This window comes from Rhodococcoides corynebacterioides, assembly GCF_019834675.1.
GTDB classification, from domain to species: Bacteria; Actinomycetota; Actinomycetes; order Mycobacteriales; family Mycobacteriaceae; genus Rhodococcoides; species Rhodococcoides corynebacterioides_A.
Map to the genome: position 1 here is coordinate 56,422 of NZ_JABUBU010000003.1, position 115,343 is coordinate 171,764.

The window sequence follows — 115,343 nt, forward strand, 5'->3', positions numbered from 1 at the left end:
ACTCCGCCGTGGCCGTGGAACGTACGCCGCAGGATCTCCCACTGCAGGGGGTCGGTGTCCTGGAACTCGTCGACCAACACCACGCGGAACCGGTCGCGGATGCGCCGGCACGCCGCCGCACCGTGGTCGGGATGGGTCAGGACGTCGTGCAGCAGACCGAGGAGGTCGTCGTAGTCGCGAATGCCGGCCAGTCGCTTGCGTCGCTCCGTCTCGACGCGGACGTCCCGCGCGAACGCCACACGGTCCCCCGCCTCGGTCCCCTCCGGAACGTCCGGACCGAGCACGGCACGCCGATCGGACACCGCCGCCCGACCGACGGTCCGCGCGTCCTGCGGCGTCACCGGCGGCTCGGAGGCGAGCCTGCTGTACCGCTGCAGATAGAGGTCGTCCACGACGTCGACGACGATGTCGTCCACGGATTCGACGAACGTCGACCCCGGCTCCGGCTCGCCGGCGATGCCGAGCCCGTCCAGCATGCGTTGGCAGAAGCTGTGGGTGGTCGCGATGGTGCCCGCGTCGAACTCGGACAACGCCCGCAGCAGTCGGCCCCGCCGCGCCGCGACGTCCGGGTCGGGCACCCCCGCGAGGTGGACCGTCAGCTCGTCGTCGGAGTCCCGCGCGGCCGCCGGATCACGCAGCGCGGCGGCGAGTTCGGTGAACCGCGCACGGGTGCGCTCGCGGAGTTCCCTCGTGGCCGCCTTGCTGAAGGTGACGAGGAGGATGTCGGCGATGTCGGCAATGCCCTCCGCGACGTACCGCGCCGCGAGTCCGACGATCGCGTAGGTCTTTCCCGTTCCCGCACTGGCCTCGAGCACCGTCGTGCCCCGGGGCAGGGGTCCGGTCAGGTCGAACGAACTCACGGCTGCTCCTGCACCGTCGGTCACGGCACCTCCAGGGTCTCGACGGCCAGCAGTGGGGCCCACAAGCGACGGGCCAGCACCCCGAACCGCGTGCTGTCGTCCGACCAGACGCGCTCGTCGTCCCGCGGGGTGTCGGCGGTGATGTCCGCGAAGGTCACCGCCGGCCCGTGGACCAGTCGCACGGCGGCGTCGGACCCGTCGCCGAAGCCACCGAACTCCCGCTCGGCCGCGGCCAGCGCCGCGTCCTCGCGCACCCCTCTGGTCACCCGGTCGGCATAGAGGCCGCCGGCCCTGGTGGTGAGCGGCAGCGGCTCGCGCAGGCCGCGGTCACGCAGGTCGACCAGGTTCCGGAGCACGTCCGCGGCGCTGTCCGGTGGCCGGAGGACCTGGCGAGTCGCTCGGTTCTCGGTGCGGCCGGTCGTGACGGCCGTCCACCCGGGCGACGGATCGTGGGCGGTGAGGACCACCAGGTACAGCCACGCCTCGAGGCGGTGCGCGGCGCTCAGCGTGGAGTAGCGGGCGCGCGCGACGGTGGTGCCGTGGATGCCGGGAACACTGCCCGTCAGCCGTCGCCCGTCGCCGAGATCGACCAGGACGTCCACGGTCTCCGGCGCCCCCACGTGCACCGGAGCCGCGGCGCGGAACAGCTCCCCCACCACGTACTCGATGCCCTGGAGTTCCCGGGCTCCCTGGTGGTGCGGCGGAAGCGACCCTCGTCGCCATTCCGCCGCACGGATGCGGCCGGCGTCGACGCCCGCCAGCATCTGCGCGAGCATGCGGTCCCCCAGCGCCCACTTGGCGAGCGGTGGCAGGCGGACCGACAAGGCGTCCTCGATCTCGTCCTCGGTGATGTCCGCCCGCACCTGGAGCCGCTGCCGGAGAAAGGCCCCGATCGGGTTGCGGACGAACGCGAGGAGCTCGGTGAGGTCGACGTCCTCGACCGGGGTCGGCGCCAACGCTCCACTCAGGAACGGCGGGGCGGGTGCGGACGGTCGCTGCAGGGCCCGCGCACCGTCGAGCGCGGCGGGATCGAAACTGCGCGGCGCCGCCGCCGCGAACGACGCGGGGTCGAACGGCTGCAGGGGGTGCCGGATCACCGGCGACCGCCCGGCCGTCGCCGTGACCGCGTCGATCACGTCGGCGAGCGGAATGGCGGGCGGCTCGACGACCCCCGTGATCGGGTTCGCTCCGGTGTGGAACAGCAGCAGTCGGTCGGTGGCCGCCATGACCGCGTCCAACAGCAACTGTCGGTCCTCGCTGCGCACGTCGCGTTCGCCGACGAGCGGATCGCGCGCGAGCACGTCGTCGCCGTCGACGTGGCCCGCGCGGGGGAAGACGTCGTCGTCCAGGCCGAGGAGCACCACCACACGGTGGGGTACGGACCGCATCGGCACCATGGTGCAGACGGTCAACTCACCGGTGCGGAAGTTCGATCGTGTCGGTCGCCCGGCCAGCCGGGCACCGAGCAGCGCCCGCACGTCCGCGGACCGGAGCGGAACCGTTCCCGCGCCGTCGAACGCGGCGGCCAGCTCGCGGCGAGCGTCCGCTCGGATCCACTCGTCGACCGGACGAACGTCGCACAGCAGGTCCGTGGTCAGCAGGAGGTGGTCGCGCCACTGGTCGGCGGGCCGCGCCCCACGCAGGCCGTGCAGCACCTTCGACACCCGGTCGACCAGTTCCGCGAACCGGCCGACCAACTCGATGTCCCCGCCGTCGACGTCGTCGACCGGCAGTGCGAGACCCAGCCACTCACCGGTCGACTCGTCGGCGGCGGCCCCCAGCAACAGCCGGTCGAGCGCGGCCGTGAAGGTGTTCTGCTCGAAATCGCGCAGGCCGAAGGCCGAGCGTTGCACGCTGTCGATGCCCCAGCGGGCGCCGGACTCCCGGACCCAGTCCCGCACACGTTCGAGATCGTCGTCGGTGAACCGGAACCGCGCCCGCACCGCCGACAACGCCGCGACGTCGAGCATCTGGCCGGCCGTGACCCGCGCGGTGCCCAGCTCGATCATGGTCGCGACCACCTCGAGGACCGGGTTGGTCCGTCGCAGCCCCCGATCGGCCAGCCGGACACGCAGCGAGTGTGCCGGATGCTCCGAGGCTCGCCCCGCGACCACCGCACCGCCGAACGCCGCCCGGACGAGCGGCGCGAACGACTCGACGTCGGGACACATGATCAGCACGTCCCGTGGCTCCAGCGTCGGATCGTCCTGGAACGCACGCAGCAACACGTCCCGCAGGACGTCGACCTGACGGGCCGGACCGTGACACGCGTGCACCTCGACGCTGCCGTCCGGGAGTGCGGCCCCCGCGGGGGTCGGCGCGCGATCGGCGACCAGGTCGCGCTGCAGCCGCCGCAACACGGTGTCGGCGCCCGCCTCGTCGACGCTCGGCAGGTAGTGGTCGCGATCGGCCAGAGGCGCGACGAGCGGACGCAGTTCCCGCACGTCACGGGCGAGGCCGACGAGCAACGGGTGACCGCCGGCCGCCGCGGCCGGTGCGTCCCGACGGCGTGACCCGGGCACGATCGACGACGCCGCGTCCCACAGTGCGGGCGACGGATGCGGGAGCCAGAGGTGAACCGTGCGATGCCCCGCGAGCGCGTGCAGGAGCTCGCGCTGGGTGGTGGTCAGGCGGGTCGGGCCGAAGACCGACAGTCGCTCGGGCAGCGTGACGAGCGACGGGTCTCGGCGCACCTGCTCGCAGACCGCCTGCAGTCGTTCCGCGGGATGCGCCCCGAGGTCCGACCGCACCCGGCGGAAGATCTCGGCCTGCCATCGCAGATCGTCGGGCAGCGCGCCGCCGGCGCCGTCGGTGTCCACGCCCGCCGCCCAGTCGCGCAGCATGGCGGGACGCTGCGCGGCGTAGGTCCGCAGCAGCCCCGCGACGTGCGCGGCCACCGACCACCGACGTCCGCGGCGGTGATCGTCGGGGTCGGCGGCGGCGCCGATGCTCGCGGCGAGGACCGCGCACCACGGCTCGGCGGTGCAGTCGTCGATCGCGCGCAGAACCGACCAGGTCGATCGGTCGGCGGACCAGGGATCCTCGGCGGGGTCGATCCCGCCGACGGTGGACACGACGTCGTCCACCAGCCGACTCGGCGAGGGGAACTCGATACCGGCGGCGACACCGTCGCCGGACCCCTCCGAGCCGACGCCCAGCACCCCGGAGAGGCGTTGGTGCAGCCAGCGTTCGACGCCCTTGGCCGGAACGGCGACGACCTCGGTGGTGAACGGATCCGCGAGCGGCGTGCGCAGCACCTGCGCGAGGGCGTCGGCCAGGGTGTCGGCCCGCTCGGCGCGGTGGATCTCGAGCACGCGGATCTCCCGTCGGACGTGTCGCGAGCGACCCGAGGGGGCCGCACCGACCGGCCCGTCTCGGGCCGATGTCCGCGACGGTAACCCGAGCCCCCGACACGGCGGACCGAACCGACCCGTTTCCACGGTGGCGCAGTCGACCGTTGACATCGCCTGTGTGGTGCGCCACACTCAACCTGTCAGACAGCCTGACATCCGATCGAACTCGACGCGATCACCCCCCGACCCGAGGAGAACCGACGTGGCCGCCACCCGAACCGAGCACGACCTGCTGGGAGACCGCGAGGTGCCCGCCGACGTGCTCTGGGGCATCCACACCCTGCGCGCCACCGAGAACTTCCCGATCACCGGTCGGCCCATCTCGAGCAACCCCGCCCTGATCCGCGCCCTCGCCGCCGTCAAGTACGCGGCCGCCGCGGCGAACCGCGACCTCGGCCTGCTCGATGCCGAGCGCGCGGACGCGATCCTCACCGCCTGCCGCGAGATCCTCGACGGGCAGTGGCACGACCAGTTCGTCGTCGACGTCATCCAGGGCGGCGCCGGCACCTCGACCAACATGAACGCCAACGAGGTGATCGCCAACCGCGCCCTGACCCTGCTGGGCCACCGCCCCGGCGAGTACCGCTACCTGCACCCCAACGAGCACGTGAACCTCGGACAGTCGACCAACGACGTCTACCCCACCGCGTGCAACATCGCGACCATCATGGCCGTGGGCGTGCTGTCGGAGTCGATGCACCACCTGCAGAAGACGTTCCGCGCGAAGGCCGAGGAGTTCCGCACCGTCGTCAAGATGGGCCGCACGCAGCTGCAGGACGCCGTGCCGATGACGCTCGGACAGGAGTTCGGCACCTTCGCCGTCATGATCGAGGAGGACCGCGCGCGGCTCGAGGAGGCGTCGCTGCTGGTACACGAGATCAACCTCGGCGCCACCGCCATCGGCACCGGTTTGAACGCCGCGCCGGGCTACCGCGAGGCCGCCGTGCGCCATCTGCGCGAGGTCACGGGACTGCCGCTCGTCAGCGCCACCGACCTGTTCGAGGCCACGCAGGACGTCGGCCAGTTCGTGCACCTGTCGGGCGTGCTCAAGCGCTGCGCGGTGAAGCTGTCGAAGGTGTGCAACGACCTCCGGCTGTTGTCCTCCGGCCCGCGCGCCGGCTTCGGCGAGATCGATCTCCCCGCGGTCCAGGCCGGCTCGTCGATCATGCCCGGCAAGGTCAACCCGGTGATCCCGGAGGTGCTGAACCAGGTCGCCTTCCAGGTGATCGGTCAGGACGTCACGGTGACCATGGCCGCGGAGGCCGGACAGCTCCAGCTCAACGCCTTCGAACCCATCATCATGGAATCGCTCACCTCCGGCATGACGCATCTCGGCGCCGCCTGCCGTACTCTCGCCGACCGATGCGTCGTCGGCATCACCGCCCACGCGGCGCATCTGCGCTCGGACGTGGAGCACTCGATCGGCCTGGTCACCGCGCTCAACCCGCACATCGGCTACCAGGCCGCCACCGAGATCGCCAAGGAAGCCCTCGACACCGACCGCGGTGTCGCCGAACTCGTGCTCGAACGGGGCCTCCTCACCGCGGATCGCCTCGAACAACTGCTCCGCCCGGAGCACCTGGCCAACCTGCAGAGCTGAACGGCTCCCCCCACTCACCCGAGCTCCCCCGCACCCACCGAGGACGCACCATGACCACTCCCACCACCGACCATCGGGGCGCCGACGCCGCGCTCCACGAGGTCGAGAACCAGGGCTACCACAAGGGCCTGAAGACCCGGCAGGTCCAGATGATCGCCATCGGCGGCGCCATCGGCACCGGCCTGTTCATGGGCGCCGGCGGGCGCCTCGCCGGAGCCGGACCGGCCCTGGTGTTCTCCTACGCCATCTGCGGCTTCTTCGCCTTCCTCATCCTGCGGGCGCTGGGCGAACTGGTCCTGCACCGTCCCACGTCCGGCTCGTTCGTCTCCTACGCCCGCGAGTTCTTCGGCGAGAAGGCGGCCTTCGTCACCGGCTGGCTCTACTGGCTCAACTGGTCGATGACCGCGGTGGTCGACGTGACCGCCGTCGCCCTCTACATGGAGTTCTTCGGCAAGTACTCCGCGCCGATCGCCGCCGTCCCCCAGTGGGTCTGGGCGCTGATCGCGCTGGTGGTCGTGCTGTCGCTGAACCTGGTGTCGGTCAAGGTCTTCGGTGAGCTGGAGTTCTGGTTCGCACTGATCAAGGTGCTCGCGCTGGCCGCGTTCCTCGTCGTCGGCCTCTACCTGCTGATCGCCGGCACACCGAACCAGGAGCAGGGCCTGTCGATGATCGCCGACAACGGCGGTCTCATCCCCAACGGTCTGCTGCCCGCCGTGGTCATCATCCAGGGCGTCGTGTTCGCCTACGCCTCCATCGAACTGGTCGGCACCGCCGCGGGCGAGACGCCGAACCCGGAGAAGGTGATCCCCAAGGCCATCAACACCGTCATCGTCCGCATCGCGGTGTTCTACATCGGCTCGGTCACCCTGCTCGCCCTGCTCCTCCCGTACACCGCCTACCGCGCCGGCGAGAGCCCCTTCGTGACCTTCTTCGGCTCCATCGGCGTCGAGGGCGCCGACACCGCGATGAACCTCATCGTGCTCACCGCCGCGCTGTCGTCGCTCAACGCCGGCCTCTACTCCACCGGCCGCATCCTGCGCTCCATGGCCGCCGCCGGCAGCGCCCCGCAGTTCGCCATGCGCATGACCAAATCGGGCGTCCCCTACGGTGGGATCCTGCTGACGTCCGTCGTGACGCTCCTCGGCGTCGCCCTCAACGCGGTGGTCCCGGAGCAGGCGTTCGAGATCGTGCTCAACCTCGCCGCTCTCGGCATCGTCAGCGCGTGGGCCATGATCGTGCTCTGCCAGCTCAAGCTGTGGCACCTGTCCAAGGAGGGCATCCTGACGCGACCGTCGTTCCGCCTCTTCGGCGCCCCCTACACGGGCATCGCCACGCTCGTCTTCCTCGCCGTCGTCGTCGTCCTCATGGGCTTCGACTACCCGGTCGGCACGTACACCCTGGCCTCGCTGCTGCTCATCGTTCCCGCCCTCGCCGTCGGATGGCGCGTGGCCAAGCCGCGTATCGAGCGGCTCGCCCGCGAGCGTGCCGACGGCCGCGGCGGCGCGGTCGCTCGATGACCGGATCGCCACTCGCGTCCGTCCCGTCGGTGGTCGTCCTGACCACCGGCGGGACCATCGCGAGCCGGGTCGGATCCGACGGAGTGAGCACCCCCGGCAAGGTCGCCGTGGATCTCGACGCCATCGGCGCCCGCCTCGGCGTGCACGTCACGGTCGTCGACGTTCTCCGCGTCGACTCCGCCGCGATGTCGAACGCCGATCTCGACACCGTCTCGGCCGCCGTCGCGCAGCACCTGCGGTCGGATGTCGTCGGCGTCGTCGTCCTGCACGGCACGGACACGCTCGAGGAGACGGCCATGCTGGTCGACCTCGTGCACGACGATCCCCGCCCCGTCGTCTTCACCGGCGCCCAGCGCACCGCCGACCATCCGGACGGCGACGGCCCGCACAACGCCGAACTCGCCGTGGCGGTCGCGGCCGACCCGGAACGCCGCGACCAGGGTGTGCTCGTCGCCTTCGGCCCGCGCGTCCTGCGGGCCCGCGGAGTGCGCAAGGCCCACACGACCGATCTCGACGCCTACACCGGACTCGACGCCGACGTCCCCCACCCCCGACCGACGGTGTCCCGCCACCCGATCGAGGCGGTCCGCGTGGACATCGTCGCGCTCCACCCCGGAGTCGACGGCGTGATGATCGACGCCGCGTGCGACCACGGGGCCGCGGGCATCGTGCTCGAGGCGATGGGCGCCGGCAACGCCAACGTCGACGTCGTCGCCGCGGTGCGCCGCGCCGTCGACGCCGGTGTCGCGGTGGTGCTGTCCACCCGCGTCCCGTCGGGCGGCGTCGTCACCACCTACGGCGGCGGCGGGGGCGGTGCCGATCTGGTGGCCGCGGGAGCCCTGTCCGCCGGTACCGCGAGTCCCGCCCAGGCGCGAATCACGTTGTGCGCGTTGGTGGCCGAGTCGCCGTACGACGTGCCCGCGCGCTTCGCCGCGGTGATGGACACCGCGTCGTCGGTGGCGACGGTCCCCCCGCGGACCTCGGTCCGCATCCGCGCGTAGCATCGCATCCGTGCCACTTCTGCTGACCTCGCGTCGACACGTCGACCTGCGCCGCCAGGCGAGTGCAATCTGTCGGTGACCCCGCTCCGCGTCACCGACGCCGCAATCTGTCGGTGACCCCGCTCCGCGTCGTCACTCCCAGCACCTCACACCAGAAGGCACACCCATGTCCGCGCCCAGCGCTGCCCCCACCCGTCGGCTGCCCCAGTGGGCCACGTCGTTCGGACCCCAGATCGTCGCCGGCCTGATCCTCGGCGTCGTCCTCGGGCTCGTCGCCCGCTCCATGCTCGACGCCGCCGACGGCAATCCCAACTGGCTCGTCGAAACCCTGTCCACCATCGGCTCGAGCTACGTCAAGCTCCTCACCGTCGCCGTGGTTCCGCTCGTCTTCACCGCCATCGTCAGCTCCATCGCCAACCTGCGCGCCGTCACCAACGCCGCGCGCCTGGCCGGCCAGACACTGCTGTGGTTCGCCATCACGGCGTTCGTCGCCGTGATCGTCGGCATCGTCATCGGCCTCGTCGCGCAGCCGGGGTCCCGCACCGGCGTCGACGCCGCGTTGGAGAAAGCCCCCGCCACCTCCGGCTCCTGGTGGTCGTTCCTCACCGGCCTGGTGCCGAACAACTTCCTCGCTCTCGGCGCCAAGACCACGCAGGCCGAGGGCGCCCTGTCGACCAGCCTGAACTTCAACATCCTGCAGCTGCTCGTCGTCGCCGCGGCCATCGGCATCGCCGCCCTGAAGGTCGGCAAGGCCGCCGAGCCGTTCCTCACGTTCAACGCCTCGCTGCTCGCGATCGTGCAGAAGGTGCTGTGGTGGATCATCCGCCTGGCCCCCATCGGCACCGCCGCCCTCATCGGCAACGCCGTCGCCACCTACGGCTGGGACGCGATCGGCTCGCTCGGCGTGTTCACCGTGTCGATCTACGTCGGCCTCGCGATCGTGTTCTTCGTGATCTACCCGATCATCGTGCGCGCGCACGGCTTGTCGGTCCGCAGCTTCTACTCGGGTGTCTGGCCGGCCACGCAGCTCGGGTTCGTCTCGCGCTCCTCGATCGGCACCCTGCCGCTCACCCAGCGCGTCACCGAGCGCAACCTCGGTGTGCCGCGGGAGTACGCGTCGTTCGCGGTGCCGCTCGGCGCCACCACCAAGATGGACGGCTGCGCCGCGATCTACCCGGCCATCGCCGCGATCTTCGTCGCGCAGTTCTACGGCATCGACCTGACGCTGACCGACTACCTGCTCATCGTCGTCGTCTCCGTCGTGGGATCCGCCGCGACCGCCGGCACCACCGGCGCGACGGTCATGCTCACGCTGACGCTGTCCACTCTCGGCCTCCCGCTGGCCGGTGTCGGCCTGCTCCTCGCCGTCGAGCCGATCGTCGACATGGGCCGCACCGCGGTCAACGTGACCGGCCAGGCACTCGTGCCCACCATCGTTGCCAAGCGCGAAGGCATTCTGAACCGGGAGCGGTACGACGCGCCGCGTGACGGCGATCCGTTCAGCGACGACGCCGAGGACGTCGCACTGGCGCGCTAGGCCCGACGACGTTCGGGCGCGCTAGAAGAACTGCGCCCGCACGAACCCGGCGATCAACACAGCGAGGCCGACGATCTCCACCCCGGCCAGCGCGACCATGAACGCGTGCGTTCCCCGCACCGGGTTCACGAACTGGTTGTCGGTGTCGCGTCGGGCGCCGTGGACGACGTAGCTCACGATGGCTGCGACGAAGAAGAACACCACGGCGCCCGACGCGATCAGGTTGACCGCCGTCGACCACGCCCCGAAATGCACCAACGCGGCGAGCACCATCGTGGCGAAGGAGTAGAGCAACGCCGCGCGGTGGGCGATGTCGACGTAGGGGTGCGCCTGCCCGGTCGGCGAGGTCGCCATGCCGCGGAATTTCCAGACCCCGAGCACCAACGCCCACAGCAGGATCAGGCCCGAGACGAGCACCAGCACGGCCGTGTCCACGGGGAGGGTCATGCCGCCCAGTTCACCAGATGCGCGGTCCGGGCGCGTCCGACCGGCGAGGTCGGGTGATACGGCACAATCGGCGACCATGCAGAAGGAGCCGACCATGATCGACCCCGTCGGTACCTACCGCGATCGCTACGACTGGTTCGTGCGGGCGACGGTCGCCCTGGCCACGGCGGTGGAGTCGATCGTCGCCGACGCGGGCCTCGATGTGGACGCGGTGGAAGCCCGCACCAAATCGGTCGAATCCGCGGCCGGCAAGTTCGCGCGGTTGAAGCCCGACGGCTCGTTGGAATTCACCGATCCGTTGACCGAGGTGACGGACCTCGTGGGCGTACGGGTCATCACGTACCTCACCTCCGACATCGAGCGGGTGGCGGAGGCGTTGTCGTCGCGGTTCGAGTTGCTCAAGACCATCGACAAGTCGTCGCTCGCCCAGGAGACGGGCGTGTTCGGCTACGCCGGCAAGCATCTGATCCTCACGCCGGGTGGTGACCGAGTGCCGCCCGGCTGCGGGGACGTCGTCGGTCTCGGGTTCGAGGTGCAGATCCGCACGGTGCTGCAGCACGCGTGGGCCGAGATCGAGCACGACATCCGGTTCAAGAACTCCCGCACCCAGGGCTCCCCGGTGATCGACCGCGCGTTCACCCTGGCGGCCGGATTGATCGAACTCGCCGATCAACAGTTCGAGCTCGCGGACCGTCACCACAAGGAGAAGATCGCCGAACTGCGCGCAGCCGACGCCGCGCGCGGCATGGACCTGGAACTGACGGCGGAGAAGCTGCGTAGCATCGTCACCGATCTGCTGCCCGAATACGCCTCCAGCCGGCCCACCCACTACGAGTGGTTGCTCACCCTCGTCACCGCGAACGGCATCACCACGGGTGCAGAACTCGAGGACGCTCTCGATCCGTCGCGCGTGCCGTTCGTGGTGGGGGCCATGGACTATCAGCATCGGCCCGGCCACGTTCGCCTCGTGGACGACCTGTTGCTCGATCGGTTCGGGGAGGCGCACATCGTCCGCACGGCAACGCTGACCACCGAACGGGACCGGCTCGGCAAGCTGCGGTACCGGCTCACGAAACTGCAGGCGCATCAGGAGTGAGATTCTGGTAGAAGGGCCTGCGTGACCGATGCCCTCTCGACCATCACCGTCCGCGGCGCCCGCGAGAACAACCTGAAGGGGATCGATCTCGATCTTCCCAAGGGCGAGTTGGTGGTGTTCGCCGGCGTGTCCGGATCCGGCAAGTCCTCGCTGGTGTTCGACACCATCGCCGCCGAGGCGCAGCGGCAGATCAATGCGACGTTCAGCGCGTTCGCGCAGACCTTCCTGCCCTCGTACGGGCGTCCGGACGCCGACCTGATCGCGAACCTGTCGGCCGTCGTGATCGTCGACCAGAAGCGTCTGTTCGGCTCGCCCCGATCGACCGTCGGCACCATCACCGACATCGGGGACTGGCTGCGCATGCTCTACGCCCGCGGGGTCCGTCCGTCGATCGGCCACGCCAACGCGTTCTCGTTCAACGATCCGGCCGGCATGTGCCCGGACTGCGAGGGACTCGGCGAGGCCAAGGTGATCGACGTCGACGAGTTGGTCGACTTCTCGAAGTCGTTGCGCGAAGGACCCATTCGTCATCCCGACTTCCAGCCGGGCAAATGGCCCTACCGGCTGTACGCGGACTCGGGCCTGTTCGATCTCGACGTTCCGCTCGAGCAGTACTCGGCGCGGGAGCGGCACATCTTTCTCGACGCCGCCCCCGGCGAGGTGGCCATGCCGAACACCGACGGCGTGTTCACCACCTACGAGGGACTGCTCTCGAAGTTCCGTCGCAGCTACCTGACCAAGGACGCGGCCACGCTGAAGGGCAAGGCCAAGGAGGCCTACGAGCGCATCGTCACCCGCGGCGTCTGTCCCGCCTGCCGCGGCTCTCGGTACAACCCGACGGTTCACGGCGCACGCCTCGAGGGTCTGTCGATCCCCGAGGCGTTCGCGATGCAGGTCTCCGATCTCGCGGACGTCATGGACGGCTGGTCTCTCGGCGTTCTCGACGCACCGCGGCGGGAGGTGGTCACCCAGCTGCGTCGCCTGGGCGATCTCGGCCTGGGGTACCTGAGCCTCGACCGCGCGACGTCGTCGTTGTCCGGCGGCGAGGCGCAGCGCATCAAGATGGTGCGCCACCTCGGGTCGACGCTCAACGACATGCTCTACGTCTTCGACGAGCCCACCACCGGTCTGCACGCCCGCGACGTCCACCGGTTGAACGCGATGCTGCTGGCCCTGCGCGACAAGGGCAACACGGTCCTGGTGGTCGAGCACGATCCCGAGGTGATGGCCGTCGCCGATCGCATCGTCGAGATCGGCCCCGGGGCGGGGGCGGACGGCGGCACCGTCGTCTTCGTCGGCACGCCGCAGGAGCTGAGCACCGCGGACACGCGTACCGGGCGTGCACTGCGAGAGGTGGCCACCGCACCTCGTCGTCCGCGGACGCCCACCGGATCGATTCGCCTCGAGAACGCCCGCACCCACAACCTGCGCAGCGTCACCGTCGACGTGCCACTCGGCGTGCTCGTCGCCGTCACCGGGGTCGCCGGGTCCGGCAAGTCCAGCCTGATCCACCACCATCTGCCGGCCGTCCGCCCCGACGCCGTGATGATCGACCAGTCCCCCATCCGCGGGTCGCGGCGATCGTCGCCCGCGACGTACACCGGCCTGCTGGATCCGATCCGGGCGCACTTCGCCAAACGCACCGGCCGCCCGGCGGCGCTCTTCTCTCCCAATTCCGACGGGGCCTGCCCGGACTGCCAGGGCACCGGCACCATCTTCACCGAGCTGGGCTTCACCGACCCGGTCACCAGCACCTGCGAGACGTGTCAGGGACGCCGGTTCCGCTCGGGAGCGATCAAGTACACGGTGGACGGCGTGTCCATCGCGGACGTCTTCGAGATGTCCGTCGACGCCGCATTCGAGTTCTTCACGGCGCCGAAGATTCGCGCCGTGCTGGGGCGGTGCCGTGATGTCGGTCTCGGTTACCTCACGCTGGGCCAGAACCTCACCTCGCTCTCCGGCGGGGAGCGCCAACGACTGAAGCTGGCCACCGAGCTCACCGGTACGGCGGCGCTGCTGGTGCTCGACGAGCCCACCACCGGTCTTCACCCCTCGGACGTGAACAACCTGGTGGCGCTGCTGTCGGGCATGGTCGACGAGGGCCGATCGGTGGTGGTGATCGAGCACGATCTCGCCGTCGTCGCGGCGTCGGACTGGGTGATCGATCTCGGCCCGGACGGCGGTCACGACGGCGGCCGGGTGGTGTTCACCGGCACTCCGGCGGACCTCCTTCGAGACTCGGGCCACACCGGTCGGCATCTCGCGCGGCGGCTCGGAGAGTAAACCGTCGGTAAAGTACCAGGCATGAGCGACACCGTCACCGCTGCCGCGAGTACAGAACTGGGTGGATTCGCCGGGTGGGCCGTCGGGCTGATGGAGGCCATCGGCGGCCCCGGCGCCGGCCTCGCCGTCGCCGTGGAGAACTTCTTCCCCCCGATTCCGAGCGAGATCATCCTTCCGCTGGCCGGGTTCACGGCGTCGCAGGGCGGCTTCTCGTTGTTCAGCGCGCTGTTCTGGACGACGCTCGGTTCGGTGGTGGGCGCGGCCGTCCTCTACTGGCTGGGCGTGAAGCTTGGCCGGGACCGCCTCTACGCGATCGTGGACCGGATGCCCCTCGTCGACACCGAGGATCTGGCGAAGGCGGAGGACTGGTTCGCCCGCCACGGCCGGTCGGCCGTCTTCTTCGGCCGCATGATCCCGATGGTGCGGTCCGGCATCTCCGTCCCGGCCGGCGTCTCCCGCATGCCCTTCTGGCAGTTCCTGCTCTACACCACCGCCGGCAGCCTGCTGTGGAACTCGATCTTCGTGCTCGCCGGGTACTACCTGGGCGAGAACTGGCATTACGTGGAGAACTACGCCTCGGTCTTCCAGTACGTCGTCATCGGCCTGGTCGTGGCACTGATCGGCTGGTTCGTGACCAAGAAGGTGCGGGCCCGGTCCGCCGCCTGATCACCTCTGCAGCAGCCCCTTCAGGGTCTCGAGGTCACGCTGGACCGCCACGCAGTCCCGGTCGAACTCGGCGTCGGTCATGCCGAGCCGACGCACGGTGAACAGCACCTCCGCACCGTCCGGATGCGGGACGACGCGCAGCGGATTCAGCACCTCGGTGCCGTCGGGCAGGGTGACGGTGTGGTCCAGCACGCCGAGATCGTTCTCGGCCGCGAACCGGACCCGCACCGTTCCCATCGGCGACTCGGTCAGGAGATCGTCGCCGTCGCGGGTGACCCCCGACGCGAGGCCCGCCGCCCATGCCGTGAGGTTCTCCGGGCGTCGGGCGTAGTCGTAGACCTCGCGCGCCGGGGCCGCGATCACCACCGACAGATGCCTGCTCTCCATGTCGTCCTGCACGGTCGCCATCCTCTCGCAGGTCACCACCCATGGTGGCTGATCTCGGGTGCGCCCGCGCGAAGAATCGGAACCGGCACCGTCGGGGTCAGGTCAGGTCCGCACGCTCCCAACGATTGACGAACTCGAGGCCGCTGCGAACGAACAGCTGCGAGACCGGGCAGCGTCGCTCGACCTCGGCCACGAAGTGGTCGAACGCCTCGCCGGAAGCGTCGGTCTGCACGGTCGCCTCGACGGTGACGCGGTCGAAGTTCGCGTTACCGTCCTCCCCCGCCACGAGAACGCCGGTGTCCAGATCGCCCTGCACGCGGAAGGTGAATTCGCCGAGCGTGATACCCAGGTCCTTGGCCACGAGGCTGGCCGTCACCTGGTTGCAGGACGTGAGCGCGCCCAGCGCGTAGAACAGCGGGCTCGGCGCGGCGTCCCGGCCGCCGAAGGCGGGGTACGCGTCGGCGTCGAACTCGTGGCCGGCCGTGCCCTGCACCGACAGGTGCTGGGCGACGCCGGTACCGCGGGCGTCGACGACGAAGGGGACGACGGAGGTCTTCACGGAGGTCTTCGCAGAAGTCATGCCGACGACGGTCGTCGGCCGCCCGCCTCGGGTCCAGGTTCAGAATCACCTCGAGTGCAGACCCATCCGCCGCGTAGGTTGGCGGACATGACGACACGACCCGCGGCGGACCACCGGACGTCGGCGCCGCGCACCGTCACCCGCGTGCTTCTCGGCGCCTTCCTCACCTTCGCGGGTCTGTCCCACCTGTTCTGGGCGCGTGAGGAATTCCGCGCCCAGGTCCCGACGTGGGTACCTCTCGACGTCGACGCGGTGGTGCTCGCGTCGGGCGTCGTCGAGGTGGTGCTCGGGGTGCTCCTGCTCTCCGGGTGGCGACGGACCGTCGTCGGGTGGATCGTCGCCGCGTTCTTCGTCGCGGTGTTCCCCGGCAACGTCTCGCAGTATCTGACCGGCACGGACGCGTTCGGCCTCGACAGCGACAACGCCCGCGCGATCCGACTCCTGTTCCAGCCGCTGCTCATCGGCTGGGCGCTGTGGAGTACCGGCGCGTGGGCCGCATGGCGCGACCGCGCTAGGCCATCGCGCGCAGCGTGAGGTCTCGGACGGCGGCGGAGAAGGCCACGACCGTGACCACGTCGACGGCCGTGGCGGCGCCGCGGATCGCCCGGATCTGCTCCCGCGCGGCCGACTCGACCGGCCACCCGTAGGCGCCGCCGGAGATCAGCGGGAACGCGACCGACGAGGCTCCCAGCGAGTCGGCCAGGATCAACGACCGCTCGTACGCAGCCCGCAGCAGCGGCGACCGGTCCTCGCGTGCCGAGTACCGCGGGCCCACGGTGTGGATCACCCAGTGCGCCGGCAGGTGACCCGCCGTCGTGGCGACGGCGGCGCCGACGTCGAGTCCGTTCGGGAGCGTCGTCGCGCGCAGCAGGCGGCAGGCGTCGAGAATCGCCGGCCCGCCGGCCCGATGGATCGCGCCGTCCACCCCGCCGCCGCCGAGCAGGGTGGAGTTGGCGGCGTTGACCACCACGTCCGCCCGGACCGTGGTGATGTCGCCGAGGACGACGTCGAGTCGCCGGGGTCCCGAGGTGGTCATGACGCTCCGTCCGTGAGGGTGTGGGTCAGGGTGATCAGGTCGGCCGCTCGGCGTCCGGGGTACCCGTGCAGCAACTCGATCCACTCCGCCGGGATCGCCGAACGCCCCCAGCGAGCGCCGAGCAGGCCACCCGCGATGGCCGCCGTGGTGTCGGTGTCGCCGCCGGCCCGGACGCACTTCTCGAGCGCCCGCGGCAGTTGCCGCTCGTCCTCCTCCGTCGTGGCGATGGCCCACCACGCGGTCTGCAGGGCGTGGACCACCCACCCGTTGTTCGCGAAGTCCGCCGGCGTTCCGGTTTCCGCCGCCTCGAGCAGGGGCGACCAAATGTTCGACAGGACGGGGTCCGCGGACAGGGCGAGGCGGAGGCCGTCGTACGTTCCGTGCAGCACCGCGTGGCGGATGGCGACGGACCACAGGGCGCACGCCTCCCCGGCCTGTGGATCGGAGTGGGTCAACGCGCTGATGCGGGTGGCCGCGTCGGCGAGCGCGCGCCCGTCGTGCAGGAACGCCAGGGCGACGGGCGCCGTTCTCATGAGCGAGCCGTTGCCCCCGGTTCGGCCCGAGAGACCGGCGGCTCGCCGAGTCATCGCATCGGCCGACGGATCGCGGTGGGAGAGCACGGCCCGCGTCTGGTTCCCGATGTCCGGCGGCCGTGTGTCGTACCAGGTCACGAAATTCGCCGCGACGGCGTCGAGCAATCCGGCGTCGGCGTGTCCGGCGAGTGCGTCGGCGACGCACAGAGCCAGCGCGTCGGCGACGCACAGAGCCATCGACGTGTCGTCCGTCCATTCACCGGGCGCCCAGTCGAACGGCCCACCCCCGATCATCGCGATCTTTTGATCGGGGGTGGGATACCCGAATTCGTAGCCCGCCCCGAGGGCGTCGCCCGCCGCTGTTCCCAGCAGGACACCCTCGGCCCGGTCGATCCGATCCGTCGTCAGCATTGCGCACCCCTTTGCTCGATTATGCGCTAACTATAGATCAGTCTTGCGCTAAGATGCAAGCGTGCCGTCAGACCTCACCGACTTCCCCCGCCCGTCCGTCGCGGTCGACGTCGCCGTGCTCACCGTCACCGACCACGGGCTGGCGGTCGTGACCGTGGACTCCCGGTGGGGCCACGCTCTACCCGGCACGTTCCTGCACCCCGGCGAGACCCTGGCCGACGCGGCCGGTCGCGCGCTGCGCACCAAGGCCGGCATCGAGGAGGTGGCCTTCCACCAGCTCCGCATGTTCGACGCGCCGGACCGCGACGACCGTGGATGGGTCCTGTCGATGGCGCACTCCACGGAGGTCGCCGCGTCCGCCCTGCCGCCCGACGGCCGCACGGTGGACGTCGAGCACGGCCGGCCCACCGTGCCGATGGCCTTCGACCACGCCGACATGGTCACCGCGGCCGTCGAGGATCTCCGCACGCGCTACACCGACGCCCCCGACCCGTCGGGGCTGCTCGGGCCCCGATTCACCCTGCTGCGCCTGCGACGTCTCTACGAAGTCGTCTTCGACCGCACGCTGCCCAAGGACACCTTCCGCCGACACGCCCTCGGCGCGATCCAGGGCACCGGGGAGGTCACCGCCGTCGACGGTGGCCGACCGGCCGAGCTCTACGAGCGTCGACCGGATGCGTCGTTTCCCAGGACCATGGCCGCACTCCTCGGCGGCTGAGAACCATGGCCGCACTCCTCGGCGGCTGAGAACCATGGCCGCACTCCTCGGCGGCTGAGAACCATGGCCGCACTCCTCGGCGGCTGAGAACCATGGCCGCACTCCTCGGCGGCTGATCGGTCAGCGCGGGACGGCACTCACGGTGAACGGCTCCACCGGCTCCCCGCCCCGCTTGTCGAACTGACTGTTCACCACGAGCAGCCGGTCGTCGACCGCGGCGACGGTGGTGGGGTACGCGAAGCTCGGGTCGCGGATCTCCCCGGTGACGCGACCCGACCGGCCGTCGTCGGACAGATCGACGCGCGCGATCAGACCGTCGCGGTTGCGCACCACGTACAGCGTGTCGTCGTCGTACTCGAGACCGTCACCGTTCTGCAGCGTGGCGCCGCCGAGGTCGACCTGCGTCACCTCCCGCGACACACCGTCGACGCGGTAGAGGTTGCCGGTGGAGGACTGCACGATCACCAGGGCGTCGTCGTCGACCTCGACGATGCCGTTCGCGTTGAAGCCCTCGCCGTACACGAAGGGCGTGCCGTCGAAGGTCACCGCCGGCTCGAGCTGCCCGTCACCCTGCGCGTTCGGCGGCACGCGCCACAGCACGGGGCTGCGGGAATCGGTCACGTAGGCCTCGCCGTCGTCTCCCACGACGACGTCGTTGAGGAACGTGGCGTCCGCGCCCAGACCGTTCGTCAGGGTCGCTCGCAGCGCGCCGGTCTCCGCGTCGTGCACCCACACCCGACCGGTCGCGCCGCCGGCGATCACCAGGACGCCGGTCTCGTCGTCGTCCCCGTCCTCGACGTCGAGACCGGCCGCGCCCGTGCGCCCGTTCTCCCCCGGCGCCAGGAACGGCCGGACTTCCTCGTCGCCGACCGTTCCGCGGAACACCGCCCCGTCGGAGGTCGACGTCACCCAGAACGTGTCGTCGTCGGCGGTGATCCCCTCCGGGAAGACGCCCGTTCCCGGCAGGCGGTAGACGGACGCCGATCCCGACGACGGCGTGGCGGCCGACGACGGTCCCGACGGCCCCGCCGACGCCGAGGTGGCGGCCGCCGACGCCGATGGTTCGGCCGTCGGTTCGCCGTCCTGCGACGACGAACAACCGGACAGGACGAGGGCGAGGACGCCGACCGAGGCGACGACGGGAGTGCGCAGTCTGGACATGATCCGGGAGTGCCCGATTTGTCGTCTCACGACACAGGTCCGCGTTTCACCCCCGTCGACCTCGGGACACGGCCTACGGTCGTCAGGCCAGGGGCCACCCGAGATGCGGGCGGTCGAACACGGAGGACGCATGCCCGTCATCACCCGCGAGGTCGAGATCGCCGTCCCGGCGTCCGACGCCTTCGCGTACCTGTCCGACCACGAGAACGTGCCGCACTGGATGTTCGGGGTGACCGCCTTCGACCCGGTGCGGCCGGTGAGCCGGGACGTGGGTGACCGATTCGACGCCGTGATGAAGCTGGGCCCGAAGACGCTGCGGTCCACCCTGGACGTGGTCGAGTGGGTGGACGACGAGGTGTTCGCGCTGCGGTCCGTCGCCGGCTTCGAGACGAGTTCGCGGTGGCGGGTCACCCCGATCGACGACGCCCGGTGCCGCGCCGACGTCGAGTTCGGCTACGAGTTCCCCGGCGGGCTCACCGGGCGAGCGTTGGCCAAGATCGTCGAGCCGTTCATCGGGCAGGGCGTGGCGATGACCGATCGGAACATCCGGCAGCGTCTCGAGGTCTAGCCGCGTCGGACCTCGGAGAACGCATCGCGTCAGAGAATGGCCACCGCGTCGATCTCCACCAGCATCTCCTCGCGCGGCAGTCCGGTGAACACCGTGGTGCGGCTGGGCAGGACGTCGCCGCGCGTGTGCTCGAGCACGAAGGCACCGTAGGCGTCGTTCATGACGGCGAAGTCCTCGCGTTTGGTCAGGTAGACGCGGAGCATCACCACGTCGTCGAAGGTGGCCCCGGACGCCTCGACGATGGCTTTGACGTTGGTCAGGGTGCGGGTGGTCTGCGCGGCGACGTCGCCGGGGAAGAGGTATTCGCTGGTCGCGGGGTCCACCGGCCCTTGGCCGGACACCTGGACGAAGTTGCCCTTGCGGACGCCCTGGGAGAACGTGTGCGCGGGGGCGGGCGCGTCGGTGGTCAGTACGGCGATCTTCTCGGTCATCGAGGTCCTTCCGGGGACGACGGGGGGCTCCAGCCCAGTTCCACCGACACGGCGTCGGCGGCGGCTCGAACCCGAGGGAGGGTGCCCAGCACGCGGGCGTGGTCCAGCAACATGTCGGGCACCGACATCGACACCGCAGCGACGATCGCGCCCGTTCCGTCCCGCACCGGCACGCCGATGCAGTTGACGAACGATTCATGTTCCTCGCGGTCCTCCGCGAAGCCCTGCTGCGCCACCAGAGCGAGCTCGGCCAGGTACCGCTCCGGCGAGTCGATGGTGCGCTCGGTGAAGCGCGTGTACTCCAGCCGGTGGGCGATGCGGTCCTGCTCGTCGGCGGGCAGCCCGGAGACGAGGATCTTGCCCACGGCCGTGCAGTGCAGCGGAGCGGGTTTGCCCACCCGCGAGTACATCCGGACGCTCTGGGTCGCGTCGAGCTTGTCGACGTAGATCGCCTCGCCCGACTCGTAGGTGGCCAGGTGCACCGTCTGCCGGGTGTCGGCGTTGAGCGCCACCAGATGCGGGCGTGCGATCACGCGGACGTCGCGGTGCTCGAGCGCGCGGTTGGACAGCTCGAACAGCCCGGCGCCCAACCGATATCGGTGCTCGGCATCGTGGGTGACGACGCGGTCGGCCTCCAGCGTTCGCAGCAGCCGCAGCACCGTCGTCTTGTGCACCTCCACGTGCGCGGCGAGGTCGTCGAGGGACCGCGGGCCGTCGGCCAGGGCCCGCAGAATGGTCAATGCTCGTGCGAGAGACTGACTCACGACGCCACCGATCCGGCCACGTCGACCCAGGCCAGCCTCGACCATGCGTCGTCGGTGACGTCCGCGGCCGCGGCCAGGTCCGTGACGGTGGGCACGGCGGCGCCGTCCCCGTGCGCCGTCAGCGCGGCCGCCGCGCACAGATGCCCCCACCGCACGGCAGTGACGGTCCCGACGCCGTGCAGGACACCCGCGAGATAGCCGCCGGCGAATGCGTCTCCCGCACCGATCTTCTCGACCACCTCCACGCGTACGGCGGGCACCACGACCGACCGCTCGCCGTCGTACGCCGTGACGGCCGCGGAATCGTTCTTGATCACCAGGCGCCGCGGCTCGGGGAACAGGGCGCGCAGCGCGGCCGGATCCCCGGTCCCGAAGACCACCTCGGCCTCGTCGGCGCCCAGGAGCACGATGTCGCTCCGGCGCACCTGCTCGCCGAGTACGCGCGCCGCCTCGACACCCGAGTTCCACAGCGTGGGGCGGTGATTGAGGTCGAAGCTCACCGCGGCGCCGAGAGTGTGGATGCGTTCGACCGCCGTGCGCGCGGAATCGGAGAGCGCCAGGGTGATCCCGCTGACGTGCACGAGGTCGGTGCGGCCCAGTCGCTCGCCGATCCACTCGACGTCGTCCGCACACAGGGCACTCGCGGCGGACCCGGAGCGGAAGTACGCCATGCGACTGTCGCCCAGCGCGAGGTCGTAGGGGTGCGCGGTGCCCGCACCCCGCTCCTTGACGTAGAGGCCGGTGGAGCGGGTGGGGTCGACGAGCACGGCGGAGGTGTCGACGCCGGCCTCGACCAGATCGGACCGCAGGTAGCGGCCGAAGCCGTCGTCGCCGACGCGGGAGGCCCAGGCGGTGTCCACGCCCAGCCGGGCGAGGACGCGGGCGACGTTGGCCTCGGCTCCGCCGGCGCCGCGGACGAAGTGGCCGGAGTGCTCGAGCGGGCCGGGCTCGGCGACCATCACCACGAGCCCTTCGCCGACACACACCGCTCGGGGGCTCGTCACAGTCGGATCCTCGCTCTTCTCAGCATTCTCTCGCCATTCCTGCCGGTCTCGTTGCAGACTAACGACACTGAACACATTGTGCAATCAGCGTTGCATATTACGCAACGGTTGCCGGGATCGCCGCAGAACGGTGCCGATCCGAGCCCGACCGGAGGACAACCCATGATCGACAGGCGCACCGTCGACGCCCTGCGCGAGCGACGCCTCGGCCCCGAACACAAGTCCGTCCCGCCGTCGTCGTGGGGACTCACCGTGGACGAGTTCCTCGGCACCGGACCGACGTTGGCGGACTTCCAGACTCCCGTCGTGTCCCTCGATCGGACGCGTCTGACGTCCAACATCGCCGTGATGGCGGACTGGGCGGCGGCCGCCGGCGTCGACCTCGCTCCCCACGGCAAGACCACGATGGCTCCCGCACTGTGGCGCGAGCAGCTCGTCGCCGGGAGCTGGGCGATCACGCTCGCCACCCCGTGGCAGGTCCAGCTCGCCCGCGCGTTCGGCGTGCAGCGCATCATGCTGGCCAACGCCCTGGTCGATCCCGTTGCCCTGCGGTGGATCTCGGCCGAGCTCGACGAGCACCCGGAGTTCGACTTCCTCTGCTGGGCCGACAGCGAGGAGACCGTCGTCCGCATGGCCGAGATTCTCGGCTCTCCCGGACGCCCGGTGAACGTCGTCGTCGAACTGGGTGGGCCGCACGGACGGACGGGCGCGCGCACCGTCGACGCCGCCGTCGCGGTCGCCCGCCGCGTCGCGGACACTCCCGGCCTCGCCCTCGCGGGCGTCGGCGGGTACGAGGGCGCACTCGCCCACGACCGGACGCCCGACGGACTCGCCGCCGTCGCCCGGTATCTCGACGCGGTCGCCGACCTGCACCGCACGCTCGTCGACCAGAATTTGTACCCGGGCGCCGCCGTCGTCACCGCGGGCGGCAGCGCGTATCCCGATCTGGTCGTCCGGCACCTCGCCGAACTCACCGAGAACGTCACTGTTCCCACGCGCGTCGTCCTGCGGTCGGGCGCCTACCTCGTCCACGACGACGGCTTCTACGCCGACATCTCGCCGCTGATCGAATCCCGCGTCGGCGCAGCCCATCTCGCGTCGGCCATGCACGGCTGGGCCCGTGTGGTCTCGCGCCCCGAGCCCGAGCTGGCCCTGCTCGACGCGGGCAAGCGGGACGTGCCCTTCGACGAGGGCCTGCCCACCCCGCAGCGGATCGACACCGCGGATGTCCCTGCCGACCAGCACATCTCGGCCGTGAACGACCAGCACGCCTTCCTGCGCATGCCGAGCGCCGGCCCGGACCACGCCCCCGTCGGCAGCGTCGTGCGACTGGGCCTCTCGCATCCCTGCACCGCCTTCGACAAGTGGCGCCTGCTGCCCGTCGTCGACGACGCCGACGGCGCGAACCCGCGCGTCGTCGACCTGATCCACACCTTCTTCTAGGAGCGCGCCGTGATCGATCTGATTCTGCGCGGCGGTGACGTCGTCGACGGCACGGGCGCCGCCCGGGTCCGCGCCGACGTGCTCGTCGCCGGCGGCCGCATTCACGACGTCGTTCCGGCCGGTACGCCGGTCGACGCCGGCGAGGTCGTCGACGTCCCCGCCGGGCACGTCGTCGCCCCCGGATTCGTCGACATGCACGCCCATTCCGACCTCGGTCTGCTCACCGACCCCGGCCACGTCGCCAAAATCACCCAAGGCGTGACGACGGAGGTCATCGGTCAGGACGGGCTCTCGTACGCGCCGATCGACGACGCGACCCTGGCCGTGGTGCGACGCCAAATCGCCGGGTGGAACGGCAATCCCGCGGACTTCGACTTCTCCTGGCGCACGGTCGGTGAGTACCTCGACCGACTCGACACCGGCATCACCCCCAATGCGGCGTATCTCGTCCCGCAGGGCACGCTGCGCTACCTGGCGGTGGGCGCCGACCAGCGACCGGCCACGCGCCGCGAGGTCGACCGCATGGCCGAGATGGTCGATCGCGCGATGGACGAGGGCGCCGTCGGTATGTCCAGTGGCCTCACCTACACGCCGGGCATGTACGCGGACACCGGCGAACTGCGGGCCCTCTGCGAGGTGGTGGCGCGCCGGGGCGGGTTCTACGCTCCGCACACCCGCTCGTACGGCCGGGGTGCGCTGGACGCCTACCGGGAGATGATCGACCTCGCCCGCGAGACCGGCTGCGCGCTCCACCTCACCCACGCCACGATGAACTTCGAGGAGAACCGCGGCCGCGCCGGGGAATTCCTCGAGCTGGTCGACGCCGCCGTGGCCGAGGGGTGCGACATCACGCTCGACACCTACCCGTACTTACCCGGTGCCACCACCCTCTCGGCGCTCCTGCCGAGCTGGGCGATGTCCGGCGGCCTCGACGCCGCCCTCTCTCGTCTGACCGACCCCGACGCTCGCCGACGCATCACCGACGACGTCACCCGCTACGGCTCGGACGGGTGCCACGGTGTCACGGTCGACTGGACCACCATCCAGCTGAGCGGGGTGGCCAATCCCGAGCTCGATCCCTACGTGGGCCGGACCGTCGCCGAGATCGCGAGCGCGGAGGATCGACCCGCCGTGGACGTGTTCTTCGATGTGCTGCAACGGGATGCGTTCGCCACGACGATTCTCCAGCACGTGGGCCACGAGGAGAACGTGCGCGCGATCATGGTGCACCCGCACCACATGGGCGGCAGCGACGGCATCCTCGTCGGCGACCGCCCGCACCCGCGCGCCTGGGGCACGTTCCCCCGCTACCTCGGCCACTACGTGCGCGAGATCGGGCTGCTGTCGCTCGAGGAGTGCATCCACCACCTCACCGGTCGCCCCGCGGCGCGCCTGTCGCTGCGCGACCGCGGACTCGTCCGCCCCGGCCACGCCGCCGACCTCGTGGTGCTCGATCCCGAGACCGTCCGGGACACCGCCACCTTCGACCATCCGAAGCAAGCCGCCGCCGGCATCCCCCACGTTCTCGTCGCCGGCCGGTTCGCCGTCCGCGACGGCGCACCCACCGGCGTGCTCGCCGGCCGCTCCCTCCGCCACTCTCCGACAGGAACCGCATGAGTATCTCCACCGTCCTCGAGGACCGCGCGCTCGTCGTCGTGCGCGCGCCCGCGATCCCCGACCCGGTCGCCCTCGCCGAGGCCCTCGCCGCGGGCGGTCTGCGCGCCGTCGAGCTGACGTTCACCACCCCGGACGTGTTGTCCTGCCTCGAGAAGGCCGCCGCATCCGGTGCCGTGGTGGGTGCGGGCACCGTCGTCACCGCCGAGCAGGCCGCGGCCGCCATCGACAGCGGCGCCACGTTCCTCGTCACCCCCGGCCTCCGGCCCGACGTCGCCCGCGTCGCGACCGAGCGGAACGTCCCGGTGGTCATGGGCGCGCTCACCCCGTCCGAGATCATGGTCGCCGTCGATCTGGGCGCCGCCGCGGTGAAGGTGTTTCCTGCCAAGCTGTTCGGGCCCTCCTACTTCGGCGATCTGCGCGGACCCTTCCCGGACACCGCCCTGATTCCGTCCGGTGGTGTCAACGCCGACAACGCCGCCGACTTCCTCGCGCGCGGCGCCGTCGCCGTCACCGCGGGAACGGACGTCGTTCCGCCCGATGCCGTCGCCGCCGGTCGGTGGGACGACATCACCTCCCGCGCCGCCCACTTCGTCCGCGCGATCGCGCGCCCGTAACCCCCTCGAAAGGCACACCCCCATGAGTTCCGTCGTCGACTGGCTCCGGACGTCCACACCCGGACTGCTCGTGCTCTGCGGTATCGCGATCGCGGTACTGCTGTTCGTCATCATCAAGATCAAGCTGGAACCGTTCATCGCCCTGCTGATCGTGGGTCTCGGGCTCGCCCTGGCGGCCGGACTCCCCGTCTCGCAGATCGTCGGCACCGCCATCAAGAGCGGCGACTCCATTCTCGAGACCGGCTTCGGCGGCATCCTCGGCCACATCGCGGTCATCATCGGTCTCGGCACGGTGCTGGGCGCGATCCTCGAACGGTCCGGCGGCGCACAGGCTCTCACGGCGCGCCTGCTCGGTGTGTTCGGTGAGCGCGGAGCGCCGATCGCCATGGGTCTGCTCGGGCTCATCTTCGGAATCCCCGTGTTCTTCGACATCGGCATCTTCGTCCTCGCACCGCTCGTCTACGTCGCCGCACGTCAGGGCGGCAAGTCGCTGGTGCTCTACGCGATGCCGATGCTCGCCGGCCTGTCGATGACCCACGCGTTCCTCCCGCCGCACCCCGGCCCGGTCGCCCTGGGCGGCCTGCTCGAGGTCAATCTCGGCTGGCTCATCCTCATGGGATTCGTCTGCGGCATCCCCGGTTTCATCGCCGCGGGCCTGCTGTGGGGCAGCTACATCGGCAAGCGTGTGATCGTCGAGGTGCCCGAGGACTTCGTCAACGACGCCGACGCCGCCACCAGCGGCACGTCTACCGGTTCCGACCAGGACGGCCCGCACGTCTCCGGTGGCACCGCCGTGACCACCGCGCGTCCCCGCGTCACCACCCCGCCGTCGGTGGGCACCATCGGCGCCATCATCGCCGTTCCGCTGATCCTCATCCTCGGAGCCACCTTCGGCACGATCCTGCTCGACGAGGGTCGCCTTCTGCAGGTGCTCACCTTCTTCGGCACGCCCGCGGTGGCACTGCTGATCGCCGTGCTCATCGCGTTCTACGTCCTCGGCATCCGCCGTGGCTCGACGGTGCAGGAATTGTCCACGCTCACCGGCGAATCCCTCCGCCCGGTCGGCATGTTGCTGCTCGTCGTGGGTGCCGGCGCGTTCTTCGGCAAGGTCATCTCGGCCACCGGCATCGGGACGGCGCTCGCGGACACCATGTCCGCCGCCGGGCTGCCGATCATCGTGCTGGCGTACATCATCAGCTGCGCCCTGCGCATCGCCCAGGGCTCGGCGACGGTCGCCATCGTCACCACCGGCGGCATCGTCGGACCGCTCGTGGCGGCCCAGGACTACTCGCCGGTGGCCGTAGCTCTGATCGCGATGTCGATCGCCGCGGGGTCGATCATCCTCAGCCACGTCAACGACGGCGGGTTCTGGATCATCGCGAAGTTCTTCAACATGACGGTCAAGCAGACGCTGCAGACCTGGACGGTGCTCGAGACCGTACTGTCGGTGGTGAGCTTCGCCGTCGCGGGCGTGCTGTTCGCGATCATCGCCTGACCACTGTCGACCCTCGCCGGGAGGTATCCGTGCCCACGTTCGTCACCGACGACGGAGTCACCCTGGCGTACACCGACACCGGCGGCCCGAACCCGGCGATCGTGCTGATCGCCGGGTTCTGCGCTCCCGCGACCACCTGGGTGTTCCAGCAGGACGCCCTGGTCGACGCGGGCTACCGCGTGATCGCCTGGGATCGACGCTGTCACGGGGAATCCGAGTCGCCCGAGCACGGCGCGACGATGGACCGCCACGGCCGCGACCTCCACGACCTTCTGGACGCGCTCGCCCTCGAGAACGTCGCGCTGATCGGGGGGTCGATGGGCGCGAGTACCGCGTGGTCGTACGTCGACACGTTCGGCACCGATCGGCTGCGCGCGGTGGTCTCGATCGACCAGACGCCGAAGATGGTGTCCGATGCCGACTGGCCGTACGGCTTCCACGGTCTCACCGAGGCGACCGTCGACGGGTTCTTCGACGGCGGCATCCCGGACACCGGACGCGGACGGCCCACCCGCAAGTCCGTGATGCCGATGGCGAAACTGGCTCTGCGCCTGCGGGGTGTGCCGCGAATGGCGTCACCCGACACCGCGCCGATGCGCGCGCTGCTCGACGACCATGCTCGCCGCGACTGGCGCGGAACGATCGCCGGTGCCGAGGTGCCGGTGCTGATGCTCGCGGCTCGTGACAGCCAGTTCTGGCCCGCCGAGCATTCGGCCGCCGCGGTGGCCGACAACCCGCTCGGCCAGTCGGTGGTGATCGAGGACTGCGGTCACGCCGCCAACCTCGACCGACCCGACGCGGTGAACGCCGCGCTGCTCGACTTCATGGGGCGACCGTGACCGCGGTCGGGTCGGCCGTGGTCGACGCACTCCGAAGCGCCCTGCCCGCGGATCGCCTCCTGCTCGATCCCGACGTCGTGGCCTCCTACGTGCACGACGAGGCCGAGTGGGCACCGCACGGCGAGCCCGCCGCCGTCGTGCGACCCCGCTCGGCCGAAGAGGTGCGCGCCGTCGTCCTCGCCTGCGTCGAGACCGGAACGCCCGTCGTCACGCGCGGGGCCGGAACGGGTCTGTCCGGCGGGGCGAATGCCGTCGCCGGGTGCGTGGTCGTCGCACTCGACGCGATGAACTCCATCGTCGAGATCGACACCCTCGAGCGCTACGCCGTCGTGCAGCCCGGCGTGATCAACGACCACCTGCGTGAGGCCTGCGCCGAACACGGGCTTTGGTACCCGCCGGACCCGGCCAGCTCGCCCTGGTCGACCATCGGCGGCAACGTCGCCACCAACGCCGGCGGACTGTGCTGCGTCAAGTACGGCGTGACCCGCGACTACGTCCTCGAACTGCAGGTGGTGACCGGCAGCGGCGAGCTGGTCCGCCTGGGTCGACGCACCGCCAAAGGTGTGGCGGGCTACGACTTCGCCTCCCTGATGGTCGGCTCCGAAGGCACCCTCGGCATCGTCACCGAGGTCACCGTCCGGCTGCGCCCGCTGCAGCACCCGCCGCGCACGGTGGCCGGCTACTTCGACTCGATCGTCGACGCCGGACGGGCCGTCGCCGCCGTCGCCGCCGCGGGCCTCACGCCGTCCGCACTGGAGTTGGTCGACCGGCAGTGCCTCGTGGCCGTCGACGCGTGGAAGAACATGGGACTCGCCGTCGACGCGAACGTCGTGCTGCTGGGCCGGGTGGACACCCCGGGCGTCGAGGGCGACGCGGAGGCCACCCGGATGTCGGCGTGCTTCGACGACGCCGGCGCCACCTGGTCCGCTGTGTCCACCGACCAGGCCGAATCGGACGCCCTGTTCGCCGCGCGCCGGTTGGCCTACCCGGCGATGGAGCGGCTCGGCCCCGTTCTCACCGAGGACGTGTGCGTGCCCAAACGGCACGTGCCGGAGATGCTCGCCCGGATCGAGGCCATCGGTCGCCGCCACGACACCGTGATCGCCAACATCGCCCACGCCGGCGACGGCAACCTCCACCCACTTCTCGTCGCACCCCGTGACGACGACGCCGCGCGCGATCGTGCCCGCGCCGCGTTCGACGACATCATCACCGCCGCACTCGAATTGGGCGGAACGGTCACCGGTGAACACGGGGTCGGGTTGCTGAAGATGGACGGCTTGGCGCGCGAACTGGACCCGGTGGTGCTGGCCATGCACCGCGCGGTCAAGGCCGCGCTCGACCCGCACGGGATCCTGAACCCGGGCAAGATCGTCGCGACCTGACGACTGTCCCTTGCTCGGGGGACAGACGCCGGCCCGCACCGTGTGGTTGCATGTGCTCAGCACTCTTCTCCGCCTTGCCCCCGAAATTGGGGTCTGTCGCGGTCCCCCGATCGGAATTTACGGTCTGTTCCAGCGGTCGAACGACGCCGCACGGACCGACCGGGGGGAAACGGATGCAGACGATCATGGACGACAGGGAGCGCCCCGCCTTGAGTGCGCGGGAGGTCGAAGTTCTGCTCGAGTGGATCGTGCGCGATTCCAAAGGGGACGTCGCGCGGTCGCTGTACATCTCCCCCGCCACCGTCGGCACCCACATCGCCCGCGTCCGCGACAAGTACGAGGCCGTCGGCCGGTCCGCCAACTCCAAGGCCGCGCTGGTCGCGCGGGCCCTGCAGGACGGGTACATCACCCTCGACGAGCTCTGACGGCCCTCCCGGCCGATCCGCGCGACGTCCAGGGATCCGCGCCTGCTGCAACCGACGCGGATCGCTGGAACGGAAGCGGATCGGGCGGTCACGGCACCGGTGGTCGAGGCCCCGGGGGGTCACACCGACGCGGCTACACGCGCACCACGGTGATACCGGCGTCCTCGAACGGCGCTGTGTCGGAATCGGTGGCCGACGCGTCGGTCACCAGCGTCACCCCGGCCGGCAGCGGCGCCCAGGCGTGGAACGGTCGGCGTCCCAGTTTGGCGGCGTGCGCCAGCACGTAGATGCTGCCGGCGCGATCCATCATCAGTTCCTTCAACCGGGTCTGCTCGATCTCGGCCTCGCAGATTCCCCGGTCCGCGGTCACCGCATCCGCCCCGAGAAAAGCGCGGTCGTAGGACACCCGGGCGAGGGACGCCTCGGCGAGCGGGCCGACGAAGCCCTGGGACAGGTGCCGCAGCGTTCCGCCGAGGCATTCGACGCGCACGTCGTCCGCGTCGGCCAACGACTCGAGGGCGGTGAGTCCCGCGGTGATCACCGTGAGTCGGGGGCGGTCCCGGAGGAACTCGCCCATCGCCCCGACGGTGGTGCCGGCGTCCAGCAGCACCGTCTCACCCGGCTGCACCTCGCCCGCGGCCCACTTCGCGATCGCTCGCTTGGCATCGAAGCCTTCCACCGCTCGCTGGCGGATCGAGGACTCGGGGTGCGGATCGAGGGCGATGGCGCCGCCGTAGGTGCGGGCGAGCAGACCCCGCGTCGTCAGGTGGGAGAGGTCGCGGCGGATGGTCGACGCGGTCACGCCGAACTGCGCCGAGAGTTCGTCGACGCTCGCCAGACCACTGGTCTTGGCCAGTCGCACGATCTCCGCGCGCCGCACCTCCGACTCCCGTACCGCCACCGGTCCTCCTTCGCTCCGACCCGAACCTAGCCGACGGGGGTGGTGCTGGTCGCGAGTTCTGCCGCCTGCCGGAGCGCCTCGACCATGCTGCCCGGTTCGGCGATCCCCTTGCCGGCGATGTCGAAGGCCGTGCCGTGGTCGACGGACGTTCGGATGACGGGCAGGCCGACCGTGATGTTCACGCCTGCTTCGATTCCCAGCACCTTCACCGGTCCGTGCCCCTGGTCGTGGTACATCGCGACGATGAGGTCGTAATCGCCGCGGCCGGCGAGGAAGAACGCGGTGTCGGCGGGCAGCGGCCCCACAGCGTCGATACCGTCCGCACGCAGAACCTCCACGGCCGGAACGATCTTGAGATCCTCCTCGCCGTAGCCGAACAGCCCGTTCTCTCCGGCGTGGGGATTGATGCCGCACAGGCCGATCTTCGGGTTCGGGGTGCCCGAGCGCACCAGGGCGTCGTGTCCCCGCCGCACCGTCCGCTCCACCAGACCCGGCTCGATCTTCGCCACCGCGTCGAGCAGTCCGATGTGGGTGGTCACGTGGATCACTTTGAGCTTCGGTGTCGACAGCATCATCGACACCTCCTCGGTGCCCGTGAGATGCGCGAGAAGCTCGGTGTGGCCAGGGAAGACGTGCCCGGCAGCGTGGAGCGCCTCCTTGTTCAGCGGGGCCGTGCAGATGGCCTGGACGTCGCCGGCCACCGCGAGCTCGCTGGCGACCCGGATGTACTCGTAGGCGGCGTGACCGGCCACGGAGGACAGCTCGCCCCAGGGCAGGTCGTCCGGGATCAAACCGAGATCGACCACGTTGATCCGCCCCCGCCGGAACTCGGCGTCGCGGACGTGGTCGACGGCGACAACCTCGCAGTCGACACCGAGAATCGATGCCGCGGAACGCAACCGGGCCACGTCGCCGATGACGACGGGCCGGCACCACGCGGCGACCCGGTCGTCGAGGACAGCGGGCACGATGACCTCGGGCCCGATACCGGCTGCGTCCCCCATGGTGAGGGCGACGACCGGAAGGTCGAGGGTGGGGGTGGACGTCATGGTGGGTCCTCAGCTCTGCGAGACGGTACCGACGGAGAGGCCGGCGAGGTGGGCGTGGATGGCGGACAGGCTGTGGCGGTCGCCGAAGCTGCCCGGTCGGGTGACGACGCGGCGGCCGTCCGGGGCTCGCAGAACGACGGCGCCGTAGTGAACCCGGCCGACGGGCCGCAGGGTGGTGATGCCGAGCGCGTCGACGACGGCGCGGGCGGTCTCCCCGCCCGTGAGGGCGAGATCGACGCTGCGCCCCGCGACCACGCGGGAGACGAACTGCCCCAGCGCGGCGACCAGGCGGCCGGAGGCGGACGGGTCGAGTGGGCCCGAGACGATGAGCACGGCGGAGCCCCGAGCGAGGACGCTCTCGAGCTCCGCGGTCGACGCGCGTCCCGCGACGACGGCCGCGGCGTCGACCGACACGACGGGAACACCGTCCTCGGCCAGCCGGGCGACCTGGTCGCGGGCGCCGGCAGAAGCGGTGCCGACGACCGTGAGGACGTCACGCGACGATCCGTGGGTCGTCGTGTCCGCGGCCGCGTCCACCGCGGGCAGTGTGCGGACCACCGCGGCGGCGAGGGCGCCGGACCCCACGAGGACGGCGTCCGGGTCGGCGGCGACCGACGCCACGACGTCGTCGAGGTCGCGATCGCCGGCCACGTCGGGCACGGCGACGGACGGTGCTGTCCCGACGACGTCGCGCACGGTCGCGGGCGGGTGGCCGGGCTCGGCGTTCCACACCGACGAGCGGTGCAGCGGAACGTCGTTCACGAACAACACGCCGTCTCGGACGACTCGGCCGAGACCGGGATGACCGGCGGCGACCACGACGCGGCCGCGGCGGGCCAGCACCTCGACGGTGGCGGCGACGTGACCGCGCAGCAAGGAGTCGATCTTGACGACGACGCGCGTTTCCGTGGGCACGGCGTCGAGCGCGGCGGACAGGCGGGCGCCGGCCTCGGCCGTCGATCGCGACCGGGTGTCGAGATCGACGATGCCGACGGTCGCGGTCAGCCCGTCAACACCGGAGAGTGACAGTTCGAGATCCGTCGTGCGCTCGAGCACGATTCCGGCCACCTCGGCCGCGCCGGAGAGGTCGTCGGCCAGCACCACGGTGCGGGTCATGTCGCCACCTCCCTCGTTGCGCGAACCACGCAACCAATCGTACGTGTATTGCGTGTTTCGCGCAGCATCACAGTGACGCTCCGGCGCACTGCACGATGGTCTGGCCCGTGATGTTGCGGCCCAGCGGACCGAGCAGGAATGCGGTCAGACCGGCCACCTCGGCGGGCTCGATGAACGAGCCCAGCGGCGGAGTCCGGGGCGGCGTGTGCGCGCGCGACGGGTCGCCGAGCATCGCCGTGTCGGTCGGCCCGGGCGCGACCACGTTCACGGTGATACCGCGCGAGACCAGTTCCATGGCCCACGACCGCGACATGCCCGTCAACGCCGACTTGGTCGCGACGTACTGACTCTTGCCGGCGTTCCCGGTCATGGTCCGGCTGCCGATGAGGACGATGCGACCGCCGTCGGCGATACGGTCCACCACCCCGTTCACCAGCACCTCGGCGGCGGCGACGTGGACGCGCCACATCGCCTCCAGATCGGCGACGTCCAAGCTGCCCAGCGGCGCCGAGCGCTGCAGACCGGCCGCGTGCACCACCGCATCGACGTCGGCCAGCTCGGCCGCGACGGCACTCACCCGGTCCAGATCCGCGAGATCGGCCTCGATCCAGTCGAGTCCGACGACCTCGGGTTCACGCCGACTCAGACCGGTGACGCGCCAACCCTCGTCCACCAGGGTGGTCGCGACGGCGGCGCCGATGCCGGAACTGACGCCGGTGACGACGGCGTGCTTCACGAGAGCCACTCGGGGGTCAGCTCGCAGTACTCGATGGCCTGCCGGAAGCGGGTGAACGCCACGTGCAGCGTCGTGCCGTCCGCGACGATCGACGGGTACGAGAACTCACGATTGAGGCCGTCGCGGGAGTTGTTGGACAGGCAGTAGCCGTCGCCCTCCTCCAGATTCCGTCGGCGCGGCCAGGTCACTCCGCGGTCGTCGGACAGCGCGAGCGTCATCGGCGCGCGCGGGGCACCCCAGAACGCCTGACGCGGATCGCCGTCGGTGAGCGGTGCGCTCTCCTCCACCGTGCCCTGCGTCTCCGCGATGCCGTCGTCGTCGATCTCGTCGTAGAGCGAGAGCCGCCGCTCGGTCGCGTCCGCGCGACTGGACTCGTTGTACACCAACGCAAGTCGATCGCCGTCCAGCACGACGAACTGCACCGACGAGTTGTTGTTCGGCAGCTCGGTCGGCTCGGGCGCACTCCACGTCTCGCCGTCGTCGTCGGAGACCGAGCGATACACGTGGTCGGCCCAGCGGCTGCGGTAGAGCGCGACGAGTTGCCCGTCGGACAGCCGGCCGATGTTCATGTGGACGCATCCCGTGCTCTCCGGCACGGTGACCTCGCGCCAGGACGCACCGTCGTCGTCGGAGATCATCACGCCGGAGTAGTCGCGATCGCCCACCCACTTCCGGCCGTCGATCCTCACGCAGTGGAAGACCGGGAGCAGGATGCGGCCCGACGGCAGGGTGACCATCGGCTGCCGGACGAAGACGCCGCCCGCGTCGGTCTCGGGGACCAGGACGTCGGTGGCGCCCCAGGTGCGGCCCCCGTCGGTCGACACGCGACGCAGCACGCGTGCGGTGTCCTGGTTGCCGGCGTGCTGCGAGGTCCACAGCAACCACACCTCACCCGACGCCCGCACGTTCAGGACGGGATTCTGTTCGGAGCGCCCGGGGTCGTCCGAGAGCCGTACGGGCTCGGACCACGCGTCGCCCTCGCGGCGGGAGAACCAGACGCTGATGTCCGGCACGCCTTCCTGCGTTCCGGCGAACCAGACGCAGGCCAGAGTGCCGTCCGGCAGCACGGCGAGATTCGCGGCGTGATTCTGGACCTCGGGCGGGAACAGCAGGGCGTCCCGACGGCCGGTGTCGGCGGTGGGACGAACGATGCCGTCGGCATCGAGGGCGGTGGTCACGGCGAATCTCCCGTTCAGACGAGGGTGGCGGCGGACAGGTTGTACGAGTTGGTCGGGCGCAGCGTGACGTCCTGGATCCGATCGCGCTTGGCCAGCACGGATTTCGGGACGAACGACCAGAGGCACGGGACGGTGTCCCAGATCTGCCGCTGGGCGTCGGCGAGCAGTTGCCCGCGGCGAGTGGGGTCGACCTCCTCGGACGCGCGCGCGATGGCCGCGGCGATCTCCGGGAACTGGTACCCGTGGTAGGTGTCGCGGGTCGCCTCCTTCTCGGGGGTGCCGGCGTACATGCCCTGCATGATCGTGATGGCGAGCCCGGTGGGACTGGGGAAGCCGTTGCCCAGCACGTCCCAGTCGCCGGCCTTGCCCTGGCGCCACTGCATGATGTCGCCGCCGGGCTCGAACTGCTGCAACGACGTCCGGACCCCGATGTCGGAGAACATCTGCACGACCGACTCCATGATGTCGGTGTCGGCGGCGAATTCGCCGGACTCCCAGATGATCTTGAGGTTCAGGTCCCGCACGCCGAGCGCGTCGAGCTCGCCGCGAGCACGAGCGGGGTCGTACACGTACTCCCCCGTCTCGATGGCGCCGTCGAGGATGGACGGGATCACGCCCCGCGAGGCCGTGGCCGATCCCTGCATGACCTGATCGATCAGCGCGGGGCCGTTGATCGCGTACGTCAACGCCTTGCGCACCCGCGCGTTCGCGAGCGGGTGATCGGCCGGCTTGCGGAAGTTGTAGAACAACTGGTTGAGACGCACTCCGTCGACCCGCTCCACGCCGACGTTCGACAGGCCCTCGAGCTGATCGGCGGCGTCGGGAGTGATCGAGTCGATGACGTCGACCTCCCCGCTACGCAGCGTGACCACCCGCGAGGACTCCTCGGGTACGAAGCGCACGCGGACGGTCTCGATGTTGGGCGCCGGTCCCCAGTACTGCGTGTTGCGCTCGAGGGTGTAGTTGCCGGTGCCGCGGTCGGAGGACGTCACCACGTACGGTCCCGATCCGACGCCGGACTGCAGCTCCTCGGGCCGGTTGGCCGCCGCGGGGGTGATGAGGATGTTCGACATCAGATAGTCGAGCACCGGCACCGGCTTGGTGGTGAGCAGGGAGAAGCTCGAGGCGTCCATCGGTTCGACGGTGGGCCACTCGGGGAAGAACCCGCCGACGAAGGACCCGTCCACCTCGCTGTACATCTTCAGCGCGGTGGCGACGTCCTCCACGCGGACCGGCGAGCCGTCCGAGTAGCGGACGCCGTCGCGCAGGTGCACGAACCACCGCGTCGGCTCGACCAGCTCGAAGCGATCGGCGAGGACCAACTGCGGCTTCAGGTTCGCGTCGATCTCGGTGAGGGCTTGCCGGACGCCGCGCTGCACGGTGAGTGCGGCGTCGAACTGGTTGAGCTTGTTGTCGAGGCTGACCAGGGACCGGTTGAGCGCGAGGCTCACGGTGGTGGGTCCGGGCGTACCGGTGGGCGTCGCGCATCCGGTGGCGGCCCCGCCGAGCAGGAGACCGCCGCCGAGCAGCAGCCCGCCGCGCATCAGATTGCGCCGCGAGAACCGCTGGTGAAGCAGCGAATCGGTCATGGTCGACCTCTTTCGATCGAGGATGTCGTGGGGCCCGCCACGCCCGTCGCCGACGGCGGGGCTGTGACTGCGAGCACACCGGAACTGTACGCAGATATGCACGAAACACGCAACTACCGATTGCCACTTGCGCGATTCGCGCACGAGTGTCATTGTGAGCTGAGTTACAACGACGCCGGAGACGGAAGTGCCGTACCCGGATCCCGCCCGGAGCGTCGAGTCCGCAGAAAGGTCGTTCGATGCATCAGCCCTGCTCACGTCACCGTCTGTCGAGCGCGCGATGACCGCCGGCATGATCGCGCCGGCCGACGAGCCGACGACGGCGGCACCGGCGAAGGCCCGGTCTCGCTCGGCCGGCACCGCGCGCTACGTCGTCAAGCGCCTCGGTCAGAGCGCACTGGCGATCTTCCTGACGCTCACCACCGTGTTCGTCCTCGTCCGCATGGCCCCGGGCGACCCGGCCTACGCCATGGCCGGACCCCTCGCCTCCAGCGAGGACATCGAGCGCATCCGCCAGTCGATGGGCCTCGACCAGTCGATCGTCACGCAGTACTGGAAGTACCTCCAGGGACTCCTCCAGCTGGACCTGGGCACGTCGTACTCCTTCCAGGCACCCGCGTTCGACGTGGTCCTGGACCGCCTGCCCTACACCCTGACGCTCACCGTCGCGTCCATCGGCCTGACCACGCTGCTCGCCATCCCGCTGGGCGTGTGGATGGCCCGTCGCGCGGACACCCGCCGCGAACTGGGCGCGAACGTGCTCACCATCGCCGGCCAGTCCATGCCCGACTTCTGGACGGGCCTCATGCTCATCACCCTCTTCGCGGTGGTGCTCCCGATCTTCCCCGCCGCCGGCTTCGCCACGTGGTCCTCGCTCGTCCTGCCGATGGTGACCGTGGCGATCCTGCAGATCGCCCTCATCTCCCGGATGGTGCGCCGAGAGATGGTGGGCGCGTTCTCCTCCCAGTACGCCACGGTCGCCCGCGCCCGCGGTGTGTCCGAGCGGAGGCTCGTCTGGCGCTACGCCCTGCGCAACTCCTCGATCCCGGTGCTCACCGCGCTCGGCACCCGCTTCGCCTCGATGCTCAACGGCGTGGTCGTCGTCGAGGTCGTGTTCGCCTGGCCCGGCGTCGGATCGCTCGTGGTTCGCGCACTCGAGACCCGCGACTACCCGCTCATCCAGGCCACGGTTCTCGTCACCGCCGTGCTCGCCGTCCTCGTCCAACTGCTCGTCGACCTCTGCTATCCGCTGCTGGACCCGCGCGTCCGGCTGGGGAAGGGAACGTCCTAGATGACCGCCACCCTCGACGCGTCGGGCCCGACACCGGCCGACCCGACGCCGCCGGAACGACCGTCCGCGGTCACTCCGAAGCACCTCGCCGCGGCCGGCGCCACCCGGCGCGCCCGCGACAGCCGCCTCAAGATCTGGGTGGGCAGCGTCTGCGCGCTGATCGTGATCCTGCCCGTCGCCTTCGCCCGCGTAGTGCCCCTGCAGAATCCCGACGCGACCGACCTCGGCTCGCGCCGCCTGCCGCCGCTGACGGACGGGCACCTGTTCGGCACCGACCAGCTCGGCCGCGACCTGCTGGCCCGCATCCTCTACGGCGGCCAGGTCTCGCTGCTCGTGGGTGTTCTCGCCGTCCTCGTCTCCGGAGTGATCGGCCTCGTCCTCGGTTCGATGGCCGGCTACTTCGGTGGCTGGGTCGACACCGTCGTCAGCCGTCTTCTGGAGGCGCAGCTCTCCCTTCCCCTGTTGATGATGCTGCTGCTCGTGGTCGCGCTGTTCGGCCCGTCCATTCCGGTCATCACCTTCGTCATCGCCATCGCGCAGTGGCCCGAGATCGCCCGGCTCACACGATCTCTGGTTCTCGTCGAGCGGGAGAAGCCCTACATCGCCGCCTCGCGGGTACTGGGGCTCGGGAAGACCGCGATCCTCGCCCGGCACATCGTGCCCAACGTGATCAAGCAGACCTCGCTGGTGGTGCTGTTGCTCCTCGCGCAAGCGGTGCTTCTCGAATCCGCGCTCAGCTACCTCGGCGCCGGCCCGCAGCGCCCGTTCGCGACCTGGGGTCGCATCATCTCCGACGGCCAGGACTACATCACCACCTCGTGGTGGCTGGTCACCCTTCCGGGCCTGGTGATCGTCCTGCTCGTGATCGGCGTCAACCTGCTCGGCGACGGACTGCGTGACCGGCCTGCCGGATCCGGCCTCCGCGCCCTACTGGGCCGCGTCGCACTCTCGGGAAAGAAGGCCTGACATGAGCGAATCCCTGCTCACGGTCGACGAACTCCAGATCGAGCTCATCACCGACCGGGGTGTCGTCCGCGCGGTCGACGGCGTCTCCTTCACCATCGCAGCCGGCGAAACGGTCTGCATCATCGGCGAATCCGGCTCGGGCAAGTCGACGACGGCCATGGGCCTGCTCGGTCTGCTGCCGACCGATCTGGCCGTGCTGTCCGGGCGGGCGCGGTGGAAGTCCGCCGACATCCTCGGCGACGATGCCGCGTTGCGCCGGGTGCGCGGGTCCGAGATCGCCCTCATCCCCCAGGACCCGATGACGGCGCTCTCGCCGGTCCACACCATCGGCTCGCAACTGCGGGAAGCCGTGCACCACGGCGGCATTCGTGGGAAGAGCGCCCAGACCGCTCGGGCCGTCGAATTGCTCGAACGGGTGCACATCGTCAACCCTGCCGATCAGCTCGGGCGGTACCCGCACCAGCTCTCCGGCGGCATGCTCCAGCGCGTGCTCATCGCCTGTGCGCTGGCCGCCGACCCCGCCCTGATCGTCGCCGACGAGCCGACCAGCGCCCTGGACGTCACGGTGCAGGCGAGCATTCTCGACCTGCTGCTCGAACTGCAGGAACGCACCGGCATCGGCATGCTCCTCATCACCCACGATCTCGGGGTCGCGCGACTGATGTCCGACCGCATCCACGTCATGAAATCCGGCACGTTCGTCGAGAGCGGCGACGCCCGCACCCTCGTCGACGACCCCACCCACGCCTACACCCGGAAACTGCTCGGCGCCGTGCCCCAACTCGGCGACTGGTCCGGTGCCCCCGCCACCCGCGAAGGAGTGCTCGCATGAGCCTGCTCACCGTCGAGGACCTCGTCGTCGACTACCCCGTGGCCACCGGAACGTTCCGCGCCGTCGACCACGTGAGCTTCAGCGTCGACAAGGGCTCCACCCTCGCCGTCGTCGGGGAATCGGGGTGCGGCAAGTCGACCATCGCCAAGTCCATCGTGCGTCTGCTGACCCCGACGTCCGGGCGGATCCTCATCGACGGCACGGACATCGCACGACTGTCCGAGCGTGCGCTGCGTCCGTTCCGATCGCGGGTGCAGATGGTGTTCCAGGACCCGTACGGTTCGCTCGATCCGCACCTGACCGCCGTCGACATCGTCGGCGAACCCTTGCGCCTGCAGGGTATTCGGTCGAAGTCGGAGCGGCACCGCCGCGCCGCCGAACTGCTCGACCAGGTGCAGCTGCCGCCGTCGTCCCTCGGACGGCGTCCCGCGGAGTTCTCCGGCGGCCAGCGTCAACGCATCGGCATCGCCCGCGCGCTGGCGTCGGGACCGGAGATCCTGGTGTGCGACGAGGCCACCAGCGCACTCGACGTGTCCGTCCAGGCGCAGGTGCTCGACCTCCTGCGGTCGATCCAGCAGGACACCGGCATCACGTACGTGTTCATCTCGCACAACCTCGGAGTCGTGCGCGAGATCAGCGATCACGTGATCGTCATGCGCAAGGGCGCCGTCGTCGAATTCGGTTCCACGGCCTCGGTTCTGGCCGACCCACAGCACCCCTACAGTGCGGCGCTGCGCGCCGCCGCGCTGGACCCCACCACCATGGTCGGTCTCAAGCCGCGTTACGTTCTGTCCGGCCGACCCGCCCCCGTCGCCACCCGAGGAGCCTGACCACCATGGAATTCGGAATGCAATTCAGTTCGATGGTGCTCGGCACCATGACCTTCGGCGACACCGTGGACGCGGACGGCGCACGCGCCCTGCTCGACGTCGCGCTGGACGCCGGCGTCACCCACATCGACACGGCCAACGGTTATTCCGCCGGCGACGCGGAACGGATGCTCGCCGGCCTGCTCGCGGGCCGACGTGATCGCGTCACCGTCGCCACCAAGGCCGGCATGTACCTCGGCGACGCCGGCGGCCATTCCCCGCTCTCGCCCGAGGGCCTGCGGCTCAGCCTCGAGGCGAGCCTCACGCGTCTGGGCGCCGACCACGTCGATCTGTTCTACCTTCACCAGCCCGACCGCGCGGCCTCGCTGCACGACACCCTCTCCACCGTCGCGAAGCTCGTCGCGGAGGGCAAGATCCGCGCGCTGGGCGTCTCGAACTTCGCCGCCTGGCAGATCGCCGAGGCGAACCACGTGTGCGACGAGGTCGGCGCCCCGAGACCCGTCGTCGCCCAGCAGCTGTACAACCTCCTCGCACGCCGCATCGAGGAGGAGTACGCCGAGTTCGCCGCGACGACCGGCATCGCCACGATGGTCTACAACCCCCTCGGCGGCGGTCTCCTCACCGGCAAGCACACCTTCTCCGACGAGCCCGGCGAGGGACGCTTCGGCGACTCCCGCCTGGCCGGGATGTACCGCGAACGGTATTGGAACGCCGACATCTTCGACGCCGTGACCCGGCTCGCGGCCGTGGCCGACGGCGCCGGCATGCCGCTCACCGAGCTCGCCCTCCGGTGGCTGCGGTCGACCCCCACCGCCGGCCCCATCCTGCTCGGCGGATCCCGAACCTCCCACCTGCAGGCCAACATCGACGCCCTCGCTCGTGGTCCGCTGCCGGCCGACGTGGTCACCGCCTGCGACGAGGTCGGCGCTGCGCTGCGCGGACCCATGCCCGCCTACAACCGATAGGAACCCTTCGTGTCCGTCGACGATTTCGCCCGCCGCCTGCGCGCCCGCGAGCAGGTGCTCGGCTACTGGTCCGTCATCGATTCGCCCGTGTCCACCGAGTGGCTCGCCCACCTCGGATGGGACTACCTCTGCCTCGACCTCCAACACGGCCTGATCGGCTACGACGGGATGCTGCGCGGCCTCACCGCCGTCGACGCCGCTCGGGGCCCGGCCGGACTGGTCCGGGTGGAGGCGAACGACCGGACGTACATCGGCAAGGCCCTCGACGCCGGAGCCCGCGGGGTGATCGTGCCGCTGATCGACACCGCCGAGGACGCCGCCCTCGCCGTCTCCTACTCCCGGTACCCACCCGTCGGGGTGCGGTCCTACGGGCCCATGCGCTCGCAACTGCGCGTCGGGCCGCTGCCCGCCGAGGCCGACGACGCCGTCGTGGTGCTGGCCATGATCGAGACCCCCGAAGGGCTCGAGAACGTCGAACACATCTGCGCCGTGCCCGGTCTGGACGGCATCTACGTCGGCCCGTCCGACCTGCGCATCGCCGTGGGCGGCAGCTCTCCCGCCGACAGCTCCGTCGACGAGGTCTTCGACGCCGCCCTCGTGCGCATCGCCGACGCCGCCGCGGCCGCCGGCATCGCCTGCGGCATCCACACCCCGTCCGGGGAGGTCGCGGCGCGGCGGTTGACGCAGGGCTTCACCTTCGCCACCGTCGCCTCCGACCTCACCCACCTCAAGGCAGCGTCCGAAGCGCACCTGGCCGCGGCGCGGGGCTGAGTCGGGGCTGAGGTCGGGGGTCGGGGGTCCGGAATCCGGGAGCCTGGCACCGATCCGCGCGACTTCCAGGGATCCGCGTCTGCTGCAGCGCACGCGGATCGCTGGAACGGAAGCGGATCGGGCGGTCACGGCACCCGATGGGTCAGGGGCGGCGGCCGGCCCTTCGCCAGCGCCATCGCTCGCCGGACCTTCACGGCACCCGCGTCCGAAGCGAGGTCCGCCCACGTCAACCGCGCGACGGTCCACCCGAGCGACATCAACTCGTCGTGCCGCTTCTTCTCGTCGAACAACATTTGCTCCGAGGTGTACTTCACCCGCCCGTCGAACTCGACGATCACCCCGTCGAGCAGGAAGTCGGGGCGACACACGAACGCACCGTGACGCAAGGTCACCTGCAGCTCGAACGGCGGAAACCCGAAGCGCTGCAGGTACACCCGCGTCCGCGACTCCCCGACGCTCTCGCTGCGCCCATCGGCGAAGGCCACTATTCGATGGGCAGCGCTGCATCCGCTCATCCCGGTGCACCCGTCCAGCGCGGCATCGACGTCCGCCCGCGACGCCACCGCGAGTGCCGAATCCACCACGCACACCCCGCCCTCGAACGACAGCTCCCGTGCGAGGTCCACCGCCGTCTTGGCCACGGTGGTGGCGGTCAGACCGCGAACCTGCGTCAGACAGTCGGTCAACCTGTTGGTGTGCGTGTGCACGCGGGCCGTCCGCCGACCGCCTCGCGCGGCGTCGACGCTGAGGTGGACCCGCGACAGGTCGGGGTTCCACATCCGCAGATCGTGCAGGACCGCCGCAGAGACGTGACTGACAACGGGGTTCGTCCGAGCGGCGACGACCCCGCGGACCGCGAGGAAGTGCCGGCCCCTCTCGCCGGCGTCCGTATAGACGGCGGCATCGCTGTAGACACCGCGCCCGACGCACACCAGCGAGCCCTGCCGCCGTGCGGTCCTGATCTCCTGGTCCCCAACCCCCGCCGCGGCGAGCTGCGCACGCGTCAGGAAAGTCCGCCCCGTGATGTTCACGGGGCCAGCGTCTCTCATCTCGGGCGCCGCCCGTGGCGCCCGTCCACAGGCATCCGGGTTGTCCACAGCGGCCCGATCCGCGCGCGGTCCAGCACTCCGCGCGAGTTACAGGGGACGCGGATCGCTGGAACAGCAGCGGATCGCACACCGTGTCACGGCCCGGCGTTAACTTCGCGGTCCACATCGACACCAAGGGGGACCCCATGTGCGACGGACCGATCGATCTCGACGCGGTCAGGAAGAACATCAGGAACCGCGGCTGGCACGTCACCGCGGTCCACGGAGGCGGCGACTTCGCCTACACCAGCGGTCTCACCAGCGCCGGACTACCCGAGTTGCTGTGTCACGGGCTTCCCGCTCGACTCGCGTACAAGGTCTTCGACGAGCTGCGTGACACGATGCTCGACGATCCCGCCCTCCTGGCGCCGTCGATCACGATCCGCGGCGCGGTGGGCGGCATTCCCGCACTGTCGTTCGTCGAGGTGCTGGACCGATCCGACATGGTGGTCACGCGGGCGCTCTACCCACGGTTCACCGCGCTGCGGGTGGTGTGGCCGGACGCGTACGGGGCGTTTCCCTGGGAGGAGCGCTACTCGATGTGCGCCGATCACCAACCCCTGCGCGGAATCTGATTTCTGTCGGACCTCTCCTGTAGACAAGGGGTGAGCGGTGAACGGTCCCGCTCGTCGGGCATCACCCCAGGAGCACCCCATGTCTCACTCCCCTTTCGGCCTGTTCGGTCGACCGGCCGGCGACCCCGGTTTCACGGTCGCCATCGAGATCGGCACCGACCTGTACGACCTCGAACTCCACGAGCAGATCCGTCTCCTCGAGCTGACCGGCCGCCCCGGGGCGGACTTCGACCAGTCCGCCACCGGGTGCGCCCGGGTGGTCTACGAACTGCCGCACACCGGTTGGTTCGCGGCCGGAGACGACGCATTGCGCGTTCTCCGCGCCATCGAGACCGAGTTCGACGTGTTCGGTGCGGAGATCTGCCGATCGGACCTGTGGGCGGAGGAACCGATTTTTCCGACGATGCCGAACGAGGTCGGATGGACCGGCGTCCCAAGCGAGAACGTCACCGTCCTGACCGTCGAGCTGGAGGCCGGAGCTCGGGAGCGGCCGATCGATCTTGCAGGGGCTCTGACGAACTTCCGGTACCTCGGACCCTCCCACTGCACCCCGGCGCCCGAGGGTCGGCATCACCTGGTGACGCATTCGCGGGGCAGCGGTTTCGAGGTCACCGGGGGCATGGGTGCGAAGGCACTGCAAGTCATCAGCAACGACTGGCTGATCAACCGCGTCCGCGTCGTCGACTCGCAGACCTACTACCTCGAGCTGGAGGACCGCGCCCGCTACCACCCACCCCGCGTTCCGGACTGGCAGTTCGCGCTCGGCGGGGAGAACGGGCGGATGGTGGTCGTTCCGGACGGCTCGGCGAACCTGCACGGGTGGACCGTCGCGTCGCGGCAGTCGGACGGGCAGGAACACACCGCGGAGCTCACCCGCGACCTGGTGTGGATCGACGAGGCCGGACTGGTCAACCTCCTCGGGGACGGGGACCGCATCGAGGCCTGGACTGCAACGCTCCCCGGCAATGCTCTGCTCACGTCCTTCGCGACGCCGCAGGGCACGGAGTTTTCCGTCGACCGATGGGACGGGATGACCAACTGGCTCGTGGAAACTTTGGTGGGCAACGGGTCCGGGTTGATCGTCGACCTGGGGCCGGGCGGTTACGTCGCCCCGGTCGACGAGGACGTGGACGACGACGACCTCGGGCTCGCCGACGTCCTCGACCCGGACGACGAGGTGATCAACGCCCAGCTTCATGTGCTCGACGACGGCGTGGTCATGGTGCGGCGTTCCCGCACCGTGCTGCGCCGACTCCGGCTCGGCGACCACTCCGTCGAAGGCCTGGAGCTCGACGTGTGGCACCACGACGGCCATTTCGACGACTGCACGGACGGCTACCTCTTCACCACCGACCTCCACCTCGCCGCCAGTGCGTGCACGGCCTGGTTCCGAGACCACGGCGGTCTCGACGCCCTGGACGCCCTGGGCTGCGACTACTCCTTCCCCGACGCACTCCCCGCTACCGACCGAGAGGACGCATGACCACTCCGACACCCGACGCCCCGACTTCCACGCACCACCTTCTCCTGGCGGCGCTGCGAGCGACCGCGCTGAAGGACATGGACCCCTCCCTGCTCGTGCACGCCATCGATGTCGAGGCCGACGCGCGGGGCATCGACCGAACGGACCTCGACCACGCTCTGGCGGTGGCCTCGTACGCCCACCTCGAGCAACGGCGCACCCAGCGGGGCGACCAGGTCGCGGACCCCTACATCACGCATCCGTATCGCAACACGCTGCGGCTCCTGCGGTACGGCTGCACCGACGCGGCGGTGCTCGTCGCCACGGCGCTGCACGATGTCGTGGAGGATCGACCGGATCGGGTGGTGACCCTGCTCGGCGGCTCCGACGCCCTCGACGCGCTGCGACGCCACTTCGGCACGGACGTCGCCGATCTCGTCGCTGCCGTCACCAATCCCCCACGCGATCCCGCGCGCGACAAGGCCGAGCAGTACGCCGAGCACGTCACCGCCGCGATCGCCGATCCGCGGGTGTTACTGGTCAAGCTGGCCGACTTCGTCGACAACGCTGGCAGCCTGAAGTACCTGACCGACGACGCCAAGCGCTCGAAGCTGGCCGCCAAGTACGCACCGCTGGTGCCGATCTTCGCGCGGGCTGCCCACCACCACGGCGACCGACTGGGCCTGCCGCCGGAGGGCCTGGCGGCCATCGACGACCACCTGCACTCCATCGCGGAACAGACGGTCGCCTGAAAGGTCAGCGACCGCCGTACTTCCACACCACCCGGTTCTCCAACCACTGCAGCGCGATGGTGGGCGGCAGGGCCATGAGGAGGATCAGCACCACGGTGCCCATGATGTTCTCCATCCGCACGAGGCTGACGTTGCGCAGCAGCTCGTAGCCGATCCCGGCGGACGACGAGAACATCTCGGCGAGCAGCAGTCCCAGGAAGGCGAGCCCGAACGTCATCCGCATTCCGGTGGCCAGGGACGGCAGGACGGACGGAATCACGATCTGTCGGACCAGTCGCGGCCATCCCACCTGCAGCGAGGCGGCCATCTTCAGGTGAATGCGGTGAACCGACGCGGTGCTCTCCACGGCGACGAGAAACATCGGGACGAACGCGGCGTAGAACGTGAACCCCGCCCGGCTGAGCTCTCCGATTCCGAGGAAGGACAGGAAGATCGGGTAGAGCACGATCTTCGGGATGCTGTTGATCGCGTAGAAGATCGGCAGGATCGCGCGAGTCCAGAAGGCACTGAGCCCGAGCGCCAGACCGAGGAGCGAGCCGAGCACGGTGCTGGCCAGGAAGCCGATCACCAGGATGCGGATGGAGTCGAGCACGTTCGCCCGGAAATCCTCCTTGCCCAGGTCCTCAACCAGGGACCGCACTGCTTCCGCCGGGTTCGGGAAGATGGTGCTGTCGGCGACCACCGCGGCGACCCACCAGAGGGCAACGCCGGCGACGGCCACCACCAAGGGTGGAACCACGCGGCGAGCGGCGGACATCCCCGCCGACGTCGAACGGGTGGGCGTCGGCGGCACGGCGGGCACAGTGGCGGCGCCGGCCTCGGCCGGTCCCGCGGTGGGCGTGGCCTGCGTCATCAGCGACGCCTCCAATCGAATCGGTTGAGCAGAGCGGAGATCCCGAAGGTCGAGATCAACGCGACGGCGGCGACCACGAGGATGCCGGCGTACATCTCCGCGATGTCGAAGCTGTCGTAGGCGATGGAGATGAAGTGACCGAGACCCTGCGTCGACAGGATGAACTCGCTCGCCAGCACCGAGATGATGGCGTAGGACAGCCCGAGCTTGAGCCCGGTCACGATGTTCGGCAACGCGTACGGCAGCAGAATCGACCGGAAGAACTGCCACCGCGTCAGCATCAGGGTGGTACCGAGCTTGGTGACGATCGGCGAGACCGCCGCGAATCCGTTGCGCGCATTGAGTGTCACCACGCCGAACGCGAAGACGGTCGACAGCACCCCGATGGGGGTCACGCCCGCGCCGAAGAGCACCACCATGATCGGGTAGAGCGCGAAGGTGGGTACCGCGTAGTACACGTTGAGGTAGGGCTCGAAGGCCCGGTCCCACAGCTCGAATCGCCACAGCACGTACGCCGCCGCGACGCCCAGGACCCCACTGGCGACGAACGCCATGGCGATAATGGCGAGCGTTCGCCCGAGTTCGCCGACCAGGAAGTCCGGATCGGTGAGCAGGTCCACCGCGGTGAAAGCCATGTCCGAGACGGGGACGATGTCCAGCGGTGAGGCGAAGAACCGCGCGATGACATCGACCACGATCAGCACTGTGATCAGCACCGCCGCCGTCCACCCCCAGTGCGGGAGTCCCGCGACGGAAGACGGTGCCGGGCGCACGTAACCGGGTACGACGGAGCGGTTCTCGGTGCGCTCGCTCATCGGGTGGCGCTCATCGTCTTCTTGGCTTCCTCACGCAGCGACGACCAGATGCGTTCGTGCAGCACGACGGCCTCAGGGCTGGCCAGCACGTCCTCGGAGCGCGGACGCGGCAGGTCGACGGTCACCTCGTCGATGAACCGACCGGGACGAGCGCTCATGACCATCACCCGGTCGGACAGCAGCACCGACTCCTGGATGCTGTGCGTGATGAAGAGGACGCCGCAGGTCAGCTTGTCGACGATCTGCAGCAGCTCGTGCGACATCACCAGGCGCGTCTGCTCGTCGAGGGCACCGAAGGGTTCGTCGGCCAGGATGAGGTCGGGTTCCATCGACAGGCATCGGGCAATGGCCACGCGCTGCCGCATGCCGCCCGACAACTGCGTCGGGTAGTGGTCGCCGAACCGGGACAACCCGACGGTCTCCAGCAGTTCGTCGGCACGGGCCCGCCGCTCCTTCTTCGGCACGCCCCGCACCTCGAGGGCGAACGCGACGTTGTCCCGCACTGTCCGCCACGGCAGTGTGGCGGACTCCTGGAAGATCACGGCGGTGCGCGAGCGCGGCCCCGTCAGCGGGCGTTCGTCGATGGTCACCGTTCCGCTGTCGTGGTCCTGCAGTCCGGCGAAGATCTCCAGCAGGGTGGACTTACCGCAGCCGCTCGGACCGACGATGGAGACGAATTCGCCGCGGCCGATGGACAGGTCGATGTCGTCGAGTGCCGTGACCGAGCCGAAGTGGCGGGAGACCGAGGACGCGACGGCGATGGGCGATGTGCCGGTCGCGGCCGGGGTGGACTGGGTGTTCGAAGAGGTCATGGTGGGTCCGCTTTCGTGTGGGCGGTGGTCAGGCACAGTCGCCGGGGATGTCGGTGGCCGCACCCTCGGGCAGGAAATCGGGGTCGAAGAGTGTGCAGAAATCGGGGTCACGGTCACTGCCCGACGCTTCGACGCCGGCCTGGGCGGATTCGATCGCTGCGGGGTCGAACCCGCCACCCCAGGTGCCGACGGACGACGCTCGCTCCACCACCGCCAACGCCGCCGGAACGTCGAAACCGGTGTAGGCGGCATAGATTCGTGCGGCCGCATCCGGATCGGTCCGGATGGACTCGACGGCCTCGGTGTAACCGGCGTTGATGGCACGGACGACGCCGGGGTTGCTCGCGGCGTAGTCCTTCGTGGTGGTGATGGTCGACTGCAGGAAGCGTTCCAGGTAGTCCGGGCTCGACACGATCAGCCGGAAATCGTCCGGCCGCTGCTCGGCGACGATGGACGGGATGAGTGCGATGTCGACCGACCCCGCCTCGAGCAGCGCGAGCCCCTCTCCGATGCCGCCGGTGGAGACACGTTCGATCCGATCGGCATCCGCGCCCGCGAGGGACGGAAGCAAGCGGGTGAGCGCATCGGACGCGGAATTCGGTCGGGTGTAGGCCCAGCGCCGAACGTCGTCGATCGACTGGATGCTCGAATTCGACGCCAGGGCATAGAAATTCATGGGGTACGGCCCCTGGGTTCCGCCGCCGACGATCCGCAGCTCGGATCCGCCGGCGTCGGCCTGCACGATCGACGGGTAGCTCACCTCACCGATGGGGATGTTGCCGTCGAGGAGGGTGCGCATGGTGGCGCTGCCGCCCTTGCCGGGCACGATGTTCTCGACGATCACGCCGTGTTTCTCGAACAGTCCCTGCTGCTGGGCGACCAGCCAGGGGATGCTGTAGATCTCGGCCGCCGCCGACACGGTGACGTCGATGGACACCGGGTTCGCGGGATCGGCATCGGGTCCAGGACCGGAGCTACAGGCGGAGGCTCCGAGGGTCGCCGCGAGAGCGGCGGCCAGGAGCAGGCGATGGGTTCTCATGGGTGATCCTCGCTGCTCACCGGACGACGGGTGAGCCGGGTCGGTCGAAGGCACTCCGCGAACGAGTCGACTGATGCGGGGCCGCGTTCATCACAAACATATGATATTTGACGTAAGAATGGCGCGAAACGGACGATTTCACGTCCATTCGACACCTGATCGCGACCTAAAGATCAGATGGTTAGGCCGAGCCGGGCCGCATGGTGTGCCACCGCGTCACGGCCTGGTACCGCTCACCCACCCCGAAGAGCGCCCCCTCGTGCCCGACCGGGGCGGTCAGCTGCATCCCCACCGGCATACCCGAGACACGATGAAAGCCCACGGGCACAGCGAGAGTCGGGCCTTCGTGCAACGACCAGGGATAGGTGAACTGCCCCATTCGACGCGACTGCGCCAGGACGTCGTCGCCACCGTCGATCGGCGGCACGTCGACGGGCATCGTGGGGGTGAGCACCACGTCGACGGCGTCGAACAGCGGGGCGAGCCCGTCGCAGAATCGACGACGCGCGTCGGCCGCGTCGCGCCGATCGGCCTCGGATATTCCGAGGCCCAGCGAGATTCGCTCCAGGGTGGCCGGCTGGAAGAGGTCGGGACGCGTGTCCAACCGATCGCGGTGGATCCGCGCGGCGTCGTGATAGATCGCCGTGTAGACGACGTCCTGCGCCGAGGTCGCCCCCGGCACCTCGATGGGCACAATCTCGTATCCGAGCATCGCCAGGTCGTCGACGGCCGTCGAGACGGCCTCGGCCACAGCGGGATCGACGTCGGCGGTGACGAACACGTCGGGCACACCGATGCGTCGCACCGTCCGCGCGAGAGGCGGACCGGCCAGCGCCGCGAACGCGTCCGCGACCTCGCGCACCGTCCGGGCCATCGGCCCCACGGTGTCGAAGTCCGGGCTGACGGGAAACACACCGTCGTTGCTGATCGCTCCGCGGCTCGGGCGGAGGCCGGTGACCCCGCAGGCCGAGGCGGGCAGGCGGACGGACCCGCCGGTGTCGGTGCCGAGCGCGAGGTCCACGATGCCGGCCGCCACGGCCGCGCCGGACCCGCCGCTCGATCCCGCCGGTACGCGCGTGGTGTCCCACGGATTACGCGGACCGCCGGCGGCGGAGTTCTGCGAGGTGACGCCCACGGCGAATTCCGCCATGTTCAGGGTGGCGACGACGGCGGCACCCGCCGCGCGCAGTCGGCGCACCACCTCGGCGTCGGCGTCGGCCACGCGGTCGGCGAAGAACCGGGACGCGCAGGTCGATCGGACGCCGGCGACGTCGATGTTGTCCTTGACGCCGACCCGGACACCGGCCAGCGGGCCGTCTCCGGACCCGGCGTCGTCGATCCACGTGACGACGCTGTTCACCTGCTCGTCGATCCGCTGCGGGGACGGGCCGCGGGAGGCGGCCCGTCCCCCGTTCACCATCAGGCCGCGCTCGCGCGGAGGTCGGCGGTGGCCTTCTCGTCGATGGTCCACGAGTCGACGTCGACCGCCACGCCGTAGTCCCGACGTGCGTCCTCGGCGGTGATGTACTCGTCCCACACGTCGCTCAGGACCTGGAAGGGGTCCCGCTCGAACGGATTTCCGAATCCGCCGCCGGACGGCAGCTTGATCTCGAGGGTGTCGCCGGACTTGATGGTCTCCTGGGTGACCTTCGAGTACAGCACCTCCTCGCGATCGGTCCCGGCGTTGCGGGTGAAGGATCCGGAGACGCCGTCGTGGCCGCCGAGTGCACCGGCGGGGGCGTCGGACCGGTTGTCCGCCTCGGAGCCGAGGAAGGTGTCCGTCTCCATCAGCCACTTGCGCACGCTGCCGATACCGCCGCGCCACTTGCCGGGAGCCGGCGCCTCGTCGCGCAGTTCGTAGCGCAGCGCCCGCATCGCGTGGTTGAGCTCCAGCTCCTCGATGGGGTTGTTGCGGGTGTTGGCCATGAGGGCGTCGACGGCGTCCATGCCGTCCTTGCCGTTACGGCCGCCGTAGGAGCCCTCGTTGATCTCGATGTACACCCAGTACGACTCGCCGTCGGGCGCGATGCCGGAGTAGGCGATGGCGCAGAGCGCGGCGGACGACCCGGCGACAGCATGGTCCGGCAGAACCGGCGCCAGGGCCAGGTTGATCGAGTCGAAGACGCGGTTGACCTGGGAGAAGCGCGCGAAGCACGACGCCGGGAAGTCCGGATTGAAAATCGTGCCCTCCGGTGCGTACGCCTTCACGGGGCGGAAGCAGCCGTCGTTCTGGGGCACGAAGTCCTCGGTGACGTCCTCGTCGAGCAGGATCGTCCGGATCGCCGAGACCGCAACGGGAAGAACGGATCCCTCGAACGGCACGTTGAAGGCCGTCGGCACCTGACTGTTGGAGCCGGTGAGGTCGATGAGGATGTCCTCGCCGTCCACCTGCACCCGCACGGCGACCTTCAGCGGCTCGTCGCGGTTCTTGCCGTCGTCGTCGAGGTAGCCCAGGGGCGCCTCGTAGCTGCCGTCCGGAATCTCCCGGATCTTGTTGCGCAGCTTGGTCTCGGAGTAGTCCATCCACCGCTCGCCGGCACTCATGACCGTGTCGAGGCCGTACTTCTCGAGCAGTTCGGTGAATCGCTTCTCGCCGATGCGGGAGCAGGCGATGAGGGCCTCGAGGTCGCCGCGGTTCTGCTCCGGGGTGCGCACGTTGTCCAGGATGTGCTGGATCAGGTAGTCGTTGCGGACGCCGGCCTCGTAGATCTTCATCGAGTCCATGAGCTTGCCCTCGGCCCAGACGTCGACGACGTCCATACAGAGACCCGGGAAGTTGCCACCGACGTCGGAGACGTGACCGGTGCACCCGGCGAATCCGATGTGCTCGCCCTGCCAGAAGATCGGAATGATGACGCCGTAGTCCGGCGAGTGCGCCGCACCGTGATACGGGTGGTTGTGCAGGATCACGTCGCCCGGCTTGTACGTGCCGGCCAGTCGCCGGTTCACGCCGCGGATGTAGGCGGGGATCGAACCACAGTGCATCGGAGTGGAATCCGACTCGCACAGCTCGCGACCGTTGACGTCGAAGATGCCGGCGCCGAGGTCCTCGGACTCACGGATGAGACTCGAGTACGCCATGCGATAGAGGACCTGCGCCATCTCCTTGGCCATGGACTGCAGGGCGCCACCGATCACCCGCAGGGTGATCGGGTCGACGTCCACGTCGTTCCACGTGCGGGTGGCCTCGCCGGCGAGCGAGACTCCCGTCGTGGGCATCAGCGCCTTGCTCATGCGGACTTCCTCTCGATGATGATGTGACCGACGGCATCGACGGTGGCGTGCTGGTTCATGCCGATGATGGTGGTGGAGTCGAACTGCTCGACGATGGCCGGACCGCTGATCTCGTTGCCCGCCAACAGCTGCGAGCGTTCGTAGACCGGGGTGTCGACCCACTCGGGGGCTGCGGTGTCGTCCTTCCAGAACAGCGCACGGGCCGTCGTCTTGATCGCGCCCGACGCATCCGCGGTGCCGCGCTCGATCTCGGCGATCTGCACGTGCGGGACGGCGCCGACGCCGGTGACGCGCACGTTGACCAGCTGTACCGGCTTGTCGTCGAACCGCTGGGAGTAGGTGCGCCCGTGGGCCTCGTGGAACGCCTCCGCCGTCGTCTTGACCCAGACGTCGTCGATCTCACCGTCCGGCGCCTGGACGCGCAGCTCGTACCCCTGTCCGACGTACCGGCAATCGACGCTGCGTTCGAGCGAGATGTTCTCCGGCGCGATGCCATCGGCTTCGAGCTGGGCGACGGCCTGCTTCGACAGGCGGTCGATCTGGTCCTTCAGCAGCTCGATGTCCGGGTCGGCCGACGACGTCCACACGGTGGTGGGCTCCTCGTACCTGATGTCGGTGGTCAGCAGGCCGACCGCCGAGGTGATGCCGGGGTGACCGGGGACGATGACGCGCGGGATGCCGAGCTGATCGGCGATCTGCCAGGCGAACAGCGGCCCGGCACCGCCCTCGGCGATGAGGGAGAAGTCCCGGGGGTCGTAACCCTTGCGCACCGAGTGCAGGCTGATCGCCTCGGTCATCGAGTGCGCCAGAATCTTGAAGATGCCCATGGCGGCGTCGTCGATCGAGGTGTTCAGCTTGTCCGCGATGTGCGTCTGGATCGCGGTGCGCGCGAGCTCCGGCTGCACCTCCATGGTGCCGGACAGGAAGCTGTTCTCGCGGAGCCAGCCCATCATGACCATGGCGTCGGTCGAGGTCGGCTCGGTGCCGCCGCGGCCGTAGCAGGCGGGGCCGGGGACGGCGCCGGCGCTGCGCGGACCGACACGGAACATTCCGCCGTCGTCGACGACGGCGATGGACCCGCCGCCCGCGCCGATGGTGTCGACCTCGGCCATGGGCACCATGGCGTGGTAGTCGCCGATTCTGGTGTCCAGCAGGTGCTTCATGCGCAGCGCGCCGTCCGGTGCGACACCGACGTCGGCGGACGTTCCGCCCACGTCGAGGGTGATGACGCTGGGGTAGCCCGACGCCTTGCCGATCGCGCAGCCGCCGAGCAGTCCGGCGATCACGCCGCTGGTGAGCAGCGAGACGGGGATCTCGGTGGCGCTGCGGGAGGTGACGAGGCCACCGGCCGACGTCATGAGATGGACGTCCTCGCCCACCTGCGCGTCGCGCGCCTTCCGGGCGAGGTTCTCGATGTACTGGCTCGTCTTCGGTCCGATGAACGCGTTGAGCGCCGCCGTCGAGAAGCGTTCGTACTCACGGTATTGCGGCGCGACCTCGCTCGAGAGGGAGACGAACACGCCGGGAAACTCCTCGGCGATGATGGCCTTGACCCGCTGCTCGTGCGTGGGGTTGCGGTAGGAGTGCAGGAACGCAACGGCGATGGCCTGCACGCCGCGCTCGCGCAGCAGTCGAACCTGCTCGCGCACCGCGTTCTCGTCCAGCGGGGTGAGGACGTTGCCGGCGGCGTCGATGCGCTCGGGCACCACGCGCCGGTTGCGGCGCGGGACCAGCTGCCACTTCTGCCAGGGCAGGTCCTGGTAGTTCGAATAGTTCAGCGGGCGCTTCTTGCGGGCGATGTGCAGGAGGTCGCGGAAACCCTCCGTGGTGATCATGCCGACGTCGCACCCGTTGTGCTCGAGAACGATGTTGGTGGCCACGGTGGTGCCGTGGAAGAACATGTCGATCTCGGACGGGTCGATGCCGGCGCGCTCGGCGAGGACGGCGATGCCGTCCATCGTGCCGATCGAGGGATCGTGGTTGGTCGACGGCGTCTTGTGGACCACCACCGTGCCGTCGTCGTCCCACAGCACCAGGTCGGTGAACGTGCCACCGACGTCGACTCCGATTCGTTTCATGTGCCATCCGTTTCTGCTGTCGGCGCTCGCGTGCGGAGCGGAAAGGTCGGGCCGTGCGAGGCCGGTGCCGAAGATCCGAGGCCGCGACCGAGGGCCCGTGCGCGGGCCCGACGTCGACGACTCGGAGGTGATCGTGGCCACCCCGATCGGGTGACACGAGTCATAGTGCTCCACCTCTGTTTCGAAAGCAATACCTCAGATGTTTCGGCCGTGTGAAGCCTCGATCCACCCCCGGCACCGCCCCATCCCCACCGGGTCTCGCCGAAAGAGCCGACCTTTACCCGTTTCCGCGAGACACCCTCATCCCCCGCCGCGGGCCCCGTCCGCGCGCTACGCTCGGGCGGTCTCGCCCCGGCGAACCCCCTGACGGAAGGCCCGCTCGACGTGACCGACACCCCGACCAAGTCCGGCCCCGCCTACGCGGTGCTCGCCGCGCGGCTGCGTGAGCGCATCCTCTCCGGCGACCTCCAGCCCGGCGAACGCCTGCCCGGCGACGCGGAACTGACGGCGGAGTTCGGGGTCGGACGCAGCACCATCCGCGAGGCCCTGCGGTCACTGGCGAGCCAGAACCTCATCCACACCACCCGCGGCGTGACCGGCGGCAGCTTCGTGGCCACGCCCAGCGTCGGGCACATCAGCGAGCATCTGGAGACGGGCGTCGCGCTGATGACGGCGGCGGAGACCGTGACGGTCGATCAGTTGATGGAGGTGCGCAACCTCATGGAGGTGCCGGCGGCGGGGCTGGCCGCGTTCCGGCGCACCGAGGAGGACCTGGCGCAGCTGCGGGAGACCATCTTCGATCCCACCGAGACGCAGGGACCGGACACCTTCGCCAAGAACCAGGAGTTCCACCTCGTGCTGCTGCGCGCGAGCCGCAACCCCCTCCTGGAGCTCATCACCGCGCCCGTCTTCCGCGTGCTGTCCAAGCGTTTCGGCCGCGACCATGCGCCCGACGGGTTCTGGGAATGCGTCGACCACGACCACCGCGCCATTCTCGAGGTGGTCGAGTCCGGGGATTCGATGACCGCCATGAACGAGATGCGACGACACCTCGACCACCTGGGCGGCTCGTACCGGCAGATGGACATGTTGCGCACCTCGTAACCCGCAAAAGATCTGCTTTTTGATTCGACGAACGCCGCCCCACCTCGCCACATCGTGCGGAATTGCCCTCTTGACGCCGTAATCATCTGATGTTTATGGTCGACGCACTGGCTTCGCCGACCCGACACGAGGAGATTCCGTGGCAACCCACCCGGCCGTTCTTGGGCGCTTCTTCGAGGATTACGTGGTGGGGGACGTGTACCAGCACCCCCTGGGCCGCACGATCACCGAGACCGACAACACGTGGATCACGCTGCTGTCGATGAACACCAACCAGAACCACTTCAACGCGCACCTCGCCGCGCAGAACCCCATCACCGAGGGTCGCGTGATCGTGAACTCGGGATTCACCGTGGCCGTGGTGCTCGGCATCTCGGTGCTCGACATGAGCCAGAACGCCATCTCGAACCTCGCGTTCACCGACATCAAGATGTCGCACCCGGTGTACGAGGGCGACACCATCTACGCCGAGAGCATCTGCACCGGCCTTCGCAAGTCCGAGTCGCGCCCCTACGCCGGCATCGTCTCCATGATCACCCGCGGCCTCAATCAGGATGGCGTCGAGGTCATTTCGTGGAAGCGCTCGGTCATGGTCGCCACTCGCGAGAGCGGCATCGGCCAGAACTATTTCCCCGCAGCACAGAACGGGCCGCTGCAGCTGCCCGAGGAGAAGGGTGCCACCGCATGAAGCCACTCGAGGACGTCCGCATCATCTCGCTCGAGCAGTACGGCGCCGGCCCGTTCGGCAGCCTCCATCTCGCCGACCTCGGGGCCGACGTCATCAAGATCGAGGACCCGAACGCCGGCGGCGACGTCGGCCGCTACGTCCCCCCGTTCAACGAGGGCGAGGACTCACTGTTCTTCGAGTCCTTCAACCGGAACAAGCGCAGCCTCTCGCTCGACCTGTCGACTCCGGCCGGGCGCAGCGTGTTCGAGGACCTGGTGCGCGGTGCCGACGCGGTGTACTCCAACCTGCGCGGCGACGTTCCGGCCAAGATCGGCATCACGTACGACGATCTCAAGCACCTCAACCCCGCCATCGTGTGCTGCAGCCTGACCGGCTTCGGCATGACCGGCCCGCGGGCCAAGGAGCCCGGCTACGACTACATCCTGCAGGGCCTCGCCGGCTGGATGTCCGTCACCGGTGATCCGGACGGCCCGCCCACGAAATCCGGTCTGTCGCTGGTGGATTACTCCGGCGGGTTCGTCGCCGCGATCAGTTTGCTGTCCGGACTGCACGCCGCGCGTCGCGACGGCATCGGTGGCGACTGCGACGTCTCGCTCTACGACACGGCGATGAGCCTGCTCACCTACCCGGCGACATGGCATCTCAACGCCGGCTTCGAGCCCGTGCGGACCAAGAACTCCGCCCACCCGTCGCTGGTCCCGTTCCAGGCCTTCGAGGCGAGCGACGGCTGGCTGATCGTCGGCTGCGCGAAGGAGAAGTTCTGGGAGCGCCTGGTGGTCGCCATCGGTCGCCCGGAACTCGGCCAGGATCCCCGCTTCATCAGCTTCGCTCTGCGCGGGCAGAACAAGGACGTGCTGCTGCCGATGCTCGAGGACACCTTCGCCACGAACACCGTGGCGCACTGGTTGTCCCTGCTCGGTCCGGCCGGTGTGCCGTCGGGACCGATCAACGACGTTGCGCACGCCCTCACCGAACCGCACACGATCGCACGGAATCTCGTCGTCGAGACCGAACATCCGGTGTACGACACGGTGAAGCAGGTCGCCTCGCCGGTCAACTTCGGTCCCGAGCGTCCCACGTACCGCCGCGCCCCGCGTCGCAACGAGGACTTCGCCGACGTCGTGAAGGAACTGGGGTACGACGCGGACCGGGTGGCCGACCTCTCGTCGGGCGGTGCCTTCGGACCGGTCGAGGCCACCGTATGACCTCGACCGTGCTCGCCGAGTGGGCGGCCGACCTGGGACTGCCCGACCTGTCGCACGACGTCCGCCACGCGACCGCGCGGCACCTCATGGACGGCGTCGGGAACGCCGTCGCCGCAGCACGATTGGATTACGGTCGGCCCGCGTGGACGGTGGCCACCGCGCTCGGCGGACCCCCCGAGGCCCGGCCGCTGACCGGGACGCAGGCGCTGTCGGCGCCGGCCGCCGCCTTCGCCAGCGGGGTGATGGTGCACGCCCTGGACTTCGACGACACCCACGCCGGAGCGCTGGTCCACGCCACCGCCGTCACCCTTCCCGCCGCCATCGCGGTCGGCCAGGAACGCGCCGCGTCCGGGGCCGACGTCCTGCTCGCCGGGGCCATCGGTCTCGAAACCGCGTGCCGTCTCGGCGCCGTCAGCCCGCACGGATTCCATTCCGGCGGTGTGCACGCGACCGGCGCCGTCGGTCCCCTGGTCGCCGCGCTCGTCGCGGGCCGGTTGTCCCGGCTCACGTCGGCAACCCTGGTCCACGCACTCGGTATCGCCGGGTCGTCCGGCGCCGGCCTGCTCGAGTTCCTCGACACCGACGCCGACACCAAGGCGCTGCACCCCGGCTCGGCGAGTCTGAACGGCGTCCTCGCCGCACGCCTCGCCGCGGCCGGCGCCACCGGACCGTCGTCCGTGCTCGAAGGGCGCCGCGGCCTGTACGCCGCACTGACGTCGCGGCCCGCCGACTTCACCGCGCTGACCGACGGTCTCGGAATTCGCTGGGAAGCAACGCGTATCGGCATCAAGCCGTACCCGAGCTGCCAGTTGATGCACGTCGCTCTCGACGCGGTCTCCGCGGCCGTGGCCGGTCACGACGTCACCGCGTCCGACATCGCCGACGTCGAGGTGGCCGTGCACTCGGACTCGCTGCCCATCGTCTGCGGCCCCAACGCCGGCGTCGCGGCTCCACGGAGCACCTACGACGGCAAGTTCGATCTGCCCTGGAGCGTCGCTGCGCTGCTGCACGACGGCGTGGTCGACGTCGCCACCTACACCGACGACTCCATCGCCCGCCCCGACGTGCTCGACACCGCTCGCCGCGTCCGCTCGGTCGAACTGGTCACCGACGGCCCTGCCGCTGCTGCACCGGGCCGCGCCGTCGTCACGCTCACGGATGGCCGCGTCCTCACCGGGTCCGTCGACGGAAGTCGAGGCAGCGCAGCACTTCCGCTGTCCGACGACGACCTCACCGACAAGTTCCTGGCCAACTGCGGCCACCAGCCCCGGGCGAAGGAACTGTCCGCCCGGCTCCTCGACCTCGCCGGCGAATCGGACCTCACGGCCGTGCTCGACCTCGCCGCCGCCCTCGCCTCTTCCTCCTGAGACAGTCAAAGGACTCACCATGGACTTCACGTTCGACGAACAGCAAACCGCGTTCCGCAAGGCTCTCCGCACCTTCGTGGACAAGGAGATCGTCCCCGTCGCGAGCGAGTGGGAGCGCTCCGGCCGCTACCCCACCGAGATCGTCGACCACATGAAGGCGATGGGCCTCTTCGGCATCACCACGCCGGAGGAGTACGGCGGCATCGACCTCGACAAGGTCTCCTTCACCCTCGTGTACGAAGAACTCGCCCGCGGGTGGATGGGCATCGCCGGCATCGTGGGCAGCCACAACCTCTCGTGCTGGATGATCGCCAAGCACGGCACCGAGGAGCAGAAGCAGTCCCTGCTCCCCAAGCTGTCCGCGGGTGAGTGGCGCACGGGCGTCGGCCTCACCGAGCCGGGTGCGGGGACCGATCTGCAGGGCATCAAGACCACCGCCAAGCGCGACGGCGACCACTACGTCGTCAACGGCGCCAAGACGTGGATCACCAACGCGCGCCACGCGAACGTGCTGCCGGTGCTGGTGAAGACCGACGCCTCGGCCACCCCGCCGCACAAGGGCATGAGCCTGCTGCTGATCGACACCTCCACCGAGGGCTTCGAGGTGCAGCGGGACATGGGCAAGCTCGGCTACAAGGGCACCGAGTCCTGCGAGATCACCCTCGAGAACGTCCGCGTGCCGGTCGACGCCCTCCTCGGCGGGGTCGAGGGCCGCGGTCTGCAGCAGGCACTCTCGGGCCTCGAGATCGGCCGCCTCAACATCGCCGGCCGTAGCGTCGGCATCGCCCAGGCCGCGTACGACGCCGCGCTCCAGTACGCCAAGGAGCGCACGGCGTTCGGTCAGCCGATCGCCGACTTCCAGGCCATCCAGCTCAAGATCGCCGACATCGCCACGCAGCTGCAGGCCGCCCGACTCATGACGTACTGGGCTGCCTCGCAGGCGGACTCGGGCAAGCGCGTCGACATGGAGGCCGGGATGGCCAAGTACTTCGCCTCCGAGACCGCCATCACCGCGAGCCTCGAAGCCATGCGCATCCACGGCGGCTACGGCTACTCCACCGAGTTCGTGGTCGAGCGCCTCTACCGCGACGCGCCGCTCATGGCCATCGGCGAGGGCACCAACGACATCATGCGCACGGTCATCGCCAAGTCCCTCGTCGCGGGATCGAGTGTGATCGGGTGAGCGGCGCCCTCACCTACCTCTACGTTCCCGGCACCAAGCCCGAGCGGTTCGACAAGGCGCTCGCCTCCGGTGCCGACGCCGTCGTCCTCGATCTCGAGGATGCGGTGGCGTTGCAGGACAAGGACTCCGCCCGGCGGACGGTGGCCGACTGGGTCGCCGCGGTCGAACCCGGTGACGTGGAGATCTGGGTCCGGGTCAATCCGGGAACGCTGCAGGAGGACGACGTCCGTACGGTCGCCCACGCGACGCTCACCGGGTTCTGGCTGCCCAAGGTCGGATCGGCCGACGAGGTGGCCGCGATGGACACCCTGCTCACCGAGGTGTGCCCGCAGGCCGTGGTGTCCCCCATGATCGAAACGGGCGGCGGGGTGTTCGAGGCGCTGTCGATCGCGCGGGCTCCGCGGGTGCGCTTCCTGCAGATCGGCGAGGTCGATCTGGCCGTCGACCTGGGCGTCGACGCCGAGACCGACGACAGCGCGCTGCTCTTCGCCCGGTCGCAGGTGGTCGCGGCCAGTGCGGCGGCGGGGGTGCAGGCTCCGCTCGCCGCGGTGTCCCGCAACTTCAGGGACGTCGAGGCGTTCACCGCGGACTGCCGCCACCTGGCGCGGCTCGGTTTCGTGGGGCGGGCGTGCATCCACCCCGCGCAGGTCACGGCGGCACGGGACGTCTGGTCACCGACCGACGACGACGTGCGGAAGGCGCAGGCGATCCTCGCGGCGCTGGAGGCCGACGGTGCGGGGGTGGACGCCGACGGGTATCTGATCGACGAGGCCGTGGCCAAGCGGGCGCGGCGGGTTCTCGAGCACGTGAACTGAGCACGGTGTGCGCCTCGGCGGCCTCGCGCGCGAGATCCCGCCGTCGGAGCCGGCGAGGCTCACACCTCGCTTGCGACCGGACCCTCCGGCCGCGCCGACCGGGCAGGTGGTGGAATGGGTCGGCCAGTCCGACCGACCCCGGGAGACCGATGAGCACGCACCCGTTCGACGACGCCCTCGAGCTCGAGCAGCTCGGTGACGGACGCTTCCGGGGCCGCACCACCGCGCCGTACAACAACATGGTGGGGCCGTTCGGCGGCGTCACCGCGGCAATCCTCGTGCGGGCGATCGAGCTGCACCCCGACCGGCTGGGCGATCCGGTGAGTCTGACCGTCAACTTCGCCGGGCCGGTGGCAGAAGGCCCCTTCGACATCCAGGCGCGGGCGGTGCGCACCAACCGCAGCAATCAGCACTGGTACCTCGAGCTCTCCCAGGACGGCACGGTCGCCACCACCGCCACCGCGGTGTTCGGCACCCGCCGGGAGACGTGGGACGACATCGAGTCCTCCCCGCCCGCCGTTCCTGCGCCCGTGGAGGTCGAGCGTGCCGGACTGCCGGACTTCATCGCGTGGGCGCAGAACTACGAGATGCGCTTCCACGCAGGCGCTCTGGACGAGAGCGGGTCGGCCGACTCCGTCGCGACGCTGTGGGTGCGCGACTCCCCGCCGCGTCCCCTGGACCACGTCGCCCTCACCTCGATGACCGACATCTTCTACCCCCGCGTGTTCCAGCGCCGCGGGCAGTACCTGCCGGCGGGCACCATCTCGCTCACCATCCATTACTTCGCGACGGCGGAGGACCTCGCCGCCCACGGCGACGCTCACGTGTTAGCGACGGCGCACGCGCGTCGCTTCCACCGCGGCTACTTCGACCAGTCGGCCGAATTGTGGTCGGCGAGTGGCGAGCTCCTCGCCACCGGGCACCAGGTGGTCTATTACAAGGGCCGACAGCCGTTTCCGCTCCCACTGCGCGGCGCACCCGGCACTATGTGATCGGGACCACTCGCCGACCCGAGGAGCGCCATGAAGAGCACGATGCAGGACACCCCGCTGTCGATCGGACAGCTCGTGCGGTTCGGAACGTCGATCCATGCGACGGCGACGGTGACCACCTGGTCCGAGACGGGCCCGACCACCGTGACGTTCGCCGATCTCGGGCGCCGCGCGGCGCAACTGGCGCACGGATTGCGCTCCCTCGGTGTCGACGGGGATCAGCGCGTCGGCACCTTCATGTGGAACAACTCGGCCCACATGGAGGCGTACATGGCGGTGCCCGCGATGGGCGCCGTGCTGCACACCCTGAACATCCGCCTCTTCCCCGAGCAGCTCACCTACATCGTCGAACACGCCGAGGATCACGTGATCATCGCGGACGGCAGCCTCCTCCCCCTGCTCGTCCCGCTGCTACCGACCATGCCGACGGTGCGGCACCTCGTGGTGGTCGGGGCCGATCCGAGCTCGGTGGACGCACCCGACGCCATCACCGTGCACGGCTACGACGATCTCCTGGCCGGCCGTCCCGAGACCTTCGACTGGCCCGAGCTCGACGAGACCGACGCCGCGGCAATGTGTTACACCTCCGGCACCACCGGCGACCCCAAGGGGGTCGTGTACTCCCACCGCTCGATCTGGCTGCACTCGATGCAAGCGTGCATGACCGACGCGATGGCGCTGTCGCAGCGGGACTCCGTGCTCGCGATCGTGCCCATGTTCCACGCGATGTCGTGGGGCCTGCCCTACGCCGCTCTCATGGTCGGGGCGTCGCTCATCATGCCGGACCGGTTCCTCCAACCCGCGCCGCTGGCCGAGATGCTGTCGACCCTGCGCCCCACCGCGACCGCCGCGGTGCCGACCATCTGGCAGGCGCTGCTCGTGCACCTGGAGGAGCACCCCGTCGATCTGTCGAGCCTGCGCGAGGTGCTGGTGGGCGGAAGTGCATGCCCGCCCAGCCTGATTCGCGCGTTCCGCGAGAAGTACGGCGTGCCGATCTCCCAGGCATGGGGCATGACGGAGACGTCGCCGCTGGGCACGTCCGGCCGTCCCGACGCCGGCCTCTCGCCGGAGGACGAATTCGACCGTCGGTGCACCCAGGGGCGCTTCGTCGCCGGGGTCCGGGCACGGCTGGTCGACGACGCCGGCACCGTGCTGCCGTGGGACGGGCAGCAGGTCGGCGAGCTCGAGGTGCGCGGCCCGTGGATCACAGGAAGCTATTACCGCGCAGACGGTTCCGACAAATTCGACGACGGGTGGCTGCGTACCGGCGACGTCGGCACCATCTCCCCCGAGGGCTACCTCACCCTCACCGACCGATCCAAGGACATCATCAAGTCCGGCGGGGAGTGGATCTCGTCGGTCGAGCTCGAGAACCACGTCGTCGAGCACCCGGCCGTGCTGGAGGCCGCCGTCATCGGTGTGCCGGATCCGAAGTGGGACGAGCGTCCGCTGGTCGCCGTCGTGGTGAAGGACGGCCAGTCGGTCACGCCCGAGGAACTGCGGGAGTTCCTCGACGGGCGCGTCGCCCACTGGCAACTGCCCGAGCGGTGGACGTTCATCGACGAGGTGCCCAAGACCAGCGTGGGCAAGTACGACAAGAAGCGGCTGCGGGGATCGCATGCCGAGGGGAAGCTCGACGTCATCGAGTTGGGCTGACCCGAACCGCAGGTGTGGCAGATAATTACGGAGAGCACGACCGAGGGGGAGGTTCCGACCTTGAACTCCACGCCATCATCACATGTTCGCAGTGAGCTGTTCGCGTCGGCGCAGTCCGTCGGACGCGTGACCGGTCGCGGTGCCACCGAGCAACTTGCACACTGGGCGAGGATTGGGCGGGAAGTAGAGGCGTCCCGTCACCTGCCGTCTCGTGAGATTGCCGAGGTCCTCTCGGGTCGGCAAAGTTACGACACGCTCGATCCGCCTGCTCAGGCCGTCGTTCGCGCGGAATGGGTCGAGCGAGTCGACGCACTCAGCAGCAGCCTCGATCTACGCAGCGACTTCGAGTCGGAGGGCCGACCCTACGTGGAGTGCAATAATCCTGATGACGTGATCGCGCGTGGTGCCAGCTCGTCGAGCCGCCGCACTGGCCTTCATGGGCCCCCGCAGCTCTGACGAGCTCCACGTCATCCAGCTGAGCCGAGCACCTCGCGCAGGGTGGCGGCGAACTCGTCGGGCTTGCCCATCTGGCCGTATTCGCCGCCCAGGAAGCCGTTGTGGCCACCGGGGAAGACGACGGGACTGCGCCCCAGGGCGGCGGCGACGGCATGGGCTGCGCGACCGGCCAGTTCGCCGTCGTCGGGTCCGCCCGACTCCTCCCCCACGGCAAGAACGATGCGTGTCGACGCCTGTCGCAGACGGTCGACATCGGCCGCGTAGTCGCATCCGGGTCCGCGCAGGTTCGACATGAGCGGATCGGTGCGATCCCCGGTGTCGTCGGTCGGCATCCCGAACTGCGCGGGGTCGGGCGCGGGCTGCGCGAGGTAGTCGTCGTCGACCTTCCCACGATGCATGGCAATGCCGATGAATTTCGCCATGGCCCAGCCCATTCCGGACGCGTCGTAGGTGGCCACGATGTCGGCGCACACGGCGGAGATGGCAGCCCCGTCCGTGAGAACGCCGCCGGCGGGTGGTTCGTGAGCGACGAGTGTGCGCATCGCGTCGGGATGACGCTCGACGCACGCAAGGGCGTTGACGGCGCCACCGCTGGAGGCGAACACGTCGACCGGACCGGTACCGAGAGCGACGATCAGCGCGTGGAGGTCATCCGCATGTTGCTCCGGCGTCACGGCCGCCGTGGGCTCGTCGCGTCGCCTCCGTCCGGCGTTGCGCGGGTCGTAGGTGACGACGGGTCGGTCCACGATCCTGGACCGCAGGGACCCGAATCCGACCGCATCCATCGGTGACGCGACGAGAACGAGGGGCGTTCCCGACGACAGGTCGCCGTGGACGTCGTAGGTGAGGGTGGCGCCGTCGACGGCGAGGGTGCTGGTGGTCATGCCGTATCGACTCGACGAGCGAGCGGAACTCATCACCCGGCCGGGCGGTACTGCAGCACGACGGCCCCGGACCGGAGGTCACGACGGTCGACCAGCTCGAGATCGACGGCGTGGCGCAGGCCGCCGAACACCGACGGCCCGTGGCCCACGATCCTCGGGTGCACGATGAACTCGTACTCGTCGATCAGGCCCATCTCGGCCAGCGCTCGCGGAAGCTGCACGCCGCCCGTCGCGATGCCGGTGCCCGGCTGCGCTTTCAGCGCTTCCACGGCTGTCCGCAGATCACCCTGCACCAGCTCGGCGTTCCAGTCGACGCTCGTCAGCGTGGACGAGACCACGAACTTGCGGGCGGCGTCGATCGCGCGGGCGAAGGGGTCGTCGGGATCGGACGGGCCACGGAACGCTTCCTCCATCATTCGGTAGATCACTCGGCCGAACAGCAGCGCGTCCGAGCGCGCGAAGTTGTCCGCGGCGACCTGGTGCAGTTCCTCGTCGGCCGGGATGGCCGTGTGGTCGCAACACCCGTCGATCGAGACGTTGATGGAGTAGCGGAGGGGGCGCATCGAGCAAGGCTACGGCCGGGCGGTGGGGCGGGTTGTCGGTTCGATCGGTCAGACTGCTCGCGATGCCTCCTCGCAAACCCACCACCACCGCCCGCACCGTCCGCGCCGGCAGCCGCCGCGCCGCTCTCACCCGGAAGCCGCGCCGAACGGCAACGCGGAAGTCCGCCGACCCGGACCTCCGCGCTCCCGCTCCCGGCGAGCGCGTGTGGGTGCTCGACGTGCCGTTCGAGGACCGCTCCGCGGCGGGCGCGGCCGGTGCTCGGTGGCAGGCCGGGCCGGGAGTGTTCGCCTACTACGGCACCGAACTCCCTGAATTCCTGCAGCCGTACGAGTCCTCGCCGTACAGCCTGCAGCGGTGGCTCGAGGACGACGCGAACGAGTCCTCCAATGACGAGGTCACCATCCGCGCCCGCTCCATGACCCCGCGGGAGACTCAACTCGAGTCGGTGCGCCGCCAGCTGGCAGCGATCGAGAGCGGTGTCCCGTACTTCGCACAGATGGATTCGACGGGCCTGGGCAAGACCTTGTCGGTGTGCGAGGCGGTGCGGCAGATGCCCGACGTCGCCACCGTCCTGGTGGTCGCGCCCAAGGGCGCGCTGCCCGGCTGGCGCCGCACCATCGCCGACAGCGAGGCCGATCTCGACCCCGCCGAGCGCAAGCGGTGGCTGCTGGTGACGTACCAGTCGACCAAGAAGCTGCTGTCCGTGCCGGCGGACACCGATCTGGGCAAACGTAAACGGACCCAGAACAAGCGGACCATCGCGCTCGGCGACCTGCGCTTCGACATCGACGTGGTGATCGCGGACGAAGCGCATGCGCTGATGAACATCGAATCGCAACAGTCGCAGATCGTCTGGCGCTATCAGGAAGCCGCGAGCGCCGTCGTGTGGATGTCGGCCACGCCCGGTTATCAGCCACTCCATTTCGCCTACATGGCGCGCGCCGTCGAACGGGCCCGCGGGGTCGACATCGTGGGTGACGACGGGGCGCTGGGCTACGCCCTCACCGTTCGATGGGCGCACTTCCTGGAGGAGTCGGGCTTCGCCGTCAAGGCCGGCACGGCGTCGACCGGATTGACGACGTGGCGCTGGGACCCCGACGACGCCGCGCAGCGCGCCCGCGACATCGACGCCGTGCACCGGTGGCTCTCGGGAGGTGCTGTGCCGTGGTCGATCTCACGTCCGTCGCCGCCCACGCCGCGGGAACCGCTCGGCCAGGAACTGACCGCCGCCCAGAAGCGTCTCTATAACGCCGCGTGGGTGGACTACCGCAAGGAGGTCGGCCTCCCCGTGTGGACGACGTCCGGTGGTCGCCGGGTACTGCAGAAGAACCCGAGTGTGCGGGCGGCAACGCTCCGGTTCCGCCAGAAGTGTTCGTATCTGCGCATTCCCGCGTCGGCCGATCAGGTGCGGGCGTGGGTGAAGGCCGGAAATCAGGTGTTTGTGTCCATGTTCTATCGCGAGTCGGTCGCCGCTCTGGCCGAGGATCTCGGCGACAGCGGGCTCGAGGTCGCCGTGGTCGACGGCAGCATGAGCAGCGCCGAGCAGGAAGTCGCAATCCGCCGTTTCCAGACGGGCGCGGCTCCGGTGATCGTCTCGACCACCACGAGCGCGATCAACCTGCACACCAACGAGTTGCTGCTCCCCGAGGGGATGACGTCGACCCTCGCACCCCGCGTCACCCTGATCCACGACCCGCGGTGGACGCCCATCGAGATCCGGCAGATCGAGGGGCGGGCCAATCGCATCGACCAGGACCACAACCCCACGTCGTCGACCTGCTACTACGGCTACGCCGAAGGCACGGTCGAGGAGGAGATGGTGCTGACGGGAGTCGAGCGCATCGCCGATCTGGGCTCCATCGTCGGTCAGGCGGACCTCATCGATCCGGAGGCGTTCCTGGCCGCGCGGGTCGGCTGACCCTGGTCCCGCGCTCCCGTCGCACCCCTGACGCGCGGGATCCCGCCCGCAGCCGACGCCACCGGAGCAATAATTCCGCTACCCCCGCCGGGGCTCCACCACGAAGTCGTCCAGATCGGCGCTCCGCGTCATCTGCCAGTAGTCGACGATGCGCCAGGGCAGAGTCGAGACCACCCTCCCCGCGTCGTTCCGATACCAGTTGTCCATGCCCTCGTGCGTCCAGATCATGCGGGCGTGGGCGTCGTCGTGACGCTGGACGTAGTCCTGTTCCACGTCGGCCTTGACCTCGACGGCGCCCAGGTCGCGCTCGGCCATGGTGGCCAGTACGTCGAGGATGTAGCGCACCTGGCACTCGGCGATGGTGATGTAGCTGCCGCCGTGTCCGAGCACGGTGCCCGGTCCGCAGGTGATGAACAGGTTGGGGTAGTCGGGCACGGTGACCCCGAGGTACGCGTGCGCGTCCTCCTCGCCCCACGCCTCCCGGATCGAGCGACCCGACCGGCCGCGAACGTCGATGGGCGTCAACAGCTTGTGAGTCTCGAAGCCGGTCGCCAGGATCACGATGTCCACCTCGGCCACCGTGCCGTGAGCTCCCCGGACGTGATGCGCGTCGATGGACGCCACGGCTTCGGGAACGAGAGTCACATTGTCCCGCCGGAGCGCCGCGTACCACCCGTTGTCGAGCAACATCCGCTTGCCGAAGGGCGGGTAGTCGGGCAGCGCCTTCTCGATCAGGTCCGGTCGACCCTCGAGTTCCTTCTCGAGGTACCGCGTGAACACGCGCCGATGGGCGTCGTTCATCGCGTTGATCGACACGGCGGGGTTGCCCCACTCCGGGTCCTTCTGCAGCGACGGGTGGACTCGGTCGTTGAAGTTCCACGCCAACCGCGCGCGGTACCAGAGTCGGTACAGCGGAACGAGATCCATGAGGTAATTGACGTCGTCGACGATCGGCTCGAAGTACACGTCGCTCGGCGCCACCCACTGGGGCGAGCGCTGGAACACGGTCGCGTGCGCGACCGTCGACGCGATGGCCGGGAGCACCTGCATCGCACTCGCGCCGCTGCCCACGATGGCCACACGCTTCCCCGTCAGGTCGAGGTCGACCGGCCACTGCGCGGTGTGGAAGATCGGGCCGGCGAAGTCCTCGAGACCCGGGATGGGCGGAACCTTGGGTCGATTCAGCTGTCCGGTCGCCGTGATGACGACGTCGGCCGTCAGCACCTCCCCCGCCGCCGTCCGCACGGTCCAGCCCTGACGGTCGGCGTCGTACTCGGCCGTCGATACCTCGGTGTCGAACCTGATCTTCGACCGCAGATCGTGCTCGTCGGCCACGTCCGCGAGGTACTGCCACACCTCGTCGCGCTTGCCGAAGTGCGACGTCCACGCCCGCGGCGCGAAGGAATACGAGTAGAGGTGACTCGGCGTGTCGACGCCCGCGCCCGGGTAGGTGTTCTCGAACCATCCCCCGCCGACGTCCGAATTCTTTTCCAGAACGACGTGGTCGATCCCGGCTTCGCTCAGGCGGATCGAGGCCAGCATGCCCGAGACGCCGGCGCCGATAACGATTACCGATAGGTGCGACGGTCGGACCTCGCGCGGAGCCGGCACCGCGAAACCCATGTCCTCGGCGATCATCTCGGCGAACTCGGGCGGGACGGGCTCACCGACCGCAGCGCTGATCATCTCGATGAGCTGCTCGCCGGACGGGGCGGGTATCGCGACGGGTCGGCCGTTGACCCACGCCTCGATCGCGTCGACCGCCGCGCCGCGTATGCGCTCGGCCACGTCGGGAGCGAAGCCGCCACTGTCGTTGTCGTCCATACCGCGACTGCGGGTGGGCCGATGGGGATCGGTGAGCCAGGTGCGGTCGCCGGTGAGCTGGTGCAGCACGGCGACGAGCGTGGGCATGTTCGCCGACTCGACCGCACGCGTGAGCCGCTCGCGGTCGACGGTGACCTTGGGTGTCGACATGGTGCCTCCCTCGTCGGTCCGGGCCGGACCTCATCGAAACTAACCACAGTTAGGCATTTGCGGGCAAGGGCCTGCAGGCAATGCGATTCCCAGCTCGAACAACCCTTGACAATGTGTCCCACGCCACAGCATGCTGCGAACGCAACCTAACGGCGGACAGGCAAGGGGACAGCGATGGAACTCACCGAGGCGATGCGGACCACGGGAACGTGTCGGCGATACACGAAGGATCCCGTTCCGGACGAGGTTCTGCGCACCGCCTTCGACCACGCACGGTTCGGCCCCCAGGGCGGCAACCGCCAGCCCGTCCGCTGGATCGTCGTCCGCGACGCGGAGCGCAAGCAGGCACTCCAGGACCTCTACCTGCCGATGTGGGACGCCTATTTCAACGGCATCACGGGCGGGACGGTCTCGGTGGGCGCGCTGCCCAAGACGGTGCAGGACGCCGACTACTTCGCGCGCCACCTCGCGGAGGTCCCCGCGATCATCGTCGTGTGTGCCGCACTCGACGGCCTGCACCCCACCGACCACGAACTCGGTCGCCTGTCGGTGGTCGGCGGCGCCTCCATCTACCCCACCATGCAGAACCTCTGCCTGGCCCTGCGCGACCAGGGCGTGGCCACCGCGGTGACCACCCTGCTCTGCCACGAGGAGCCCGCCGTGCGGGAGATGCTGTCCATCCCGGACGAGTACATCACCGCCGCCCACATCGCGGTCGGCTATCCGGAGCGCGCGTTCCCCACCAAGCTGACGCGCAGCCCCGTCGAGGAGATCGTGGCGCTCGAGTCCTTCGACCGCCCGATGTTCGCCGCCACCGTCTGATTTCCTGCTACCCGACAAGGACTCTCGTGCCCGGACTCGCCCCCCAGCATCGCTCTCTCACCGGCCGCGCCACGATCGGTGACCAACTCCGTCGTCACGCCCGGACGCAGCCGACCAAGACCGCGTTCATCTCCTACGACGCCGACGGCACGAGAGACGTCACCACCTACGGCCAACTGGACAGCGCGGCCAACCGCTTCGCGAACGTCCTGCTCGGCCTCGGTGTCACGTCCGGTGATCGCGTGGCGTCCATGGCGCGCAACAGTATCGACGTCGTCATCGCCTATTACGGCACCCTCAAGGTCGGGGCCGCCTTCACGGGCATCAACGTTCTCTACCGCGACGCCGAGGTCCGTCATCAACTCGAGCACGCCGAGCCGACCGTCGTGGTGGCCGGTTCCGAGTTCGCCGACACGGTGCGCCGGGTCCTCCCCGACGGCACCACGCTGCTCACGTACGGGGACGACTGTGCGACGGCGATGGCGGACGCGTCCGACACCGAGCCCGACGTCGAGATGGACGAGAACGACATCGCGATGATGGTCTACACCTCCGGCACCGAGGCGGCGCCGAAGGGCGTGATGATCCCGCATCGCAACTTTCTGATCTCGACGGCGCCGGCCTGGAGCTGGGGTCTGCGTACCGGTCCGGAGGACACCTGGCTGTTCGTCATGCCGTTCCACACCATCGCCGGTCTGGGGTCGATGACCACCCTGACCCTGATGGGCGCCACGCTGGTGCTGCCGTCGAGCGTGGAACCGGCACGGTCGCTGCAGATCATCGCCGACGAGAAGGTCTCGGTCATCGCGCAGACTCCCACCTTCTACTTCGCGCTCGCGCGGGAGGCCACGTTCGGTCCCGACGCCGTCGGCCAGGTGCGTCGTTGCCTGACCTACGGCGGTCAGGTCTCCCCGCACACCATTTTAGCCTGGGCGGACGCTGCGCCCGAGGCGATCTGGGGCACGTACTGGGGACAGTCGGAGCTGTCCCAGCTCGGCTCGGTCGGCTGGTTCACCACGCTCGACGACATCCCGGACGGGGACCCGTCCTGGATCGGCAAGCCCGTCACCCACCTCGAGGTGCGCGTGGTCGACGCCGACGGCAACGACGCCGAGGTCGGCGAATTGCTCTGCCGGACACCGTCGGTGATGCTCGGCTACTTCAAGGACGACGAGCGAACCGCGGAGGTGTTCCGCGACGGCTGGGTCCACACCGGCGACATGGTGCGTCGCGACGCGGACGGCAACCTGTTCTTCTACGATCGCAAGAAGGACATGATCAAGTCCGGGGGAATGAACGTGTCGAGCCAGGAGGTGGAACGAGTGCTGCACAGCCACCCCGACATCGCCCGCGCTGCCGTTGTCGGCATGCCCGATCCGTATTGGTCCGAGGCCGTCACCGCCTTCGTCATCGCGGCCGACGGCGTGCACCCGGACGCCGACGCCGTCATCGAGTTCTGCCGGGCCGAGCTGGCGTCGTACAAGGCGCCGAAGTCGGTGCACGTGGTCACGGAACTGCCCGTCGACGCGCAGGGCAAGATTCTCAAGCGCGAGCTCCGCGCGCTGGCGGTGGCGCCGGAACCGGCGTGAGTACACCCGACGGTGATGCCGTCGTCCCCCGTGCCGTGCGGACCCTGCGGCGCAAGGAGGACATCGCGTCGCAGGCCGCAGCGATCTTCGCGCGGGACGGCTATGCGAACGTCGGGATGCGCGACATCGCGGATGCGGTCGGGATTCGGGGAGCCAGTCTCTACCACCACTTTCCGTCGAAGGAAGAGATCCTCTTCGCGATCTGCCTGACCGTCACGCGCGAGCCCGTCGAGGACAATCTGCCGCTGCTCGACGCGCCGGGCACCCCCACCGAGCGACTGTCGGCCCTGGTCCGCGCCCATCTGCACCACCTGACCCGGCGGCGGGTCGAGTACGTCGTCGGACTGCACGAACTGGCGTCGCTGCTCCCCGAGCACCGCGCGGCCGTCGAGGACTACCGTCGTCACTACCAGCGACGCGTGCGCGACGTGGTCGCCGCCGGCATGCGTACGGGCGAGTTCGGGGTGCCCGACGCCCGGATCGCCGCGTTCGCTCTGGTGGACATGCTCAACGGCATCAGTGCGTGGTACCACGACGACGGCGACCTGGGAATCGACGAGGTCAGCGACGCGTACGTCGATCTCGCCGTGCGTCGACTGCTGGGAGGTGTTCCGCGTGAGCGATGATTCGTCGGTCGAAGGACGTTGCGACGCAGCGTTTCACGACGTGGCCGAGGCGCTGCAGGCGAACCTCGCCTCCGGCGCGGAGATCGGCGCGTCGGTCGTGGTCGACCTCGACGGTGAGACGGTGGTCGACCTCTGGGGTGGGCACCGCGACGCCGAGCGCACGACGCCGTGGACCGAGGACACCGTCGTCAACGTCTGGTCCACCACGAAAACGGTCACCGCGCTGGCCACCCTCATGGTGATCGACCGCGGCCTCCTCGACCCTTATGCCCCGGTCGCGCGATATTGGCCCGAATTTGCTGCGGCGGGCAAGGATCGGATCGAGGTGCGGCACATCCTGTCGCACTCGTCGGGCGTCTCGGGCTGGGACCGCCCGATCTCCGTGCAAGAGCTGTACGACCACGAGTCCGCCGTCGCGAAGCTCGCCGCACAGGCGCCGTGGTGGGACTCCCGCACCACGTCCGGCTACCACGCTGCCTCGCAAGGGCATCTGCTCGCCGAGCTGATCAGGCGTGTCACGGGAAAGACGCTGTGCGAGTTCGTCGCCGACGAGATCGCCGGCCCGCTCGGCGCGGACTTCCAGATCGGGTTGCGCCCCGAGGACCGCGACCGCGTGGCCGACGTCATCGCCCCACCGCCCCCGCCGCGGGTCGACGTGCCCGACCCGGACAGGATCCGCATCAGAACCTTCGGTGGCCCGGTCGTGGCCCCGGATGCCGCCAACACCGACGACTGGCGCGCCGCCGACATGGGCGCACTCAACGGGCACGGCAACGCCCGGTCCGTCGCGCGGATGCTGTCCGCGATCTCGCGGGGCGGGGAGGTGGACGGGGTTCGCCTGCTGAGTCAGGACTCCGTCGACCTGGCCTTCGAGCGGCAGACCGACGGACCGGACCTGGTGCTCGGCATCCCCCTGCGCTTCGGCATGGGATTCGCTCTGCCCCACCCCGAGACGGTTCCGTACATCCCCGACGGCCGCATCTGCTTCTGGGGAGGCTGGGGCGGGTCCATGATCGTCATGCACCCCGAGTCGCGCCTCACCTTCTCGTACGCGATGAACAAGATGGGCAGCGGCATCATCGGGTCCGACCGGGCCGAACAGTACCTGCGAGCGACGTACTCGGCGCTGGCGAGGACAACGACGCGATGACCGCAGCGTGCGACTCGGGATAGTGGAATCCGAACCCCGCATTCCGGGGCTGAAAATCCACGATCGGCTCCTGTCGTAGCCCTCCCCTACTCTGCGCACACACCATCCTGGGGGGGGGAACCTATGAGTAAGAGTCAACGTCGGGCCAAGGCCGCGAAGCGCACCGCGGCTGGCCGACCGAAGCAACGAGCGGCACTGTCCTGGCCTGCGGTGCTGAAACGATTCGCCGAGTGGTTGCTGCACTCGGGCTGCACCGCGGATCCGTTGGCGGCCTATTCGACAGCGATGGCAGTCGACCGATCCAGCGCCGATCGCCGCATCGTCATCGCGGGGGCGGACCTACCGTTGGAAATGTTCGACAGGGACTTGTACGTCGAGGACTGCCTGCACACACCGTGGTCACCCGACGACACCGCCGATGCTCTCGCCTTGTTCGCGCGATTCGTTGTCGCCGAGCGTATGTCACCCAACCAAGAGGACCTGTTGACGGAGATGGTGGACTTCGACCCGGTGGTCCCGCCACGAACGGCACCTGTCCCGCCTCGGTGCACGGCACCCCTCGGTCCGACCACCCTGACATCGCATGTTCGACGGGTCGCGGCCTGGTGTGAGGACAACGGCAGCGTCCCCGACCCTCGCTTCGCACAGCCCAGCGCGAGCAGGCAGGTTCGCGATGCGATCTACCCGGCGCAGGACGACGAGAACGACGTCGTCAGCGGACTGCTGTCGACGCTGAAGTACTACGTCGTGGTCCAGACCGCGCTGGGAGCTGGCGTCCTCCGCCGCAAGGACCGCGCGCTTCGAGCCGGCGACGCGTTCGATCACTGGCTCGCAGAGCCGAGCGAGGAGTGGGGGCGCCGCAGTCTCGTAGAGGCCTATGTCGAATGCATGCGACCGGTGGTCGCCCTCCGTGACGCCCGGGAGAAGCAGTAGGTGAACGCAGCCTGCGACGCGCTGTGGATGGTCCTCGTTCGTTCCTTGGTCGGCGACGCTGCGTACAACGGCGAAGCGTTCGCCACGGGTGACGGCACCGACGGCACGAATGTGAGAGCGTGGCTGTCCGTGCGACTGTCCACGATGATCGACCTCGGACTGATCGTCCCGGTGAACGGGCAGATGTGTGTTCCGGACTCCCACGCGCCGGCCCTTCTCGACGCGCTCGATCGCGTTCGTCTCGACACCCCGGCGTCGGAGGGCGAGGCGGTCGCACTCACGTGACCCTGATCGTGGAATCTGGGACCCGCTTTCCGGGGTCCCGATTCCACGATTCGCCCACCCACGACAACGGCCCGCCCCCACGAAGGTGGGGACGGGCCGCGTCGCGGAAGCTTCTTACTTCCCTGCCGACTCCAACGCCTTGTTGAAGGTCTCGCTGGGACGCATGACCTTGGCGGTCAGGTCCCAGTCGGGGTAGTAGTAGCCGCCGATGTCCACGGGCTCGCCCTGGGCGTCGTTCATCTCCTTGACGATCGCGTCCTCGTTGTCCGCCAACGACTTCGCGAGCGGCGCGAAGTACTCGGCCAGCTCGGTGTCCTCGGTCTGGTTCGCCAGCTCCTGCGCCCAGTACAGGGAGAGGTAGAACTGGCTGCCGCGGTTGTCCAGCTCACCGGCAGCGCGCGAGGGTCCCTTGTTGTTCTCGAGCAGCTTGCCGGTGGCGGCGTCGAGGGCCTTGCCCAGGACGTTGGCCTTGCCGCCGGTCTTCTTGCCGAGGTCCTCCAGACTGACTGCGAGAGCGAGGAATTCGCCCAGCGAGTCCCAACGCAGGTGGTTCTCCTCGAGCAGCTGCTTGACGTGCTTCGGCGCGGAGCCGCCGGCGCCCGTCTCGTAGAGGCCGCCGCCCGCCATCAGCGGAACGATGGAGAGCATCTTCGCGGAGGTGCCCAGCTCGAGGATCGGGAACAGGTCGGTGAGGTAGTCACGCAGAATGTTGCCGGTCGCGGAAATGGTGTCCAGGCCGCGGATCACGCGCTCGAGGGTGTACCGCATGGCACGCACCTGGGACATGATCTGGATGTCCAGACCCTCGGTGTCGTGGTCCTTCAGGTAGGTGCGGACCTTCTTGATGAGCTCGTTCTCGTGCGGGCGGTACGGGTCCAGCCAGAACAGAACAGGCATGCCGGAATCACGAGCTCGGTTGACGGCCAGCTTGACCCAGTCCTGGATCGGCGCGTCCTTCACGATGCAGAGACGCCAGATGTCACCCTCTTCGACGGTCTGGGTGAGGAGCACCTCGCCCGTCTCGATGTCGGTGATGTTGGCGGTGCCGCCCTTGGGGACCTCGAAGGTCTTGTCGTGCGAGCCGTACTCCTCGGCCTTCTGCGCCATCAGACCGACGTTGGGAACGGTGCCCATGGTGCGCGGGTCGAACTGGCCGTTGGTCTTGCAGAAGTTGATGATCTCCTGGTAGATCCGGGAGAACGTCGACTCGGGGTTGACGGCCTTGGTGTCCTTCGGCCGACCGTCGGCGCCCCACATCTTGCCGCCGGCGCGAATCATGGCGGGCATGGACGCGTCGACGATGACGTCGGACGGCGAGTGGAAGTTCGAGATGCCGCGGGCCGAGTCGACCATGGCCAACTCGGGCCGGGTCTCGTGGCACTTGTGCAGATCCTCGATGATCTCGTCGCGCTTGGTGGCGGGCAGCGACTCGATCTTGCTGTACAGGTCCGACAGGCCGTTGTTGACGTTGACGCCGAGCTCTTCGAAGAGGTCGTTGTGCTTGGCGAAGGCGTCCTTGTAGAACACCCGCACCGCGTGACCGAAGACGATGGGGTGCGAGACGCGCATCATCGTGGCCTTGACGTGCAGCGAGAACATGACGCCGGTCTCGTAGGCGTCCTGCATCTCGGCTTCGTAGAACTCGATGAGCGCCTTCTTGCTCATGAACATGCTGTCGATGACGTCGCCGTGCGTGAGCTCGACCTCGGGCTTGAGCACCAGGGTCTCGCCGTCGTCGGTGATCAGCTCCATCTTGACCTTGCGATCGCCCTCAACCACGGTCGACTTCTCGCCGTGGTAGAAGTCGCCGTGGCGCATGTGAGCGACGTGCGTGCGCGACGCCGGCGACCACTCACCCATGCTGTGCGGGTGCTTGCGGGCGTACTCCTTGACGGCCTTCGGCGCACGACGGTCCGAGTTACCCTCACGCAGAACAGGATTCACGGCGCTACCGAGACACTTGGTGTAGCGCTTGCGAATCTCCTCCTCTTCCTCGGTCTTCGGGTTGCCGGGGAACTCGGGGAGGTCGTAGCCCTTGTCCTGCAGCTCCTTGATCGCGGCGCGCAGCTGCGGCACGGAGGCGGAGATGTTGGGGAGCTTGATGATGTTGGTGTCCGGGTTCTGAGTCAGCCGACCCAGCTCGGCCAGGTTGTCCGGAACCCGCTGATCCTCGGGGAGCAGGTCGGAGAACTCGGCCAGGATGCGAGCCGCGACCGAGATGTCGGAGGGCTCGACGTTGATGCCGGCCGCACCCGCGAAGGTGCGGATGACCGGAAGGAACGCATGCGTGGCGAGCATGGGCGCCTCGTCGGTCAGGGTGTAGATGATGGTCGGCTGCTTGTCGCTCATGTCAGGACTTGCCTCGTTTTCCGTCGGTTCGACGTCGTCTGTTCCTTGTGGGTTCCGTGACAACTTTAGTCGCCCGCGTCCGTGCTGTGGCGACTGCGGTACGAGCGGGCAGATGTGGGCCGCGACATATCTGACCAGCGACGACGCCACCCGTCGCCGACCGCGATTCCCTACTGGCCGGTAACCGACCGTGACCGGCAGGAAGGCTCGTCGCATCGGCCATACTGGCGTCGTGGTCACGCCCGAGACGTCCCTCGATCACCCGGTGGCCGAATCGCTGCGCACCCGCCACGCGCACCTCGCCCGTCGTCTCGGCGACGCGGTCACGTACGACCCCGACGTCGCCACCTTCGCCGACGTCGGCACCGACTGGGCGGCCCTGGCCGAGTTGCTCGGGCCCGGCCGAATGGCCGACCTCTTCTCCTCGGAGGCGACGCCGCCCGCCGACTGGGAGCCGATGTTCGAGCTCCCCGGTCTGCAGCTGGTCTTCGCGGGGGACGTGCCCGCGGCGTCGTCGGTCCCGATCGTGGACCTCGGCGAGGCCGACTACCCCGCCATGCGCGCGTTGATCGATGCCACCAGGCCGGGGCCGTTCTGGCCGCGCACGCCCGAGCTGGGGACGTACCTCGGTGTGCGTGACGACGACGGCACGCTGGTCGCCATGGCCGGCGAGCGTCTGCAACCGCCGGGATGGACGGAGATCAGTGCCGTCTGCACCCTCCCGTCCGCGCGGGGGCAGGGGTTGGCCGGGGCGCTCGTCGGCGAACTTATCCGACGCATCCACGCCCGCGGAGATCGGCCGTTCCTCCATCTCGCGGCGGCGAACACGGCGGCGTTGCGGGTGTACGAGCGGCTCGGGTTCGTCCTGCGGCAGCGAGTGGTCTCCCGCGGTTTCCGCACACCGGGAGGCGATGCGTGACCCGCGTCGGCGGCGTCTTCGCCCTCCTGGCCGGGCTGTACTTCGCGCACGGTCTGCCCTTCGGCTTCTTCACCCAGGCGCTGCCGGTGGTGCTGAGGCAATCCGGGTACTCGCTGGTGACCATCAGCGCGACCGGGGTGCTGTTCGCGCCCTGGGCGCTGAAGTTTCTCTGGGCGCCGTACGTCGACCGCTACGGGACGCGGCGACGGTGGCTGGTCTCCTTGCAATGCGGGGCGGCCGTCGTGGCGCTGGTGCTGGCGTCGCTCGATCTGTCGTCGGGGCTGGCGTGGCTGTTCGTCGGCATCGCGGTGATCAATCTGCTGTCCGCGACGCAGGACGTCGTGACCGACGGGTTGGCCGTGCGGTTGCTCTCGGCCCGAGATCGCGGCGTCGGTAACGGAATTCAGCTGGGCGCGTATCGCATCGGCATGATCGTCGGCGGGGGCGTTCTGCTCTGGCTGTTCTCGCTCGCCGGATGGCGGGCGCTGTTCGTCGTCATGGCCGTGCTGATTCTGGTGTCGACGGTGCCCGTGCTGGCGTTGCGACGGACCCTCGAGTCCGCCGACGCCGCCCCGGTGGTCGACTCCTCCGCCGTGGGGCTGGCCGGGGCGTGGTGGACGCGGTTGCGACGGCCGGGGATCGTGGTGTTCGTCGGGCTGATCGTGGCGTACAAGTTCGGGAATTCGATGGGGTCGGCGTTGGTGGGCCCGTTCCTGTCTGACCTCGGATTGTCGCTGGGGCAGATCGCTCTGCTGGAGGGCGGTCTGGCGTCGGCCTCGGCGCTCGTCGGGGCGGCGCTCGGTGCGTGGTACGCCACGCGGTTCGGACGACGGCGTGCCCTCATGGTTGCCGGTATCACCCAGACCCTGGCCCTCGGCTTCTACGTCGCCGCCGCGCTCGGGGTGGGCGGGTTCGCGATGGTGGTCACCGCCAACGTCGGCGAGCACGTCTTCGGCGGGGCCGCGACGGTGGTGCTGTTCGCGCTGATGATGGACGCGTCCGAGCGCGCCTTCGCCGGCACCGACTACACCCTGCTGGCCTGCGCCGTCGTGTTCTCGCAGGGTGCGGCCGGGCTGGCTGCCGGGGTGGTCGGTGAACTCTTCGGCTACGCCGTGATGTTCGGGACGGGGTTGGTGCTGTCCGGGGTGGGGTGCGCGGTGCTGCTGACCGGGTTGCGACGGGGGTGGGGGCCGGCCGTGCTGCACCGGGAACCGGCTCGCGCTCCGTGAGTGTCGGACCCCTGTGTCACAGTGTCGCTCCCACGCGAGAACGGACCAGGGTCATGACGAACAACTTCCACAACAGCCCGAACTACGGGACCATCAACATCCACCAGACGACCGTCGGGTACGTGGTGCCGCAGCGCTCCTGGCCTCGTCGTCATCCGATCCTCACCCTGATTCTTGGGTTCTTCGCGCTCGGGTTCGTCGTGGAGTACTGGTGGCTCGCGCTGCTCGGCGCGGCCGTCTGGCTGGGCGTCCGGTCGTACCGGAAGCGCGAGGCAGGTCGCGAGCTCGCGCGGCAGGAGCAGATGCGTCTGATTGCCAGCGCGCACGCGCAGAATCAGGCGTTCCTGCAGGGCAACCAGTTCGGCACGCACGGGCACTTCCCGGTGGACGGCCGCTACATCCACCCGCCGCAGGGATAACGCCCGCGGCCCGGTCGATCCTCGGCGGGCGTCGCCTCGAACCACAGGCATGACCTCTGCTCCGGACGCCGTTCCGTCGTGGACCTTCGCCTCGGACGACCTCTTGACCCGCTACGTCGTGGTGACCGATGCGCGGGTCGACATGACCGGGTGGTCGATCCACTATCACCACGTCGACGGCCTGCCTGACTCGTCGCCGTTCGCGCCGGTGTCGGTGCGGGTCGAGCCGCCCGACGACTTCGTGTTCGACGACGACGGTGACACCCAGCTGTGGGCCGCCACCATCGAGGCGGCGGCGCTGCTCGACAGCTTCGTCTCGCCGGAGGGTCGCATCCTTGCGGTCGATCAGTGGGATGCGATGACGACGTGGCTCGTGGAGTCGATGCGCGACGAGGCGGCGGGGCTCATCATCGACCTGGGGCCGAACACCGAGATCCCGGAGGACGAGGTCGACGACATCGAGCTGGTCAACGCTCAACTCCACGTCCTCGACGACGGGTTGGTGATGGTGCGCCGCTCGCACCGCATCCTGCGGCAACTACGGCTGGTCGACCATGGCGTCGACGGACTCGTGCTCGACCAGTGGCACCACGACGAGACGTTCGACGACTGCACCAACGGCTACCTCTTCACCCGCGACCGCGTTCTCGCCGCGAGCGCCTGCGTCGCGTGGGTGCGGGATGCGGGAGGGGTGGAGGCGGCCAATCGGCTCGGGTGTTCGTTCGACTTTGCGGACGAGTTGCCACGCGGATGAGCATCTTCCGCACCTCCAGCAAGCGAGGTTCGAGCTACGGCCCTGGACACAGTCACGTAGTGGCGCCATAATGGCGCCATGCCGAGTGTGCAGATCAAGGGAGTTCCGGACGAGGTTCACGCAGTTCTTCGACGACGCGCAGCCGCGTCACACCAGTCCCTGCAGGAGTACTTGTTGGCACGATTGATCGCCGAAGCGACACGTCCGACTGTCGCCGAGGTCTTGGCAAGAACTGACGGGCGGTCTGGGGGTTCCCTCGACCCCGTAGAGGCGGCAGACGCAATCAGACTCGACCGTGATCGTCGTTGACGCGAGCGTGCTGGCCATCGCCCTCATCGACGATGGCCGGTCCGGTGGCACAGTGCGCCGAGACCTGTCGATGCAGGACCTTGCCGCACCCCACCTGGTCGACCTCGAATTCGCCTCTGTGCTCCGTCGACTCGTGGCATCCGGTCGACTCGGTTCGGAGCGCGCGGGCCAGGCCGTCCAAGACCTGACAGACCTGCCGATCCGTCGATGCGACCACGTTCCCCTGGTGCGGCGGTGCTGGGAGCTGCGCAACAACGTCACCGCTTACGACGCGTCCTATGTCACCCTAGCCGAGGCGCTGGACGTCCCGTTATGGACCGCCGATGCGCGATTGGCGGCGGCGCCGGGTGTCTCCTGCGCCGTCACCCTGGTGCGGTGACCCCAACTGCCGACGAGGCAGTAGGTGCCGCGCCTGACCGAAAGGACCTTGCGACCGCTTTCCCCGCCTCCACCAACCACCCCCGCGCCTCGTCCATCGCCGCGTCCGCCCCACCGGCCAAATCGGTCAGCGAGACCGCCGGCACGTCGGAGTCCACGTCCACCGCCCCAGCCACCACGACGACGGGAACGCCTGCTTCCGAACACATCTGGAGGACGTGCCCCACCAGCTTCCCCGTGAGCGACGTCCGATCGAACTTCCCCTCCCCCGTCACCACCAGGTCGGCGGGCGGCACCGCTGCGGCCAGGCCGGTCAGCTCGGACACCCGCTCCGCACCACCCGCGATGCGGGCACCGAGCGCAACGAGTCCGAAGCCCGTCCCACCGGCCGCGCCTGTGCCCGGCATCGACGGGTCGGCCGACAAGCCGGCGTCGTTCAGTAATCGCGCCCATCGCTCGAGCGCCTCGTCCATCACCGCGATATCATCGTTCGACGCACCCTTCTGTGGCCCGAATACCTGCGCCGCACCGTCGGTTCCGCACAGCACCGCACGCGTGTCGGTCAGCACCTCGACGTCCGACGGCACCCCCGCGAGTCCGGACACGTCGACCGACCGGGCGGCGACGAGTCCCGCCGCACCCTCCGGCACGTCGGCGCCGTCGGCGTCCAGCACGCGAACCCCGAACGCCCGCAGCACCCCGAGCCCGCCGTCCGTCGACGCCGAGCCCCCGAGCGCCACCGACACGCGGTCGCTCCCGCACGCCCGCAGCACCTGGCCAAGCCCGCGCGTCGAGGCCCCGAACGGATCCAGCTCCTTCATCAGCGCAATCCCCGACGACTCCGCCAGCTCCACCACCGCTCGACCGTCCGCCAGGGTCAGCCACCGCGCGTCGACGGGCCGCCCGTCGGGGCCGCACACGCTCGACGCCGCCGACCACGACGAGTCCGGCGAACACGCCGCCAGCACGTCGAGCGTCCCTTCGCCTCCGTCGGCCTGGGGCATCGCAACAAGGTCGTCGTCGCCGCGCACCGACGCCCACCCCTCCATCAATGCAGTTGCGGCGTCGACAGATCCGATGGTCCCCTTGAACGAATCGGGGGCGAAGAGCACTCTCATCCGACCGGCGCCGGCAGTACCAGATCGCGGTACCGCTGTTTCATCGTCTCGATCACCTGGTCCCCGTCCGTCGCCCACACCGCCGCGTTGAAGACTTCGACCTCGACGTCACCGCGGTAGCCGGCGTCGTGCACCCAGCGGCCAATGGTGCCGAAGTCGATCACTCCGTCGCCCATCATGCCGCGCGAGAGCGGCGGATCGCGAGCTCAGCGGTCTTGGGCCGCCCGGGTCGAGCGGGCATCTCTGCGCGCGCGCCTTGCAGCACGCGTCGGCTCTACCGCCGCGTTCGCTCAAGCGGAAGTCGACGTCCCGCGTTCCATATTGCGTGATCGACCTCCCATGCGGTGATCGTGGTATCACGTGGGGTGGAGTTGAGGCGCTCGACCACTCGTCGAATTACATGCGCCGCCTGTTCCGGATCGAGTCCCAATCGGTGGGACGCGAACCAGCGCAGCACCATTCGGTCCGGTTTCACACGTGAATTGTCGCCGACCAGCATCCAGAAATAACCCCGACGAATGCCATGAGACCCATCTCCGGGCACCTTCTTCAGATCGCACTCCACACGGTTGAACAGCGCAGGGTCGGCGATCGCGCGTCTGGCGTCGTCGATCGTATCGATTCCGTGGCTGACCAGGATTCGCGCGTACTCGAGCGCCGCCTCCGCCTTGAGGGCGCCCCCGCTGGTCGACGTTCGTTGCGTGTTCGTGCGTTTCGTCAGACTGTCGACGTCGTAGGTCCCTCGAAAGCGCTGAAGCGGGACGGGATCCTCCGACGCGGGTGCCGCGTTCGGGACAGAGGCTTCCAGGACTCCGAAATCGTCCGCCACCCGCTTCATTACCGGCACCACCGTCGAGTCGTAGCGCGATCCGATACTCCATACCGCGTCGAGAACACAGAACGTGACGCTCACCCATCGACGCTGCCGAGGTCTGGGCTCTAAAGCCGCGACAGCAGCGGTGACACGGTCGAGGTCGCCGTCCGATATCGATTCGCTCATATGGGCCATCGTGCATTCACCGAGCCGGTTGCACAGAGATTCCGGACGAACAGCGATGACAGGTTCGACGACGCACGGTCACGACTCCGGGTTCAGCACGGGATGATGTAGCTCGGATCTGTCGTCTCGTCCAGCCACTTCCCGTACGCGCCGCCACCGGCCGCGCCGACTGCTGTGCAGACCTCGGACTCGGTGCGACCAGCAACCCGATACACGGCGTATATCGCATTGCCCTCCGCCGTTGCCTGACGCAGCGACGAACACGAATTGTCGGTCCGCAGGTACTGAGCACCCGGGTTCCGAGCGAGTTGGTCGGACACTTCCTGCTCGTAGCTGCCGGGTGCGGTCGCGGAATACAGAACGACGATCCCGGTGCCATCGCAGGACGGAACAGTCATCGGAGTAGCCAGATCGAGGTCACCCCGCGTGGTTCTGCCCTGCCCACCCGCGCTTCTCGGCACCGGGGCTGCAGGTTCGCCGGGCACGGACTGCCCGACCCACCGCGCCAACTCCTCGCCCAGGGCACTGCTGTAACGGATCGAGGTGATCGGCGGGCCCGTCACGTCGAAGGCGACGACGCCCTTGATGCGGTCGCCCGCAGACACAGTTTCCGCGAGGAGTTGACCGTCGACGGTTCCGAGTGCAGCCCCGTACGCCGTGCCGTCGGACGCCCGCGCAGTGAAGTAAAGGGGATTGACACTGGTGGCGCCGTCCACAACCTCCACGGTGACCGTGATTTGCTGCAGGTCACCGGCAACCGGGAAACCGTAGACGGACGGCTGCGCGGGCGAAAGGCCCTCGACCGTCACCCTGGTCCTCACTCCACCGTCGTCGACGATCTGGGTGGCACCGACAGGTGCAGCGTCCTCCAATGGCGCAACGGCGGCTGTCTGTCGGCCGGTGGCGGTGCCCACGCGACCACCGCCGTCGGACTCGTCGACGACGTGGCCGCAGCCTGTCACGGCGACAGCAAGGAACGCGAGGACGGTCGCCGACATCCGGTCCCCGTATCCAGGCCTGCCGGGGCTCGACGCAAGCCGTCTGACGTCGTCGCGGCGATCGCGAGTCACCACGCGTCTGCCGCCACGCGCTGAGCCGCGGTCGACGCCAACGACGTGATCGCGTCGGCCAACTCGGAATTGCTCTGTCCACCGGACAGCCCGGGAGTAACCGGCACGGACGACATCGTGACGCTGAAGCTCACCGTCCCCACCGACCATGCCGCCTCGACGAGACCGAACTCGTCGTTGACGATGGCGCTGCCACCGTCGAGGGCGATCAGCCGGCCGGCGTCGAGAAGGAAGTCGTTGGTAGCGAGCTCTGCAGATTCAACGTCCCCCGCCGCACTTGCTGGATCGGCGAACTCGGTCGCAGTGAATCCGACTTCGCCTTCTGCGGTCGAGCACACCCAGGAAGCAGAGGCACCGTCGGGGAGATGGGCGGTCGGGTCGTCGGTGACATCGCCGAGTGTCGCGTTGAAACCATTGCGAGTCAGGGCTTCTGTGTCGATCAGCGCGCAGGCGTCACGACGACGAATGTCGGTTGCAGCGGCGAGGGAGGATTCACGCTTCTCTCGATAGTCCGCAAGCGAGCCATCCGGATCCGGAAACTCGACACCACCGGGGCACTGATCGATGTAGGAGGTCGCTATCGCAGGCGTGTCGGTGCGGCCGTCAGCGCCGGCGACGGGCTGTCCCGAATACATGATCCAGCACGGCCTGCCAGTGCCGTAAATATCCTGGTCCGACTCGGGCGTCCAGTCGAAAGCGGTGACCTCGTAGTCCGCAGCGTTCGCGTAGCCGTAGCAGTAAGCCGCTGCCGTCTCAGCCAGGTACGACTTCACGCATTGGTCGGTCAGAGACACGATCTCCTCGTAGTCGACGGTGTCTGCCACGAAACGGACGTTCGACTGACCGCCCTTGGACTCTTTCGTGACGGACTCCGTCCGCACCATAGATCGATCGAACGTCGGTCCGGCATCGGGCGTCGGCGATTCGATCGAAGTATTTGTATCGCTGGGACTGGCAGGGTCGGACGCAGGGGTATCGGCCGATGGTGAACCGCACGCAGCGAGTACCGCTACAGCCAGAGCAGAAACGAACAGCCCGCGCTTCGAATACAAAGCTTCCTCAACTCGCAATGGACGGCGACGCGCCCCTAGGTCAGCAGTACGTCCGTGTTGTCGCCTCTGTCCCGAACGGCGTTACACGAAGGCCCCGATGCGCTGCCATGCTGGAGGGGCTCGCGTCACGCGCTGCGACCTGCAGGAGCAACCCACGTCGGTGACAAAGCCGGATGCAACTGCGTCCAAGGGCCGGCGAGTGACGGTCACGGTCCGTTGGCTGTCGTCTTCACACGGCATCGTGGGATGCGCGGCAGGCGCGGTGGCCTCGGCATCCGCCGCCGCATGTTCGGGAACGGCGCTGTCGAGTCGGGCTAAGACGTGCGCATGTGATCCGACTTTCGAGAGCGGTATCGGACCCGTTCGGCTTGTCCGTGTCGAGCTTCGCGGCCCCGGATCGGTTTCGCCGCAGCAGCCGTAGTGTCGAGGCATGGCAGTGCGCGCGGGTGTGGTGGTCACGGGTAGCGAAGTTCTGGCTGGACGGGTCAGCGACCGCAACGGGCCGTGGGTAGCTCAGCAGCTCTTGGCGATGGGTGTCGACGTCGCTCATCTGACAGTGTGCGGCGATCGGCCGACCGATCTGACGGCCCAGGTTCAGTTTCTCGCCGACCAGAAAGTCGACCTCATCGTCACCACAGGCGGCCTCGGCCCGACTGCAGACGACCTCACGGTCGAGACTGTCGCCGCGCTGTACGGACGCGAGATGCATCTCGACGTCGAACTCGAAGGCCGCATCACGGCGATAGTCGAGCGCTGGCGCAGCAGGCTCGGCAGTGTCGCCGACTCCGAACCCCTGCGAGCCGGGGTACGCAAGCAGGCCATGGTTCCCGCCGGAGCGCAGTCGATTCCGCCGACAGGCACGGCACCGGGTGTGGCGATCGCCGACGAGTCGGGGACACTCCCCGCGGTCCTCATTCTGCCGGGACCGCCCTCCGAACTGCAGGCGATGTGGCCGGAAGCTATCCAGAGCGCACCCGTCGCCGCAGTGCTCACGAGGCGAGAGTCCGTTGTCGAAGCCACTATTCGCGCTTACGGACTGTCGGAGGCCGACCTCGCCGCAACGTTGCGCACCGCAGAGAGTTCGATCGCCGGGTTCGGCGACCTGGCGATCACCACCTGCCTGTCGCGCGGTGAACTCGAGATGGTCACTCGTTACGAGGAGTCCGCGGCCGCCGCGTACTCCGAGGTGTTGGCGCTCATCGAGAAGCACCACGGCGCGCAGCTCTTCTCGACCAACGGTTCCACCATCGACGACATCGTGGCGACTCGGGCCAGCGGCCGCCGGATCGCGACCGCGGAATCGTGCACCGGCGGCATGATCGCCGCACGGCTCACCGATCGGGCCGGCTCCTCGGCCTACGTGGTCGGCGGCGTGGTCTCCTACGCCAACGAAATGAAGATCGGCTCCCTCGACGTCCCCGCCGCCACGATCGACGAGCACGGCGCCGTCAGCGAACCCGTGGCCGCCCGCATGGCCGAAGGTGCGCTGCACCGCGTCGGTGCCGATGTCGCCGTGTCGACCAGCGGCGTCGCAGGTCCGGGCGGCGGAACCGAGAGCAAGCCCGTCGGCACCGTGTGCTTCGGCATCGCTGTTGCGGGCCGACCGACCGTCACGCGGACGCTGCGTCTACCCGGTGACCGCGCGAGTGTCCGGGCGCTCTCGGTCACCGTCGCGATGCACATGCTCGCGGACGCCTTGGGCGACGCTTGAACGTCATCGAACCCCGCACACCCGCGCGGTCAGTTCACCTTTGGCGAGTCTCTACCCAGCAGAAGATGCATTGCCGATTCCACGCCTGTCGGTCGTGACGACGACTCGCGTCAGCCCATGTGGACCGGGGTGTCCCCGGCCGGTAAATCGGTCTTGCGGGCTCGGACCAACACCAGCACGATCGGTGAGATCAGGACGACCATGATCGCCGCTGCCGCGAACGCATGCGCGTAACCGGAGACCTCTGCGGAGAACATGTAATCGATCGTCGAGGTGACGAAGTTGCGGATCGGCTCCGGCAAGGCCGCGAGCTCGGAGTCGGGCGGCACGGTCTGCGAGGCCAGGGCCTCCGGGGGCATTCCGGCGGGCGCCACGGGGGCAGTGTTCGACGACAGATACGACGATTTGGCGGACGTGTAGATGGTGGTGAAGACGGCGGTTCCCAATGCTCCGCCGATCTGCAGGGCCGCGTTGACCAGCGCGCTGGCAGCGCCGGCGTCGTGATCGGCGACGCCGATGAGCGCGACGTTCTGCATCGGCACCATGAGCAGACCCAGTCCGAGCCCGAGGAGCACCACTCCGGGAAGCACGTGCGTCCAGTAGGAGGTGTCCACGCCGATCTGGGTGAGCAGGAGCAGACCGATGGCGGAGGCAACGGGTCCGGCGGCCATCAACGGCTTCGGCCCTACCCGGGGCATCAGCGCCGACGCCGCGGCAGCGGTCATCATGATGCCGCCGGTCATGGGGAGCGACGCGACACCCGCGATGACGGGGCTGAATCCGAGGACGATCTGGAAGTAGAAGGTGAGGTACAGGGTTCCGCCGAGGAGCGCGGCACCCACGATCGCCGATCCGAGGTATGCCGACCCACGGTCACGATCGAGCAGGACACCCAGCGGAAGAAGCGGATTCGGGGAACGCGACTCGACCACGACGAAGGCGGCGAGGAGAACGATGCCCAGCGCGATGAAGCCGAGGGTCGCGAGGTTGGACCACCCGTCCTCGGCCTCGGTGAAGCCGTAGACCAGTGAACCGAGCCCGAGTGCGACCAGGATCGCGCCGGGGACGTCGTACCGCGTGTCGCCCTCGGCCTTGCTCTCCTTCACCAGCGGGATGGCGGCTGCTGCGGCGATGATCGCGACGGGGACGTTGACCAGCAGGCACCACCGCCAGTTGGCGTACTCGGTGAGCACGCCCCCGAGCAGCAGGCCCACGGCCGCGCCGCCGCCGGCGATGGCCCCGAAGACGCCGAACGCCTTGGCGCGCTCCTTCTCGTCCGTGAACGTGGTGGTCAGAATCGCCAGAGCAGCAGGGGCGAGGAGGGCGGCGAAGACGCCCTGGCCGGCGCGGGCGGCGAAGAGCTGATAGCCCTCCTGCGCGAGTCCGCCGATGGCCGAGGCGATCGCGAATCCCGCCATGCCGACCAGGAAGGAACGCTTTCGACCCCAGTAGTCCGCGATGCGGCCGCCGAGCAGAAGCAACGCACCGAAGGCCAGCGCGTAGGCCGTGATGACCCACGCGCGACCGCTGTCGCTGATGCCCAGGTCTTCCTGCGCCTGCGGCAGGGCGATGTTGACGATGGTCGCGTCAAGCACGATCGTCAGCTGCGTGATGGCGACGATGCACAGCACCAGCCAGCGGCGCTCGTAGTTCGGATTGGCATCGTTCTTCTGGGAAGACACGATGTCGGGATTGGTGGTCACGGGCGTGCCTCGGTCCTGAGAAAAAGTCTGGTGGGGTCGTCTGATCGACGAGCCGAAAATGTAGCGTTGCGGACCGACAACGGTCAAACTAACTAGTTGGTTGGCGTACGATTCGGGCTGTGAAGTCGGACACGACACCTTCGCCCACCGCCTCTGCCACCCGCGAACGCATCCTGATCGCCGCACGCCGAGAGTTCGCCGACCACGGCCTCGCCGGCGCGCGCGTCGATCGGATCGCACTGGCGTCACGCTCCAGCAAGGAGCGCCTGTACGCGTATTACGGCGACAAGGAACGGCTGTTCGGCGCTGCACTCGATCACGGGTTCCGGGGGTTCGTCGAGGCCGTGGAGTTCACACCACGCGACCTGCCCGGCTACGCCATGAATGCCTTCACCCGTCTCGCGAGCGAGAAGGACGAGCACAGGATGCTGCTCTGGGCGCAGTTGCAAGGCCATTCCCCCGCAATCGAGCACTCCGAGGTGATGCAGGAGCGCGTCCGCGAGGTCGAGCAGGCTCAACGCGACGGGTTCATCGACTCCCACTGGGGTGCGGCAGATCTGATGACAGTGATCTTCGGGGTGTTATTCAGTTGGTTCACCACACCGGACCTCGGTCATCCATCCCATCGCCATTGGGACGAGGCCGAGATTGCGCGGCGTCGTCTCGTCGTCGGCGAGGCGGTCCGGAGAGTGGTGGAGCCTCGGTCGGAGCTGTAGCCCGCCGTCGCAAACCCTGAAGCGGCCGTGAAGTCCATGGTGGGTAAGGACCCGCAGACCCCGCCGGAGTCGGTGCTGCTCCAGCAGTGGCAGGAGACCATCCCGCTGCTCACCACCGCCAACACGGAGGTCAGGCACCGGGCGGCAACGCTGCCGTCCGCAAGAGCCATCTCGCTGGGGGCGAGATGTGCGGGATGGACAAGAAGGCCGCCGCAGACAAGGCCGACCAGCTCATCGAGATGACCGGCCTGACCGGCTTCGAGAACGCCCTTCCCCACGAGCTCTCCGGCGGCATGCAGCAACGCGTCTCCCTGTGCCGGGCGCTGCTGCACGAACCCGAAATACTGCAGATGGACGAGCCCTTCGGAGCTCTCGGCGCCCTCACCCGCGAGAAGATTGAACGTCGAGCTGCACCGCATCAGCGGGAAACCGGCACGACGGTCATGCTGGTCACCCACTCCGTCTTCCTAACCAATCGGACGGTCGTCATGAGCCGGCGGTCCGAGAGGATCGTCGACGCTATCGAGGTACCTCCCGGCGCACCGGAAGTGCAGCGCGACGATGGAGCGGCGGGAGTTCATCTCCGTGCCAATACCGTGCGGGAACTACTCGGGGCGACGAGCGTGGACTGAGGTTCAAGCTGGAGGACCTACGACGGTGGTCGTGGGTCCTCTACTGAACCCCTGCCGAAGGCAATGGCACAAAGCAATGACTCTGAGGGATTCCGAGAAAACCGCACTTTTTGCTGGAACCGACCCGTGCCGCCAAGCGATGTACGGCGAGCAGATGCCAGGGCAGCTGACATCCGGGGATCGTGGTGGTGGTCAGAACGATGCCGTAGCACCATAATTTTTCGAACCCCTCGATCTCTGGACGATACGCGACGAGTCGAGATCGTTCGGATGGAAGGGGTGCTCCTCCCCCGACGCAAACCTCCCACGTTGGCACACAATGCCACCGTCCATCGCGGCTTGTCGCACGGGCCAGCCAGGCACGAGGTCATTCGGCAGGGAAGCTGACAAGTACTACTGGATGACGCCGAGGTTAGGTGGCACTGCCAGCGGAAGTTGAAGGGCCCCTCCTCAATCGGCCGGATAATCTAGTCTTGATGACCGCGTGCTCGGAGGCCAAACCAAATAACGATCCGGTCAATGCCTCGTTACTCATGAACGCCCTGGTGAGTTCCTCGTGCGTGAGGCCCTGTTGATCGGCGAGCGCGAGCATCTGGCCAACGCGACACGCCATGGCCGTGCTGTAAACCACTCTGACCGCCTTCCTAGCGTCCTCGTGCTGCGGCGGCGCGGTGTGTTCCACCCAGTAATTCGTTACGTCCTCGATAAGAGGGAACCGTGGATCTATTACTACCGTGCCGAGCTGTCCCGTCCTACCGGGGATGTACTTCACTCCAATACGGGGACGCTGTTCCACTTCCTCGTCGCTAAAAGCGTCGGGACTAAAGTGGCACTCAGGAATTGCCGCAGGCACCTTTCGCGAGTCGCCGGGGTCGTCGCCCCCTTTGTTGCCGGAAGCGGCCAACCCACGACCACCGCCGGGGGCGGGCTGACCACTCACCGCATCATCGGCGTTGCGTTTGCGGCGCATCCCGTGTGCACCGATTGAACCCTCGCCTTTTGGCGTTCCTGGCGTCGCCCCGTTCTCCTTCGGGGACCAGATTACCCGCTTGAACATCTCCATGAACGGCTGAGCAACCTTGTCGATGACGTCCTGGTCGACGTCCGTGTGGTCGTCAGGAATCGACGCCTCGATCGCCTTCACCACGAAGTCCGGCATGTTGTCTATAAAAGACTGCTCGAACAACCCCCAGGGTAGGTCCCGCCCTTGAGTCGCGAACGTACGCGGTTGCACATAGTTCAACGACGTACGTGACGAGGTAGGAAATACCCCGCCGCGCGGATCGTTAACATCATCGGCCTGCCGGGGTTCGATGATAATCGAAAGGCGCCGATACACCGATGCGGACGAAATCCCAAACTTTTGGTAATCTCGGGCTCCATCGCGTCGGTGATAGAGTTCGTTCCTGTAGAGCACCGAGATACCAGGACGCTCAGCTAGCCGGCGGCCACCGCCCTTCTGCACCGCGTCGGCGGGAATGAGGTTGACGAACATCCGGCCTCCATCAGGCAGCGTTATCGTCGCCGCCTCCGAATTCCCCTTCTGTGAAATAGCGCCGGACATCAAAATACCTGTTGGGCGGACAGGCTCATTGAGCACGCGGCTGTCGCTGTTAGCGATCGATCCGTCGAGAGTGGTGCGACCGAGGCGGTCACGGCGCCGACTGGCCCAAGCCTCGACGTCCGACGTCCGTGGGTCTTCGTAGCGCAACTCGACGCCGGCGGGGTGAGCGTAGTAGCGGTGAGTGAGGTAATTCGGTCCAGTGTGGGTCATCCAATTCCCCTCTGGTCCAAGAAAAGTGTGTTCCTGTCCGGTGTTGCCCAAGAATAAGAGCATCGTGCCCGTGCCGACCTCGCCAGACTGTTCGTCTGTGTACCCAAGCCAATCCGGACGATCGGAAATAAATTCATCAAAAAGTTCCGCAGGTGCAACCTCGCTTCGTAGCTGCTTTCCATCCTCAAGCCACGACAGAGTCGCCGCCTCGTAGTAACCCAGTGCTTCAGATCTGTCGGGCACGTATCGGAGCCACATAAGCTTACCCTCGGGAAATTCGGCGGTCCAACTCGCAACGATGACGCCGGCCTTGTTCCATGGCAACGTCGATACGCGTACACCCATCGCGAAGTTACCATGGAGATCACCCGCTGCTTGGTTCTTTGAACTGAGATCCAGCAGTCCAGCCATATAGTCGACCATCTCATCGCCCATACCGCAGCCGTTGTCGTAGTACACCATTCTATATCGTTTAGGCCGTATGGTGTACGGGTAATGGTCGGGAACTTCTTTTACAGACCAGTCCGCCGCAGCGCTCGGCCAGTGAATACCCAACTGCATCTTGGTCGCTTGAGCTTCGAGCCCATTTTGGACGAGTTCTCGAAGAAACTGAGTGTCATCGCCCTCCCGGTAGCTACGCTCGATTAATACTGCGCCCGCGCGCGCGCCGTCAGCTGAAATGGCTCTCGCCACGTTACTCCTCTCGTCCCGCCACAGTCTTGCAACCGATGCTCGCAGTCGCGAGGCGCCGTATGACTGGCGGTTGTACTCGAACTTTGACGGTTCGACGGTACTTGTCAGCCTCGGCACCCGCCTGGTTTTCCTCCAACGAGCACTGCCCACAACCGGTCCCCGCGTTGACTATCGTTCGCACAGACGCGTGCTCGCGCCTCACGGAAGCCCCGAGTGCGCCACACGGCTGCGTCCGTTCTGCCGCATGAAGCGGAAGGGCGCCCATTCTGGGTGTTGATCGACAGGCCCTTAGTCACCCTCACCCGCAAGATGAGGAACATCGAGCTGCGTCGCATCTGGCGGGAAAGCGGAAACAGCTGTTGTGCTAGTCACCACTCCGCCGACGACGCGGTCGGCCTTGACACGTGTGGTCGTTGAGCGCGCGGCCGGGTCGGACCGTCTACTGCTGCGACGCCGCCCTTCTCACCATACCGGTAATCGCGCGACAAAATAGCGGCCCGGGATTATCCCCGCTGCCTCCGCCGTACGCGACTTGTTTGGCGCGTCGACGAGTGCGAACTGAAGAAGATCTCCCGCATCGGGCTGATCGTCAGCGACGAAGTCGGCTACATCCCGTTCGACACCGGCGCAGCGAACCTGTTCTTCCAGCTCGTGTCGAGTCGATACGAGAAATCCTCGATCTTGCTGACCTCGAACCTGCCGTTCGCCCGTTGGGGAGAGGTGTCCGGCGAAGCGACCATCGCCTCGGCGATGATCGACCGCATCGTTCACCACGCCGACATCATCGCTCCCAAAGGCTCCAGCTACCGCATCAAATACACCACGATCGAGTCACTACCTTCCGTCGCCGCCGACCGCGAGGCAAACTCGACCACCTAACACCTGCTCACTTTTCGACCGGAACAACTGCTCAAATTTGGACCAGAGCTGACAACGGTTCGGCGGTTGCGGCCGGTGTCCGAGACCGACATGCGGCGTCTGTACAGCGCGGATATCTCAACGCCCTCTTCTCATGGGAGTGAGCATCAGATTGCGGGTCTCCCTCGGGGTGCTGGATTGTGGTCAGAGACCACCAACAACTGAGGAGGCCCGCCGTCATCGGCGGAGCCACACAAGTGAGCACTTCTGGAGATCAGATCTGTGCGCTTTCACTGAGCGTTGTCAGTTCCTTAAGGGCGATGCTGATCGGGGACCAGACCGGCGCCCTTGCGGGTTTCTTCACATGAATGCAGTAACGGACGGGTCGAGTCTAGATGGAGCGAGGTGGAGCGCCCGGAGTATTCTTTGGAAGCTCGTTTCGGAGTCGCCATCATATTCATTAGCATCTGACAGCGCCACAACCAACTGACGCGGGGACTCCAGTCCGTGATCGCCTAGCTCCGCCGGGAGCTGAGTCCGCAGCGTGATCCCGGCGTAGTCGTCTGAGACGGGCCGCGGAGCGGTGAATCTGTCGCTGCGGCCCAGTTGGTCATGCCGAGTAGTCGAACTGCTCCAGACGTCGACGCGCCACTTCCAACTCGTCAAGGTCGAACAGCGTTTCGAACCGTTCATCGAGCACGAGCGCTTCAACGGTGAGGTCGAGACGCCCGCGTTCCCAGAGCGAGGCGAAACCATCCGACACCGTGGGCGAGGCCAGCAGCTTCTTTGCGGTCGCGACCGGTCCGATCTCGGCGAGCATCGAACGGAAGTAGGTGGCGTTGTATCCGGCCTCGCTGCGGCCGCGTTCGTAGCCGGTGATCATGTGGCGGCCTAGTTCAGCCGCCAGGTCGCCGTCGGTCGCGTCGACCACCTCCGCGGTGTCGAGCTCGACGTCGGTACCGGCCGCAATCTCGTTGCGGCGAGCGACAAAACCGAGCAGAGAGTCCACGGAGGTGAACACCTCGTAACCAAGCTCTTCGAGCCTTGTGAGATCCGCGTCCTCCGGATCAAGCTCGAGTATTACGGGATTGCCCTGGCCGACCTGCAGACCGTCAGACCAGAACGCTTCGGCCACTGCGAGTACGCGACCTGTAGCGGGATCGGCAATTTCGGCATCGACCGTCGGCTCTGCGTATCCGAGACGGCGCAGTTCGGCGACCACGTCTCGGACCTGCGTCGCGCGAGGGTCGTCGGCCTCGTCCACGACAACCACGACGGGTGTGAGGTCCTCCTGCTCGACTCCCGTGCTTGCACCCGAAATCAGCCCGTCGAGGAAGGACTGCGCGGCGCCGGCCAGCAATTCGCGTCGTGCGGCGAGGAAATCGAGGTAGTTCTCGACCTTCCATAGGTTCGGATCCGTCGGAATCCACTGCGATTCGAGAACGCCGGGGTGCTTCGCTGCGATTTCCGAGAGGTAGTCCTCCGGTGCGCGCTTCCCGATCTGAAGGTTCGTGATCTGGGTGAGGAAGCAGAAATTCGCCAGCGCGTTGATCTCGCCGCGATCGTAGTGATCACGGAGTAGCGCCTTCGGAAAGATGTGGTGGATTTGCAATGCTGAGAGCTTGCCCAACAGTTGGGCTTTGAGCTCCAAACCACTGCCGAAGTCGCGTGCGCCGCTGACCCGGGTCAGAAGGTACAGCAGCGGATAAAACCGCGCTCCGCGCGTCGAACCCTCGAAGTCGTCCGGTCGAACCTCCAAGGTTCCACCGCGTGTGCGTTCCAGAGTGGCGATCAATCCGTCGATACCCGCCCGGCCAGCTGTCTCATAGTCCTGCTGCAGGTACGTCTCGGTCGATCCGCTGAACCTGCCCCACAACGCCGTGTGGACGTACCAGTACAGAACCTTGTCACGATGCACCGCGTCCTGGAACTGCCCGCCATTCTGTGAGAGCAGATAGGAGACGACGGGAGTCGCGTAGCGGCCCATGAGAACTCGGTCGTGGTCCAGGCCGAGTCGACCGGACACGGCGTCGAGGAATGTTCCGATGTGCTGCACCGATGCGGTGAGTGCCTGCTCGAACTGGGACGCTGAGACCTTTTCCAAGGACGAGAAGAGAGCGCGTCCGGTGGCGACGGCAGTGGCGTTGCGGAGCAGCCAGTCGAGGGAGAAGTCGTAGCCTGCGGACTTCCAACGCTCCAAATTCCCGCGCATGTCAGTGCGCGCCTCCGGCCATTCTGCACACAGCTTAGCCAGCGCGAGGTCGCCCTTGGATAGCTTGGTGCCTCCGGAATTGACCTTGTTGAAGATGTCGACGACCTCGTCTACCGACTTGTTCGCGCCGGTGATCTTCTCTTGATTGAACTCGCGGTCACGAACCTGGTGAAGCTGGTTCAATCGATTCAAGTAGCGAGTGGCTTGTTCCTGATCTGCGGCGAACCGCGGCAGAAATGAAACGGGCCCGTTCCCAGGTGCGAACAATTCCTTGACGCTGATCCACTGCTGATCACCTGACATCTTCGACGGGGCGTAGAACTCGAAGACTTCGTCCTCGACGTTGAAGTAGAGGCCCGTAAATGCAGAGGGATCACCCTCGAAGAACGGCGGCGGAGTGCCCCGCATGACGCCGTACATCGACGTGACGCGCTGCTGCCCGTCGAGCAGGAGCTGCTTCACCCCGGCCGAGGCTGCGGAGCCGCGAACGGAGATACCGTCGGAGTTCGTTTCCCACATCAGCAGCCCGCCGACGGGGTATCCGAGGTACAGGGACCGCATCAGCCCACGGACCTGGTCGCGGTTCCAGACGTAGCCGCGCTGAAATTCCGGAAGCAACACCGTTCCCGAGTCGATCTCGTCGAGCAGAGTGGAGAGCTTCGGCATGGTGGAACCTTCCGTGAAGAGCTACGTGGTAACTGACTATCTATCAGATCAAGGGGACGACAAATCGACTCGGTTCGCCGTGCCAGGTGACAAGGAGCTGTTCCCGTGCGCGAGTGCAGGCGACGAACAGTAGGCACCGTTCGCGCTGGAGGTCGCGGTCGCGGGTCTGCTGGTCATCGTCGGCTGCGGTGATGGCGCTCGGTTCTGGTACTGCGTTGCTGCCAACTGCCACAACGGCGAGGCACCGGAACTCGAGTCCTTTCATCCGGTGCATGGTGCCGACGGATACCGCCTTTGCGGCGGAGGTGCTCTTGGCGAGCGCTCGGACTGGAATGTCCGCCGCCCGCAGCGCTTGCTCGACTTTGTCGCAGTGTCGTTTCGAGCGCGCCGCGATCCCGATTTCGCTGGGTGCGACATTGGAGTCGATCCACCCTTTGACGACCTCGACAACGTGGCTCAGTTCGAGGTCTCGGGTAGAGAACCCTGCGGTCGACGGGGCATCGCCGTGAATGTCGGAGCGGCACCCGGCGATCGAGTCGAGCCCGCCGTCCATGTCGTCGATCTGCTCTCCGCGAATCACCCCGAGGCTCCATGCGAGTATCTCAGCGCTGGTCCGGTAGTTGACGGACAGCTTGCTCGAGCGCCCGGTGACATTGACTCCGACCTCACGCAGACTGACGTGATTGTCGTAGATCCGCTGGTGGGTGTCACCGGCAAGAAACATGTCATCCTGGCCTTCCGGGACTGCGGCGCGGAGGAGGCGCCACTGGTCGGGGCTAAGGTCCTGTGCCTCGTCGACAACAATATGTCGGTACGGCTTGTCAATGCGGGATTCGAGCAGCACAATCGCTTCGCGACGGACTGTCTCGTGGGTCCAGACGCCACGAGTCGTGAGCGCGGTCTCGAACTTCCACATCGCCTGCCACACCTGCGCCTTCTGGTTGGCGCCCAGGCGTCGTCCTCTGCCCGTGCGCTTTGCGGCGAGGTACTCGGATGCAGTGGAGACGCGCTGCGCCAGAACCACCTGACGCCACTCCTCGGCGAGGAACGCCGGGGTGAACGGCACGGTCAGCGAGTCAACGATGTCTCGCCACAACTCCTTCTCGTCTGCGTTGGCGAGAAGGCGCGGGGCGCCGTGCTGCTCCCGGAACACGCGGTGAGCGACCCGGTCGACGTGCTGCACCACGATCCGCGACATGACGCTCGAGTCCTCGACCAACAGCGTGATGCCGGTCTGCAGGGAATCGGCGAGTGTCGAGGTGAAGGTGGTGATTAGGACCTTCCCCTCGGCGCGTTGCGCGAGCCGCTGCGCCCGGTGCAGGGCCACCACGGTCTTCCCGGTCCCGGGTCCACCAGTGACGCGGGCCGGGCCACGGAACGTCGCATCGGCCACGGACTGCTGGGTGGGATGCAGGTAGATCCGCCACAGCGCGAATGGGTTGGCGAACACGGCCATCAGCTCGTCGGGTCCGTCCACCAGCACGACGCGGTCACGGCTGCGGCGCACCGCGGCGTCGATGTCGTCGGTGTCCACTGGCTCGTCGAGGATTGCGGCACCGAGATCGGACCACACCTCCTCGGGGCTCATGCCCGCAGCGAGCCCGTACAGCACCTCCCATTGGATGGCGGGCAGGAAGGCCTGTGCTGCTTCCAGCTGGGTGACGTCCGTGAGGGCCCGCGCGAATGTCAGCGTCTTCTCATCGACGCCCAACTGCGTGAGGTCCTTGTCGGCGACATCCTTGAAGATCGGGCCGCCTGCGGGTGGCGATGCAGCCGTTATCGTCGAGAGGGACTCGTCCAGCGCGGCTTCGTCACGGATCTCGATTCCGCCTGTTGCCCGGTTCACAGAGATGGCGCGGCGCTTCGCCCAGTCGTAGGCGTCGTCGTGGGGAAGAACCTTCAACAGGACGTAGGTATCGCCTGATTCAGGGGCGAGGACGATACCGCGCCAGAACTGGTTGATTCGGATCGAACGGAATCGCTCGTTGCGGGCGTTCTGGATCCTTTCGAGATGCAGACCGGCGTGAGTGGCGGACTCGAATTTCTCGAACACCTCGGAGACGCGCTCCTGCACAGGCTTCTCGAGTTTTCCCAGGTCGAGGAGGAAATCTCGATCGATGGCGAGGGATGGCATAACTCTCACTCTCGGAGGTTGCGATACAGAGAAGTTTTAGCGACCGAGACGGTCCAGGTCGATCGTGGTAGCCGTCGTTTCTGTCGGTTCCGGCGGCGGTCGCATCGTGGACGACCAGGGCACCCGCCCCGCCCGGACGCCCTCGTACTTCGTAGCCTGCTCGGGAGTGATACGGCGAAGCGTCTCAAGCCTAACGAAGTAGATGAGTGACCATGTGCCGTCATTATCGCCGGCAATCACCGCGCTGGGACGGTAGTGGGTGACCTGGCTACGCACCGCTGCCTCGACCTTGTCGAGTGACTCCGAGACGAACCACGGATCTGATCGTGCGACGCTGAAGTGCTCGCGGCTCTTCCACGCTCCGTACATCGCGACTCCTGTGTGCCGACGGCGATCCTTCGCACTGTTCTTTATCAGACGCTGGCCGTTCAGTGCGTACTCATTGCCGACCAGGAACGCGATTGGCGATTCTCCTTGCGAGTTGGTCGACCTGACCGAGGAGTTGTGCCGGTGGTTCGGCGAGGTCGAGAGTGTGACAGAAGATGACGACGCCGGCGCGGCGCACGGTGTGTGTTCGGACCTGTTCGTTGCCTTTCGCATAGACCAGGTGGCCGTGCTCCAGCCCGAGCACGGTGCAGTAGGCAAGCATTTGGTAGAGGTCGGCATCGGGGAAACCGTCGGGTCTTTCGGCCTTGTACTTGGCGTCGACAACGGCGCGACAGCGGTCGTGAGAGCCCAACCACACCAGGTCCGGCTTCATACGCACCTCTAGGCTGTCGTCAAGATGTAGTGGGTGTTGAATCGCGTAGCGACCGCCTAGCGTGGCCAGTGCATCACCGAGCGCCGCGCACACGAAGTCCTCGAAGATTCTCCACATGTCGAACATGAACCCGGTGACGGTCAGGTCGCCGGCCCGGTGTTCGAATGACTGCGCGGCGAGGATGATGTCGGCCAGACGAAGCGCGTTGTGGTAGCGGGTGTTGAGGCGGCTCGGTTCCCATGACGGATGCACTTCTCCACGTGTCGGCACGGTGACGTCGGCAAGTGCGACTCGTAGTCTCATTAAGCGCCGCCGGGTTGCCACGGACAGCCCGGCGACCGTTAGTAGCCGCAACGCAGCCGCGAGCAAAAGCCGGTTCTCAGCGATGTCTACGGTGAAGTCGTCGTACTCGACGGCGAGGGGTACCGGGAGTCCGAAGCGCCGGGACATCTGTTCGCCGGCCAGAACGCGGCCGCGCAGCACCGGCAGGACGTCCTTCACGGTGCGGTAACCCTGCAGCAGCCCCTGCTCGGTGGCGCGTGCGGCCAATCGGGAGAACGCCTCGGCCAGTGCGGGCAGTAGCTCGTCCGCTTCCGTCAGCCGGACGTGGTCGTCGCGCCAGATGTCGCGGTTGAGGCTGTATCCGAGCAGGAACACGAGTCGGTTCAGGTCGGTAATCTTGGGGCGGACGATGACTTGTGTGTCACCGACCGACACGGCGCCGATCTTGCGACCCGCCGATATCGAGTAGATCCCAGTCTCCAGGGTGGGGGTGATGTCGACGATGGCGAGGCTTCGGAGCGTGTAGTACTCGATTGGTGACAGGCGGACGGGTTGAGGCGGACCGCCTTCAGTCAGTATCAGAGTCGTTGGTCTCATCGCCCGATTTCGCAACATCGTTGGTGCTGAGGGCCTTTCGCAGCGCGTCCAATCCGTACCGTGACTGGACGTTGATGCCGCGGTCACCGTAGTGGAACTCCTCGAGCAGAGGGAGTATGGCGGTGCGCCAAACCCGATCGAGACCTTTGTCGTGATAGACGGCATCCCGCATGAGGTATGAGGGGCCGATCTTGTAGTCGTCGTCGTCGATGCGCGCGTTCAGGATGTCTAGTAGGTCTGCTGATTCGGATGGACGGTTCGTTGCCTGCAACCAGCTTCGCAGGATGCCCGACGTGGGCGGCTCTGATGGGTGCAGCGGGAGGAAAGCGAACCGGCGGCGCATGGCGGCGTCGACGAGAGCGATGGACCGGTCGGCAGTGTTCATCGTCCCGATAAGAATGACATTGCGCGGCAACCTGAACGGCTCGGTATTGTCGGACCCATAGAGTAGGTCGATGCTCTCGTTGCGGTACTCGAGCAGGAAGTATAATTCGCCAAAGATCTTGGCGAGATTACCGCGGTTGATCTCGTCGATGATGAGTACATACACCGCATCGCGGTTGTCGGTGGCGCGGTCGACGATGGTGCGCAGTGGGCCGGGGCGCAACTCGAATCCGACCTGACCAGCGACTTGCTGGGCGGGGCGATAACCTTCGAAGAAGTCTTCATACGAGTACGCAGGGTGGAATTGGACGATCTTGACGTTCGATTCTCCGGCGAGGTGCCGCGCTAATTCCTTGGCGATGTAAGTCTTCCCGGTGCCGGGCGGGCCGTAGAAGATCAGTTGTGGGCGGTCCCGCAGCAAGTCGACGCATTCCTGCAGCCACTCCTGCGGTACGTGCAGGCGGCGCGCGAGATCTGCACTGGCATCGGGGAGGTTGAGCTCCGTGGCCGGCCTCACAGCGCGACGTTGTCCCATGATTTCCCTGAGTGCATCGATCTGCGGGGTCAGATCCACGACCTCACCCTGTGCGTTCAGGCGCGCCGCGATCTCGAGCGGAAGGTCGGTGCTCGGCCGAGTCACCGATTCCCACTTGACGGGTCGGCGCAGGTTCGAGCGGCCGTCGCTGCTCCGCACGTATTCTGCATCTCCGGTGACGGTGCCGAAGAATGCCTTGCCTTGACTCACGGTGACGACGAGGTCACCGGGGTGCATGCGGGCCAGGAAGGAGTAGAACTCATCGAGCTTCTCCTGACGTACCGCGTATCCGGATGCGCGGTAGTCCTCCTCGACAAAACCCTTCAGCTCGTCGCGGGTTACTTCCGGTTCGACCGGCCGTAGAAACTTGGCTGCCAGGGACACGGTTCCTTTGGTTCGCCAGATGGTCACCATGTCCACGCCAGATACGTTGGATCCGTTTACTTTCCACGCGTGCATGACTTGATCGCTTGGCTGGGCCAAAGCCGTTGCCGTGCTTGCATTCTTCGACGCTCGCTCCAGAACGTCCGCAAGGAACGCGGATGCATCAGGACTTAGTGATGGGTTCTTGAGCATTGTTGTGATCCTGCGGACGACGTCGGCAGCCATCGTCGCGGCCGTAGGCGCCACGCCTTCCAGTACTGCACGTATGACAGCCCGGTAGTTGGAGACGAACCCCGGGGTTGAGACACCCAGTTCGGCCGCGATCTCTTCAGGTCTTTTACCGGGTCTGTCCGCCCTGAAGACGTCGCCGAGTCGCGACGTGTCGGTGCGGAGAATCTCCTCGATTTCTCGCCGCACATCGGAACTAGCCGCCCGAGTAGAAGCTCCGTCATCGTTCATGTGTCACCGCCTCCCGGGCAGTCGAATGCGCTCGTCGGTTGTCTGGTCAAACCGCTTCGAACGGCAACGATTATGCGTACGGTTCGCCGGAATCGATAGCTCGCTGCATAGCGTCGTACTGTTCCAGAATCAGCCGCTTGGTGCGATACTCCCCGTACTTCGCCTCGTCCTTACGTTTGACGATCGGGAACGTGTCCATGATGTAGCCGACGTCGTTTCGGTCGACGCCGTAGAGGTGGAAAAAGGCAGCATCTAGCTCTGCGAGTATGGTCTCGCGAACTGCGGTGTCCCATTGGAACGGTTCACCTGGGTGTCCCAACGAATCAGCGAATTCCGTCATGTCATTTGCTGAGAATGAGAGGGCCAGGACGCGCTGATCAATCCAGCTGCCGACGGAGGCACCCAAAGTCCACGGACGGGTGGAAGTCATGATTTCCGGGCCAACTACTGGTAGCTGTTTCACAATGTAGAACAACATGTTGAGTCCAGCGAGCTTCTGTCGTGCCACGAAATCGAATGCGAACGAATTGAAGCAGCCGAGTAGACGGCTCGCGCCGACCGACTCGGCCAAAAACACAGAATCACCGGCTGCACTCCACGGTATTGCGCTTGAGATAAAGGTGCGATTATTTGTTGGGCTTGTGATTCGTAGAAAGGCAAGGAACCACGACCCACGACGCTCAGGCATCTCCCGCGCGTGCACCCAGTACATTGGCATTGCGAAACGATTCGAGTCCACATGCTCAGCTTCGGAAAGATACTGAGGTTGGTTCTGTCGCTTGACGGCTGTTGCACTCTTGATCACGTCGGCTGCTCGATGATCGTACGCGGCAATCATCTTGGCTTCGTACAGCGGGAGCATCCGCTCCTCGCCCCGTTCAAAGACGTTGCCGTCAAGGGTCCAACCGTCGGCTTCCAGTTCGTCGCGGGTGTGGAAGAGGTGCGAGTCGTTGGACATGTGGAACATCGTCGAGAACTTGATGCCCCATGGGTTGCCGCTCACTGGGTCATTCTCGTTGATTAGGACCGGGACGCGGCGGTAGATGCCGAGGGTAATTTCGGCGTCCCGGCGCGAGCGGAAGACCGGGCACGTGCCGGTGTTCGGGTTCAGGAGGGTGATCTCCTCAGGACTCAACGTGAATCGGGTATTCGGGCGCTGCAGGTCTGTTGGGTCGTGGGCGAAGAACGCGAAGTCGGCCCGCGACTCGCGGCTATCGCGGCCCGCGAGCGTAAGGAGGCAAAACTTTGTCCGGCTATCCACTCCCTCGAACAGGGGCTTTCGGTTCTCGAAGTCGTAGAGGCTCGCTATCGAGCCGTGCTCCACAAGGTCCTTGAAGAAGAACTGGGTAGTGGCGTCGGTCGCGATACCAGTTGGCAAGATGATGCCGAGACGGCCACTGGCCGCAAGCAGGTTCCGGTCCGCCTCTGCGAACACCGCGTAGGTGTTGATGTCGCCCCGACCGGTGAGGGGGTAGCGACCAGAGGTGCGCAGGATGTGGGAGACACCCTCAGAGCGTCGCCGCTCGGCGATGAACGACCGGTGCAGTGCCGGGTTTGTCTCCGGCAACTTAGCGATGAGGCGCTTGCGCGCCGCCGCGTTCGGGGCCGTCGCGATCTCTGGATCCCTTGCCGCGAAGTACTCCTGTTCCTGAAGCTTCACCCGCTCCCACGGGGGATTGCCGATCACCACGGAGAAGCCACCCGCCCAACCGGTTGTTTCGTTGATACTGTCACCAACCGGAGCCTCCGTCGGGAACAAGTGCGGGTACTCCAGGTGCCAGTGGAAGAATCGATACTCCGCAGTCAAGCGTGCCACCTCAGAGGTCTGCGCCTCGCTGAGTGCCTTGCCGTTGCTGAGTGCCGCAATCGTCGCGTGTGTGATCGGGCTCGGCGCGTCCGGTTTCAGGGGCCACACAAACGCCGCGCACCACGCGTCGGCGGCCAGGCGCGCTTGGCGGTACTCGACGGAATCCGTGTACGCCTTCAGGCGTTGCTGCTGCACGTGAACGTCCGACAGGGACAGAGAGCTCGCACCCACGACCTGCTGCACCTTCGCGGCCAGATCGGTGTTCGCGGCAATCGCGTCACCAAGGTCGAAGAGGCTGCCCTGGTTCCTCCGTTCGGCCTTATTCGCGCGAATGCTCGCGCTCGCGATCGCCTTGACGTCGCCTTCGATCGGCTTGAAGGCCTCGTCCGGAAGGCCTTCCGCCAGCAGTGCGGGTGTTGCACCGATCAACGCGTTACCGACCTTGATCTGCGCGTCCAGATACGCCAACGGCTTGCCGGGTTCAATGGCCTCCATCCACAGCGACACCTTGGCGAGTTCCGCCGCGAGTGGGTTCACGTCGACGCCGTACACACAGCTCGAGACGACAGATCTCATAGCTGTCCGCACTTGTTCCGGTGCAGGCTCTGGATCGCCCGTGCGGATCGCAGCGACCCGCTTCGCGATCCGTCTGGCCGCGCCGACGAGGAAATGTCCACTGCCACACGCCGGGTCGCACACCGTCACGGCGAGCAATGCTGCCACCTGGCCTTCGGACGTATCGGCGGACTTGACCGCGTCGTCGAGCACCGGGTCGAGTGCGGTGTCCAGCAGCGACTCCACCAGCGATGTCGGCGTGTAGTACGAGCCTGTGTCCTTTCGCTGGTTCCCGGATGCGATGTCGAGGGTGTACTGCTTCATAGCAGGATCCCACTGGGGCACGAATTCGAGCAGCGCCTCGTAGATGCTGCCCAGCTCCTCGGCCCCGAGGTTGCGGTAGTCCACCACTCGCAGCACGTCGGATCTCGGTTCCCGCACCAGAGACAGCGAGCGCACTGCCGACAACAGATACTCATTCGACAGCTCGCAGTCAGCGAGGAAGTCCAAGCTGCCGGTTTCGAAGAGGCCACCGACGCCGGGCAGCCCCAGCTCCGGTCGGCCGCGCTCACTGCCCAGGCTTTGCCACACCAGCGTCAACGCCTGCCAGCGGTCACCGTACCGGCCGCCGCGCCGCCGCCGCGCCGTGCTGCGTAGCCGTGCGGTGGAGAAGTAGTCCAGGTACCGCTGGCGTGCCTGCGGATCGGCCTTCGGGTCGAGCAGGGCACCGCGATCCTCGGCGACGAACGTGAAGAGCAGCCGATACACCACCCGCAGGAGCGCGTGATTGACGTCCGAGACCGAGGTCTCGCCGACGGCGAGGTCATCCCGCAAGGACGCATTCGCCGGGTGGGTGAGGAAGCCGACGCCGAGGGTGCGAAGCGCGTCCACAACTCCGTCCCGCAGTAGGTTCAGTGCACGAGAACCAGATTCGACTGCCTCGGTACGCCACTGCTCCAGCCGGCACGACGCCGGCCCTACCTCCGTGTCACGGACCTCCACCCGTGACACCTGACACAGTGTGTACAGCAGCAGGAAGTCGGCAAACAGGTCGCCGTCGAAGATCGCCTCCAGGTCGAACTCCACGTACGCCGACCCGACGAGGGAGGTCGAGTCCCGCAACAGCCGCAACACCTGACCGTTCGACAGGATCGCCCACAGGTGATCGTCGCTGCGATTCAGCAGCTCCTGCACCATCGACTGTGGGGACGACCCGGCCGCACCTGCGAGGCCCCGGGTACGGGTGTCCAGCGAGGTACCGGAACCGAGTAGGTGGATTGGGGTGGAACCCCACAGGTGGGAGACGGGGAACGGATGCCCCTCGACCTCGATGCCGCCTTTCCCGGTGGTGGGAACTCGGCCGTACCCCAGCTGGTCCAGCAACACCAGTAGGAAGCGTTCTCGGGTCAGTGCGGTGGTCGGAGCGTCGGCCGGGAGCTGGGCCAGAGCGTCCCGATACCCCGTCCACACGCCCCGTAGGTACGCCCACACCCGGTTCGCCGCGTCCCGGACCGTCTCGCCGGTAGCGAGGTGAAAGTCCTTTGGTACGAGTGCGTTACCCGCCGGGTCGAGACCGCTCGCGAGCTGCGACGGCAGGTCGGCCGGGAGCAACCCACCCTGGATCCGGACTCCGACGAACGGCTCGCCGCTCACTTGGCACCCTCTTCGATCGACGGAACGAACACGAACACACCCAACACGTCGGCCCCCGCCTCCGGGGTCACCTTCAAACCACGCACGATTTCTGACGACGCCTGCCGCACCCGACGGTGTGCCGCCAGAAGCTGCTCGGCCAGTTCGGCGCCGTGCGCGTCGAGATGCGGCCGCAACCCGTCGAGCCCGTCGATGACCCGGGTGACAAACTGCCGTGCTTGCTGAGGAGGAACATTCCCGCTCGGGGTCGCAGAGAGCAACGCACCGGCCGCGTCGGCGTCCTGCCACTTGGCCTGGGCCGGGGCGCCCTCGAACGCCAACGTCGCCACGTCCTCGGCCACCAGTTGCCGGGTTCCGGTGCGGGACGGCAACTCCAGGTGGAAACGGAACCGCGCCACCAGCAGCGTGGTCCGCACCGATACCGATCTCGTTCGGACCACCGCGCAGCGCCTGGCCGGCCGCACCGCCTCGTCCATCCCGGCGTCCAGCGACGACTCGAGCACGTACTGTGCGATCGCCTCGACCGTCGCGTCGGTGCGGGTCAACACCGCGTCGCCCCGGCGGACCGGGAGATCGTCCGCGAACAGTAGCGGGTCGTTGCGGTTCGGGGGTAGCGCATCCTTCAAGCCCAGGGGCAGCGGCGCCAACGTCGCGGTGAACCCGTCGCCGGTGCGGCTGATCGCCGACCGCAGTGCCTGCAGCGCGTGTTCCACGCAGGTGGCGACGTCCTCGTGGGTGCCGAGCGAGGCGCGGGCCGCGGTCACCTCCGCCGACACCTCCTCCGGCTTGATCGCGTGCTGCGCGTACTTCGACTGCGCGAGCTTCTCCCGCTCCGCCGTCGACTCCCACTCCCGGTACAGGCTCAGCTGCTTCTCCTGCACGTCGAGGTCCAGGGACAGCTGCTCCGCGTCGGCCCCGCGCAGCAGCAGACCCTCCATCAGTGCCTCCACCACTGCGGAGTTGTTGTCCGGCACCGGAACCGACACGCCCGTCGCCTTTCGGATCGCCTCGTGCTTGCGCAGCAGGACCTCCAGCACGATGCCGTCGATCTGGTTGTCACGCCCGTACAGGGTGACGGCCCGCACCTGCTCGGCTCGCTGACCGAATCGGTCGACGCGGCCCTCCCGCTGCTCGTGCCGCGTCGGATTCCAGGCGAGGTCGTAATGCACCACCGCCTGGAAACTGTCCTGCAGGTTCACACCCTCCGACAGGCAGTCGGTCGCGACGAGAACGTGCCGGCCGGTGGTGGCGGTCAGTTCGTCGATCCGCGCCACCCGCTCCGTCGGCGGCAGCGTGCCGGTGACCGCGCGGACGGTGACGCCGCGGCCCAACGCCTTCTGCAACTGCTCCTCGACATAGTCTGCGGTGTCGATGAAGCGGCAGAAGACGATCGGATCGCAGCCGTCGTCGAGAAGCCGCTTGACCTCCTTGACCAGCGCCGTGATCTTGCGGTCCGGCTTGCCCTCCAGTTTCGCGGCGTCGGCGAGGAACCCGCGCAGCCGGCGGGCGGTCGCGTTCCCGGCGTCGCCGTTGTCGGCACCGGGCGTGGTGTCCGCGGCTTCGATGGCCTCGTCGTCGGCCTGATCGAGGACGATCGCCCGGCCGATCGCGTCGGCCTCGTCCGGCGAATCCGCGGCGGCCGACGCGGCCCGCGTCCGCAGCGTCTGCGCCGCGGCACGCGGCGACGACGCGAGCGCACGGAGCAGCGCGAGCGCCGACCACCAGTTCACCCGCTTCGTCAGCTCGCCGTCCCCGGCGCGCACCGTCTCGCGGGCATAATCGAGAACCTTCGCGAACAGGGCGTGATACTCCGGCGACAGCGCGTACGGCACCTCGCGGGTGAGCCGGTCCTTCGGGAACGGGGTGTCCTCGTCGAGGTAGCGGCGGATGTCGCCGCGGCGGCGCTGGACGAAGTGCCGGGCCAGCAGTTCGCGGCCCTTCCGATCGTCCAGGTTGACCGTCTCCAGCGCGGGATCGAGCAGCGCCAGCAGGTTCCGGAACGCCTCCTCCTTGCCGGAGTGCGGCGTCGCGCTCGCGAGGATCAGGTGCCGGGTGGGGTCCTTCGAGAGGTCACGCACCAGCTCGTACCGCTGGGTGCGTCCTGACCCGCCCTGGCCCGACGCCGCCACACAGGTGTGCACCTCGTCAACGATCACCAAATCCGGGCAGGTGCGCAGGAACTCGTGCCGCCGCCGTGAGTTCTTGATGAAGTCAGTGGACACCACCGTGATCGGGTACCGCTCGAAAATCGACTCGGTGCCGATCCGGCCCCGCTCGAGCCGCCGCACCGTTGAGGGCAGTACCAGCTCCGCTTCCATTCCGAACTTGTTCCGCAGTTCGGACTGCCACTGCTCGGCCAGCGCAGGACTGCACAGCACCGACAGGCCGCGCGCCTGGCCCACCTCGAGCAGTTCCGCCGCAACCAACCCCGCCTCGATCGTCTTGCCGATGCCGACGTCGTCGGCGATCAGCAGACGGACGACGTCCTGCCGCAGCGCCATCATCAGCGGAACGAGCTGATACGCCCTCGGCTGCACCGCGATGGATGCCAACGAACGGAACGGTCCCGCGGTGGAACGGAACCCGATCCGCATCGCGTTGGTGAGCAACTGGGCGCTGAAGTGGTCGCCAAGATCCTCGGCGTCCGGCGCGGGAAAGGTCGCAGGCGTGACACCTTCGGTGACGAGTACGCCGGCGATGTCGTCGTCCAGGCCGCCGAGCGGCCTGAGAACGAGGAAATCATCGGTGCTGTCGGGCAGGACCACCCACTCGCGGCCACGCGCGGTCACCAGGTTGCCCGGTGCGAAACCCATTCCTATTTCCTTCCCTTGCCGAACACGTATGTGTTCGCCCGCAATTCGGACAGCCAGTCGTCGCCCACCCGCAGGCGCACCACCGACCACCCTCGATCCATCAGCTCGTCCTCGGCGGCCTCGTCGCGGCCCGGGCCCGGTGCCTGACCGGATTCGTCCACGAATACCACCGTCACCCCGCCATCGCCGCGGAAGACGAAGTCGGCTTCGACGCCGCCGACCGTCTCGTGCACGGTGTCGGGAAGCGCGAACTCGTGTGCCACCAACAGGTCGACGAGCTTCCGTTCCGCATCGGAGCGGCACCGGCCACGCAGATCACCCGGATCCGCAACGAGGGTTTCCTCCTCGCACTGGGACACCGTCTGCGCCCTCGTGAGGGTCAGCAGCAGATCCTTGATCGCGTGCCGGTCGATCTTCTGGTGGTCGGACTGGTTCCCGTACGCGAGAAGACAGTCGTAGCAGGCCTTCTCGCAGCGTTCACCCGCACCCTCCGCCATTCCGAGGTCCTCGCCGTCGGGGCCGAAATGGGCGATGTCGAGTGCGCGGCGTGCCACCCGGGCGAGGGCGTCCGGTTCCCCGTGCAGGCGGCGGAGCACACCGGCACCGCCCTCCGCGGACTCGGTGAACAGCATCCGTGCACGTTCCGAGGTGTCTGGCAGCGCCTCGCTGGACAGCTCAGAATCCTCCAGCTGGAACTCTGCCTCGATGCCGCGTTCCAAGGCATACCGCAACGTCGTCGCGACCGACTCGTCCACCGGTGCCGACAGTCGCAGTACCGCGACGTTGCGTGTGTCCTCGACGTAGGGGATCACCTTGCACTTCGATGGCGCATCCGCGGCATCCTCGAGTCCGTCGTCCTGCGGCGTCGTGTCCGCGGCGTCCTTCTCGCTGAGCCAGTTGCCCTTCACCGTGTCCAGCCAGTAGCCGAGCTCGTTCGGGTTCTTGCGTCGTCGCCGACCTAGGTTCGTTACCCGTACCACCGCGGTGTCGCCGTAGACGAGTTCGGCGAGCGTGCCGTCCGGGCCGTCGATGTCGGCGTCAAGCCGGCCGGAGCGGGGACCGTGCTGGCTGAACCGGAACGACGTCTCCAACTCGAAGCCGGCCCGGCGTCGTTCCTCCTCGTCGGAGGAGATACGTTCGCGTCTACGGGTGAACACCGTCTGCATCTTCATCAGGTTGTAGCGCGGAGGGGACAGCGGGACGCCGCAGTTCTCGCACACGTCCAGACCGGCCTGCCGCACGTGGTGGTAGCCGCATTCCTCGCAACGTCGCGCGTCCTGCAGATCGACCGTGCCCACGCCGCCACTCGACATCGGCACCTGCACCCGACGAACCTCGTAGCGGGCGCCCTCGTGATAGATGAGTGCGCCGGGACCGAACTCGCTGATCGCGAGAAAACGCGGACGCTGCAGGAAGTCGCCGCCGTCCGCGCCGCCGGCCGCCGTGCGCACACCGGGGATGTACGCGGCGAGCGGAAGTCGCGGGAAGCTGTATCCCGGCAGGAAGCCCTCGGACGCGAAATACCGGTAGGTGTAGAAGTCCGAGTGTCCGCGGTCGGAGTCCTCGTTGCGCAGCAGTCGCAGCTGGCTCTCGGCCTCGCGTCGCCGTGACTCCGCGGCCTTGCGGGCACCGTGTGATGCGGAGGTGTCCAAAACCACCCGGTTCTGTTCCTGCTGGTCGGCCAACGCGGCCAGGTACAGCTCTCGCCAGCGCCCGCAGGCGTCGTCGAATCCCCGGGGTGCATTCGCGATGATCGATGCAGCCCAGCCGTCGTGCCACCACGCCGTCTGCTTCAGGTCCGCACGCAGCGGCGCGATGACCTCGGCCGCGCGGTCAGTGGCGCGTCGAATCGCGTCGGGCTCGCCGAGCACCCGCGCCAGGTCGGTGGTGAGCGGCATCCCGTCGCTGTCGACGTCGAGCAGCTGCGGCATCCGGGATCGCAGGTCGGCGCCCGTCTCGGCCAGCCACAGTGCATGCAGGTGCGACGCGAGCAATGCCTCGTTGGTCAGGTCCAAGCGGGGTGCGGCCACCGAGCCCGCCACCATGTCGCGGGAACGACGGAAGTAGTACTGATCGTGCGAGTTCCCTGTCGCGCAGTACGTCACCACCAGCGCCGGCTGTCCTGAACGTCCCGCCCGTCCCGAACGCTGCGCGTAGTTGGCCGGGGTCGGGGGCACGTTGCGCAGGCCCACGGCGTTCAGGCTGGAGATGTCGACGCCGAGTTCCATCGTCGGGGAACAGAACATCAACGGCAGAGTGCCCGAACGGAACTCAACCTCACGAGCCTCACGGTCCGACGACGACACCTGCGCGGTGTGCTCGCGTGCATTCAGTCCGGCCAGCGTCGGCGCCGTCCCGCGGTACAGGTCCCGGAAGAACGGGTTGATACGCAGACCCTGATCGGCGTTCGCCGTGCGGCGCAACGGATCCGGTGCGCCGGTCAGCCCGTCACCCGCATGCCAGATGATCGTCGACGCCTTGAGTCGATAGTTCAGCCCGTCGTCCTTCGGTAGCACGACCTTCGTCAGCAGGCCGGCACGTTCGAGGACCGAGAGGATGTTCTCGATCACCTGCTGGGAGTCAGCGGTGTCGAGGTTCTGTCCGTGGGGATTACGAAGTCGACTGCGGTCCCGTATGTAGCGTCCGAGTGCCGACCTGCCGGTCAACCGCACCTCGGCCCGGGGCCGTCCCGGCGCGCCAGATCGGGTCGACACCGTAGCCAGGACCGGCGGGGCATCGCGCCGCGAGATCGACCACAGGCCCGTCAGATATTGTTCGGACTGGCGACGGGTACGGTCGTAGCCGTCTTCCGACAGGCAGTCGACGTCGACCGCCAGCTCGCGACGGAACTCGTCGAGCACGATGCGGCACAACTCTTCCCGCTCGCCTGCCTCGGCGAACTGGAGGGAGACCTGCGATCGATCCCACAGAGCAGTGTCGGCCGCGATCTCGGCGAGGGAGTCGTAGCCGATGCGCAGCAGGCCCGTCTGCTCGAGGTTCGGCATCGTCACCCGCCAGCCACGCTGCAGATCGGCGTACAGCCGGAACTCGATGAATTCCTTGAACGCGCGCTGCGCGGCCGTCCTGGCCCCATACACCGCATTCGGGTTGGCGGCGTACGCCTCGAACGGCAGGCCGAGCGATGCCACGACCCGCTGCGCCACCTCGTCGTGCCGCAACCGTCCGTTCGCGAGCGCGCGATACACGGCGCCGCGTAATTGGGTCACCTGCACGAAATCGTTGAAGTGGCCGGACTGCAGGCTGGCATCCTGGCGATTGTCGACGAACGTGAGCAACTTCCGTGCGTCCGCGGACAACTCGTTCTCGGCGAGCTGCTTGAGGGACCGCACCACCGACGCACTGACCACGGACACCGCCGAACTTCTGCCTTCCGCGTCGAGAGTTGCCAACTTGGCGAAGTCGCTGCCGCGTGCCTGCTCGTAGGACACCTTGCAGCGCAAGCAGAACCGGAAGGGCGACGGAACGTACGCGGCCCGCAGACCGTCCGGGGCTTCGGCACCGTCGACTCTCACCCGCACGATCCGTGGCTGGTGCTTGCGCAGCCGCTCCACCACCTCGCCTTCGGATACCCACGAATTGGGGAATCGTCCCTCGGCAAGGGGGTCGATCGGCCACGGTTGATCCGAGGAGACGTACAGGTAGCCGTTCGCCTCGTCGCCGCCACTCGCGTCGCGATCCCGTCGCGGCCGGTAGCGAGTCGTGATGCCGTCACCGGTGCGGGCGACCACCAGATACTCCTGCCCGCATTCGCGGCAGAACGCCAACGGGATCAGCGACTTGTCCGGATCTCCAGGCACCGATACCTGATAAGTAGACGTGACGTAACGGCGTTCCTCGGGCTCGATCGAGACATACACCGTATCGCCCTTCGACAGGAATTGGTGCAGTCGAAACGCGAACAACGGTCGGGCGGTGACGGGGTGCCGCTCGTTGGACCCAGCGAGAAGCGTCGCGCGAATAGCCTGCTCGGACTCGTCTACAGTGCAGTCGGTGAGGCCCGCAAGGCGGGCCGCCGACTCGCGCACGCGCGCCGGTCGTTGTCGCACGATTCGACCAGTGCCGGGTTCATCGTTCAAGCCGAACGTAGTCTCGATCCAAGCAGCAAGGGGCGAGGCTGAAAGCCCGCCGTAATCGCCCCGCGCGCCTCCACTTCGCACCTCGGCGCTCAAACGCGCCGTTTCGGTTAGGTCGCCAACCGTCGCACGATCGAGCGTCTCGCCTATCACTCGGTCCGGCGTCACCTCTGCACCGAAAAGTTGAGTTGCCACCTGCGCCACTACAGCTTGCTGGTCGCCGACCGTCCCACCGCTTGCCATCGTCGCCGACGTGCCGATGCATTGCAGGTTCGGTGACTGGCAGGCGTCTCGAACCCGTCGCACCAGCATTGCTACGTCGGCGCCTTGTCGGCCGCGATAGGTGTGCAACTCGTCCAGCACAAGGAATTGGAGGCCTTGTGCGGCCTGCACCAGACGTCGCCTCTCCTCCGGTCTGGTGAGGACCAACTCGAGCATCACATAATTGGTCAGGAGTATGTCGGGAGGGTTTCGGAGAATATTTTCGCGTTCTTCACCCTGCTCCTGGCCTGTATAACGGGCAAAGGTTACGGGCTCGCGTTCCGACGGATATCCGTGGCGCAGAAACTTTTCCAATTCCCCGACCTGACTATTGGCCAGGGCGTTCATGGGGTAGACGATGATCGCTTTGACTCCCGGCACTCGCTCGGACATCCGCAATACATGGTCGACGATCGGAATGATGTAGCCCAGTGACTTGCCCGAACCGGTACCGGTGGTGAGTACGTACGACTTGCCGGTCTGCGCTGCTTCGATTGCCTCGGTCTGGTGACGGTGCAGCGTAATCGCGCGTTTACCAATATCAGACGGATTGGATTTCGGACGAAAAATTCTCTCGCACTCGGGGTGCAGCAGGCCCTGGTTGACCAGCTCACCGATAGACCCGCCCGATGCAAACATTGGGTTCAGAGACAGCCACGGCTCCGGCCATTGGTCGCCCCGCGCGCTTAGTTCATCGACGTGTTGCTTGATCCGCGGACTGCGTACATCCACTGACGACATGGTGAACGACCGGTAGTCGTCGATCAGCTGGCGGTGCACTCCAAAGACGTCCAAATTTTTCCTTCGTCGGGGGTTTCCGCAACCCTACTTGGTGCTTTGCTTCGCGTGACCTGAACCGTTCCGATTCTGACGAGACCATTCGAACTGCGTCGTGGACGGCATGCCAAGCGACCGGTCGCGACGGTCATGGGCTCCGGATTCGCACGCTACCCGACGTGTGGACCGTCGGCCGGTCGGTACTGGCACGTGCACCTGACTGGCGGTCTCACGCACGATCGTGGTTCGCAGTGTCCTGGTCCTGCGCGGACACTTCTGAGATATGACGCTCCAGCAAAATCATCTCGCCAGATGGTCGCGCCGGTTCTTGCCGACGTCTTCTCAGGCTCGACCGTGCACCACATCAGTTCGCGTCGTGCTGTCAAGAATCGGATTTTTGGGCTGGCCACCGCCTCCGCTCGGCCAAGCTTGTTGCCCGCATCGGACGACTCCCTTCTTCCCGACGGCGAGTCGTACCTACGGTGAGCTGAACCTCGCGATCTGGTGGAAACCGCCTCTCACCGTCCGACGTATCGCAATAACCTCGTCCGCTGTTAATGCCATATCACGGGCAGCCTGCTCGACCGAACGAGCCGGCGCACCGTCGAGACCAAGCACTTGGATTGCGACTCGCGCGGACTGCACCGGAAGTGTTGCGACGTAGCGGAGCGCCGCATCCCGCCCGCCCGGCGCGTCGAGCAGCGCCAAGTCGAGGATCCCACTGGACTCCGGCTGCGCTACGACGGTTTCGGCTTGCTGCAGATCACCCGAATCGGGAACCTCCTGTGCAGCCACGGGATCAGTAAGCACCACCAACGGCCTTGACAACCAGTCGGTCAACAACCCCGCGGCGTCCTGCAGTGACACATCGACCTGCTCCTCCGCCACGTCGAGAAGCTGCTCCAGAAATGCCTCGTGAGCCCCCAGCGCCGGATCCTCCATGGTTCCCGGGACGTAGAGGATGACGAACGCGGCCGCGCGGTCGCCCGGTTTCGGACGGAGAACGCGGCCCATCCGCTGGATCATCTGGCGACGCGAGCTGCTGCTCGCGGTGATGACCCCGACATCGACGGCCGGAACGTCGATCCCTTCGTCCAGCACACGCGGTGCCACGAGGTTGGTCAGCGCACCAGCGCGAAACTGCTGGAGGACACGGGTTCGCGCGAGGCGATCAAGCCCGCTGGAGTAAGCGCTGGACTTCACTCCGTGCTCACGGAGTACTACCGATCCGGCTTCCGCAGACGCCTTGGTCTCCGAGAACACAATCGATCGGTCCGACTCCGCCAGCGCGGGCGCGAGAACCGCGAGCGCACTCAGCTTGCCCGCGCAGTCGGCGAGCAGACTCCGCCGCTTGCTGAAGGCCGACATGTAA

At 68.0% G+C, this 115,343-nt stretch carries 96 protein-coding genes and 1 pseudogene (2 of these 97 only partly in view); 53 read left to right on the forward strand and 44 right to left on the reverse strand.

Features of this window, described 5'->3' with window-relative positions; genetic code table 11:
• Positions 1-860, reverse strand: partial view of a UvrD-helicase domain-containing protein gene (locus HQ603_RS06760; protein ID WP_308126392.1) — the beginning only. 2,458 nt of this gene lie to the left of the window's left edge; the window shows 860 of its 3,318 coding nt (coding positions 1-860); it begins with the start codon at positions 858-860; the stop codon falls past the left edge of the window.
• 20 nt (positions 861-880) lie between these two features.
• Positions 881-4,174 carry an exodeoxyribonuclease V subunit gamma gene (gene recC / locus HQ603_RS06765; protein WP_222683790.1) on the reverse strand — a complete coding sequence of 1,098 codons (3,294 nt, stop codon included), beginning with the start codon at positions 4,172-4,174 and terminating at the stop codon, positions 881-883.
• A gap of 241 nt (positions 4,175-4,415) precedes the next feature.
• Here recC and HQ603_RS06770 point away from each other — a divergent pair, with 241 nt between their 5' ends.
• The 5 genes from HQ603_RS06770 to HQ603_RS06785 all read left to right on the forward strand — a co-directional run bounded on the left by HQ603_RS06770 (position 4,416) and on the right by HQ603_RS06785 (position 9,868).
• Positions 4,416-5,813 carry an aspartate ammonia-lyase gene (locus HQ603_RS06770; protein ID WP_222683791.1) on the forward strand — a complete coding sequence of 466 codons (1,398 nt, stop codon included), beginning with the start codon at positions 4,416-4,418 and terminating at the stop codon, positions 5,811-5,813.
• Positions 5,814-5,863: 50 nt separating this feature from the next.
• On the forward strand, positions 5,864-7,330 hold the full coding sequence (locus HQ603_RS06775; protein WP_222683792.1) for an amino acid permease: 1,467 nt from the start codon (positions 5,864-5,866) through the stop codon (positions 7,328-7,330).
• Positions 7,327-8,331: an asparaginase gene (locus tag HQ603_RS06780; protein ID WP_222683793.1), complete on the forward strand. Its 1,005-nt coding sequence runs from the start codon at positions 7,327-7,329 to the stop codon at positions 8,329-8,331. Before HQ603_RS06775 ends, HQ603_RS06780 begins: the two co-directional genes overlap by 4 nt.
• A 10-nt stretch (positions 8,332-8,341) precedes the next feature.
• The gene (locus HQ603_RS19200; RefSeq protein WP_371828508.1) at positions 8,342-8,410 is read left to right on the forward strand and encodes a putative leader peptide; all 69 of its coding nucleotides are present in this window, start codon (positions 8,342-8,344) and stop codon (positions 8,408-8,410) included.
• An 87-nt stretch (positions 8,411-8,497) separates the two neighbouring features.
• Entirely contained in the window at positions 8,498-9,868 is a 1,371-nt protein-coding gene (locus tag HQ603_RS06785; protein WP_222683794.1) for a dicarboxylate/amino acid:cation symporter, read from the forward strand.
• Positions 9,869-9,889: 21 nt separating this feature from the next.
• Here the strand turns inward: HQ603_RS06785 and HQ603_RS06790 are convergent, their stop codons facing one another.
• Positions 9,890-10,315 carry a hypothetical protein gene (locus tag HQ603_RS06790; RefSeq protein ID WP_222683795.1) on the reverse strand — a complete coding sequence of 142 codons (426 nt, stop codon included), beginning with the start codon at positions 10,313-10,315 and terminating at the stop codon, positions 9,890-9,892.
• Between the two features lie 76 nt (positions 10,316-10,391).
• Between HQ603_RS06790 and HQ603_RS06795 the strand changes: the two genes are divergently transcribed.
• Genes HQ603_RS06795 through HQ603_RS06805 form a run of 3 tightly spaced genes read left to right on the forward strand, consistent with a single transcriptional unit; the run spans position 10,392 to position 14,360 of the window.
• Positions 10,392-11,411 (forward strand): GTP pyrophosphokinase, encoded by a 1,020-nt coding sequence (locus tag HQ603_RS06795; RefSeq protein ID WP_222683796.1) that lies wholly within the window; start codon positions 10,392-10,394, stop codon positions 11,409-11,411.
• Positions 11,412-11,432: 21 nt separating this feature from the next.
• A complete protein-coding gene (locus HQ603_RS06800; RefSeq protein ID WP_167321854.1) occupies positions 11,433-13,694 on the forward strand; it encodes an ATP-binding cassette domain-containing protein in 2,262 nt (753 codons plus the stop codon).
• Between the two features lie 21 nt (positions 13,695-13,715).
• A complete protein-coding gene (locus HQ603_RS06805) occupies positions 13,716-14,360 on the forward strand; it encodes a DedA family protein (protein ID WP_068360949.1) in 645 nt (214 codons plus the stop codon).
• Here the strand turns inward: HQ603_RS06805 and HQ603_RS06810 are convergent, their stop codons facing one another.
• Together HQ603_RS06810 and HQ603_RS06815 are read right to left on the reverse strand one after the other, a co-directional pair.
• Positions 14,361-14,768, reverse strand: a complete 408-nt coding sequence (locus HQ603_RS06810) for an SRPBCC family protein (protein WP_261773488.1) — start codon at positions 14,766-14,768, stop codon at positions 14,361-14,363.
• Between the two features lie 76 nt (positions 14,769-14,844).
• A complete protein-coding gene (locus HQ603_RS06815) occupies positions 14,845-15,327 on the reverse strand; it encodes an OsmC family protein (RefSeq protein ID WP_167321852.1) in 483 nt (160 codons plus the stop codon).
• 87 nt (positions 15,328-15,414) lie between these two features.
• Between HQ603_RS06815 and HQ603_RS06820 the strand changes: the two genes are divergently transcribed.
• Complete coding sequence (locus HQ603_RS06820; RefSeq protein ID WP_222683797.1) at positions 15,415-15,861, forward strand: DoxX family protein; 447 nt, start codon at positions 15,415-15,417, stop codon at positions 15,859-15,861.
• Here the strand turns inward: HQ603_RS06820 and HQ603_RS06825 are convergent.
• The gene (locus HQ603_RS06825; RefSeq protein ID WP_222683798.1) at positions 15,839-16,363 is read right to left on the reverse strand and encodes an O-acetyl-ADP-ribose deacetylase; all 525 of its coding nucleotides are present in this window, start codon (positions 16,361-16,363) and stop codon (positions 15,839-15,841) included. The two genes, HQ603_RS06820 and HQ603_RS06825, sit on opposite strands and share 23 nt — an antisense overlap.
• On the reverse strand, positions 16,360-17,307 hold the full coding sequence (locus HQ603_RS06830) for an ADP-ribosylglycohydrolase family protein (protein WP_222683799.1): 948 nt from the start codon (positions 17,305-17,307) through the stop codon (positions 16,360-16,362). Before HQ603_RS06830 ends, HQ603_RS06825 begins: the two co-directional genes overlap by 4 nt.
• 61 nt (positions 17,308-17,368) lie before the next feature.
• Here HQ603_RS06830 and HQ603_RS06835 point away from each other — a divergent pair, with 61 nt between their 5' ends.
• On the forward strand, positions 17,369-18,025 hold the full coding sequence (locus HQ603_RS06835; protein ID WP_222683800.1) for an NUDIX hydrolase: 657 nt from the start codon (positions 17,369-17,371) through the stop codon (positions 18,023-18,025).
• Positions 18,026-18,145: 120 nt separating this feature from the next.
• Here HQ603_RS06835 and HQ603_RS06840 read toward each other — a convergent pair whose 3' ends face one another.
• Positions 18,146-19,186, reverse strand: coding sequence for an SMP-30/gluconolactonase/LRE family protein (locus HQ603_RS06840; protein WP_222683801.1), 1,041 nt, complete (start codon positions 19,184-19,186; stop codon positions 18,146-18,148).
• A gap of 130 nt (positions 19,187-19,316) precedes the next feature.
• On the opposite strand from HQ603_RS06840, the gene HQ603_RS06845 reads away from it, so the two are divergent.
• Positions 19,317-19,754, forward strand: coding sequence for an SRPBCC family protein (locus tag HQ603_RS06845; protein ID WP_222683802.1), 438 nt, complete (start codon positions 19,317-19,319; stop codon positions 19,752-19,754).
• A 29-nt stretch (positions 19,755-19,783) separates the two neighbouring features.
• Here the strand turns inward: HQ603_RS06845 and HQ603_RS06850 are convergent, their stop codons facing one another.
• The 3 genes from HQ603_RS06850 to HQ603_RS06860 are packed head-to-tail and all read right to left on the reverse strand — an operon-like array spanning position 19,784 to position 21,953.
• Positions 19,784-20,185: a RidA family protein gene (locus tag HQ603_RS06850; protein ID WP_222683803.1), complete on the reverse strand. Its 402-nt coding sequence runs from the start codon at positions 20,183-20,185 to the stop codon at positions 19,784-19,786.
• Positions 20,182-20,949, reverse strand: coding sequence for an IclR family transcriptional regulator (locus HQ603_RS06855; RefSeq protein WP_222683804.1), 768 nt, complete (start codon positions 20,947-20,949; stop codon positions 20,182-20,184). Before HQ603_RS06855 ends, HQ603_RS06850 begins: the two co-directional genes overlap by 4 nt.
• Entirely contained in the window at positions 20,946-21,953 is a 1,008-nt protein-coding gene (locus HQ603_RS06860; RefSeq protein WP_308126393.1) for a sugar kinase, read from the reverse strand. The genes HQ603_RS06855 and HQ603_RS06860 overlap by 4 nt, the downstream gene beginning before the upstream one ends.
• A gap of 162 nt (positions 21,954-22,115) precedes the next feature.
• On the opposite strand from HQ603_RS06860, the gene HQ603_RS06865 reads away from it, so the two are divergent.
• The 7 genes from HQ603_RS06865 to HQ603_RS06895 all read left to right on the forward strand — a co-directional run bounded on the left by HQ603_RS06865 (position 22,116) and on the right by HQ603_RS06895 (position 29,771).
• Entirely contained in the window at positions 22,116-23,396 is a 1,281-nt protein-coding gene (locus HQ603_RS06865) for an alanine racemase (protein ID WP_222683805.1), read from the forward strand.
• 12 nt (positions 23,397-23,408) lie between these two features.
• Entirely contained in the window at positions 23,409-25,013 is a 1,605-nt protein-coding gene (locus HQ603_RS06870; RefSeq protein ID WP_222683974.1) for an N-acyl-D-amino-acid deacylase family protein, read from the forward strand.
• The gene (locus HQ603_RS06875) at positions 25,010-25,627 is read left to right on the forward strand and encodes a bifunctional 4-hydroxy-2-oxoglutarate aldolase/2-dehydro-3-deoxy-phosphogluconate aldolase (protein ID WP_222683806.1); all 618 of its coding nucleotides are present in this window, start codon (positions 25,010-25,012) and stop codon (positions 25,625-25,627) included. The genes HQ603_RS06870 and HQ603_RS06875 overlap by 4 nt, the downstream gene beginning before the upstream one ends.
• A gap of 22 nt (positions 25,628-25,649) precedes the next feature.
• Positions 25,650-27,122 carry a GntP family permease gene (locus HQ603_RS06880; protein WP_222683807.1) on the forward strand — a complete coding sequence of 491 codons (1,473 nt, stop codon included), beginning with the start codon at positions 25,650-25,652 and terminating at the stop codon, positions 27,120-27,122.
• 29 nt (positions 27,123-27,151) lie between these two features.
• The gene (locus HQ603_RS06885) at positions 27,152-27,961 is read left to right on the forward strand and encodes an alpha/beta fold hydrolase (protein ID WP_222683808.1); all 810 of its coding nucleotides are present in this window, start codon (positions 27,152-27,154) and stop codon (positions 27,959-27,961) included.
• A gap of 17 nt (positions 27,962-27,978) precedes the next feature.
• Positions 27,979-29,346, forward strand: coding sequence for an FAD-binding oxidoreductase (locus tag HQ603_RS06890; RefSeq protein ID WP_308126732.1), 1,368 nt, complete (start codon positions 27,979-27,981; stop codon positions 29,344-29,346).
• 185 nt (positions 29,347-29,531) lie between these two features.
• The gene (locus tag HQ603_RS06895) at positions 29,532-29,771 is read left to right on the forward strand and encodes a helix-turn-helix transcriptional regulator (protein WP_308126394.1); all 240 of its coding nucleotides are present in this window, start codon (positions 29,532-29,534) and stop codon (positions 29,769-29,771) included.
• 133 nt (positions 29,772-29,904) lie between these two features.
• Here the strand turns inward: HQ603_RS06895 and HQ603_RS06900 are convergent, their stop codons facing one another.
• The 6 genes from HQ603_RS06900 to HQ603_RS06920 all read right to left on the reverse strand — a co-directional run bounded on the left by HQ603_RS06900 (position 29,905) and on the right by HQ603_RS06920 (position 36,340).
• Positions 29,905-30,672, reverse strand: coding sequence for a DeoR/GlpR family DNA-binding transcription regulator (locus tag HQ603_RS06900; protein ID WP_222683811.1), 768 nt, complete (start codon positions 30,670-30,672; stop codon positions 29,905-29,907).
• A gap of 26 nt (positions 30,673-30,698) precedes the next feature.
• Positions 30,699-31,721 carry a 4-hydroxythreonine-4-phosphate dehydrogenase PdxA gene (gene pdxA, locus HQ603_RS18840; RefSeq protein WP_261773490.1) on the reverse strand — a complete coding sequence of 341 codons (1,023 nt, stop codon included), beginning with the start codon at positions 31,719-31,721 and terminating at the stop codon, positions 30,699-30,701.
• Between the two features lie 9 nt (positions 31,722-31,730).
• Positions 31,731-32,837, reverse strand: coding sequence for a four-carbon acid sugar kinase family protein (locus HQ603_RS18845; RefSeq protein WP_261773491.1), 1,107 nt, complete (start codon positions 32,835-32,837; stop codon positions 31,731-31,733).
• A gap of 67 nt (positions 32,838-32,904) precedes the next feature.
• A complete protein-coding gene (locus tag HQ603_RS06910; RefSeq protein WP_222683812.1) occupies positions 32,905-33,582 on the reverse strand; it encodes an SDR family NAD(P)-dependent oxidoreductase in 678 nt (225 codons plus the stop codon).
• Positions 33,570-34,751: a sialidase family protein gene (locus HQ603_RS06915; RefSeq protein WP_308126395.1), complete on the reverse strand. Its 1,182-nt coding sequence runs from the start codon at positions 34,749-34,751 to the stop codon at positions 33,570-33,572. Before HQ603_RS06915 ends, HQ603_RS06910 begins: the two co-directional genes overlap by 13 nt.
• A gap of 14 nt (positions 34,752-34,765) precedes the next feature.
• A complete protein-coding gene (locus HQ603_RS06920) occupies positions 34,766-36,340 on the reverse strand; it encodes an ABC transporter substrate-binding protein (RefSeq protein WP_222683813.1) in 1,575 nt (524 codons plus the stop codon).
• Positions 36,341-36,620: 280 nt separating this feature from the next.
• On the opposite strand from HQ603_RS06920, the gene HQ603_RS06925 reads away from it, so the two are divergent.
• From HQ603_RS06925 to HQ603_RS06950, 6 genes are read left to right on the forward strand one after another with little or no spacing between them, the layout of a single operon-like run.
• Positions 36,621-37,631 carry an ABC transporter permease gene (locus HQ603_RS06925; RefSeq protein ID WP_261773492.1) on the forward strand — a complete coding sequence of 337 codons (1,011 nt, stop codon included), beginning with the start codon at positions 36,621-36,623 and terminating at the stop codon, positions 37,629-37,631.
• A complete protein-coding gene (locus HQ603_RS06930) occupies positions 37,632-38,597 on the forward strand; it encodes an ABC transporter permease (protein WP_222683814.1) in 966 nt (321 codons plus the stop codon).
• 1 nt (position 38,598) lies between these two features.
• The gene (locus HQ603_RS06935; RefSeq protein ID WP_222683815.1) at positions 38,599-39,429 is read left to right on the forward strand and encodes an ABC transporter ATP-binding protein; all 831 of its coding nucleotides are present in this window, start codon (positions 38,599-38,601) and stop codon (positions 39,427-39,429) included.
• Complete coding sequence (locus HQ603_RS06940) at positions 39,426-40,259, forward strand: ATP-binding cassette domain-containing protein (RefSeq protein ID WP_222683816.1); 834 nt, start codon at positions 39,426-39,428, stop codon at positions 40,257-40,259. The genes HQ603_RS06935 and HQ603_RS06940 overlap by 4 nt, the downstream gene beginning before the upstream one ends.
• Positions 40,260-40,276: 17 nt before the next feature.
• Positions 40,277-41,224: an aldo/keto reductase gene (locus HQ603_RS06945; protein ID WP_261773493.1), complete on the forward strand. Its 948-nt coding sequence runs from the start codon at positions 40,277-40,279 to the stop codon at positions 41,222-41,224.
• Positions 41,225-41,233: 9 nt separating this feature from the next.
• Positions 41,234-41,995: an HpcH/HpaI aldolase family protein gene (locus HQ603_RS06950; RefSeq protein ID WP_222683818.1), complete on the forward strand. Its 762-nt coding sequence runs from the start codon at positions 41,234-41,236 to the stop codon at positions 41,993-41,995.
• 125 nt (positions 41,996-42,120) lie between these two features.
• Here the strand turns inward: HQ603_RS06950 and HQ603_RS06955 are convergent, their stop codons facing one another.
• Complete coding sequence (locus tag HQ603_RS06955; RefSeq protein WP_222683819.1) at positions 42,121-43,026, reverse strand: type IV toxin-antitoxin system AbiEi family antitoxin domain-containing protein; 906 nt, start codon at positions 43,024-43,026, stop codon at positions 42,121-42,123.
• Positions 43,027-43,229: 203 nt separating this feature from the next.
• Here HQ603_RS06955 and HQ603_RS06960 point away from each other — a divergent pair, with 203 nt between their 5' ends.
• The 3 genes from HQ603_RS06960 to HQ603_RS06970 all read left to right on the forward strand — a co-directional run bounded on the left by HQ603_RS06960 (position 43,230) and on the right by HQ603_RS06970 (position 45,872).
• On the forward strand, positions 43,230-43,658 hold the full coding sequence (locus HQ603_RS06960; protein ID WP_222683820.1) for a DUF4262 domain-containing protein: 429 nt from the start codon (positions 43,230-43,232) through the stop codon (positions 43,656-43,658).
• Positions 43,659-43,737: 79 nt separating this feature from the next.
• Positions 43,738-45,141, forward strand: coding sequence for a hypothetical protein (locus tag HQ603_RS18850; protein WP_261773495.1), 1,404 nt, complete (start codon positions 43,738-43,740; stop codon positions 45,139-45,141).
• Positions 45,138-45,872, forward strand: coding sequence for an HD domain-containing protein (locus HQ603_RS06970; protein ID WP_222683821.1), 735 nt, complete (start codon positions 45,138-45,140; stop codon positions 45,870-45,872). The genes HQ603_RS18850 and HQ603_RS06970 overlap by 4 nt, the downstream gene beginning before the upstream one ends.
• 4 nt (positions 45,873-45,876) lie before the next feature.
• Here HQ603_RS06970 and HQ603_RS06975 read toward each other — a convergent pair whose 3' ends face one another.
• The 7 genes from HQ603_RS06975 to HQ603_RS07005 form a co-directional block, all read right to left on the reverse strand.
• The gene (locus HQ603_RS06975) at positions 45,877-46,725 is read right to left on the reverse strand and encodes an ABC transporter permease (protein ID WP_261773496.1); all 849 of its coding nucleotides are present in this window, start codon (positions 46,723-46,725) and stop codon (positions 45,877-45,879) included.
• Entirely contained in the window at positions 46,725-47,540 is an 816-nt protein-coding gene (locus HQ603_RS06980; RefSeq protein WP_222683822.1) for an ABC transporter permease, read from the reverse strand. The genes HQ603_RS06975 and HQ603_RS06980 overlap by 1 nt, the downstream gene beginning before the upstream one ends.
• Positions 47,537-48,352 carry an ABC transporter ATP-binding protein gene (locus tag HQ603_RS06985; RefSeq protein ID WP_222683823.1) on the reverse strand — a complete coding sequence of 272 codons (816 nt, stop codon included), beginning with the start codon at positions 48,350-48,352 and terminating at the stop codon, positions 47,537-47,539. The genes HQ603_RS06980 and HQ603_RS06985 overlap by 4 nt, the downstream gene beginning before the upstream one ends.
• Positions 48,353-48,380: 28 nt before the next feature.
• Positions 48,381-49,391 carry an ABC transporter substrate-binding protein gene (locus HQ603_RS06990; protein WP_222683824.1) on the reverse strand — a complete coding sequence of 337 codons (1,011 nt, stop codon included), beginning with the start codon at positions 49,389-49,391 and terminating at the stop codon, positions 48,381-48,383.
• A gap of 181 nt (positions 49,392-49,572) precedes the next feature.
• Positions 49,573-50,811: an amidase gene (locus HQ603_RS06995; protein WP_222683825.1), complete on the reverse strand. Its 1,239-nt coding sequence runs from the start codon at positions 50,809-50,811 to the stop codon at positions 49,573-49,575.
• Positions 50,811-52,625 carry a hydantoinase B/oxoprolinase family protein gene (locus tag HQ603_RS07000; protein ID WP_222683826.1) on the reverse strand — a complete coding sequence of 605 codons (1,815 nt, stop codon included), beginning with the start codon at positions 52,623-52,625 and terminating at the stop codon, positions 50,811-50,813. Before HQ603_RS07000 ends, HQ603_RS06995 begins: the two co-directional genes overlap by 1 nt.
• Complete coding sequence (locus HQ603_RS07005; RefSeq protein ID WP_222683827.1) at positions 52,622-54,703, reverse strand: hydantoinase/oxoprolinase family protein; 2,082 nt, start codon at positions 54,701-54,703, stop codon at positions 52,622-52,624. Before HQ603_RS07005 ends, HQ603_RS07000 begins: the two co-directional genes overlap by 4 nt.
• 384 nt (positions 54,704-55,087) lie before the next feature.
• On the opposite strand from HQ603_RS07005, the gene HQ603_RS07010 reads away from it, so the two are divergent.
• The 9 genes from HQ603_RS07010 to HQ603_RS19205 all read left to right on the forward strand — a co-directional run bounded on the left by HQ603_RS07010 (position 55,088) and on the right by HQ603_RS19205 (position 64,169).
• Positions 55,088-55,807, forward strand: coding sequence for a FadR/GntR family transcriptional regulator (locus HQ603_RS07010; protein WP_222683828.1), 720 nt, complete (start codon positions 55,088-55,090; stop codon positions 55,805-55,807).
• A gap of 139 nt (positions 55,808-55,946) precedes the next feature.
• Complete coding sequence (locus HQ603_RS07015) at positions 55,947-56,495, forward strand: MaoC family dehydratase (RefSeq protein WP_222683829.1); 549 nt, start codon at positions 55,947-55,949, stop codon at positions 56,493-56,495.
• A complete protein-coding gene (locus tag HQ603_RS07020) occupies positions 56,492-57,700 on the forward strand; it encodes a CaiB/BaiF CoA transferase family protein (RefSeq protein ID WP_222683830.1) in 1,209 nt (402 codons plus the stop codon). Before HQ603_RS07015 ends, HQ603_RS07020 begins: the two co-directional genes overlap by 4 nt.
• Complete coding sequence (locus tag HQ603_RS07025; protein ID WP_222683831.1) at positions 57,697-59,067, forward strand: MmgE/PrpD family protein; 1,371 nt, start codon at positions 57,697-57,699, stop codon at positions 59,065-59,067. Before HQ603_RS07020 ends, HQ603_RS07025 begins: the two co-directional genes overlap by 4 nt.
• 19 nt (positions 59,068-59,086) lie before the next feature.
• Positions 59,087-60,250 carry an acyl-CoA dehydrogenase family protein gene (locus tag HQ603_RS07030; protein WP_167321820.1) on the forward strand — a complete coding sequence of 388 codons (1,164 nt, stop codon included), beginning with the start codon at positions 59,087-59,089 and terminating at the stop codon, positions 60,248-60,250.
• Entirely contained in the window at positions 60,247-61,065 is an 819-nt protein-coding gene (locus HQ603_RS07035; protein ID WP_222683832.1) for an HpcH/HpaI aldolase/citrate lyase family protein, read from the forward strand. Before HQ603_RS07030 ends, HQ603_RS07035 begins: the two co-directional genes overlap by 4 nt.
• Before the next feature lie 149 nt (positions 61,066-61,214).
• Positions 61,215-62,057, forward strand: coding sequence for an acyl-CoA thioesterase (locus tag HQ603_RS07040; protein ID WP_222683833.1), 843 nt, complete (start codon positions 61,215-61,217; stop codon positions 62,055-62,057).
• A 30-nt stretch (positions 62,058-62,087) separates the two neighbouring features.
• A complete protein-coding gene (locus HQ603_RS07045) occupies positions 62,088-63,713 on the forward strand; it encodes a long-chain fatty acid--CoA ligase (RefSeq protein WP_222683834.1) in 1,626 nt (541 codons plus the stop codon).
• Between the two features lie 12 nt (positions 63,714-63,725).
• Positions 63,726-64,169 (forward strand): TA system antitoxin ParD family protein, encoded by a 444-nt coding sequence (locus HQ603_RS19205; RefSeq protein WP_371831001.1) that lies wholly within the window; start codon positions 63,726-63,728, stop codon positions 64,167-64,169.
• Positions 64,170-64,180: 11 nt separating this feature from the next.
• On the opposite strand, the gene HQ603_RS07055 is transcribed toward HQ603_RS19205, so the two are convergent.
• Together HQ603_RS07055 and HQ603_RS07060 are read right to left on the reverse strand one after the other, a co-directional pair.
• Entirely contained in the window at positions 64,181-65,053 is an 873-nt protein-coding gene (locus HQ603_RS07055) for an alpha/beta fold hydrolase (RefSeq protein WP_261773497.1), read from the reverse strand.
• Positions 65,054-65,085: 32 nt separating this feature from the next.
• Positions 65,086-65,616 carry a dihydrofolate reductase family protein gene (locus HQ603_RS07060; protein WP_222683836.1) on the reverse strand — a complete coding sequence of 177 codons (531 nt, stop codon included), beginning with the start codon at positions 65,614-65,616 and terminating at the stop codon, positions 65,086-65,088.
• Between the two features lie 62 nt (positions 65,617-65,678).
• On the opposite strand from HQ603_RS07060, the gene HQ603_RS07065 reads away from it, so the two are divergent.
• Complete coding sequence (locus tag HQ603_RS07065) at positions 65,679-67,535, forward strand: helicase-related protein (protein ID WP_261773498.1); 1,857 nt, start codon at positions 65,679-65,681, stop codon at positions 67,533-67,535.
• Positions 67,536-67,613: 78 nt separating this feature from the next.
• Here HQ603_RS07065 and HQ603_RS07070 read toward each other — a convergent pair whose 3' ends face one another.
• Positions 67,614-69,509 (reverse strand): flavin-containing monooxygenase, encoded by a 1,896-nt coding sequence (locus tag HQ603_RS07070; RefSeq protein WP_222683837.1) that lies wholly within the window; start codon positions 69,507-69,509, stop codon positions 67,614-67,616.
• Positions 69,510-69,683: 174 nt separating this feature from the next.
• Between HQ603_RS07070 and HQ603_RS07075 the strand changes: the two genes are divergently transcribed.
• The 6 genes from HQ603_RS07075 (at position 69,684) to HQ603_RS07100 (ending at position 74,914) form a co-directional block, all read left to right on the forward strand.
• Positions 69,684-70,331: a nitroreductase family protein gene (locus HQ603_RS07075; protein ID WP_222683838.1), complete on the forward strand. Its 648-nt coding sequence runs from the start codon at positions 69,684-69,686 to the stop codon at positions 70,329-70,331.
• Positions 70,332-70,357: 26 nt separating this feature from the next.
• On the forward strand, positions 70,358-71,920 hold the full coding sequence (locus HQ603_RS07080; protein ID WP_222683839.1) for a class I adenylate-forming enzyme family protein: 1,563 nt from the start codon (positions 70,358-70,360) through the stop codon (positions 71,918-71,920).
• Entirely contained in the window at positions 71,917-72,546 is a 630-nt protein-coding gene (locus HQ603_RS07085) for a TetR/AcrR family transcriptional regulator (protein WP_222683840.1), read from the forward strand. Before HQ603_RS07080 ends, HQ603_RS07085 begins: the two co-directional genes overlap by 4 nt.
• The gene (locus tag HQ603_RS07090) at positions 72,536-73,696 is read left to right on the forward strand and encodes a serine hydrolase domain-containing protein (protein WP_222683841.1); all 1,161 of its coding nucleotides are present in this window, start codon (positions 72,536-72,538) and stop codon (positions 73,694-73,696) included. Before HQ603_RS07085 ends, HQ603_RS07090 begins: the two co-directional genes overlap by 11 nt.
• 264 nt (positions 73,697-73,960) lie before the next feature.
• Positions 73,961-74,629 (forward strand): hypothetical protein, encoded by a 669-nt coding sequence (locus HQ603_RS07095; RefSeq protein ID WP_222683842.1) that lies wholly within the window; start codon positions 73,961-73,963, stop codon positions 74,627-74,629.
• Positions 74,630-74,914 (forward strand): hypothetical protein, encoded by a 285-nt coding sequence (locus HQ603_RS07100; RefSeq protein WP_222683843.1) that lies wholly within the window; start codon positions 74,630-74,632, stop codon positions 74,912-74,914. It begins immediately after the preceding gene.
• Positions 74,915-75,028: 114 nt separating this feature from the next.
• Here the strand turns inward: HQ603_RS07100 and HQ603_RS07105 are convergent, their stop codons facing one another.
• The gene (locus HQ603_RS07105; RefSeq protein ID WP_222683844.1) at positions 75,029-77,263 is read right to left on the reverse strand and encodes an NADP-dependent isocitrate dehydrogenase; all 2,235 of its coding nucleotides are present in this window, start codon (positions 77,261-77,263) and stop codon (positions 75,029-75,031) included.
• A gap of 232 nt (positions 77,264-77,495) precedes the next feature.
• Between HQ603_RS07105 and HQ603_RS07110 the strand changes: the two genes are divergently transcribed.
• The 6 genes from HQ603_RS07110 to HQ603_RS07130 all read left to right on the forward strand — a co-directional run bounded on the left by HQ603_RS07110 (position 77,496) and on the right by HQ603_RS07130 (position 81,272).
• Positions 77,496-78,182, forward strand: a complete 687-nt coding sequence (locus HQ603_RS07110; RefSeq protein WP_308126396.1) for a GNAT family N-acetyltransferase — start codon at positions 77,496-77,498, stop codon at positions 78,180-78,182.
• Positions 78,179-79,411: an MFS transporter gene (locus HQ603_RS07115; RefSeq protein ID WP_222683845.1), complete on the forward strand. Its 1,233-nt coding sequence runs from the start codon at positions 78,179-78,181 to the stop codon at positions 79,409-79,411. Before HQ603_RS07110 ends, HQ603_RS07115 begins: the two co-directional genes overlap by 4 nt.
• A gap of 53 nt (positions 79,412-79,464) precedes the next feature.
• Entirely contained in the window at positions 79,465-79,830 is a 366-nt protein-coding gene (locus HQ603_RS07120; protein WP_222683846.1) for a hypothetical protein, read from the forward strand.
• A gap of 49 nt (positions 79,831-79,879) precedes the next feature.
• Entirely contained in the window at positions 79,880-80,584 is a 705-nt protein-coding gene (locus HQ603_RS18855; RefSeq protein ID WP_261773499.1) for a hypothetical protein, read from the forward strand.
• A gap of 78 nt (positions 80,585-80,662) precedes the next feature.
• Positions 80,663-80,893 carry a FitA-like ribbon-helix-helix domain-containing protein gene (locus HQ603_RS19210; protein WP_371831003.1) on the forward strand — a complete coding sequence of 77 codons (231 nt, stop codon included), beginning with the start codon at positions 80,663-80,665 and terminating at the stop codon, positions 80,891-80,893.
• On the forward strand, positions 80,880-81,272 hold the full coding sequence (locus HQ603_RS07130; RefSeq protein WP_222683847.1) for a type II toxin-antitoxin system VapC family toxin: 393 nt from the start codon (positions 80,880-80,882) through the stop codon (positions 81,270-81,272). The genes HQ603_RS19210 and HQ603_RS07130 overlap by 14 nt, the downstream gene beginning before the upstream one ends.
• On the opposite strand, the gene HQ603_RS07135 is transcribed toward HQ603_RS07130, so the two are convergent.
• The 5 genes from HQ603_RS07135 to HQ603_RS07155 all read right to left on the reverse strand — a co-directional run bounded on the left by HQ603_RS07135 (position 81,256) and on the right by HQ603_RS07155 (position 85,283).
• Positions 81,256-82,389, reverse strand: coding sequence for a glycerate kinase family protein (locus tag HQ603_RS07135; RefSeq protein WP_222683848.1), 1,134 nt, complete (start codon positions 82,387-82,389; stop codon positions 81,256-81,258). The genes HQ603_RS07130 and HQ603_RS07135 overlap by 17 nt on opposite strands.
• Entirely contained in the window at positions 82,386-82,568 is a 183-nt protein-coding gene (locus HQ603_RS07140; RefSeq protein WP_261773500.1) for a hypothetical protein, read from the reverse strand. Before HQ603_RS07140 ends, HQ603_RS07135 begins: the two co-directional genes overlap by 4 nt.
• A gap of 95 nt (positions 82,569-82,663) precedes the next feature.
• Entirely contained in the window at positions 82,664-83,302 is a 639-nt protein-coding gene (locus HQ603_RS07145; RefSeq protein WP_308126397.1) for a hypothetical protein, read from the reverse strand.
• A gap of 179 nt (positions 83,303-83,481) precedes the next feature.
• Positions 83,482-84,387 (reverse strand): DUF1942 domain-containing protein, encoded by a 906-nt coding sequence (locus HQ603_RS07150; RefSeq protein ID WP_222683850.1) that lies wholly within the window; start codon positions 84,385-84,387, stop codon positions 83,482-83,484.
• 68 nt (positions 84,388-84,455) lie between these two features.
• The gene (locus HQ603_RS07155) at positions 84,456-85,283 is read right to left on the reverse strand and encodes a hypothetical protein (RefSeq protein WP_222683851.1); all 828 of its coding nucleotides are present in this window, start codon (positions 85,281-85,283) and stop codon (positions 84,456-84,458) included.
• Between the two features lie 658 nt (positions 85,284-85,941).
• Here HQ603_RS07155 and HQ603_RS07160 point away from each other — a divergent pair.
• On the forward strand, positions 85,942-87,222 hold the full coding sequence (locus HQ603_RS07160) for a competence/damage-inducible protein A (RefSeq protein WP_222683852.1): 1,281 nt from the start codon (positions 85,942-85,944) through the stop codon (positions 87,220-87,222).
• A gap of 110 nt (positions 87,223-87,332) precedes the next feature.
• Here the strand turns inward: HQ603_RS07160 and HQ603_RS07165 are convergent, their stop codons facing one another.
• A complete protein-coding gene (locus tag HQ603_RS07165) occupies positions 87,333-88,925 on the reverse strand; it encodes an MFS transporter (RefSeq protein WP_222683853.1) in 1,593 nt (530 codons plus the stop codon).
• Between the two features lie 119 nt (positions 88,926-89,044).
• On the opposite strand from HQ603_RS07165, the gene HQ603_RS07170 reads away from it, so the two are divergent.
• Both HQ603_RS07170 and HQ603_RS07175 read left to right on the forward strand, forming a co-directional pair.
• Positions 89,045-89,641 (forward strand): TetR family transcriptional regulator, encoded by a 597-nt coding sequence (locus HQ603_RS07170; RefSeq protein WP_222683854.1) that lies wholly within the window; start codon positions 89,045-89,047, stop codon positions 89,639-89,641.
• A 194-nt stretch (positions 89,642-89,835) separates the two neighbouring features.
• Positions 89,836-90,273, forward strand: coding sequence for an ATP-binding cassette domain-containing protein (locus HQ603_RS07175; protein WP_261773501.1), 438 nt, complete (start codon positions 89,836-89,838; stop codon positions 90,271-90,273).
• A gap of 412 nt (positions 90,274-90,685) precedes the next feature.
• Here HQ603_RS07175 and HQ603_RS07180 read toward each other — a convergent pair whose 3' ends face one another.
• Positions 90,686-92,740 (reverse strand): hypothetical protein, encoded by a 2,055-nt coding sequence (locus HQ603_RS07180; protein ID WP_222683855.1) that lies wholly within the window; start codon positions 92,738-92,740, stop codon positions 90,686-90,688.
• Between the two features lie 555 nt (positions 92,741-93,295).
• Between HQ603_RS07180 and HQ603_RS07185 the strand changes: the two are divergent.
• Positions 93,296-93,619 (forward strand): annotated as a pseudogene (locus tag HQ603_RS07185) (ATP-binding protein); the annotation flags it as partial.
• Between the two features lie 589 nt (positions 93,620-94,208).
• Here HQ603_RS07185 and HQ603_RS07190 read toward each other — a convergent pair.
• The 8 genes from HQ603_RS07190 to HQ603_RS07225 all read right to left on the reverse strand — a co-directional run.
• Complete coding sequence (locus tag HQ603_RS07190; protein WP_222683856.1) at positions 94,209-96,476, reverse strand: GmrSD restriction endonuclease domain-containing protein; 2,268 nt, start codon at positions 96,474-96,476, stop codon at positions 94,209-94,211.
• A gap of 43 nt (positions 96,477-96,519) precedes the next feature.
• Positions 96,520-98,610: a UvrD-helicase domain-containing protein gene (locus HQ603_RS07195; RefSeq protein ID WP_222683857.1), complete on the reverse strand. Its 2,091-nt coding sequence runs from the start codon at positions 98,608-98,610 to the stop codon at positions 96,520-96,522.
• A gap of 439 nt (positions 98,611-99,049) precedes the next feature.
• Positions 99,050-100,249, reverse strand: a complete 1,200-nt coding sequence (locus HQ603_RS07200; RefSeq protein ID WP_222683858.1) for an McrC family protein — start codon at positions 100,247-100,249, stop codon at positions 99,050-99,052.
• Entirely contained in the window at positions 100,221-102,011 is a 1,791-nt protein-coding gene (locus HQ603_RS07205) for an McrB family protein (RefSeq protein WP_222683859.1), read from the reverse strand. The genes HQ603_RS07200 and HQ603_RS07205 overlap by 29 nt, the downstream gene beginning before the upstream one ends.
• 70 nt (positions 102,012-102,081) lie before the next feature.
• Positions 102,082-106,026, reverse strand: coding sequence for an Eco57I restriction-modification methylase domain-containing protein (locus HQ603_RS07210; protein WP_222683860.1), 3,945 nt, complete (start codon positions 106,024-106,026; stop codon positions 102,082-102,084).
• Complete coding sequence (locus HQ603_RS07215) at positions 106,023-108,839, reverse strand: helicase-related protein (protein WP_222683861.1); 2,817 nt, start codon at positions 108,837-108,839, stop codon at positions 106,023-106,025. Before HQ603_RS07215 ends, HQ603_RS07210 begins: the two co-directional genes overlap by 4 nt.
• 2 nt (positions 108,840-108,841) lie before the next feature.
• Positions 108,842-113,974: a DEAD/DEAH box helicase gene (locus HQ603_RS07220; RefSeq protein ID WP_308126398.1), complete on the reverse strand. Its 5,133-nt coding sequence runs from the start codon at positions 113,972-113,974 to the stop codon at positions 108,842-108,844.
• 474 nt (positions 113,975-114,448) lie between these two features.
• On the reverse strand, positions 114,449-115,343 hold the 3' portion of the coding sequence (locus HQ603_RS07225; RefSeq protein ID WP_222683863.1) for a DEAD/DEAH box helicase. Its footprint extends 740 nt past the window's final position; only the last 895 of its 1,635 coding nucleotides appear in the window; the start codon falls outside the window, past its right edge; it ends in the stop codon at positions 114,449-114,451.

Bases quoted from the DNA above. Each gene is read 5' to 3' on its own strand.
- HQ603_RS06775 (WP_222683792.1), top strand. From the start codon at position 5,864: ATGACCACTCCCACCACCGACCATCGGGGCGCCGACGCCGCGCTCCAC.
- HQ603_RS06780 (WP_222683793.1), top strand. From the start codon at position 7,327: ATGACCGGATCGCCACTCGCGTCCGTCCCGTCGGTGGTCGTCCTGACC.
- HQ603_RS06785 (WP_222683794.1), top strand. From the start codon at position 8,498: ATGTCCGCGCCCAGCGCTGCCCCCACCCGTCGGCTGCCCCAGTGGGCC.
- HQ603_RS06790 (WP_222683795.1), bottom strand. From the start codon at position 10,315: ATGACCCTCCCCGTGGACACGGCCGTGCTGGTGCTCGTCTCGGGCCTG.
- HQ603_RS06795 (WP_222683796.1), top strand. From the start codon at position 10,392: ATGCAGAAGGAGCCGACCATGATCGACCCCGTCGGTACCTACCGCGAT.
- HQ603_RS06805 (WP_068360949.1), top strand. From the start codon at position 13,716: ATGAGCGACACCGTCACCGCTGCCGCGAGTACAGAACTGGGTGGATTC.
- HQ603_RS06810 (WP_261773488.1), bottom strand. From the start codon at position 14,768: ATGGCGACCGTGCAGGACGACATGGAGAGCAGGCATCTGTCGGTGGTG.
- HQ603_RS06815 (WP_167321852.1), bottom strand. From the start codon at position 15,327: ATGACTTCTGCGAAGACCTCCGTGAAGACCTCCGTCGTCCCCTTCGTC.
- HQ603_RS06820 (WP_222683797.1), top strand. From the start codon at position 15,415: ATGACGACACGACCCGCGGCGGACCACCGGACGTCGGCGCCGCGCACC.
- HQ603_RS06825 (WP_222683798.1), bottom strand. From the start codon at position 16,363: ATGACCACCTCGGGACCCCGGCGACTCGACGTCGTCCTCGGCGACATC.
- HQ603_RS06830 (WP_222683799.1), bottom strand. From the start codon at position 17,307: ATGCTGACGACGGATCGGATCGACCGGGCCGAGGGTGTCCTGCTGGGA.
- HQ603_RS06840 (WP_222683801.1), bottom strand. From the start codon at position 19,186: ATGTCCAGACTGCGCACTCCCGTCGTCGCCTCGGTCGGCGTCCTCGCC.
- HQ603_RS06845 (WP_222683802.1), top strand. From the start codon at position 19,317: ATGCCCGTCATCACCCGCGAGGTCGAGATCGCCGTCCCGGCGTCCGAC.
- HQ603_RS06850 (WP_222683803.1), bottom strand. From the start codon at position 20,185: ATGACCGAGAAGATCGCCGTACTGACCACCGACGCGCCCGCCCCCGCG.
- HQ603_RS06865 (WP_222683805.1), top strand. From the start codon at position 22,116: ATGATCGACAGGCGCACCGTCGACGCCCTGCGCGAGCGACGCCTCGGC.
- HQ603_RS06875 (WP_222683806.1), top strand. From the start codon at position 25,010: ATGAGTATCTCCACCGTCCTCGAGGACCGCGCGCTCGTCGTCGTGCGC.
- HQ603_RS06880 (WP_222683807.1), top strand. From the start codon at position 25,650: ATGAGTTCCGTCGTCGACTGGCTCCGGACGTCCACACCCGGACTGCTC.
- HQ603_RS06895 (WP_308126394.1), top strand. From the start codon at position 29,532: ATGGACGACAGGGAGCGCCCCGCCTTGAGTGCGCGGGAGGTCGAAGTT.
- pdxA (WP_261773490.1), bottom strand. From the start codon at position 31,721: ATGACGTCCACCCCCACCCTCGACCTTCCGGTCGTCGCCCTCACCATG.
- HQ603_RS18845 (WP_261773491.1), bottom strand. From the start codon at position 32,837: ATGACCCGCACCGTGGTGCTGGCCGACGACCTCTCCGGCGCGGCCGAG.
- HQ603_RS06920 (WP_222683813.1), bottom strand. From the start codon at position 36,340: ATGACCGATTCGCTGCTTCACCAGCGGTTCTCGCGGCGCAATCTGATG.
- HQ603_RS06925 (WP_261773492.1), top strand. From the start codon at position 36,621: ATGACCGCCGGCATGATCGCGCCGGCCGACGAGCCGACGACGGCGGCA.
- HQ603_RS06930 (WP_222683814.1), top strand. From the start codon at position 37,632: ATGACCGCCACCCTCGACGCGTCGGGCCCGACACCGGCCGACCCGACG.
- HQ603_RS06935 (WP_222683815.1), top strand. From the start codon at position 38,599: ATGAGCGAATCCCTGCTCACGGTCGACGAACTCCAGATCGAGCTCATC.
- HQ603_RS06940 (WP_222683816.1), top strand. From the start codon at position 39,426: ATGAGCCTGCTCACCGTCGAGGACCTCGTCGTCGACTACCCCGTGGCC.
- HQ603_RS06945 (WP_261773493.1), top strand. From the start codon at position 40,277: ATGCAATTCAGTTCGATGGTGCTCGGCACCATGACCTTCGGCGACACC.
- HQ603_RS06960 (WP_222683820.1), top strand. From the start codon at position 43,230: ATGTGCGACGGACCGATCGATCTCGACGCGGTCAGGAAGAACATCAGG.
- HQ603_RS18850 (WP_261773495.1), top strand. From the start codon at position 43,738: ATGTCTCACTCCCCTTTCGGCCTGTTCGGTCGACCGGCCGGCGACCCC.
- HQ603_RS06970 (WP_222683821.1), top strand. From the start codon at position 45,138: ATGACCACTCCGACACCCGACGCCCCGACTTCCACGCACCACCTTCTC.
- HQ603_RS06975 (WP_261773496.1), bottom strand. From the start codon at position 46,725: ATGACGCAGGCCACGCCCACCGCGGGACCGGCCGAGGCCGGCGCCGCC.
- HQ603_RS06980 (WP_222683822.1), bottom strand. From the start codon at position 47,540: ATGAGCGAGCGCACCGAGAACCGCTCCGTCGTACCCGGTTACGTGCGC.
- HQ603_RS06985 (WP_222683823.1), bottom strand. From the start codon at position 48,352: ATGACCTCTTCGAACACCCAGTCCACCCCGGCCGCGACCGGCACATCG.
- HQ603_RS06990 (WP_222683824.1), bottom strand. From the start codon at position 49,391: ATGAGAACCCATCGCCTGCTCCTGGCCGCCGCTCTCGCGGCGACCCTC.
- HQ603_RS06995 (WP_222683825.1), bottom strand. From the start codon at position 50,811: ATGGTGAACGGGGGACGGGCCGCCTCCCGCGGCCCGTCCCCGCAGCGG.
- HQ603_RS07000 (WP_222683826.1), bottom strand. From the start codon at position 52,625: ATGAGCAAGGCGCTGATGCCCACGACGGGAGTCTCGCTCGCCGGCGAG.
- HQ603_RS07005 (WP_222683827.1), bottom strand. From the start codon at position 54,703: ATGAAACGAATCGGAGTCGACGTCGGTGGCACGTTCACCGACCTGGTG.
- HQ603_RS07020 (WP_222683830.1), top strand. From the start codon at position 56,492: ATGAAGCCACTCGAGGACGTCCGCATCATCTCGCTCGAGCAGTACGGC.
- HQ603_RS07025 (WP_222683831.1), top strand. From the start codon at position 57,697: ATGACCTCGACCGTGCTCGCCGAGTGGGCGGCCGACCTGGGACTGCCC.
- HQ603_RS07030 (WP_167321820.1), top strand. From the start codon at position 59,087: ATGGACTTCACGTTCGACGAACAGCAAACCGCGTTCCGCAAGGCTCTC.
- HQ603_RS07040 (WP_222683833.1), top strand. From the start codon at position 61,215: ATGAGCACGCACCCGTTCGACGACGCCCTCGAGCTCGAGCAGCTCGGT.
- HQ603_RS07045 (WP_222683834.1), top strand. From the start codon at position 62,088: ATGAAGAGCACGATGCAGGACACCCCGCTGTCGATCGGACAGCTCGTG.
- HQ603_RS07055 (WP_261773497.1), bottom strand. From the start codon at position 65,053: ATGACCACCAGCACCCTCGCCGTCGACGGCGCCACCCTCACCTACGAC.
- HQ603_RS07060 (WP_222683836.1), bottom strand. From the start codon at position 65,616: ATGCGCCCCCTCCGCTACTCCATCAACGTCTCGATCGACGGGTGTTGC.
- HQ603_RS07065 (WP_261773498.1), top strand. From the start codon at position 65,679: ATGCCTCCTCGCAAACCCACCACCACCGCCCGCACCGTCCGCGCCGGC.
- HQ603_RS07070 (WP_222683837.1), bottom strand. From the start codon at position 69,509: ATGTCGACACCCAAGGTCACCGTCGACCGCGAGCGGCTCACGCGTGCG.
- HQ603_RS07075 (WP_222683838.1), top strand. From the start codon at position 69,684: ATGGAACTCACCGAGGCGATGCGGACCACGGGAACGTGTCGGCGATAC.
- HQ603_RS07105 (WP_222683844.1), bottom strand. From the start codon at position 77,263: ATGAGCGACAAGCAGCCGACCATCATCTACACCCTGACCGACGAGGCG.
- HQ603_RS07120 (WP_222683846.1), top strand. From the start codon at position 79,465: ATGACGAACAACTTCCACAACAGCCCGAACTACGGGACCATCAACATC.
- HQ603_RS18855 (WP_261773499.1), top strand. From the start codon at position 79,880: ATGACCTCTGCTCCGGACGCCGTTCCGTCGTGGACCTTCGCCTCGGAC.
- HQ603_RS19210 (WP_371831003.1), top strand. From the start codon at position 80,663: ATGCCGAGTGTGCAGATCAAGGGAGTTCCGGACGAGGTTCACGCAGTT.
- HQ603_RS07135 (WP_222683848.1), bottom strand. From the start codon at position 82,389: ATGAGAGTGCTCTTCGCCCCCGATTCGTTCAAGGGGACCATCGGATCT.
- HQ603_RS07140 (WP_261773500.1), bottom strand. From the start codon at position 82,568: ATGATGGGCGACGGAGTGATCGACTTCGGCACCATTGGCCGCTGGGTG.
- HQ603_RS07150 (WP_222683850.1), bottom strand. From the start codon at position 84,387: ATGTCGGCGACCGTCCTCGCGTTCCTTGCTGTCGCCGTGACAGGCTGC.
- HQ603_RS07160 (WP_222683852.1), top strand. From the start codon at position 85,942: ATGGCAGTGCGCGCGGGTGTGGTGGTCACGGGTAGCGAAGTTCTGGCT.
- HQ603_RS07175 (WP_261773501.1), top strand. From the start codon at position 89,836: ATGGACAAGAAGGCCGCCGCAGACAAGGCCGACCAGCTCATCGAGATG.
- HQ603_RS07190 (WP_222683856.1), bottom strand. From the start codon at position 96,476: ATGCCGAAGCTCTCCACTCTGCTCGACGAGATCGACTCGGGAACGGTG.
- HQ603_RS07195 (WP_222683857.1), bottom strand. From the start codon at position 98,610: ATGCCATCCCTCGCCATCGATCGAGATTTCCTCCTCGACCTGGGAAAA.
- HQ603_RS07200 (WP_222683858.1), bottom strand. From the start codon at position 100,249: ATGAGACCAACGACTCTGATACTGACTGAAGGCGGTCCGCCTCAACCC.
- HQ603_RS07205 (WP_222683859.1), bottom strand. From the start codon at position 102,011: ATGAACGATGACGGAGCTTCTACTCGGGCGGCTAGTTCCGATGTGCGG.
- HQ603_RS07215 (WP_222683861.1), bottom strand. From the start codon at position 108,839: ATGGGTTTCGCACCGGGCAACCTGGTGACCGCGCGTGGCCGCGAGTGG.